We start from the raw sequence: 94,113 nt of genomic DNA, 5'->3' as shown, positions 1-94,113 counted from the left end.
CTGCAGTAAAAAATTGGGGGGAAGGCATGCGTTCCCCCCCAAGTTCCGTGCACCCGCCAAGGATACAACCGGAATTCCGTCCTCCAACACCCCATCCAGCCTCATCCCAAGCCAACATCGGCGTTTCCGGCTAAAATCAGTCATTACCCTCAATGGAATCGCCCATGAAAATCGCTTTCCTCGCCGATCCGCTGTCCGGCTTCAAGACGTACAAGGATTCGACCTTCGCCATGATGCGCGAGGCGGCCCGGCGCGGCCACGCGGTTTACGCCTTCGAGCAGCGCGACATGGCCCTGGAAGAGGGCGTGGTCAGCGCCGACATCGCCCAGATCACCCTGACCGGCGACGCCGGCGACTGGTACCGCGCCGCGCCCAAGGCGGCCATGCGCCTGTCCGAGTTCGACGCCGTCATCCAGCGCAAGGACCCGCCGTTCGACATGGAGTACGTGTACGGCACCTACCTGCTCGAACTGGCCGAACAACAGGGCGCGCGCATCTTCAACAAGCCGTCCGCGATCCGCGACCACAATGAAAAACTGGCCATCGCCCAGTTCACCGAATTCACCTCGCCCACCCTGGTCACGTCGGACGCGGCGCGCCTGCGCGCCTTCCACGCCAAGCACGGCGACGTGATCTTCAAACCGCTCGACGGCATGGGCGGGGCCGGCATCTTCCGCATCGGTGCCGACGGCATGAACCTGGGCTCGGTGATCGAAACGCTCACCTTCAATGGCGCCCAGACCATCATGGCGCAGCGCTACATCCCGGATATCGTCAAGGGCGACAAGCGCATCCTCGTCATCGATGGCAAGGCGGTGCCGTTCGCGCTGGCGCGCATCCCGCAGGGGACTGAAATTCGCGGCAACCTGGCCGCCGGCGGCATCGGCGTGGCCCAGCCCCTGACCGCGCACGATATCCACATCGCCGAATCGATCGGCCCCTTGCTGGCCGAGCGTGGCCTGTTACTGGTAGGATTGGACGTGATCGGCGACTTCCTCACCGAAGTCAACGTCACCAGCCCGACCTGCTTCCAGGAGATCAGCGACCAGGCAGGCTTCGACGTGGCGGCGATGTTCATCGATGCCGTCGAGCGGCGCAGCAAGGGAAAGTAAGGCAAACATATTATGGTAGGTATTCTGTTGATGACCCATGCACCGCTCGGGCAGGCCTTCGTGGCCGCGGTGGCGCACGTGTTCCGTGGCCCCACCGAGCGTTTCGAGGCGATCGACGTCACCGCCGACCAGGACCTGGCCGAGGTGCACGAGCTGGCGCGCGAAGCGATCTGCCGCCTCGACGACGGCGCCGGCGTGCTGGTGATCACCGACATCAAGGGCGGCACGCCGGCCAACTGCTGCAATTCGCTGGCCGATGCCGGACGCGTGGAAGTCATCGCCGGCATCAGCCTGCCGATGCTGCTGCGCGCGATCACCTACCGGCGCGACACGCTCGACGTGGTGGTGGAAATGGCGCTGGCCGGCGCGCAGAGCGGGGCGGTGCGGGTCGACAATCGTATCAGGGTAGGACCGGCGTAAAAAGCGATTGGGCGGTGGCTGCGGCCACCGGGTGTGCGAATGCAGGATCCGTGTGAAGAGACGACAAAAAAATGATTCAACAAGATCTGGAAATTATCAACAAGCTGGGTTTGCATGCGCGCGCCTCTGCCAAATTCACGCAGCTGGCCGCGAAATTTTCGAGCGATGTCTGGCTCACGCGTAACGCGCGCCGCATCAATGCCAAGTCGATCATGGGCGTGATGATGCTGGCGGCCGGGAAGGGCGCCAAGGTCACCCTGGAAGCCGATGGCGCCGATGAAAAGGAATGTGTCGAGGCGCTCACCGCGCTGATCAACGACAAATTCGGCGAAGGCGAGTAATGCCGGTCGGACGCACCTCCAGCAGCTTGTCCATGGCATCGTTCACGCTGCACGGCATTCCTGTGTCGCGCGGTATCTCGATCGGCCGCGCGCACCTGCTTACGCCCGCCGCGCTCGACGTCAAGCATTACCTGGTGGCCGAAGAACACCTGGAAGCGGAAGTGCGGCGCCTGCAGGATGCCCTGGCCGAAGTGCATCGCGGCCTGCAGGCGCTGTGGACCGACCTGCCCAAGGATGCGCCGACGGAGCTGGGCGCGTTCATCGACGTGCACGCGCTGATTTTGTCCGATCCGATGATTTCGGAAGCGCCGCTCGACATCATCCGCACGCGCCATTACAACGCCGAGTGGGCGCTGGTGACGCAGATCGATGAATTGTCGGCGCAGTTCGACGAGATCGAAGACCCGTACCTGCGCGAGCGCAAGGCCGACATCCAGCAGGTGGCCGAACGGGTGCTCAAGGTCTTGATGGGCACCGCCCAGCTGGCGCCGGCGCCGCTCACCGACGATCAATTCCAGCCGCAGATGATCGTCGTCGCGCACGACATCTCGCCGGCCGACATGCTGCAGTTCCGCGACCGCTCGTTCATCGGTTTCGTGACCGACGTGGGCGGGCAGAACTCGCACACGGCGATCGTGGCGCGCAGCCTCGATATCCCGGCGGCGGTGGGCATGTCGCAGGCCTCGCAGCTGATCGAGCAGGATGACTGGGTGATCATCGACGGCGATGCCGGGGTGGTGATCTGCAATCCGAGCACCCTGGTGCTGGAGCAATACCGGGCACGCCAGGCGGCCCAGCTCAAGGCACGCAAGAAGCTCTCGAAGTTGAAGAAAACCCCGGCGATCACGCGCGACGGCACCGTGATCACGCTGCTGGCCAACATCGAGCTGCCGGACGACTGCCCGCACGCGCTCGAATGCGGGGCCGAAGGCGTGGGCCTGTTCCGTTCCGAGTTCCTGTTCATGGGCCGCAGCGGGCAAGCGCACAAGATTCCGAGCGAGGACGAACAGTTCGAGCAGTACCGCAAGGCGGTGGTGGCGATGAAGGGGCGGCCGGTGACGATCCGCACGCTCGACATCGGCGCCGACAAGCCACTCGACCAGACCGAGCACACCGCGCTCAATCCGGCGCTGGGGCTGCGCGCGATCCGCTATTGCCTGGCCGAGCCGCAGCTGTTCCTGACGCAGTTGCGCGCGATCTTGCGCGCGTCCGCGTTCGGCAAGGTGCGCTTGCTGATCCCGATGCTGTCGCACGTGTTCGAGATCGACCAGTGCCTGGCGATGGTGGAACAGGCCAAGGCGCAACTGCGCGAGGCGGGGCAGAAGTACGATGTGGCGATCGACGTTGGCGCGATGATCGAGATTCCGGCGGCGGCGCTGGCGCTGCCGATGTTCGTCAAGCGCATGAACTTCCTGTCGATCGGCACCAACGACCTGATTCAGTACACCCTGGCGATCGACCGGGTCGATTACGAAGTGGCGCACTTGTACGATCCGCTGCACCCGGCGATCTTGCAGCTGATCGCGATGACCATCATGGCCGGCAAAAAAGCGGGAATCGACGTGGCGGTGTGCGGCGAGATGGCGGGCGATGTGAAGTTGACGCGCCTGTTGCTGGGCATGGGGCTGCGCGAGTTCTCGATGCATCCGGCGCAGCTGCTGTCGGTCAAGCAGGAGATCTTGAATTGCGACCTGACCACCATCACGCCGCACACGCGCAAGATTTTACGCACCACCGAGCCGCATGCGATTGTGGAGGCGGTGCAGCAGTTGCAGGTGATTTGATTTGCTGTGTTTAGCTTTTCCTCAGCGTAGCGGCGCAGCGCTTTGTCTACCTCTAACCTAATAGCCGTCATTCCCGCGCCAAGTACCGCCTTGGCGCGGGGACGACGGCGTTTCGGGCTTCGGCTTTAACAATTTTTTCGAATCTCATGTCATCCATTGGAATAGTCTCCCCGCAAGCGATGCGCTTTGCCGAACCGCTGCGGTTGCAGGGCGGTGGTGCGCTGGCCGAGTACACCCTGGTGTACGAAACCTACGGCACCCTCAACGCCGATAAATCTAACGCGGTGCTGGTCTGCCACGCCCTGAACGCCTCGCACCACGTGGCCGGCACCTACGAGGGCGACCCGAAAAACACCGGCTGGTGGAACAATATGGTCGGTCCGGGCAAACCGCTCGACACCGACCGCTTTTTCGTCATCGGCGTCAACAACCTCGGCTCCTGCTTCGGCTCCACCGGCCCGATGCACCTGAACCCGGCCACCGGCAAACCCTACGGCGCCTCCTTCCCGGTGGTGACGGTGGAAGACTGGGTCGCCGCGCAGGCGCGCCTGGCCGACGCCCTCGGCATCGCGCAGTTCGCCGCCGTGATGGGCGGCTCGCTGGGCGGCATGCAGGCGCTCGCGTGGAGCATCATGTTCCCCGACCGCCTGCGCCACTGCGTCGTCATCGCCTCCACCCCCAAGCTGTCGGCGCAAAACATCGCCTTCAACGACGTGGCGCGCCAGGCCATCCTGTCGGACCCGGATTACCACGGCGGCGACTTCTATGCGCACGGCGTGGTGCCCAAGAACGGCCTGCGCGTGGCGCGCATGGTCGGTCACATCACCTACCTGTCGAACGATGACATGGCCGAGAAATTCGGCCGTAAACTGCGTAACGCCGCCGAGAGCAACGACTACAAATTCGACTTCGGCATCGACTTCGAGATCGAGTCCTATCTGCGCTACCAGGGCGACAAATTCTCGGAATACTTCGACGCCAATACCTACCTCCTGATCACCAAGGCGCTCGACTACTTCGACCCGGCGCGCGAATTCGGCGGCTTGCTCAAGCGCGCGCTGGCCGGCACCAAGGCCGACTTCTTCGTCGCCTCGTTCACCACCGACTGGCGCTTTTCGCCCGAGCGCTCGCGCGAGATCGTCGAGGCGCTGGTGTGCAACCGGCGCCGCGTGACCTACGCCGAAATCGACGCCCCGCACGGCCACGATGCCTTCCTGCTGGAGGACGAGCGTTACATGAGCATGGTGCGCGCTTACTATCAGCGCATCTGGGAAGCCATGCCGGTGAAAGGGCAAGCATGAATTTTGAAGACCTCTCCAGCCTGCGTCCCGACCTGGCGTTCATCGCGCACTGGGTGCCGCAGCAGTCGCACGTGCTCGACGTGGGTTGCGGCGACGGCGCCATGCTGCGCTATCTCCAGAGCGGCAAGGGCTGCACCGGCTACGGCATCGAAATCGCCGACGGCTCGCTGCTGGCCAGCGCGCGGCGCGGCATCAACGTGATTCAGCAAGACATGGAAAAAGGCCTGGGCCTGTTCGGCGATAATTCCTTCGACACGGTGCTGTGCCTGTCGTCGCTGCAGATGATGCAGCACGTCGAGGCGCTGCTGCGCGATATCGTGCGGGTCGGCGCCGAGGCGATTGTCTCCTTCCCCAATTTCGCCTACTGGCCGCACCGCGTGGCGCTGCTCAAGGGCCGCATGCCGGTATCGAAGTCGCTGCCCTACCAGTGGTACGATACCCCCAATGTGCGCTGCGCCACGATTTACGATTTCGAGGAACTTGCGGAAGAATGCGGCCTCGAAGTACTGGAGCGGGTCGCGCTGGCCGACGGCAAGCCGGTTTCCTTCCTGCCCAACCTGCGCGGCAGCCTGGCCGTGTTCCGCCTGCGCAAAAAAAACCAAGCGGCGGCGTGAGCATGGCCGTCAGCCTTATCGTGTGCGACTTTCCGGGATTTCCTGCGATGATGATGTTATTAAATACACAGCAGGAATTGAAACATGCATAAGATTAAACCCCTTCTCCTTGCCCTGAGCTTGGGCGCCTGCACGCTCCTGGCCGGGGCCCAGCCCTTGCCGGCCCCGATCAAAGGCAAGGCGGCCGCGGTGCAGGATGGCATCCAGGTGCGGCCGATGCCGCGCTACCGCGTGCTGGCCTCGGCCGAGAGAATGGATCAGCAGGCGGCGCAGCAATATACGCAGCTGATGGGCCAGGCCCAGCAAAAGGGTGCGCTGGTGCCGGACGACCATCCGCAGGTGGTGCGCCTGCGCACCATCGCCAAACGCATCATTCCGTACGCCGCGCGCTGGAATCCGGAAGCCGCCAAATGGAAATGGCAGGTCAATCTGCTCTCGTCCAAGCAAATTAACGCCTTTTGCATGCCGGGTGGACGCATCGCGTTTTTCAGCGGCATCCTCACCACCCTGAACCTGAGCGACGATGAAGTGGCCGCCATCATGGGCCACGAAATTTCGCATGCCCTGCGCGAACACGGGCGCGAGCAGATGGTCAAGTCGACCGCGACCAACGTCGGCGCCCGGGTGGGCGGCGCGGTGCTCGCCGCGGTGCTCGGCATCGATCCCGGCATTACCGATACGGTGGCCCAGTATGGCGCGCAGTTCGCCTCGCTCAAATTCTCGCGCGACGATGAACGCGAAGCAGACCTGATCGGCCTGGACCTGGCCGCGCGCGCCGGTTACGACCCGCGCGCCGGCATCATCCTGTGGCAAAAAATGGCGGCGGCGGGCGGCGGGGCGCCGCCGGCGTGGCTCTCGACCCACCCGGGCGGCAAGGAACGCATCCGCCAGATGGAAGAGCACATGAACGTGCTGTTGCCGCTGTATGCGCGCAGCCAGAACACCGCGGTCGCGCAATTGCCGCCGTACCGTAGCAGCGCGTCCAGGTAAATGGGACGCCAGGCCGACGCCAATGCAGTTGTTCCGTTGCCGGTCCGCGATGGCGTCGCGCCCAGTTATTTATGGCTGGACGATAAGCCGCTTGACGGCGCGCTGGCATTTCTCACGAGCCATTTCGCCGACGTGGGCGAGGCTGTCTGGCGCGACCGCATGGCGCGCGGCGAGGTGGTCGACGGCAGCGGCGCGGTGCTCGGCCCCGACAGCGTGCTGCGGCGCGGCATGCGCATCTGGTATTACCGCGAGCTCGATGCCGAGACCCCGATTCCATTCGAGGAAGACATCCTGTTCCGCGACGACCATCTGCTGGTGGTCGACAAGCCGCATTTCTTGCCGATGACGCCGGGCGGGCGCTTCCTGCATGAAACTTTGCTGGTACGGCTGAAGAGCAAGACCGGCCTGGCCCAGCTGACCCCGATTCACCGGCTCGACCGCGAAACGGCCGGGGTGGTGATTTTTTCGCACCAGGAAGCGAGCCGTGGCGCCTACCAGTCGCTGTTCCAGAAACGCAGCGTGCACAAGGTGTACGAAGCGCTGGCCGCGCCCTTGCCCGAGCTCACCTTTCCGCTGGTGCACCGCAGCCGCATGGTCGAGGGAAACCCGTTTTTCCGTATGCAGGAAGTCGACGGCGAGCCGAATTCGGAAAGCGTGATCGATGTGATTGGCGCGCAGGGCGACGCCATGCTGTACCGCCTGCAACCGCATACGGGGCGCAAGCACCAGTTGCGGGTACACATGGCCGCGCTGGGCGCGCCGATCATCAACGACGCGTTTTATCCCGAGGCGCTGCCGTGCAAGGGCGACGATTTCGCCAACCCGCTCAAGCTGCTGGCGCGCAGCATCGGTTTCGACGACCCCTTGAGTGGCCAGGCGCGCCGTTTCGAGAGCCGGCGCACCCTGTAACTGTCGCGTTCGTAGCGCATTCGACGCCGGTTGTGGCGCGGCTTTATCGCGCCGGTTCTGCTTGCATGTAAATCCAGGCCGATGAACGCATCCCCGGCCATTCATGCGCAGGCTGTATGCGCGTCATTCTGGCTGGTGGCACACCGCTTCGATATTATTGCCTTCCGGGTCGATGATGAAGGCGCCATAGTAGTGAGCGTGATAATCCGGGCGCAGGCCTGGGGCACCATTGTCTTTTCCTCCGGCGCTGATTGCCGCGCGGTAAAAAGCATCCACTTGCGCGCGACTTTCGGCCCGCCACGCCAAGTGACAGCCGCTTGTCGCTGGCGGGCCCCCGTAGGGTGATGGGCCATCGATGAACCATACATCGGCCTTTTTGCCGTCGGGCTCAGAGGCGTCAGGGTAAGCAAACCCCACCATGTTCGCTCCGTAGTTGCCTTCAAAGCATACGCTGTAGCCCAGTGGTGCGAGAGCCGCGCTGTAAAACGCTTTAGCGCGGCCAATATCGTTCACGCGGAAAGTCATGTGATCAAGCATGGTGAGTCACTCCTGAGGTGGATTGATGGGGTTCGTCCTGCATACATCCACTGTATAGCTATACAGTGAATATTGCAAGAGACTTAAGCTTGTCCATTCCTCAAGTCCTGCGCTGCGCGTATGGCGAGCACGGGCAAGCCACGCTCCGCTTCCTGTGCAAGGTGATGGGCGTCAAGACCGATCCCGCATTTCCATTCCAGGGCAGGGCGTAGCGCGAGCGCGCCCCCTGCGCTCATGGGCGGTTGATTCGGGCCGAAAGCGGCGTCAGATGCAAGCGCCGCCAATCTGAAGCGCGGGCCGCCACAGCCAGCGCCGTTCTAGACGCGGTAATCGATGATCAGCGGTGCGTGATCCGAAAACCGCTCATCCTTGTAGATGGACACTTCCTTGGCCTGGGCGGCGATGCCGGGGGTTGCCACGTGATAATCGATGCGCCACCCGACGTTCTTGGCGTAGGCCTGGCCGCGGTTGCTCCACCAGGTGTATTGCTCCGGGCGCTTGTCGATGCCACGGTGCACGTCCACAAAGCCGACGTCATCGAACACGCGCGTCAGCCAGGCGCGCTCTTCCGGCAGGAATCCCGAATTCTTTTTGTTGCCCTTGAAGTTTTTCAGGTCGATTTCATTGTGCGCAATATTCCAGTCGCCGCAAATGACCACTTCGCGGCCTTCGGCGCGCAATTCGAGCAGGTGCGGCAGGAACAATTCCATGAAACGGAACTTGGCTTCCTGGCGTTCCGGCGACGAGGAACCGGACGGGCAGTAGACCGAAATGATGGTCAGGTTGCCGAAATCGCAGCGCACGTAGCGGCCTTCGGCATCGAATTCCGGGCTGCCGAAGCCGATGCGCACGGCGTCCGGCTTGGTGCGGCTGTAGATACCGGTGCCGGAGTAGCCTTTTTTCTCGGCGTAATGGAAATGGCCGTGATAGCCGCCCGGCGTCAGGAATTCCTCGGTCATGTCGGGCAACTGCGCCTTGAGCTCCTGGACGCAGACAAAATCGGCGGTCTGGGTGGCCATCCAGTTGAAAAAGCCCTTCTTGTAAGCGGAGCGGATCCCGTTCAGGTTCGCGGAAATAATTTTTGGCATGGTTCCAGGGGGTGTGGAGGGTGGCGTAAAATAGCGCCACTTTTCTATATGAACAAATGAGGTCGTCGTGAATAATTTGCGCCAACAGTTTATCGCGTTTTCGGTGTCGGCGGGCGTGTTGCGCTTCGGCGAGTTCAGCACCAAGGCTGGCCGCCTGTCGCCGTATTTCTTCAATGCCGGCCTGTTCCATGACGGCGCCACCCTGGCCCAGCTGGCGCAGTTTTACGCGCAGACCCTGATCGATTCGGGGATCGAGTTCGACATGCTGTTCGGGCCGGCATACAAGGGCATCACCCTGGCGTCCGCCACGGCGGTGGCGCTGGCGGGCAAGGGGCACAACACCTCGTTCGCCTACAACCGCAAGGAAGCCAAGGACCATGGCGAGGGCGGCACCATTGTCGGCGCCAAGCTGGCGGGCAAGGTCGTGATCATCGACGACGTGATTTCGGCGGGTACGTCGGTGCGCGAATCGGTCGAGATGATCCGCGCCGCTGGCGCCGAGCCGTGCGCCGTGCTGATCGCGCTCGACCGCATGGAGCGTTCGGGCAAGGATGGCGAGTTGTCGCCGAGTTCGGCGGTGCAGCAGGTCAGCCAGGAGTTCAATATTCCAGTGGTGTCGATCGGGAACCTGGAGGATTTGTTCACCTACCTGAACGCGGCCGGGGCCGATCCGGAGATGGCGCAGTTCAAGGATGCGGTGTCGGCGTACCGGACGCGCTACGGGGTGTAAAGCGTGCGGGCGGCCCGCAGCGCCCTGAGTGCCTTCGTCAGACGGGCTGGTCGGCAGCCCGCTCGCGCTCGGGCGGTGCCGCTTCCGCCGTGCGCCTCTTGCAGGTGAAAATATAGCCGCGCTCGAATTCCTTATCGAAATAGCGACTGTATTTCATTTTCACCATGCCGTGCTCGACGTCATAATCGTCCAGGATGTCATCGAGTTCGTCGTCGTCGGTGTCGATGATGCTGACGTGCGCAATCATCATCCGTTCGGAATTGCTGCACACGGCATAGTATTTATCGACGATATAGCCGATCGCCGCAGGTCCATGGTCACGATCGGCCCAGTGCGCGGAAACGGTAAGTTCCCATGCTGGCTCTCGCCCGCCCCAAGGCAAAAGCATGGCGAAAAAGGTCAGCTCTCCTTTTTCTTCGGAAATCTCGCGTTCAATTACCGCCAGTTTGTTCAATAAAACCTTCAATTCCTCTTTCATATATTCCTCACTAGAAACGATGCTGAGGCGAGCCTGGCACGGACTTCTTTAGGCACAGCCCCGGATGGCCGATACCTTTCTTCTGGTGACCATTTACTGACATTCGACCAGTGGGCGTTATATTTGGTTCGCACTTTTTCCTGGCAACCGGTCAGGTCGAGCAGTATTTCAAGATCGTGCGTGCGAAGTGATGTCAAGCCTTCGAACTCTTTGCGCGATTCGGGATACCCATTCCAACGCAAGTTGACGCAAATTCTTGCTTTCAGAATCAGTTCGACGGCATACCCGCTCAGGTAGGCTGCCCCGTCGAACTGTTGTGCGATCAGGAGAGCGGTGGCCTCGTGCAGACGCGTGCGAGAGAGCTTTTCGAGTTCAGCGATGGTGAGCATGATGGGTGGCCGGGAGGATAGGCTCCAACTAGTCTGACCGGGAAAAACGAACGCTTCCCTGCGCATTCTCAATCGCGCTCAGCTCTGCGGTAAATCCTGCTCAGTACCGGCCGAACCCGCCAGTGCCTGCTCGCGGCAAATCCGGTCGACCGTTTTCAGCAGCACCGGCATGCGGTGCGGCCCGTGCATGGCAGCGATGTGTTCCTTGGCCTCTGCCAGCTCAAGCCCGATGCAGGTGATAAACAGTGGCTTGATGCTGTCGCCGCGCAGCAGTTTGTAGTCGTCGCCGATGCCGGCATACGCCGTTTTCGCCACGCCGATGACCCTGGTCTTGCCGTCCAGCGCATCGTAAAGGTGCTTGCCCAAGCCCGCGTGTGAATGTCCGTCGAGGAACACGAAGCCGTCGATGACGATGAGCTCGGGAAGCTGGTCGAGTTCCCCCAGCAGGGCCAGGATGCACGGCAGCTCGCGCTTGTAGAATTCCCCCGGAACATACTCGCCGACGCCGGCCTGCTGTTTGCTGACCGTCGCCACTGGCGCCACGTCATCCCAGCGCGCGAACAGCAAGCCGGCGGCGTAGCCGCAATCGGCATCGTATTGCACGTCGACTGCTAATATCATCGGGCATTTCTCCTTGGGGAAAACCATGCCGGCCGTCAATATCGCTCAACCGGGGTCTGACCCCGGTTGAGTAACATTGACGGCCGGCATGGATGCGAGCGATGTCGCAGAGCCTGGGGCGGGTATCAGCCTGCCAGTTTCTTCTTGAGCAGTTCGGTCAGCTCGGCCGGGTTGGCCTTGCCTTTCGATGCCTTCATGGCCTGGCCGATCAGCGCGTTGATGGCCGCTTCCTTGCCGGCACGGTATTGCTCGACCGATTTGGCGTTGGCTGCCAGCACGTCGTCGACAATTTTTTCCAGTGCGCCGCTGTCGGAGATGGTCACCAGGTCTTTTTCCTTGATGACGACATCGGCGATGTTTTCATCGTTCGACCTGGCTTCCCACATGCCCGCAAACACTTCCTTGGCGCTCTTGTTGGAAATCGTGCCGTCGGCGATGCGCTTGATCATCACTGCCAGTTGCGACGCTTCCACCGGCGAATCGGCGATGTCGACGTTTTCGCGGTTCAGGGTCGAGGCCACGTCGCCCATCAGCCAGTTGGCCACGGTCTTGGCTTGCTCTTTGCCGGTATTGGCGACCACGGCCTCGAAGTACGCCGCCATCTCTTTCGACGAGGTCAGGAACAGGCTGTCGTACTCCGGCAAGCCGTAGTCACCCGCGAAGCGGGCGCGCATGGCGGCCGGCAGTTCCGGCATGTCGGCCTTGACGCGCGCGATCCACTCATCGGAAATGAGTAGCGGCGGCAAGTCCGGATCGGGGAAGTAGCGGTAATCCTGGGCGTCTTCCTTCAGGCGCATCACCGTGGTTTTCTTGGCTTCCGGATCCCACAGCACCGTCGCTTGCTGCACTTTGCCGCCATCTTCGATCAGCTCGATCTGGCGCCGTACTTCATACGCGATCGCTTCTTCCATGAAACGGAAGGAGTTCAGGTTCTTGATCTCGCAGCGCGTGCCCAGTTCGGTCGTGCCAACCGGACGCACCGAGACGTTGACGTCGCAGCGGAACGAGCCTTCCTGCATGTTGCCGTCGCACACACCCAGCCACACGACCAGGGTATGCAGCGCCTTGGCATACGCCACCGCTTCGGCCGCGCTGCGCATTTCCGGCTCGGAGACGATTTCCAGCAGCGGCGTGCCGGCGCGGTTCAGGTCGATGCCGGTCATGCCGGCGTAGTCTTCGTGCAGCGACTTGCCGGCGTCTTCTTCCAGGTGGGCGCGGGTCAGGTTGACGGTCTTGGTCTGGAACTGGCCATCTTTTTCAAAGCCGAAGGTGATCTTGCCGCCGATGACGACCGGATCGGCGAACTGGCTGATCTGGTAGCCCTTGGGCAAATCCGGGTAAAAGTAGTTCTTGCGCGCGAACACCGATTCCGCTGCCACCTTGGCGTCGACCGCCAGGCCGAAGCGGATCGCGCGTTCGACCGCGCCGCGGTTCATCACCGGCAGCACGCCCGGCAACGCCAGGTCGACCGGGCTGGCCTGGGTGTTCGGCTCGGCGCCGAACTGAATCGAACTGCCGCTGAAAATCTTGGAGTTGGTCGTGAGCTGCACGTGGTTCTCAAGACCGATGACGACTTCCCATTGCATAGTGTTCTCTTTTCTTGTCAGGTTGCCGGTGCGCACGCGGTGCGCACCCGGCGAAATCAGATGCCGGCCGGCGCGCGGGTGTGCCAGTCGGTGGCCAACTGGTACTGGTGGGCAATATTGAGCAGCTTGGCTTCGGCAAAGTAATTGCCGATGATTTGCAGGCCCACCGGGCGCTTGCTGTTTTTCTCGCCCTGGCCGAAGCCGCACGGCACCGACATGCCGGGCAAGCCGGCCAGGCTGGTCGACAGGGTAAAGATGTCGGCCAGGTAGTTGGCCACCGGGTCGTTGGTCTTGTCGCCCAGGTCCCAGGCGACGGTCGGCGCGACCGGGCCCATGATGACGTCGCAGGTCTTGCCCAGCGCGGCCTGGAAGTCGTCGGCGATCAGGCGCCGGATCTTCTGGGCTTGCAGGTAGTAGGCGTCATAGTAGCCGTGGCACAGCACATAGGTGCCGACCAGGATGCGGCGCTGCACTTCCGGGCCGAAGCCTTCGGCGCGCGACTTGCGGTACATCTCTTCCAGGTCCTTGTACTCGCTGGCGCGGTGGCCGTAGCGCACGCCATCGAAGCGCGACAGGTTGGACGAGGCTTCGGCCGGGGCGATGATGTAGTAAACCGGGATCGACAGTGCCGTCTTCGGCAGCGAAATGTCAACCAGGGTCGCGCCCAGTTTCACAAATTCGTCGAGCGCGGCGCGCACCGCCTGTTCGACGTCGGCCGCCAGGCCTTCGCCGAAGTATTCTTTTGGCAAACCGATGCGCAAGCCCTTGAGGGGCGCGTTCAGGTCGCGCGTGAAGTCTTCGCGCACATTGCCCTGTTCGGCGCTCAGGCTGGTCGAGTCGCGCGGGTCGAAGCCGACCATCTCGTTCAGTAACATGGCGCAGTCTTCGGCGCTCTGGGCGATCGGGCCGCCCTGGTCGAGCGAGGAGGCGAAGGCGATCATGCCGAAGCGCGATACGCGGCCATAGGTCGGCTTGATGCCGGTGACGCCGCAAAACGCGGCCGGCTGGCGGATCGAGCCGCCGGTATCGGTGGCGGTGGCGGCCGGCGCCAGGCGCGCCGCAATCGCCGCGGCCGAGCCGCCCGAGGAGCCGCCCGGCACGGCCAGGGTGTCCCACGGATTCTTGACGGCGCCGAAGGCCGAGTTTTCGTTCGACGAGCCCATCGCGAATTCGTCGCAATTGAGCTTGCCCAGGGTGACCATGCCGGCGTGCCTGAATTTGTCGACCACGGTGGCGTCGAAGGGACTGGTGTAGTTGCCCAGCATCTTGGAGCCGGCGGTCGAGCGCCAGCCCTTGGTGACGAAAATATCCTTGTGCGCGATCGGAATGCCGGCCAGCGGACCGGCATTGCCGGACGCCAGAAGCAGATCGGCAGCTTTGGCTTGTTCAAGCGACAAGGCTTCGTCGACGTGCAGGAAGGCGTTCAGGTCGCTTGCCTTGGCGCGTTGCAGGAAGTGGGTGGTCAGCTCGGTGGCTGAAACCTGTTTCGCGTGCAGGAGCGCGGACAGCTGTTGAAGGGTGTTTGTATGCATGGCGGGTGCTCGGCTGACGTAATTGCTCGGTTTGCTCGGTAAACGGTGGCGCGCACGGCGCCGCCCGGACGAAGAGGGGGGGCGACCGTTATTCGATCACTTGCGGCACCAGATACAGGCCGTCCTGGGTCTTCGGCGCCGGCGCCTGGTAGGCTTCACGGGCGTTTTCCTCGGTCACGACATCGTCGCGCAGGCGCAGCGGCAGCTTGCCCAGGATGGCGGCCAGCGGGTGCGACAGCGGCTCCACGCCGCGCGTGTCGACGTCCTTCATCTGCTCGGCCAGGGCGAAAATGCCGTTCAATTCCACCAGGGCGGTCGCGGCGTGTGCCTCGTCCATCTCGAGCTGGGCCAGTTTGGCGATACGTACAACTTCTGAAAGTGTCAGGGACATGGAATTTGCGCGGCGCGGGCCGCGTTCAAAATAGTGTGGACGAATAGTGAAGTTTCGATAACAGAGCGCTAAAGCCGATAAAAGCTTCCTAAAGGCCCTGATTTCACAGGGGGAATAGGCGCGCAAAACACCGGTTTTTCAGCATTTAACGCGCAAATTATAAGGTAGAATGGCGGGCTAATGCGTTGTCGGCGCCGAATAGGAGTGGCCGCAGCATGCAAACGGCCGTGCCGGTGCGGGAAGGTAGCGCGCGGCGGCTGTTTATTTCGTAGCGTTTTTCTACTCATTTTAATGCTTACGCGCAGCCCGTTGCGCATCAGGACACTCATGTTTGGTTTTTTACGCAGCTACTTTTCCAGCGATCTGGCCATTGACCTCGGTACGGCGAACACCTTGATTTATGTACGTGGCGAAGGCATCGTCCTGGACGAACCCTCCGTTGTTGCGATCCGCCAGGAAGGCGGCCCGAACGGCAAGAAAACGATCCAGGCGGTCGGCAAACAGGCAAAGCAAATGCTCGGCAAGGTTCCGGGCAATATCGAGGCGATCCGCCCGATGAAAGACGGCGTGATCGCCGACTTCACCGTCACCGAACAGATGCTCAAGCAGTTCATCCGCATGGTGCACAACACCAAGGTATTCCGTCCTTCCCCCCGTATCATCATTTGCGTTCCCTGCGGTTCCACCCAGGTCGAGCGGCGCGCGATCCGCGAATCGGCGCTCGGCGCCGGCGCCTCCCAAGTGTACCTGATCGAAGAACCGATGGCCGCGGCCATCGGCGCCGGCCTGCCGGTGTCGGAAGCGACCGGCTCGATGGTGGTCGACATCGGCGGCGGCACCACCGAAGTGGGCATCATTTCGCTGGGCGGCATGGTCTACAAGGGTTCGGTACGGGTGGGCGGCGACAAGTTCGACGAAGCCATCGTCAACTACATCCGCCGCAACTACGGCATGCTGATCGGCGAACAGACGGCCGAAGCCATCAAGAAGGCCATCGGTTCGGCCTTCCCCGGTTCGGAAGTGAAGGAAATGGAAGTCAAGGGCCGCAACCTGTCCGAAGGCATCCCGCGTTCGTTTACCATCTCGTCCAACGAGATCCTCGAAGCGCTGACCGACCCGCTCAACAACATCGTCTCGGCCGTCAAGAACGCGCTTGAGCAGACCCCGCCGGAACTGGGCGCCGACATTGCCGAAAAAGGCATGATGCTCACCGGCGGCGGCGCCCTGCTGCGCGATCTCGACCGCCTGCTGATGGAAGAAACCGGCCTGCCGGTGCTGGTGGCCGAAGACCCGCTGACCTGCGTGGTGCGCGGCTCCGGCATGGCGCTCGAGCGGATGGACAAACTCGGCTCGATCTTCTCGTACGAGTAAGCCCGGGCGCGCCGCTCAGGCGAGCCGCGTGTGCGCGCTTGCACTGCCGGCGCGGCCGGCGTACCGTTCAGATCTGCGGCTTGCAATGCGTTGTACAACCAGGGACAGACCCGGTCGGACAATGCATGCAAGCCGCAGGTCTGACCCCCGTGCCGCAGCGGGACAGGCTCTTAGCACCGATTATTGGATTTCATGGAATACAGTCCTCCGCCACTCTTCAAGCAAGGCGCCCCTGCCCGGGTCAAGGTGACGGTGTTCGCGTTTATTTCGATCGTCCTGCTGATGGTCGATGCCCGCATCCATGCGCTGGCAACGGTGCGCCAGGTGGCCGGCACCATCCTCTATCCGCTGCAAATGGCGGCCCTGATGCCGCGCGACGCGCTGGCCGAGATGGGCAGCTATTTCTCTTCCATTTCCTCGCTCAAGCAGGAAGTGCGCGACCTCAAGATCGCCCAGGTCGCCGTCGCCGAAAAACTCCAGCAAGCCCAGCTCCAGAGCGCCGAAAACGCCCAGTTGCGCAAACTGATGGGCGCGCGCGAGCATGTGCCGGTCAAGACCATGCTCAGCGAGATCCTGTACGACGCGCGCAACAGTTCCACCCGCAAGATCGTGCTCGACCGCGGCACCCAGCAAGGCGTGGCGCTCGGCCAGCCGGTGATCGATAACGCCGGCGTGGTCGGCCAGGTCACGCGCGTATTCCCGTTCACCGCCGAAGTGACGCTGCTGACCGACCGCGAACAGGCCATTCCCGTGCAGGTGCTCAGAAATGGCTTGCGCAGCGTGGCCTACGGGCGCGGCCAGTCCGGCACGCTCGACCTGCGCTTCGTGGCGCCGAACGCCGACATCCAGGTCGGCGACGTGCTCATTACCTCGGGCATGGACGGGGTCTACCCGGCCGGCCTGGCCGTGGCCAAGGTCACCAAGGTCGAGAACAGCGCCGCCGGCGCCTTTGGCGGCGTGGTGTGCCAGCCGCTGGCCGGCATCGACCGCAACCGCCATGTGCTGATCCTGACCACGCTGCCGCAAGTACCGGCCCGCCCGCCTGAAGAGCCGCCGGTGCCGTCCAAGAAGCACCTTCCCAAGATGGCACCGATCAAAGAGGGGGCTGTCCCGATTGCCGCCGACGCGCCGAAAGTGCCGGCGCCGGTGGCGCCGGCCGCCAAGACCCCGGCCACGCCGGCCCGCGCGCCGGCACCGGCGCTTCCCGCGCCAGCCGGCGCGGCGCGCCCGGTGAGCGCCGCGGCCGTGCCGGCACCGGCCACACCCGCGCCCGCACCCGCACCCAAGGAAGACCGATGAACCGCCCGCACTACATCCTGCTGCCCGTCAGTCCGCTGTTCATTACCTTCAGCCTGACCTGCGCCTTCATGCTCAATCTGCTGCCCTGGGGGCACTGGATCGGCGCGCCCGACTTCGTGGCGCTGGTCCTGGTCTTCTGGGGCATCCACCAGCCGCGCAAGGTCGGCATCGGCGTCGCCTTTTTCATGGGCCTGCTGATGGACGTGCACGACGCGACCCTGCTCGGCGAGAACGCGCTGGCCTATACGCTGCTATCCTACCTGGCCATCATGATTCACCGGCGCGTGCTGTGGTTTCCGGTGCTGACCCAGGCGCTGCACGTGTTTCCGCTGCTGCTCGCCACCCAGGCCATCCAGGTCATCGTGCGCGTGGTCGTCTCGGGCAAATTCCCCGGCTGGATGTACTTCATCGAGAGCGTGGTGGGCATCGCACTGTGGCCCGTGATTACCTGGATGCTGCTCGCGCCGCAGCGGCGCGCCGTCGACCGCGACCATACGCGCCCGATCTGATGGTGCGGCTGCGTCATGACTGAAATAACCAATAACGACCGCGAAATCCATCTGTTTCGCCTGCGCGTGGCGGCGCTGATCGCGCTCGTCTTGGTCTGCTTCGGCGCGCTGGCGGCGCGTCTGGTGTACCTGCAGGTGGTCAAGCACGACGATTTTGCGGCGCTGGCCGAAGACAACCGCATCGCCATCGTGCCGATCGTGCCCAACCGCGGCCTGATCGTCGACCGCAAGGGCGTGGTCCTGGCGCGCAACTACTCTGCCTACACGCTCGAAATCACCCAATCCAAGCTGCGCGCAACGCTCGATTCGGTGATCGACGAATTGTCGACGCTGATCGAGATCGAGCCCAAGGACCGCAAGCGCTTCAAGACCCTGCTGGCCGAATCGAAAAATTTCGAGAGCGTGCCGCTGCGCACCCGCCTGACCGACGACGAAGTGGCGCGCTTCGCCGCCCAGCGCTTCCGTTTTCCCGGGGTCGAGGTGCAGGCGCGCCTGTTCCGCCAGTACCCGCTGGGTGAAACCGCCTCGCACGTGATCGGCTATATCGGCCGCATCAACCAGAAGGAAGCCAAGGAACTCGAAGAGCGGCCCGACAAGGCGAACTACAACGGCACCGACCATATCGGCAAGGAAGGGCTGGAAAAGAGCTACGAAGCGCAGCTGCACGGGCGCACCGGCTACCAGAAGATCATCCGCACCGCCAGCGGGCGCGCGGTCAGCATCCTGTCGCGCACGGAAGCGACCGCCGGCAGCAACCTGATTCTGTCGATCGACATCGAACTGCAAAAGATCATCGAGGAAGCCTTCGGCGAGTACCGCGGCGCGCTGGTCGCCATCGAACCGGAGACGGGCGACATCCTGGCCTACGTGTCGCGTCCCGGGTTCGATCCGAACCTGTTCGTCGACGGCATCGACACCCAGAGCTGGAACGAACTCAATACCTCGCTCGACCGCCCGCTGATGAACCGCCCGCTGCAGGGCACCTATCCGCCCGGATCGACCTTCAAGCCGTTCATGGCGCTGGCCGCGCTGGAACTGGGCAAGCGCACCCAGAACCACACGATTTCCGACGCCGGCTATTTCACCCTGGGCGGCCACACCTGGAAGGATGACAAGGTGGGCGGGCACGGCATGGTCAGCCTGACCGATTCGATCATCGTCTCGTGCAATACCTACTATTACCAGCTCGGCAACGATCTCGGCATCGATGCGATCCACGACTTCATGAAACCGTTCGGTTTCGGCCAGAAGACCGGGATCGACCTGGAGAACGAAAAAATTGGCGTGCTGCCGTCGAAAGACTGGAAGCGGGCGCGCTTCGCCAAAAACAAATTGATGCAGACCTGGGTCGGCGGCGACACCGTCAATATCGCCATCGGGCAGGGCTTCAACAGCTTCACCATCCTGCAGCTGTCGCACGCAGTGGCCAACCTGGCCAACAACGGCGTGGTCATGAAGCCGCACCTGGTCAAGATTGTCGAAGACAGCAGCACGCGCGCGCGCGCCCTGACGGTGCCGAAGGAAAGCGCGCGCATCCGGCTAAGCCAGGGCAACATCGATTTCATCAAGCGCGCCATGGTCGGGGTGTCCGAGCGCGGCACCGGCAAGACCGCGTTTGCCAACGCCGGCTACATCGCCGCCGGCAAGACCGGCACCTCGCAAGCGGTCGGCCTGCGCCGCGGCGAAAAATACAACGCCAAGAACGTCAACGAGCGCCTGCGCGACAATTCGCTGTACATCACTTTCGCGCCGGCCGACAAGCCGCGCATCGCAGTGGCGCTGATCGTCGAAAACGCCGGTTTCGGCGGGGCGGTGGCGGCGCCGATCGCGCGCAAGGCGCTCGACTACTACCTGCTGGGCAAGCGCCCGGCGGGCAAGGATGGCACCAAGGTGCCCAAGGAAGACGTGGAACTGCTGCCGCTGGAAGAACTGAAGACCGATTCGGCCACCGAAATGCCATACAAGCCGGGCGCCGAAACGCCGGCACCGAAGGAGTGACGGCCATGCGCATCAACGAACGGCGCTCGCTGTGGCGGCGCGTCAAGCCTTACCTGCTGGTGTTCGACGCGCCGCTGGCCATGGTCATCTTCCTGCTGCTCGGTACCAGCCTGGTGACGATGTACTCGGCCGGCGCCGACTTCCCCGGCCGCGTCGAAGGCCAGCTGCGCAACATGATGATCGCCTTCCTGGTCATGTGGCTGGCGGCCCAGGTGCCGCCGCAAACGCTGATGCGGCTCGCCGTGCCGATCTACACGGTCGGCGTGACCTTGCTGGTGGCGGTGTTCATGTTTGGCGTGATCAAGAAAGGCGCGCGCCGCTGGCTGCACATCGGCTTCGACATCCAGCCGTCCGAGATCATGAAAATCGCCATGCCGCTGATGCTGGCCTGGTACTTCCACCAGAAGGCCGGCTTGGTGCGCTGGCACTCCTTCCTCATCGCCACCGTGCTGCTGGCGGTGCCGGTGGGCCTGATCCAGCTGCAGCCCGACCTGGGCACCTCGCTGCTGGTGCTCGCATCCGGCTTTTATGTGATCTTCCTGGCCGGGCTGTCGTGGAAGGCGCTGCTTGGCCTGTTCGTGGCCGGTGCCGGCAGCCTGCCGGTGGCCTGGTCGCTGATGCACGACTACCAGCGCGAACGGGTGCTCACCCTGATCGATCCGAATGCCGACCCGCTGGGCAAGGGCTTCCACATCATCCAGTCGACCATCGCGATCGGCTCGGGCGGGATCAGCGGCAAGGGCTGGATGAAGGGCACCCAGGCCCACCTCGAATTCATCCCCGAGCGCACCACCGACTTCATTTTCTCGGTCTTTTCGGAGGAATTCGGGCTGATGGGCTTTCTCGGCTTGCTGCTCCTGTACCTGCTGCTGATCGGGCGCGGCCTGATGATCGCCGCCAATGCGCCGACCCTGTTCACGCGCCTGCTGGCCGGCGCGATCACGATGATCTTCTTTACCTACGCCTTTGTGAACATGAGCATGGTCAGCGGCATCCTGCCGGTGGTGGGCGTGCCGCTGCCGTTCATGAGCTATGGCGGGACCGCTTTTGTGACCCTCGGACTCGGTGCAGGTATACTCATGAGTATCCAGCGGCACCGCAAGCTGGTGCAAACCTGATCCCGGAGACACGATGGCGGTAACACGAACGCTTCCACCTTCCATTGCGCTGTGCGCACTGGCCTTATTACTGACTGCCTGCGGTACCGATTCGGAAGGCCACCGGCGCATGCTGCCGATGCCGGCCCCGGGTACGCCGGCGGCCAAGCATGGCGACATCGGCCACGACTTGCCGCGCATGCCGCGCGCCGGTTCCGGGCGCGGCGGCTACTACCAGGACGATGGCCCGGGCGACAATCCGCCGCCCAACCTGCGCGACGTGCCGGACGCCGTGGTCAAGGACGAACCGTATGCGCGCTACGCCAACCGGCCCTACGTGGTGTTCGGCAAGACCTACACGCCGATGCTCAACGAGCAGGCCTTCAAGCAGCGCGGGGTGGGCAGCTGGTACGGCAAGAAATTCCATGGCCAGCGCACCTCGTCGGGGGAACTGTACGACATGTACAAGATGACGGCCGCCCATCCGACCCTGCCGATTCCCTCGTACGCGCGCATCACCAGCCTCGATAACGGCAAGCAGGTGGTGGTGCGGATCAACGACCGCGGGCCGTTCCATTCGAGCCGCGTGGTCGACGTGTCGTACACGGCCGCGCTCAAACTCGGCCTGCTCGGCAAGGGCAGCCACATGGTGGAGGTGGAACGGCTGCTGCCCAACGCGCAGGAGCGCATCGCCACCATCCGGCGCATGACGCCCGAGCCGGAAGGGGAAGTGAGCACGATGGCGGTGGACATGCCGCCGCCGGGCGAAAGCAGCGCAATCACGGTGACGGCCACCGCCTTGGCGCCGGCACCCGCGCCGGCGGCGGGCGCAGCGCCAGCTGCGGCACCGGGGTTTTATCTGCAGCTCGGTGCTTTTGCCCGCGCCGACAAGGCGGCCGACGTGCGCGCGCAGATCGCGGCCACGGGCGGGGCGCTGTCCGCCGTCGAAGTGGTGCAGGGCGGTGCGCTGCACCGCCTGTTCAGCGGCCCGTTCCCGAGCCGGGCCGACGCCATGCAGGCGCTGCGCGATTTGCCCTCGACCCTGCGCCTCAAACCCATCGTCGTGCAGCGCTGATCCGGCCCGGGGCCGCCAGCCTTATTTGCAGCTGCGCGTTTCCTGGCCCGGAAAGCGCGCCACGATCGCATCGACCTTGGCCTTGGCGGCCGGTTCCAGCGCGCGGAAGCGGTAAGCCATCTTGGTCGCCTGGCTGGTGCGTCCGCTCACCTTGGCGCCGACCACGCCCTGCTTGGTCAGCGTCGCCAGCAGGGTCTGGGCCGACGTCTCCGACTTGAACACGCCCAGCGAAATCGCATGCTTCATCGGGCTGTTGTCATTCATGATAAAGAAGCTGGTGATGCCGAGTTCCTTCAGTTCGGCGGCCTTGCGGTCGGCCGCTTCCTTGCTGCCGGCCGAAGGAATGAACACGATATGGCTGGTCACCTCGGGCACGGCGACGTTTTCGCGCGTCTGGCGCTGGCCCAGGGCCAGCGGCGCGAGCATGGCCTCGAAGCGGCGCGCATCGGCCTGCGCAAAATTGCCAACCGATGTGCAGGCAACCAGGTCCGGCTTCGGCTCCGGCTTGGGTTCCGGTTTGGGTTCCGGCTTCGGCTCGGCGGGCGCCGGCGCAGCCGGTTTGGCCATCACCAGCACCGGTGTCGGCGGCGCGACCACCGGCTCCGGGTCCGCGCCCGCTTCCGCGTCGGGCGCCGGCGGGCGGACGGCGACCAGCTTGATGTTCTCGGTGCCGAGCTGGTTGCGCATGCGGCCCGGCTCGCGCTCGTTTTCCCTGAAGTTGCCGAGCATGCCCTGGCCGAACGCGAACAGCACGGCATTGATGGCAAGGAGGGTCCAAAATATGAATTTCAACACGGGCTATCCTGGAGTGGCGAAGACGTGACGGTGGAATGAAGGCCGATCAGGACGATATTATCGACGATCCGGTGTTCGATCGGGAGCCTGAGCACGGGAGCAATGTACTGGGCCGCGCCGCCCGAGACGATGCAGGCGCTGGCGCCATGCAGCGCGCAGGCGCGTTCGATCGCGCCGGCCTGCGCCGCCAGGCAGCCGGACAGGATGGCGTCAGCGGTATTGTCGGCAAAGCCGGCCGGCAGGGTGGCGCCGGGCGCGACCTGGGGCAGCTGCGCCGTATTGCGCGCCAGCGAAGTGGCCATCAGGCCCAGGCCGGGCAGGATCATCCCGCCCAGGAACACGCCGTCGGCGCTGACCGCGTCGATGGTGGTGGCGGTGCCGCAGGTGGCGACGATGAGCGCCTGGCCGGGCGCCAGCGCGCGCGCGCCGAGCGCCGCGGCGAAACGGTCGCATCCGAGCTGGGACGGATTGCGGTAGGCGTTGCGCATGCCGGCCAGCTGCGCCGTCGATGCGAACCAGCTGATCGCGGTGGTCGGAATCATCAGTTGCAGCTGGTCGTGCAGCTTGCTGCCGGCGACGTTCGACACCAGCGCGCGCGTGACGCCGTGCCGGGCCCAGCTGGCCGGCAGGTGATTCAGGTCGGCGTGGGCCACGGCGCCGCTGGCGACCCAGGTGCCGGGCGCGGCGCCGTCCTCGGCCAGCGCCCATTTGATGCGCGTATTGCCGGCGTCGATCAGCAGCAGCATCTCAGTGCTCCCGCACGCGCAGCGACACGTCGCCGGCGACGATGGCGATGCGTCCGCCGGCCGTGTCGAGCAGCAGGCGCGCGCCATCGTCGACGCCGGCGGCCACGCCTTCATGCAGGGTGACGTCGCGATCGATGATGACGACCGGCAGGCCCTGGTAAGCATGCAGGCGGTTCCAGCGCGCGCAGAAAGGCGCAAAGCCGCCTTGCGCGAACTGGCCGAGGTTCGCGGCCAGCACGCCGAGCAGCTGCGCCATGAGCGCATTGCGCTCCATCTGCGCCAGCCACGGGGCCCCCGCCACGCTGCGCCCGATGCGCTGTTCCATGTCATCGGGCATGAGCAGATTGAGGCCGACCCCGATCACCGCCCACACGCCGCCGCTTGGCGCGGCCTGGGTTTCGATCAGCACGCCGGCCAGCTTGGCGCCGTCGCGCAGCACATCGTTGGGCCACTTGAGCTGGACCGGCACGCCGAGCGCGCCGAGGGCGTCGGCCAGCGCCACGCCGACCGCCAGCGGCAAGCCGGCCAGCTCGCGCAGCGGTCCGCCAAAATGCCAGGCCAGCGAAAACGTCAGCGCCGCACCGGGCGCCGACAGCCAGCTGCGTCCGGCGCGCCCGCGTCCGGCCGTCTGGTGCACGGCCACGCGCAGCACGGGGCGTTGCAGACCGGCGGCACGTGCCAGCAGGTCGGCATTGGTCGATCCGGTTTCGGCCACGACTTCGATATCGATGCCGGCCAGCTCCGGCGCACTGGCGTGGCGTGCGATCGCGGCGGCATCCATGCCCAGGCTGGCCGGGGCGGCGAGGGTATCGTTCATGGCGTTTCCTTGCGGGCCTTGCGGGCCTTATGGGGCGCGTTGACGAAGGCCAGGTCGTACAGGGAGTTCGGCAAAAGCCGCAGCAGCTTGGCCACCACCCCCATCTGCCACGGGATCACGCGGTAGCTGGTGCCGGCGGCGATGGCGCGCGCGGCCCTGGCGGCAAAGCGCGCCGGCGACATCAGGAAGGGCATCGGATAGGCGTTATGTCTGGTCATGGGGGTATCGATGTAGCCGGGCGCGATGGTCACCACCTTGACGCCGTGCGGCTTGAGTTCGAGCCGCAGCGATTCGCAATACACGCGCAGCGCCGCCTTGGAGGCGCTGTAGGCGCCGGCGCCGGGCAGGCCGCGCACACCGGCCACGCTGCCGATGCCGACCAGGCGGCACGGCGTGGACTGCGCTTTCATGGTGGCGATGAAGGGCGCGAAGGTGGCCACGGTGGCGCTGACGTTGGTGGCGAGGATGGCGTCGAACACCGGCAGGTCTTCGGCAAATTCGGTCAGGGTGCCGACCGAAATGCCGGCGCAGGCGATGACGATATCGGCGCCGCCCTGGCGTTCGATGAAATCGACGGCGGCCGCCGTCAGCGCGGCGCGGTCGGTGACGTCGAGCGCATATACCAGATGGCGTTCGGGGTGCGGCAATTGCGCGCGCAGGGCGTCGAGCGCGTCGCGGCGGCGCGCCACCAGGCCCACGCTCGCGCCGCGCGCGGCGTACTCGCGCGCCAGCGCCGCACCGAGTCCGCTCGACGCGCCGGTGATGAACACGCGGTTCATTGGGCGCGCGCCGGCATGCTTATTTCTTTTCCGCTGCCGCTTTGGCGACCAGGTGATCCATCACTTGCAGCGCCATTTGCTGTTGCTGCGCTTCGGTCGCGGCGGTCGCGCTGGCGCCGGCCAGGTTGGGCGAGGTCATGTACTTGCCGCCGATGGCCACCTGCGGCCACTCTTTGATCTGGTACGACGCCACCATGCCGTTGGCGCGCGAGAGCTTGGCCTGGACCCCGAACGAGCGGTAGGCGTCGGTGAATTTGGCGCGCTCGATGCCGGCGCTGGCGGCCCAGTCGAACACCTGTTCGTCGTTGCCGAAGCGCTTGCCCTGTTCGTGCATGGCGCTGAATACCTTGGCGTGGTACTGCGGCGCCAGGCCCATCGATTCGAGCGTGTAGTACAGGCGCTGCTGCGGCACCACGGCCGGGGTGTGGCCGAGGTGGACGCGCTTGAACACGATCTTGTTGCCCTGCTTCCTGACCCACTCGGCCAGCGCCGGCTCGAAGCTGGCGCAGTGAGGGCAGTAGTAGGCGAAAAATTCGGTGACTTCGACTTTCTGGCCGGCGTCGGTGTTCTGCGCCTCGGGCAGGGTCGTGTAGTCGGTGCCGCTGACGGGCGCCTCGGGGGACGCCGTTGCGTGGGCGCCGGCGCTGCACAGGGCCAGCGCGAGCATGATCTTGAAGAGAGTAGGCATGCGGGTTTTCCGTGGTGTCGTGGGTTATTTCTGGTTGCGCACGATGGCGACGTCGATGCCGGCGTCGACCAGTTTGGCGCGCGCCTTGTTCATCGCTTCGACCTGGCCGTAGGGGCCGATGCGGACCCGGTGCAGCACGCCGCTGTCGTTGGCGCGTTCGCTGATGACGGCCTCGAAGCCGAGCAGGGCGAGCTTGGCGCGCGTGTTTTCGGCGTCGGCCACTTCGCGGAAGGCGCCGGCCTGCAGGTAATAGGTGATCTTTTCCTCGGCCGCTTCGGCAGGCGCGGACGGGACCACGTTCTGGGCTGGCGCGTGGGGGGCGGCGGCCACCTGGGTTGGCGCCGGTGCCGGTGCGGGGGCCGGCTTCTCCGGTTTTTCCTTCATGTTGGCGATGGCCGCGCCCAGCGGATCGGCTTCGGCCGGGGTGGCGGCCTTGGGCTTGTCGGTGATCTGCTTGTTGGCGGCGCGCGCCGCTTCCTTGTTCCCGTACAGCGGCTTGTTCGGATCGGCCGCCTGGCCGGCGGTCGGCTCGCCCATCTTGCCGGCCTTGCCGGTTTTATCGGTGAACGGCGTGGCGCCCTTGGTGATCGCCAGCGCGACCGCGACAGCGATCACCAGGCCCACGATCAGGCCGATGACGATGCCGGTGAGGGTATTGCCTTGCTGGTGCTTGAGCGGTAGTTTGAGCCGTGGGCGGGAATCGCGTGTCATTGGAGCTTTCAATCGAAGTAGCGGTTACATTTTTTCCGGCGCCGACACGCCGATCATGGCCAGGCCGTTGCGCAGTACCTGGCGCGTGGCGACCATCAGCGCCAGGCGCGCCAGTTTGAGCGCTTGGTCGTCGACCAGCACGCGCTCGGCGAAGTAGAAGCTGTGCAGGTTGGCGGCCAGGTCGCGCAGGTAGAACGCCACCTGGTGCGGACCGAGCTCGGTCTGGGCGCGCGCCAGCGTTTCCGGGTAGGCGGCCAGGGTCGCCAGCAGGGTCATCTCGGTCGGCGCGGTGAGCGGCGCCAGGTCGGCCGATGCCAGCGACGACAGCTCGCCCGTGAACTGTTCGAGCATGCGGCAGATGCGGGCGTGCGCGTACTGCACGTAATACACCGGGTTCTCGTCCGACGTTTTCAGGGCGACGTCGACATCGAATACGAATTCGGTATCGGCCTTGCGCGAGATCAGGAAGAAGCGCACCGCATCGCGGCCCCTGGCGATGTCGCCGTCGCCCGACCATTCGATCAGGTCGCGCACCGTCACGTAGGAACCGGCGCGCTTGGAGATCTTGACCTCGGCGCCGTCTTTCATGACGGTGACCATCTTGTGCAGCACGTAGTCCGGGTAGCCCTGCGGGATCTCCAGGCCGACCGCCTGCAGGCCGGCGCGCACGCGCGCGATGGTGCCGTGGTGGTCGCTGCCCTGGATGTTGATGGCCTGGGTGAAGCCGCGCTGCCATTTGACGACGTGGTACGCCACGTCCGGCACGAAATAGGTGAAGCCGCCTTCGGACTTGCGCATCACGCGGTCCTTGTCGTCGCCGTAGTCGGTGGTGCGCAGCCACAGCGCGCCATCCTGTTCGTAGGTCTTGCCGGCCTTGATCAGGGCCTCGACGGTTTTTTCCACCTTGCCGTCGGCGTACAGCGACGATTCGAGGTAATAGTTATCGAACTTGACGCCGAAGGCTTGCAGGTCGATATCCTGCTCGTTGCGCAGGTAGGTGACGGCGAACGGGCGGATCGAGTCGATGTCCTCGACCTTGCCGCTGGCGGTGGCGGGCAGGCCGTCGCTGGCCGAGACGGTTTTGCCGGCCAGGTAATCGGTGGCGATATCGGCGATGTAGTCACCGTTGTAGGCCGACTCCGGCCATTCGGCGTCGCCCGGCTTGAAGCCGCGCGCGCGCGCCTGGACCGAATTGGCCAGGGTGGCGATCTGCACGCCGGCATCGTTGTAATAGAACTCGCGGGTGACCGCGAAGCCTTGCGAATCGAACAGCGCGGCGAGGGCGTCGCCCAGCGCGGCTTGGCGGCCATGGCCCACGTGCAGCGGGCCGGTCGGATTGGCCGACACGAATTCGAGGATCACTTTCTTGCCGGCGCCGGCATCGCTGCGGCCGTAGGCCTGGCCTTCGGCGAGGATGGTCTTGACCACCGACTGCTTGGCGGCGGCTGCCACGCGCAGGTTGATGAAACCGGGGCCGGCGATGTCGGCGCTATCGATGAGGGCCTTGCCGGCCGGGTTGTCGAGCAGCGCGGCGACGATTTTCTGGGCCAGCTCGCGCGGATTCATCTTGAGCTGCTTGGCCAGCTGCATGGCGATATTGCAGGCGATGTCGCCGTGCGAGGGATCGCGCGGGCGCTCCAGGACCACGGACGGCGTGATGCCGGTACCGTCGAGGACAGGGACGAGGGCGGCCTGGAACAGGGCGGCGATTTCTTGTTTTTGCGAGGCGAGCATGAGCGGTGATCTGTAGAGTAGTCGAGCGGTGGCGGTGCCACGGGCAATAGTAGCTCAATTATACTGGTTTGCCGCCCCTCTGAGTCCGCCCGCGCAAGCCATCGATAGCGCCCCCACACTCCCAAAAAATCCCCGAACCGGGGTCTGACCTCTGATTAGCAATGAAAACGTTGTCTGTTACATCCTTGGCAGCAATAAGCCGACTTGGCCGCAGCGCACGAGGCGGACACGCCCGAGAGGTCTTTTTTTACATGCAAAAGTGTTGATTCACGGAAAAATATTTCGAATCAGAGGTCAGACCCCGGTTGTGGTGGGAAATCGTTGGACGTTGGAAGAATGTGTTGTCATAAAGGATCGTTTAAGCCTGTGCGGGGGCTAACCCGGTACAATTGCACCTTTATAAAGTAGCGCAAAGCAGACCCGACCATGACCAACAAGCGCCCGACGCTCTCCATCAAACCCGCCGCGCCCAAGGCGGATAAAGCGGCGGCGCCGCGCATGCGCTCCAGTTTCGAGGTCAAGCCCGTGCTGCAGCCCGGCTATCGCCCCGATCTGAAGCCCGATTCGCTCGCGCTGTGCCTGCTCGGGGCGGCGAATGCCGTGGCCCAGGTGCGCGGCGGCGCCGCCTTGCCGCAGGCGCTGCTGACCGCGTTCGGCGTGACCGCCGCCGCGCCCCAGGCGCGCGGGGCGATCCAGGATATCGCTTACCGCACCATGCGCCAGCTCGGCCGCAGCGAAACCCTGCTCGGCCTGATGACGTCGAAGGCGCCGGAGCCGCCGATGCTGGCCAGCCTGCTGTGCTGCGCCCTGACCCTGATCGATACCCCGGACGGCGCCGAGCCGCCGTATGAAGTATTTACCGTCGTCGACCAGGCCGTCACCGTGGCCAGTTCGCACCCGGACATGGCGCACGCCAAGGGCATGGTCAACGCCGTGCTGCGCCGCTTCCTGCGCGAGCGCGAGGAGTTGCTCGAGGCGGCGCTGAGGCAGCCGGTGGCGCAATGGAATTATCCGCAGTGGTGGATCGATGCCGCCAAGGCTGCCTATCCGGGCAACTGGCAAGCCATCCTCGCGGCCGGCAACGCCCAGCCGCCATTGACCTTGCGCGTGAACGTGCGCAAGACCACGGTCGCGGCATACATACAATTGCTGGCCGACGCAGGCATGGCCGCCGCGCAAATCGGGCCGTCCGCCGTGCGCCTCGACAAGGCGCTGGGCGTGGCCCTGATCCCCGGTTTCGACCAGGGCCTGGCGTCGGTGCAGGACGCCGGCGCGCAGCTGGCCGCGCCGCTGCTCGATGTGCAGGACGGCATGCGCGTGCTGGACGCCTGCGCCGCGCCCGGCGGCAAGACCTGCCACCTGCTGGAACTGGCGCAGCTGGACCTGACCGCGCTCGATTCGGACCCCAAACGCCTTGAGCGCGTGGGCGAAAATCTGGAACGCCTCGGCTTGAGCGCGACGCTGAAAGCGTTCGAGGCGCAGACCAGCGTGTGGTGGGACGGCCAGCAGTACGACCGCATCCTGGCCGACGTGCCGTGCACGGCGTCGGGCATCGTGCGGCGCCACCCGGACATCCGCTGGCTGCGGCGCAAGGGCGATGCACTCCAACTTGCAACACTTTCGGCCAAAATTCTCGACAACCTTTGGCAGATGCTGCGCCCGAATGGTAAATTGCTGTTCGTGACATGTTCGCTCTGGCCCCAGGAATCGGAGGCGCAGGCCGCCGCATTCGCGGTGCGCCACAATGCGACCCGCCTCGCCGCGCCGGGACAGTTGCTTCCGACCGGTACCGCCGTGCAGGATCATGACGGCTTGTTCTACGCCCTGTTTCAAAAAAACGCGACGTAAGGGGTCCTTCGACTATGCGAACCTTTAAGATTCTGGCCCCCCTGTGACACAACGATTTTTCCGCCTTCTTGCCTGCCAGCTGCTGCTGATGTTCGCGTCCGCGTGCGCGTGCGTGCCGGCGTGGGCGGCGGACGTGGTCGACATCACGCATGCGCATATCGAGGCAAGCGACGAGGGCTACCGCCTGGCGGCCAGCTATGCCTTCGAGTTGAACGAGGGGCTGGAAGACGCCATCAAGCATGGCGTGCAACTGTACTTCACCACCGAAATCGAACTGACCCGCCCGCGCTGGTACTGGTATGACGACAAGGCGGTGTCGGCGCGCCAGACCATCCGCATCTGGTACAACGTGCTCACGCGCCAGTACCATGTGTCGGCCCTGGGCAGCATGGCGCAGAGTTTTCTCACCCTGGAAGACGCGATGGTGCTGATCCGCCGCCCCAGCCGCTGGGTGATCGCGCCCAAGGGGGCGCTCAAGCGCGGCGAGACCTACAACGCCACCGTGCGCATGTTCATGGACCGCGAACTGCTGGCCAAGCCGATGCAGGTCAATGCGCTGAATAATTCCGACTGGCGCCTGGCTTCCAAAAACAAAACCTTCCCCTACACGGCGGAATAAGCGGTGAATCAAGCCTTGCGCTATGCAGTGATGGTCGGCGCCGCCGTCGTCAGCATCCTGCTGTTCCTGCTCGCCTCGGCGTCCGACAATTCCGGCTTCTTCGACCGTTACTATACCTGGCTGCTCGGCCTGAACGCGGCGGTGGCCGGGGCGCTGCTGATATTCGTGGTGGTGGCGCTGGCGCGCCTGTATTCGCGCTACAAGAGCGGCAAGTTCGGCTCGCGCCTGATGGCGCGCCTGGTGATCCTGTTCGCCGGCATCGGCATCCTGCCCGGCCTGGTCATCTTCCTGGTGTCGGTGCAGTTCGTGTCCAATTCGATCGAGTCCTGGTTCAACGTGAAGATCGAGGCGGCGCTGGAGTCGGGCGTGAGCCTGGGCGTGGCCGCGCTCGACCAGGCGCGCAGCGAACTGGGGGCGGTCGGCGAGATCAGCGCGGCCACCATCGCCGGCCAGGATGTGGTGGCCTCGCACGATATCCTCACGCGCCTGGTGCAGGAGCAGGAGGGCATGCTCAGCGCCGTCATCGTGGGCCAGGATGGCCGCATGGTCACCAGCGCGGCCGAAGGGCGGCGCGACCTGAAAGCCGACTTGCCGACGCCGGCCATGCTGCTGCAGGCGGTGATGCCGGGCGGGTATTCGGTGGCCGAGGGCGGGGTGGAGCGCGATTTCAAGGATGTCAACGGCATCCACGGCGGCAGCGCCAATGCGCTCGATGGCGCCACCAGCCTGCGCCTGCGCGTGGTGCTGGCCATTCCCGAGCCGCCCGGCGCGGCGCCGCGCTTTTTGCAGCTGGTGCAGGCGGTGCCGGTCAAGCTGGCGCTCAACGCCGAGGTGCTGCGCAACGCCTACAGCGAGTACCAGGAGCGCTTCGTGGCGCGCACCGGCTTGCGCAAGATGTATATCGAGACACTGACATTGACGCTGCTGCTGGCGATCTTCGGGGCGATCGCCAGCGCGTTTGTGATCGCCGGCAAACTGGCGCAGCCGCTGCTGGTGCTGGCCGAGGGCACGCGCGCGGTGGCCGAGGGCGACCTGTCGCCGCGCCCGATCGTGGCCACTTCCGACGAACTGGGCACGCTGACGCAATCGTTCAACACCATGACCGGCCAGCTGTTCGAGGCGCGCAGCGCGGTCGAGCGCAACCGCGCCGCCCTGCAAAGCGCCAAGGCGCACCTGGAGTCGGTGCTGGACAATATGTCGGCCGGGGTGATCGTGCTCGACGCCGACTCGCACCTGGTCAGTTCCAACGAGGCGGTCGAGCGCATCCTGCAGCACGACGTGGCCGGCCACATGGGCATGGCGCTGGCCGCGATCGATGGGCTCGATGCGTTCGGGGCCGCCATCGCCAAGGCGTTTTCGACCCAGAGCGCACAGAGCGCGGCCGGCTCGCCGCGAAAGCAGACCCACTGGCAGCAGCAGATCGAAATCCCGCGCCGGCTCGGCACCAGCGATGACCATGACATCACCCTGCTGGCGCGCGGCTCGCGCCTGCCGGTGGGCGCCGGCAGCGGCTACATCGTGGTGTTCGACGATATTTCGGATGTGATTTCGGCGCAGCGCTCGATGGCCTGGGGCGAGGTGGCGCGGCGCCTGGCGCACGAGATCAAAAACCCGCTCACGCCGATCCAGCTGTCGGCCGAGCGCATGCAGATGAAGCTCGAATCGCGCCTGCAAGGTGTTGACCGCGACCTGCTCAACAAGGGCACGGCGACCATCGTCAACCAGGTCGATGCCATGAAGCGCATGGTCGATGACTTCCGCGACTATGCCAAGGCGCCGCCGGCGGTGCTCGACAAGCTCGACCTGAATGCCCTGGTCGGCGAAATCCTGCATATGTACCTATCCGGCGACGAAAGCGATATTATTCATGCTGAGCTTGCCGCCGGCTTGCCATCGGTGATGGGCGATGCGACCCAATTGCGCCAGGTGATCCACAATCTGCTGCAAAATGCCCAGGATGCGATGAGCGAGCGCGGTCCCGACGCGGCGCCGGCGCGCATCGATATCACGACCGAGGCGATTCATTACCAGGGCGCGAACGGGGCCGGCACCGCGGTGCGGCTGTCGATTGTCGATAACGGACCGGGATTCGCTCCTAAAATCCTGTCGCGCGCGTTCGAGCCGTATGTCACGTCGAAGGTGCGCGGGACCGGGCTGGGACTGCCGATGGTGAAGAAAATCGTCGATGAACACGGCGGCAAGATCGAGATACAGAACCGCAGTGACGGAACTGGCGCGTCGGTGTTGATTTTACTGTTAAAGTTAGCACCGGCCAGCGTTGTGGCGTAAGCGTTGAATCAAGAATAAAATCGCGGCTGTGAGCGGTATGCGCTGCATGCCATTGGAGCGGGCAAAAAGAGGAAGGCAAACACATGGCAAACATTCTCGTAGTTGATGATGAAATGGGCATCCGCGAGTTACTCTCGGAAATCTTGGGCGACGAAGGCCATGCAATCACGCTCGCTGAAAACGCGCAGCAGGCCCGTGACGCGCGCGCGGCGGGGGCTCCGGACCTGGTACTCCTGGATATCTGGATGCCCGATACCGATGGCGTCACCCTGCTCAAGGAGTGGCAGCGCGACGGCTTGCTGACCATGCCGGTCATCATGATGTCGGGGCACGCGACCATCGATACGGCGGTCGAGGCGACCCGGATCGGGGCGCTCAACTTCCTCGAAAAGCCGATTGCGCTGCAAAAGCTGCTCAAGGCGGTGCAGCAGGGCCTCACGCGGGCCCAGGAAGTGGTGCGCGCGCCGGTGATCGCGCCGCGCCCGATGCTCGCGCCCCAGCCCGAGGAAAGCCCGATGACGGCCTCGGCCATGTTTTCGGCGCAAACCCCGCAATCGGCCATCGCGCCGCGCATGGGCGGCATGCCGAACGGGGAAGGGCATGGCTTCAACCTGAGTTTCGACTTGCCGCTGCGCGAGGCGCGCGATGCCTTCGAACGCATGTATTTCGAGCATCATCTGGGGCGCGAGGGCGGCAGCATGACCCGCGTGGCTGAAAAAACCGGTCTCGAACGCACCCACCTGTACCGCAAGCTCAAGCAACTCGGCGTCGAGCCGGGCAAACTGGCTAAAAAGAACGGATGACCGCAGCGCCTGCGCGCAGGGCTGCCCTGACCCTGGTCACGGGCGGCTCGGCGCCGCAGCGCGAGGCCGCCATCGCGGCGCGCCTGGCGTCATCGCCGGCTGCCGGCCTGTGCGCCGTGCTGCTCGAAGGGTTGCCGTCCGGCCAGACCCTGCTATCCCCCTCCCACGCGCTGCAAGTGCAGCGGATCGCGCCCGGCTGCCTGTGCTGCACCGGTAATCTCGTTTTGCGTGTAACATTAAATCGGATCCTGCGTCTGCGCCCCGAGCGACTGTTCATCGGGCTGGCCGCCACGGACCACCTTGATCAGTTGCGATCGTGGCTGCAAGACCCGCCATACGATCAGCTGTTGGAACTGACAGCGGACCAGCACACTTGAAATCGGTCCGCATAGCCCCACCTGCCCTGATGAGCACAGTGGAACGTCTGATCGAGTGAAGGAGCAAACATGAACATGATCTACAACAGTGAACAGTACAGCGTGGTCGAGTTCGGCGTCGATCACAATCTCGAAGCCTTGCGCTTCGGCGGATATGAAATCGTCGACAAATCCGGTCGCCGTGAAGCATTTATCGGCGGCAAACTTGCGCAATCATTCAGGCGCGACGTCAACAACCTGATCGCCAGCGAACCCACCATGGAAGAAATCGATGATTTCCTCGGTTCGTATGACTCGCTGATGAGCCAACCGGTGTTGTTGCACTAATATTCGGCTGGTGCTGGGACAGTCGCTGGCGGTCTCGCTAGCGCGGCGCTGTTACCGGCAAAAGCCCGTTCCCGCGCGGGGCAGGCTGTCTGGCGCGGGAATGTCAGGACGAGGCCATGCGATGGCGTAGCGCCTCGTTCCGACTCCTTCGCGCCACGTCGATGCGCACCCATCCCGCCACCGGCCGAGCCAAAGGGTTCAGTCAGGCGTGCCTCCCGCTACCGCCCGAGCCAAAGGCGTTTCAGCCAGGCGTGCCTCCCGCTACCGCCCGAGCCAAAGGCGTTTCAGCCAGGCGTGCTTCCTGCTACCGCCCGAGCCAAAGGGGTTCTGTCAGGCATCCCTTCCTCCACCGGCCAAGCCAAAGGCTTGAGCCAGGCGTGAGCCAGGCGCCCGCAAAAAAAGCGCCGTGTAAAACGCATCCCGCTCCGGACCGGCGCGCACGCCGGATTGCCGCTTGCCGCGCTGCCGCCGCAGGCGCTTGCCAAGCCTCAGGCTTGCACCCGAACATGGTATTCTGGCGTGATGTGCCAACTCCTCGGAATGAACTGCAATGTCCCTACCGACATTGTTTTTAGCTTTACCGGCTTCGCCATGCGCGGCGGCCGCACCGATACCCACCACGATGGCTGGGGCATCGCCTTTTTCGAGGGCGCCGGCGTGCGCCATTTCGTCGATCACCAGGCTGCCGTCGAGTCGCCTGTCGCCGAACTGATCAAGCGCTATCCCATCAAGTCGAAAAACGTCATTGCCCATATCCGCAAGGCAACCCAAGGCCATGTTGCGCTGGAAAACTGCCATCCCTTCGTGCGCGAGCTGTGGGGCCGCTACTGGGTGTTTGCCCACAACGGCGACCTCAAGGAGTTTGCGCCGACCCTGGACGGGCCGTATCGCCCGGTCGGCAGCACCGACAGCGAAAAAGCCTTCTGTTTCCTGCTGCAGGAATTGCGCAAGCGCTTCGGCGACACGCCGCCGGCCTTGTCCTTGCTGCGCGCGGCGCTCAAGGAACTGGTGGCCGCCGTTGCCGTGCATGGGACCTTTAATCTGATGTTGTCGGACGGCTCGGCCCTGTTCGTGCATTGCTCGACCAAGCTGCATTATGTGGTGCGCCAGCATCCCTTTGTCACGGCCAGCCTGTCCGACGAAGATGTCAGTGTTGATTTTTCTCAAGTCACCACACCGCAAGACCGGGTAGCCATTATCGTCACCGAACCGTTGACGACCAACGAACAGTGGACCGCCTTCGCGCCCGGCGAATTCAAAGTGTTTGTGGACGGGATGTCAATACAAGAGCGCTAAGTATTTCCTCCACGCACTGGTATTAATTAGGTTACATTACCGGCTGTTATTATCCATATTTACAGGACAGATGAGCCACGACTCCGACCTAATGGCGCAGCAGATGCCAGTGCGGGATTTCTATCTGGGGCGCCAGCCTATCCTCGACCGTCAGCAAGGGCTGTACGGTTACGAAATGCTTTTTCGCAACGCTCCGGGTGACGTGGCGGAGATCGACAGCGATGTCGCCGCCACCGCCACGGTGATTGCCCACACCGCCCAGCTGGGGCTGGAAAAAGTCATCGGTGATGCGCTCGGCTTCCTGAATGTGGACGCCGAAGTGCTGATGAGCGACATTTTCGTGTTCCTGCCGCGCGAACGGGTGGTGCTGGAACTCGTCGACAGCATGGTGGTCACCAAATCCGTGCTCGACCGCATTGCCGACCTGAGCGCACATGGCTTCCACTTTGCGCTCGACGACGTACGCGTCGACGCCCCCGATGTCCAACTGCTGTTGCCGATGGTCGAATACGTCAAGCTCGACGTGCGCGCCATGCCGCTCGCCTCGCTGACGCAGCTTGCGCCACGCTTCAAGCGCCAGCACAAGAAACTGATCGCGGAAAAGGTCGAAACCCGCGAGGAATTCGATGCCTGCCTCGGGCTGGGCTTCGACTATTTCCAGGGCTACTATTTCGCCCGGCCGGCGGTGATCAGCGGGCGCAAGCTGTCGCCGTCGCAGCTGACGGTGCTCGAACTGATGAGTCTGGTAACCTCGGATGCCGACAATATCGAGATCGAACGTGCCGTCAAGCGCGATGTGACCCTGGCGTTCAACCTGCTGAGGCTGGTCAACACGCCGGCGATCGGCATGCGCCACCGCATCGATTCGATCAGCCAGGCGGTCACCATTCTCGGCCGCCGCCAGTTGCAGCGCTGGCTGCAAATCATGCTGTACGCCGAACCCACGCGCCGGGGCAGCAGCATGTCGCCGCTGCTGCTGCTGGCCACCACGCGCGGCCGCCTGCTCGAACTGCTGGCGCAGCGCTTGCGCCCGGGGCAGCGCAACGTGGCCGAAATCGCCTTCACGGTCGGCATCATGTCGCTGATGGATGCCCTGTTCGGGATGTCGATGACGGTCATCGTCGAGCAGATTCCCGTCATCGACGAGGTGGCGCACGCGCTGCTGCAGCGCACCGGCTTCTTCGGCGACTTGCTGCACCTTGCCGAGTGCATCGAGCGCATGGAAGAATGCGACGACCAGGTGCTGCCCGCATTGCGCGAACTGGCTATTTCCAGCGAAGAACTGATCGAGCTGGAAGTAGCCGCCTTCGAGTGGAGCGACAAGGTGGTGCGTTTCGCCATTTGAGTGCGGGCGGGGCCGCCGGCTTGCCGCTGGCCCCGTCCGTGGCACCGGCTATGCGCCGCCCGCCCATTGCTTGTGCAGGTCCGGATCGCTGCGCAACTCCCACAAGGCCAGGACGATGACGGCGATGCCCACGATGAGGCTATTGTTCATCATGGGGCCGCGGTCGGCCACGGCCGGAATCCACGGCGAGACGGCCACCCACACACCCGCCAGCAGGTTGACGACGACGGCCCAGACGTAGGTTTTGACCAGGTCGAACGCGGCGAGCACGGCGATGACTGCGCCCGCGATCCAGGCATTCATGGCCTGCGGAGTGTTGGCTGGGTAGGCCAGCACCCAGGGTGAGATGAACAGCCAGAGTCCGAGCAGCAGGATCGCCTGATCCTGCCACCGCCTGGCGGGGCGTTGGGTTTCCATATTACCTCCTGAACGCGATGTCCGGCGCGGAAAAGCATGACCAGGGAGATGCGCCGATACTCCCTGGCGTACAGGGAGTTAGGCAGGAAAAGCGGGGGAAAGTTCAAACCGGACGTCGTTCCTGCCATTGGCAGAAAGCCGTTTCTGCCAATGGCAGGAACGACAGTGGAAGCGCCGCGTCCTACGACAGATTCGGCGCCAGCCAGCGTTCCAGGTCTTCTTTCGGCACACCACGGCGCGCCGTCATGTCGTTCAACTGGTCTTCGCCGATCTTTCCGACCACGAAATACTTCGCTTCCGGATGGGCGAAATAGAATCCCGACACCGCCGCGCCCGGGAACATGGCGAACGACTCGGTCAGTTCCATGCCGATTTCCTGCGCCTGCAATACCTTGAACATATCGGCTTTCACCGTATGCTCCGGACAGGCCGGATAACCCGGCGCCGGACGAATACCCGCGTAACGCTCGCCGATCATGTCTTCATTCGACAGATTCTCGCCCGCCGCATACCCCCACAAATCGGTGCGCACGCGCTCGTGCATATATTCGGCGAACGCTTCGGCCAGGCGGTCGGCCAGCGACTTGAGCATGATCGACGAATAATCGTCGTGCGCATCTTCAAAGCGCTTCTCGTATTTTTCAATTCCCAGCCCGCTGGTCACCGCGAACATGCCGATATAATCCTTGATGCCCGATGCTTTCGGCGCGATAAAATCGGCCAGGCACTGGTTCGGCCGCTGCACGCCATCGACCAGCGGCTTGACGCCCTGCTGGCGCAAGCCGTAATACGTGAATGCCACGGTGGCGCGCGTCTCGTCGGTATAGACCTCGATATCGTCGTCGTTGACGCTATTGGCCGGCAGCAGGGAAATGACGCCATTGGCGGTCAGCCAGCGCCCTTCGATGATTTTCTTGAGCAGCGCCTGGCCTTCCTCGAACACCTTCGACGCCGCTTCGCCGACCACCTCGTCGGTCAGGATCGCGGGGAAGGGGCCGGCCAGGTCCCAGGTCTGGAAGAACGGACCCCAGTCGATATACCTGGCCAGCGTGCCCAGGTCGACGTTCTTGAATTCGCGCCGGCCGATGAATTTCGGCCGCACCGGCTCGAACGCCAGCGCCATCTTGTTGGCGCGCGCAGCGGCCAGCGACAAGATCGGCAGCGCCTTCTTGTTGGCGTGCTGCTCGCGGATGCGCACATAATCCTGGGCGATGTCGTCGATGTACTGGTCGCGGCTTTCCGGCGTGAGCAGCGACTGCGCCACCGATACCGAACGCGATGCGTCCGGCACGTACACCACCGGGCCATCGTAGTTGTGGGCGATCTTCACCGCCGTGTGGGCGCGGCTGGTGGTGGCGCCGCCGATCAGCAGCGGGATCTTGAGCATGCGGAAGTGCGGGTCGCGCTGCATTTCCTTGGCCACGTGCGCCATCTCTTCCAACGAGGGCGTGATCAGGCCCGACAGGCCGATGATGTCGGCGTTTTCGACCTTGGCGCGCGCCAGGATTTCGGAGCAGGGCACCATCACGCCCATGTTCACGACCTCGAAGTTATTACACTGCAGGACCACCGAGACGATGTTCTTGCCGATGTCGTGGACGTCGCCCTTGACGGTGGCGATGACGATCTTGCCCTTCGGTTTGGCGACGATGCCAGTGCGTTTTTCTTCCAGCAGTTTTTCTTCTTCGATGAAGGGAATCAGGTGGGCCACGGCCTGCTTCATCACGCGCGCCGATTTGACCACCTGCGGCAAGAACATTTTCCCTTGTCCGAACAGGTCGCCGACCACGTTCATGCCATCCATCAGCGGACCTTCGATCACGTGGATCGGGCGCCCGCCGTTGTGCAGCAGTTCCTGGCGCGCTTCCTCGGTGTCTTCCACGATCCACTGGGTGATGCCGTGCACCAGCGCGTGCGAGAGACGCTGCTGCACCGTGCCTTCGCGCCAGGCCAGCGTCTGCACATCCTGCTTGTCGCCGGCTTTCAGGGTGCCGGCGATCTCGATCATGCGTTCGGTGGCGTCGTCGCGGCGGTTCAGGACCACGTCTTCGACGCGCTCGCGCAATTCGGGCGCGATGTCGTCGTACACGCCCATCATGCCGGCGTTGACGATCCCCATGGTCATGCCGGCCTTGATGGCGTGGTACAGGAACACGGTGTGGATCGCTTCGCGCGCCGGGTCGTTGCCGCGGAAGCTGAACGACACGTTCGAGACGCCGCCCGAGATGCTCGCGTGCGGCAGGTTGTCCTTGATCCAGCGCGTGGCGTTGATGAAGTCGACCGCGTAGTTATTGTGTTCCTCGATGCCGGTGGCAATCGCGAAGATGTTCGGGTCGAAGATGATGTCTTCCGGCGGAAAGCCCACCTGCTCGGTCAGCACCTTGTAGGCGCGCGCGCAGATTTCCGTCTTGCGCGCGAAGGTGTCGGCCTGGCCCTGTTCGTCGAAGGCCATCACGATCACGGCGGCGCCGTAGCGGCGGCACAGGCGCGCCTGGCGGATGAATTCTTCCTCGCCTTCCTTCATCGAGATGGAATTGACGATGGCCTTGCCCTGCACGCATTTGAGGCCCGCTTCAATCACCGACCACTTGGACGAGTCGATCATGATCGGCACGCGCGAAATGTCCGGCTCGGAGGCGATCAGGTTCAGGAAGCGTTCCATCGCCGCCTTGGAGTCGAGCATCGCCTCGTCCATGTTGATGTCGATGACCTGGGCGCCGTTTTCCACCTGCTGGCGCGCCACCGACAGCGCTTCGTCGTACTGCTCATTGAGAATCATGCGCGCAAACGCCTTGGAACCGGTCACGTTGGTGCGCTCGCCGACGTTCACAAAAAGAGAGTCGCCGTCGATGGTGAAGGGTTCGAGGCCCGACAGGCGCTGCGCCACCGGGATCTGCGGGATCGCGCGCGGCTTGGTGGTGGCCAGCATGTCGGCAATCGCCTTGATGTGGTCGGGCGTGGTGCCGCAGCAGCCGCCGGCGATGTTGATAAAGCCGCTGTCGGCAAATTCGCGCAGCAGCGAGGAGGTGTCGGCCGGCAGTTCGTCGAAGCCCGTGTCGCTCATCGGGTTGGGCAGGCCGGCGTTCGGGTAGATGCAGACAAAGGTGTCGGCGATTTGCGACAGTTCCTCGGCGTAGGGGCGCATCAGGGCCGCGCCCAGCGCGCAGTTCAGGCCAATCGTCAGCGGTTTGGCGTGGCGCACCGAGTTCCAGAAGGCGGGCACGGTCTGGCCCGACAAGATGCGGCCCGAGGCGTCGGTGACGGTCCCGGAAATCATGATCGGCAAGCGTTCCATGGCCGGGTGTTCGGTGAAATACAGGTCGATCGCGAACAGCGCCGCCTTGCAGTTCAAGGTATCGAAGATGGTTTCGACCAGCAGCACGTCGGAGCCGCCTTCGACCAGGCCGCCCACCTGCTGGTGGTAGGCCGCGACCAGCTGGTCGAAGGTCACGTTGCGCGCGGCCGGGTCGTTCACGTCGGGCGAGATCGAGGCCGTTTTCGGGGTCGGTCCGAGCGCGCCGGCCACGAAACGCGGCTTGTCCGGGGTGCTGTACTTGTCGCAGGCGGCGCGCGCCAGCCTGGCGGCGGCCACGTTCATCTCGTAGGCCAGGTGGCCCATGTGATAGTCGTCCTGGGCGATGGTGGTGGCGCCGAAGGTGTTCGTTTCGATCAGGTCGGCGCCGGCGGCCAGGTAGCGTTCGTGGATTTCCTGGATGATGTGCGGCTGGGTCAGGGTCAGCAACTCGTTGTTGCCCTTGACGAACAGTTCGCGCGCGCCGCTGCCGGCCGGGGCGGCGAAGCTGGCGAAGCGCCCATCGGGGCCGCCGCGGTAGGCCGTTTCATCGAGCTTGTACTGCTGGATGATGGTGCCCATCGCGCCATCGAGGATCATGATCCGGCGCGACAGGATGTCGCGCAGCCGGGTTTCAGTCTTGGACATGGCGGAATGGGCGGTAGTCATGGTTGTGCTTTCGTTGGGCGGGTCAGGAGCCGGCCGGGACCGGGTCTAAAATTATACGTCATCGTGCCCTTTTGGTTTTCCGGAGGCTTAATGGTCAGTTTGCTTTGTATCGTTTTGTATTTAAACAGGTGCCTGAAACAAGTTGATACAAAATGTAGCGTCTCTGCAATCTTTACGTTACATGGGCAAACGACAATCGCTCCGATGACGCCGCAGTGCGTCTTTACGGGGAATACAAAAATGAACGATGATTTTCAAACAACCAGCTGGTCCGAGCCAGTATCCACGCAGCAGGGTGACACCAGCACCGTGCAGCGCCCGCCAGTTGCCGCACCGCTCAAGCAGATCGTCACGATCCGCCTCGACGTCGACATGCTGAAATGGTTCAAGGCTGCGGGTCCGGGCTACCAGACCCGCATCAACCAGATCCTGCGTGAACATATGGAAGCGCAGCAGGCCGAGCGCGACGCGGCTCAGTAAGCTGGCGGCAGGGCTCAGTCGAGGCTGAGCCCTTCCAGAGGGAAGCCCTTGAGAAACTCGGCCGCAGGCAGACGCTTGCCGCCGGGTTTTTGCAGTTCCGTCAGGCGCAGGGTGCCTTGTTTGCAGGCGATGACGATACCGTGCTGGGCATCGGCGGCCAGCACCTGGCCGGGGGCGGCGTCGCTGCCGGCTTGCAGCGCCTCGGCGCCCCAGATCTTGATGACCACGCCGTTGACCTCGGCGTGGGCGCCGGGGAAGGGGTTGAAGGCGCGGATCTTGCGGCCCAGTTCGGCCGAGGAGAGGGAAAAGTCGAGCGCCGCTTCTTCCTTGCTGATCTTGGCCGCGTAGGTCACGCCCGCCTCGGGCTGGGGCACCGGGTGCAGGGTCCCGGCCGCGCGCGCGCGCAGGGCGTCGACGATCATGCGCGCGCCCAGGGCGGCCAGGGTGTCGTGCAGGGTTCCGGTGGTGTCGGTGGGGGCGATCGGCACCCGTTCCATCATCAGCATGGGGCCGGTGTCGAGGCCTTCTTCCATTTCCATGATGGTCACGCCGGTCTCCAGGTCGCCCGTTTCGATGGCGCGGTGGATCGGCGCGGCGCCGCGCCAGCGTGGCAGCAGGGAGCCGTGGATGTTGATGCAGGGCTTGATGTCGAGGGTGCTGCGCGGCAGGATCAGGCCGTAGGCGGCGACCACCATCACGTCGTAGTCGGTGGCCAGCAGGCGCGCGTGGGCGGCGGCGGCCTGGGCGGCGCGTTCGGGGTCCTTGCTGTCGAGGCGCAGGGAGAGCGGCTGCAGGACTTCGATGTCGTGGGCCAGGGCGAATTGCTTGACGGCGGAGGCGTGCAGCTGCATGCCGCGGCCGGCGGGACGGTCGGGCTGGGTCAGGACGAGTGGAATCTCGAAGCCGGCAGCATGGAGGGCCTGGAGGGCGACGGCGGCAAACTCCGGTGTGCCGGCAAAGATGATTTTCATGGGATTCCTGGGTTAAAACAGTTCAAAGTACAGGTGGACTGTATGTCGAGAGCAACACTAAAAATTGGCGGCGACGTTAAAACCGGCAGCAACGTTAAAACCGGCAGCAACGCTAAAATCGACAGCGACGTTAAAACCGGCAGCAACGCTAAAATCGACAGCGACGTTAAAACCCGGCAGCAACGCTAAAAACCGTCGTTCCCGCCTTCACGGGAACGACGGCTCTACGGCTCTACGGTTCTACGGTTCTACGGTCGTATGGTTCTACGGTTCCAACGGGCACGGGCGACGGCGGATGACTAACGGTCTGTCACCTGCGTACAAACCTACCTGCCGGCAGCCTGCGATCAGTGGCGGCGACCCGATGCCCGCAGCGCCGCTTCGCGTTCCATTCCGCGCTCTTCCTTGAGCATCTTCGCCTTGATCCGGTTGCGCTTGAGCGGCGACAGGTATTCCACGAACACCTTGCCCATCAAATGGTCCATTTCATGCTGGATGCACACGGCCATCAAGCCATCCGCGCTCAGCTCGAACGGCTTGCCCTCGGCATCGAGCGCGCTCACCTTGATCTGCGCAGGGCGCTCCACACCGTCGTAAATGCCCGGTACCGACAGGCAGCCTTCATCGTAGACTTGCTTCTCAGCACTTGCCCAAAAGATTTTCGGGTTGATGAACACGCGCAGATCGTCCTTGGTCTCGGACGTGTCGACGATGATCAGTTGTTCATGCACATCAACCTGGCTCGCAGCCAGGCCCACGCCGGGCGCGTCGTACATGGTCTCGGCCATGTCGGCCACCAGCCTGGTAAGGCGCTCGCCGAATTCGGTGACCGGCTTGGCCACCTTGTGAAGACGTGCGTCCGGGTAGCGGAGAATATTCAGTATTGCCATAGGTCTAGTAATTTCGATAACAATTCGGTGATAATTTCAAGTCCTCATACGCATAAGATTCTAAAACACAACAAAAACACAACAGACCCGCAACCGGGTTGAGTATGGTTTTTCTTGCTAGTTCAAGGATTTATGTGCAGAATTTGATCCAGTTCGGCAAGCCTTATCATCGATATCGTCGATAGGGTAGCGTTAAATCGCGCTGTCTCTTGCGCTGTGGCTGGCAAGGTGACGTGTCCAGCTAGCAATTCCGTGTTAATGCCGCACTTTACGGACATCTCAATGAAAAATTTTAGCACAGTCGGCGTCCGCGTAGCGGTTGTGGCGCTTTTTGCGGGACTGCTCGCAGCCCCGACCCAAGCGGCCACCTGCGAATTCCGGCCCAATGCCCCTGACCAGCATCTGGTGGTCAAGGGTGATACCTTGTGGGATATTTCCGGCAAGTTTCTGCAGCACCCATGGTGCTGGCCCCAGGTATGGGGACTGAACAAGGAAGAGATCCGCAATCCGCACTGGATTTATCCGGGGCAGGTGATCTACTTCGACCGCAAGAACAACCGCTTGTCGCTGACCCGTCCGGGTAGCGGCGATGGCTCCGGCAGCGCCAATGGCGTGCTGCGCCTGTCGCCGCAGGTGCGTACCGAAGGCTTGGGCAAGGATGCGATCCAGGCCATTCCGTCGGGCGTGATCGAACCGTTCCTGTCGCAGCCGCTGATCGTCGACGCCGACGAGCTGAAAGGCTCGCCGCGCATCGCGGCCGCCCAGGAAGGCCACGTTTATCTCGGCAAGGACGACAAGATCTACGTCCGCGGCAACCTCAAGGGTGGCAGCTCGTTCCAGGTGTTCCGTCCGGGCACCCCGCTCAAGGATCCGGAAACCGGCAAGCTGGTCGCCTATGAAGCGGTGTACCTGGGCACGGCCAAGCTGTTTGCCGAAGCCAAGCCGGGCGTCGACGCGCACACCTTCGTGGTGGCCACGTCCAAGCAGGAAATCGGCGTGGGCGACCTGCTGATTCCGGCGCCGCCTACCGTCATGCGCAACTACATGCCGCATCCGCCCGATCAAAAGGTCGACGCGCGCATCATGGGCGTGTATTCGGGCGTGACCCATGCCGGCCAGAACCAGGTGGTCAGCATTAACCGCGGTACGCTTGACGGGGTCGATGTCGGCACCGTGCTCCAACTGTACAATATCGGCAAAGTGGTGGCCGATCCGGGTGCGCCGAAACGCGGCATCCTGGGCACCAAGAAAACGATGATCAAGCTGCCGGACGAACAATCGGGCACGCTGTTCATTTTCCGCACGTTCAAGCGCGTGTCGTACGGCTTGATCATGCAGGTAACCGAGCCGGTTGAAATCGGCGACGTGGCCAGATCACCGGAGTAAAACCGCCGTGCAAGACACGGACCCCGCCAACCCCGCCAGCCAGGCCGCACGCCTGGCTGCCTGGGTACGCCTGGAGCAAACCCCGGGCGTGGGGTCCGCGACGGCGCACCACCTGCTGTCCCGCTTCGGCACCCCGCAGTCCATCTTTTCCGCTTCCCACCTTGCCTTGCGCGAGTTCGTCTCCGACAGCGTTGCGCGCGCCCTGTGCGGGTCCATGCCGGACGCCTGCGCCGCCTACCTCGATAGCGTGCACGACTGGCTGGCCCAGCCTGGTCACACTCTTCTCACTCCCGACCACGCCGCTTTTCCGCCGCTGCTGCGCCAACTGGCCATGCCGCCCCTGCTGCTGTATGCCGCCGGCAGGATTGCGCTGCTGTCGGCCCCGGCCGTGGCCGTGGTCGGCAGCCGCAATGCGACCGGGCAGGGCGTGGCCAATGCGCGCGCTTTCGCCGCTGCGCTCAGCGCCGCCGGCCTGACCGTCGTCTCCGGGCTGGCGCTGGGCATCGATGCCGCCGCGCACGACGGCGGCTTGCGCGGCCGCGGCTCGACCGTGGCCGTGACCGGCACCGGCGCCGACCGCATCTATCCGCGCCGCAACGAAGCCCTGGCCAGACGGATCGCCGAAGAGGGTTGCATGGTCAGTGAGTACCCACTCGGCACCGGCCCTTCGCCCGGCAACTTCCCGCGCCGCAACCGCCTGATCAGCGGCCTGTGCTGCGCCGTGCTGGTGGTCGAGGCAGCCGCTGGCTCGGGTTCGCTGATCACCGCCAAGCTTGCCGCCGATCAGGGGCGCGATGTGTTTGCCATTCCCGGATCGATCCATGCGCCGCTGTCCAAGGGCTGCCATAGCCTGATCCGCGACGGCGCCACCCTGGTCGATTGCGTCGACGACATCCTGATTCCCCTGCAGGTGGCGCCCCTGGCCAGCGTGGCCATGGCGGTGCCCGAATGCGGCGGCTGCGACGCCGGCCAGCTGGCGCTGCTCGACGCGCTGGCGTACGAACCGGTCGGCGCCGATGCGCTGGCCGTGCTGGCCGGAAGCGAGCCGGGTGTGCTGGCTGGCCAGCTGCTGGCGCTGGAACTTGCCGGCCATGTCGAACGATTGCCGGGGGGATTGTTCCAGCGTGTAAAGCGGTAAGAAAGCGCGCAAGAGGCGCGTGGGCGGGGCTTGTATGTTAGCGAACTTAACTGATAGAGTAGAGCCATGTTCGATATCCTGGTCTACCTTTACGAGACGTACTACCGCCCCGATGCCTGCCCCGAGCCGGCTGCGTTGGCGCGTAAACTATCCGCTGTCGGTTTCGACGATGTCGAAATTTCGGAAGCGCTCGTGTGGCTGACCGACCTGACTGAAATGGCGGGCGACGAAACCAATCTGTCGTTCACTTCCAGCGGTACCCGTTTTTACGTGCAGCAAGAATACGATGCCCTCGGCAGCGCCGCGGTCGGCTTCATCCAGTTCCTCGAAAGCGCGAGCGTGCTCAGCCCTGTGCAGCGCGAAATCGTGATCGAGCGCGCGCTGGCGCTGGAAGAGTCGCCGGTGGGCCTGGGCAAGCTGAAGATCATCGTGCTGATGCTGCTGTGGAGCCAGGGCAAGGAACCGGACGCGCTGATGTTCGACGACCTGTTCGGCTCCGACGACGAGCAAGCTCCCCGCCTGCTGCATTGAGCCAGGCCCGCGCCGCCCGCGTGAGCCCGGCGGCGTCCCCGTTTTCCCTTCCACGCAACGGTTTTGCCCCACTCGCGCCACGATTGTGGCCTTTGGCATGCAGTGGCTACTTGCGGATTTCCCGACAACCCGCTTATCATTGGCCGCTCTATCGGCTTGTTACAATTTCGATATCGGGTTGGCAAAACGCCGCCTGCTGCGGCCAAGCATGTATGATGCGCGAGCCCAACCACTTAATATAGTACGACGAGAAAACCTATGACCAAAACCCTCATCATCGCCGAGAAGCCCTCCGTCGCGAACGATATCGCCAAGACGCTGGGCGGCTTCACCAAGCACGATGAGTACTTCGAATCGGACGAATACGTCCTGTCGTCGGCCGTCGGCCACCTGCTGGAAATCGCGGTGCCGGAAGAGCACGACGTCAAGCGCGGCAAGTGGAGCTTTGCCCACCTGCCCATGATTCCCCCGTATTTCGCGCTCAACCCGATCGCCAAGACCGAGGCCCGCCTCAAGGTCTTGAACAAGCTGATCAAGCGCAAGGATGTCACCCAGCTCATCAACGCATGCGATGCCGGGCGCGAAGGCGAGCTGATTTTCCGCCTGATCGCGCAAAACGCCAAGGCCAAGCAGCCGATCAAGCGCCTGTGGCTGCAATCGATGACGCCGGGCGCGATCCGCGACGGCTTCACGCAACTGCGCAGCGACGAAGAAATGCTGCCGCTGGCCGACGCCGCGCGCTGCCGTTCGGAAGCGGACTGGCTGATCGGCATCAACGGCACCCGCGCCATGACTGCCTTCAATTCCAAGGAAGGCGGCTTCTACCTGACCACCGTGGGCCGCGTGCAAACGCCGACCCTGTCGATCGTGGTCGAGCGCGAAGACAAGATCAAGAAATTCGTTTCGCGCGATTACTGGGAAGTGCGCGCCGAGTTCGTGTGCGCCGCCGGCGTGTACGAAGGGCGCTGGCTCGACCAGGCCTTCAAGAAGGACGAGAACGACCCTGAGAAGCGTGCCGAGCGCCTGTGGAGCAAGGCGGCGGCCGACAGCATCGCCATGGCCTGCAAGGGCCGCCAGGGCAATGTGACGGAAGAGTCGAAGCCGACCACCTCGATGGCGCCGGCCCTGTTCGACCTGACCAGCCTGCAGCGCGAAGCCAACGGCCGTTTCGGCTTTTCGGCCAAGAACACGCTCGGCCTGGCCCAGGCGCTGTATGAAAAGCACAAGGTATTGACCTATCCGCGTACCGATTCGCGCCATCTGCCGGAAGACTACGTGAACACCGTCAAGGACACCATGGTGAGCCTGGCGGAAAACAATAACTACCACCAGTTCGCCAAGCAGATCACCGACAAGGGCTGGGTCAAGCCGAACAAGCGCATTTTCGATAACACCAAGATCTCGGATCACTTCGCGATCATCCCGACCACCCTGGCGCCGAAGAATCTGTCGGAGCCGGAACAGAAGCTGTACGACCTGGTGACGCGCCGCTTCATGGCCGTGTTCTTCCCGCCTGCGGAATTCCAGGTCACCACCCGCTTTACCGAAGTGTCCGGCCATCAGTTCAAGACTGAAGGCAAGGTCATGACCAATCCGGGCTGGCTGGCGATCTACGGCAAGGAAGCGTCGACCGACAGCGACAAGGATGACAACACCGGCGGCAACCTGGTGCCTGTGGCCAAGGGCGAAAAAGTGCAGACCGAAAAAGTCAGCCCGAACGCCCTGGTCACCAAGCCGCCCGCGCGCTATTCGGAAGCGACCTTGCTGTCGGCCATGGAAGGCGCCGGCAAGCTGATCGACGACGATGAATTGCGCGACGCCATGGCCGGCAAGGGCCTGGGCACGCCAGCGACGCGCGCGGCCATCATCGAAGGCTTGCTGGGCGAGCGCTACCTGCTGCGCGAAGGACGCGAGCTGATTCCGACCGCCAAGGCATCGCAACTGATGACTTTGCTGCGCGGCCTCGGCGTGAACGAACTGACCGCGCCGGAACTGACGGGCGAATGGGAATACAAGCTGTCGCAAATGGAAAAGGGCAAGATTTCGCGCGAAGAGTTCATGCGTGAAATTGCCCAGATGACGCAAATCATCGTCAAGCGCGCCAAGGAATACAACAACGACACGATTCCGGGCGATTACGCGACCTTGCACACGCCGTGTCCGAACTGCGGCGGCGTGGTCAAGGAAAACTACCGTCGTTTCGCCTGCACCAAATGCGAATTCAACATGAGCAAGACGCCTGGCAGCCGCCAGTTCGAGATTGCCGAAGTTGAAGAGTTGCTGGAAAAACGCACGATTGGTCCGATGCAGGGATTCCGCTCGAAGATGGGGCGTCCGTTTGCCGCGATTCTGCGCATCGTGCGCGATGAAGAGATCAAGAATTGCAAGCTGGAGTTCGATTTCGGCCAGAACGATGAAGGCGGCGAAGATGGCGAAGGCGTCGACTTCACCGGCCAGAGCGCGCTCGGACCGTGCCCGAAATGCGCCGCCGGCGTGTTCGAAATGGGCCTGGCGTATGTGTGCGAGCACAGCGTGGCCAAACCGAAAACCTGCGACTTCCGCAGCGGACGCATCATCTTGCAGCAGGAAATTTTGCCTGAGCAAATGGTCAAGCTGCTCAACGACGGCAAGACCGACCTGATGCCGGGCTTTGTGTCGCAGCGTACGCGTCGTCCGTTCAAGGCTTTCCTGGTCAAGGGCAAGGATGGCAAGATCAGCTTCGAGTTCGAGGAGCGCAAGGCCAAGGCGCCGGCCAAGGGCAAGGTTGCGGCGGTAGCCGATCCCGAGGGCGACGAGGCGGCACCGGCCACGGCGAAGAAAGCCGCACCGGCCAAAAAAGCGGCGGCCAAGAAGGCGCCTGCCAAGAAGGCTGCTGCCAAGAAACCGGCAGCGAAGAAAGCCGCTGTCAAGAAAGCTGTCGCGGAAGAATAATCCTCCGCACTGCTTGGTGCCAGGTCTGGCATCCAGGTACGGGCCCGTCTGTAGAAACCGCATTGCGGCTTTTATGGCCGGGCCCGTGTTCGTTTGTTAGGGCTTGCATTCATCACCGTGTTGGAGACGCAATTCATGAACGTTGATTTGAACCTTCTTGAACGCTGGCTGACTGGCTGGAGCCTGGCCCGCAGAGTGCCGCTTCCCAGACACCACGGGGGAGGATTGGCAGTGGACGTCGGTTGGCCCGAGCAGTGGCGCCGTCACGTCTTTGTGGACGCAGGTGAAGCGCTTCAAGAATGTGCATCCCGCATTCACGAGCCCTTCGTCTATCTGAAGGCACCGGTCGACCCCGATCATATGCGCCGCGCGCTTCCCGCCCGCTGGACGATCGAAACTCCCCACTATCTCATGTACCGGTCCACGCCGATATCCGCATCGGCCGCACCGCCAGCAGGCTACACGGCCAACATGGAAGAGGAAAATGGGGCATCCCTGATCCGCCTGCTTGACGCGGCAGGGCAGACGGCGGCAATCGGGCGCGTGGTGCTGAACAAAGGAACTGCCGTATTCGACCGCATCGAAACCGTCGAGTCCCATCGCAGAAAGGGCCTTGCCCGCGCACTGATGATCGCGCTCGACGCCCTGGCCGAACAAGCCGGAACCACAGAGCGCCTGCTGGTCGCGACCGAGGCCGGACGCGCGCTGTATCTCTCCCTGGGCTGGCGCGTGCTGGCGCCGTATTCCACGGCCGTGCTTGCGGCGCCATAGCTGTAGCAGCTGGCGTTTCAGATCGACCGTGCTCGCATTCGACGCCGATGTCGGTTCGAATTTACTGCAAACGAAGGCAGGTCCGTGCTCACCCAATCTACAAATGAGCTTGCAATCGACCGCGCCGACTCGCATTCCATGGCCGCCGGCCACGCTAACTGCAAATGACGGCCGGTATCGGTATCCCCCTTTTCGCCTGCGCGAGGGGGCTGCTGCCCCAAAGCGGACGCCGAAGGAGATTTGCAATCGCAGGGCGCGTGGCGTGGTCGACATTGTGTGGGATGACGGTGGAGCGCAGCCGATACCGCATGCAGCGTTGAGGGCTGCATGCAAAAAATGCCGTCAATGCCAGACCGCGCGTCTGCTTGACCCGGTCCGTCGAAAATTGGGCGATTGCGCAGAGTAAATTCAATCGACGCCGACTCCTGCGGTGGATGAGCGTAATATGGCTTACGCAAGCACTTGTTGAACAGAGGTCGTGCAGGGTCAAACTATTCATTCACTATCTGTCCGAACCGACCAATTTCCCGGCAACCAAAAGGATGATGAAATGTTGATTAATCAACTTGTATACATAAGTCAGGCAGTACGTAAGATGTCTCCGGAAGATCTTGCCGCGATCCAAGAAACGGCAAAGAAAAACAACGGACCACTCGACGTCACCGGCAGTTTGTTTTACAACGGCGGTTGGTTCTTGCAAGTATTGGAAGGTCCGGCATCGACGCTCGATAAGCTCTATAAAAAAATCGAACTTGATCCCCGGCACAAGAATTCCCGGATACTTTACAACGAGCCAGCAAACTTCCGTACGTTTCCGCGCTGGAGCATGAATATGACCAACTTGAACGACAGGCAAGCTGACAAATACGATGAACTTGTTGAAGTCCTCGAAGCGGCTCAAACAAACCGCAGGATCGGATCGACATCCCCGGCAGTGGCGTTACTGAAAATTTTCAAAGATTAAACGACGCGGGCCTGGTTGAGGATGTGGAACGACCGCTCGTGGCCGGCCGGACGTTCCGTGGAGACGATTGTAGCGTACAGGTGTACCTATGCGAGGCGTTGCCATTGAGGCGATTTTTGCGTATCACAAGGGTTGGTTCTGCATATTTGAGACATTATCACTGACAGATCTGGATCAAAACGGGGCAAATTCACTGCCCTTTGCTGTTTGTATTTAGTGCGAGCACACATCATGGAATGCGGGCCAGTGCTGTCGATTGCAAGCTCATTTGCAGATAGCTTGAGCACGTGCGTTGTGTCATTTGCGGCTGATGTGAGCCGGAAACGGCGCGGAGTGCGAGCACGCCCATTTTCAAACGGGTGCTGTCACACATAGCGTTCCATCATGGGCACTCGCCCGAGAACGACTGGCGCTCGCGCAGCGTTTCCAGTTCGCGTGCCAGGTTCTCGCGCGCGCGCTCGTTGTACAGGTCCGCGAAATACCCATTCGGATACAGCGTGCCCGCTCTTGCCTGCGCATGAAAATGCGCCAGGATGCGTTCGCGCCCGGCCAGGTAGTCGGTTTCCTCGACATGCTGGTACTCGGCCCGCACCGAGCGCGCGTAGCCGTCGTAGACATCCGCAGCCTGGCCCAGGATCGCCAGGTCCACGCCCTGCATCACATCCTGCAGCGCATGCCGCGCCGTCACCGGCGCCAGATGTTCGGTAGCGCGAATCAGGCTGGCCACCTCAATCGCCACCGCGCCGCTGTCGAGGCTTGAGGCAAGCCACAGCTGCGCGCTCTGTTCTTCGTTCGATCCCGTCCCCATGCCGCCGCCATACACCGCGTCGTGGAACCAGAAGGCTTTTTTGAGCGTCGCCATCTGCGCCGCGCTGGCGCCGGCATTGGCCGCCCACACGGTGATTTCGGTCAGCCCGTGCACCAGATGATCGAGGTTGTGATACGGGCGCGCGCCGGAGCCGTAGGCGCTCTCGCTGGTGAGCCGCGCGAACCAGGCCGCCGCGTTGGCGTCGTCGGCCTGCCACAGGCTGTCCCAGTCCTTGCGCAGCCAGTCCAGGATCCACGCGGCGTAGGCCGGCGCTGGCATGAACTGGCGCGTGGTCCAGTGCCAGCCGACCGGTCCCTGCAAGCCGCGCACGAAACTCGAACTGACCGAGCCCAGATCGCGCGGCGGCATCACGAACAGCGTTTTCGCACCGTGCAGCACGTCGACATTGGCTTGCTGGATCAGGTTCTCGTAATCGAAGTCGGAGGTGTTGCGGATGCCGCGGATCAGGAAGTCGATGCCCAGCCGCTTGGCCGCGCGCGCCGTGTAGTCTCCCCGTACGAGCACCACGCTGACATTGGTCCAGCCTTGCGCGGCCACGCTGCGTTCGACGATGTCCTTGCGCGAGGCGGCATGGAATTGCGGCTTCTTGAACGGGTTTTCTGAAATCAGCACAACGACTTCGTCGGCCAGTTCGCGCGCTTCGCCGATTACCCACAAATGGCCGTTGGTGATCGGGTCGAGCGTGCCGGAGAATGCGATTTTTTTCAAGGTTCAGCTCCACAAGTCGGTGTATCGATGATGCAGTTGCAAGGCCAGTGCACGCACCTCGTCGAGCGTGCCGTCGTTCTGCACCACGTCGTCGGCACGTGCCAGGTAATCGGCACGGGGCAGCTGCATGGCGATGATGCTGGCCACCTGCCCGCGCGTCCAGTCGGGATTGCGCAGGGCGATGCGCGCCGCCCGGTTGCGGTCGGACGTATCGACCACCAGCACCCGCGTCGCGGGTAGCGCCTGGTCCATCGCCAGCGCCGATTCCCACACCACGTAAGGCGACTGCTGCCTGCGCGTCCAGTCGTCGGCCAGCGCCAGCACGGCCGGGCGCAGGATGCGCTTCAATTCCTCGTTGGCGGCCGGGTTGAGCGCGAACACGCTGCGCAGGGTGCCGCGCGCCAGGCTGCCATCGGGCGCCATCGCTTGCGGAAAGGCGCGGCCGATTTGCACGGTGGCCGGATGCGCCGGATCCTGGTGCACGGTGCGCGCCAGCGCATCGGCGTCGAGGCAGGGCACGCCGAGCGCTTCAAAGGCCCGCGCGAAGGTCGACTTGCCGCTGCCGATCCCGCCGGTCAGCACCAATACCTTGGGAGGAGTGAAGCTCATCGTGTGGTCCGTTCAATTGTTTGGTTGAGCATCCAATATTGTCAGGTTAGCGAAAGACGCAAGGGAAAACAAGTATAATTTGGTCATTCAACCAATTTAAGTGATGCACGCATGTCGAGGAAGCCCAATTCGGAACAGCGCCGCGCGCAGATCGTGCAAGCCTTGCTGGACACGATGGCCGAGCATGGCTACGACAAGGCCACCATTGTGCTGATCGCCCGCCGCGCGGGACTGACTCCGGGCCTGCTGCACTACCATTTTCACAGCAAAGCCGATATCTTGCTGGCGCTGGTGAAGGCGCTCGCCGCAGCGGCGCAGCAGCGCTACCTTGCGTTCGCGCAGAACGCGGTCGATGCCGACCAGCGTTTGAATGCCTACATCGATGCGCGTCTTGGTTTGGGGGAGGGCGCCGATCCGGGCGCGGTCGCGGCCTGGGTGGTGATCGGTGCCGAAGCCGTGCGCCAGCCCGAGGTACGTGCAGCCTACCAGCACGCGATCGATACCGAGCTGGCGCTGCTGCGCGAACTGCTTGCGGCCAGCCTGGCCGCGCAGGGGAGAAGCACGGCCAACGTGCACGCGCTGGCCGCCGCCTTGCTGGCCATGATGGAGGGGACCTTCCAGCTGGCCAGCGCGGCCCAGGCCAGCATGCCGATCGGGTACGCGGCGCCGATGGCTGCGCAACTGGTGCGCCGCTTTATCGACGCCGAGCCGCCGGCCTAGCCGTCGGTGGCGCTCACGTGCCAGCCGCTTCCGGCCTCCGGCGGCAGCGCCGCCGTCTCGTCCCGGGCGATGCTGAACTGCGCCATGGCGCCGGGATGGCCGTGCGCCCACGCCATCCACTCGGCGCCGGTGATCAGCCAGGCCAGCGCGCCACCGTCGCGCTGGAGCCGCTGCGCGCGCACCGGGCCGGCGTCGATGCGCACCCACAGTTCGCGGTAGCTGCCGTCGATGCCGGTTTCTTCGACCTTGTCGGCGCCGTCAAAGCGCATCGTTCCCGCATCGATACCGGGGCCGAGCGCGGGGAAGGCAATCTCGGGATGCCATTCGCAGCGTGCACCTTCCACCACGGTGCTGCCGGCAAAGCCGCGCGAGTCGATGTGCCAGCGCGCCGACTGGAACCACAGCACCTGCGTCGTGGTGTCGCTGCTGCCGTCGCTGCGCCAGATGCCGTCGCGCCGCCACAGGCCGTGGTATTCGGGCGGTATGGTCATGCCAGGTCGGCCTTGTCGAAATAGATGGTGCCGAGGATGCGGGCGCCGCGCAACTGGCGCGCCAAGGCGGCGGCCGGTGTCTCTTCAAGCGCCTTTTTCGGTACCTCGACCGGCTCGTGGGGGGCATCTAGGCGCGTGCGGAACGCGACAATATGGTCGAAGTCCGGGCGGCTGTCGATCTGCTTGACCAGGAAGCGCGTGGCGCCGCCGCCCACTTGCAGGTAGCGCGCCGTGGTGCTGACCGCGAAGCGGGGCAGAAGGGGCCGGAACAGCAGCACCTTCTCGACCAGTATCGACGTCCCTTTGTGCTGGGTAGCGCCGCCACGCTCGAAGTGGCCTTGTACCAGGTCGGCCTTGAAGGCGCGCAGCGGGTCATCGCTGTCTGGCGCCAGCCGGTCCAGTTCAAAATTTTCCGGCGCAATGGTCCAAAGCGCCGTCTTGCCATCGAGGCGCCGCCGCAGCGCAGCATCAAGCGCCTTGTCGGCCAGCCGGATTTGCAAGATTACCTGGCGGTCGTGCGGCGCATGCAGCATCGGCAAATGCGAGGCATACAGGCCATCGGCGCCGCCAAACAAGACCATGCCGTGCTGGCCGTAGCTCGGTTCGAGGCGGGACGCACCGGCGCGGCCTAAGCAGGCCAGCAGCCCCACGGCGCCAGCGCCGCGCAGTAAAAGGCGGCGAGCGTTCATGCGTGCGATCCGCAGAGCGGCAGGGTAAGGCGGAAGGCCGCACCCTGGTTCGGCGCGCTGTCGACATCGAGCGTGCCGTCGTGCGACTCGGCCAGCTGGCGCGCGATGTACAGGCCCAGGCCGAGGCCTTCGCGCACGTCCTTGGTGCCGGCCCGCTCGAATGGGGCGAAGATGCGCAGCTGGTCTTCCGGGGCGATGCCCACGCCCTGGTCGCGCACCACGATGATGGCGTAGCCGTCGCGCGCGTCCAGGCTGATTTTCACAGGTTTGCTGCCGCCGTAGCGCAGCGCGTTGGTAAGCAGGTTGATGATGATCTGCTCGACCCGGAACTCGTCCCACACGCCCGCCACCGGCTCCGGCGCATGCAGCTCGACGGTGCATCCAGCCGCCTCGGTGCGCTGCGCCAGGTCGCTGACGATGCGCGCCAGCAGCGCCGACAGCTCGGTTTCGGCCGGGCGGATCGACAGCTTGCCGCTGCGGATGCGCGACACGTCGACCATGTCGTTAATCAGGCGGATCATGCTCTGGATCTGGCGCCCGTCGCGCGCCACCATCTTGCGCATGTTCTCTTCGTTGAAGACGGCCATGTTGCCCTTGTCGAGCTGCATGCCGCGCAGCTGGGTTTCCAGGAACAGGGTGTTGAGCGGCGTGCGCAGTTCGTGCGCCACCATCGACATGAAGTCGTCGCGCATCTTCACCGAGCGTTCCAGTTCGACCTGGGTGGCGCGCAGCTCGCGCCGGCTCTCTTCCAGTTCTGCCACCTGGCGCTTGACCTCATTGCGCTGCTGGCACAGGGCCACGAACACATTCACCTTGCTTTTCACGGCCGCGATGTCGAGCGGCTTGTAGAGGAAGTCGACGGCGCCCGTCTCGTAGCCCTTGAAGGCGTAATTGAGTTCGCGCCCGGCCGCGCTGACGAACACGATCGGCACGTTGCGCGTGCGCTCGGTGCCGCGCATCAGTTCCGCCAGTTCGATGCCGTCCATCCCGGGCATCATGACGTCCAGGATGGCCAGTGCGAAGTCGTGTTCGAGCAGCAGCGACAGCGCCGCCTCGCCCGAACTGGCCTGGTAGACGATGCGGTCATCCTGTTCGATGATCTTGCTCAGCGCGAGCAGGTTCTCGGGCAGGTCGTCGACGATCAGGAGCTTGATTTTTTGTTGGTCGCTCTTCATTGGATTTCCTTCATCGCGGCCATCAGCGCGCCGATGGCGGGCACGGACAGCACGGCGTCTGGTGCGCGCAGCCGGATCGCGGCCAGGGGCATGGTCGCAATCTCGGCGTCGAGCGGGTCCTGCACCACGGTCAGGCCGCCGCAGGCGGCGATGCGCGCCATGCCGGCGGCGCCATCGGCGCTGGCGCCGGTGAGCAGGATGCCGGCCAGGCGCTCACCGTAGGCGTCGGCGGCGGACTCCATCAACACATCGATGGCGGGGCGCGAAAAATGCACCGGGTCTTCCTGGCTCAGCGAAAAACTGAAGTCGCGTTCGATCGACAGGTGGTAGCCGGGCGGGGCGAAATAGACGCTGCCCGCCTCCAGCGGCATCTTGTCGTCGGCCTGGCGCACCGGCATCGCCAGGCGCTGCTGGAAGACTTCGGCCAGGCGGCTGTCGCGGTCGTCCGGCAGGTGCAGCACCACCGTCACCGAAAAGCCGAAGTGCCGTGGCAGCGCCGGCAAAAGGCGCAGCAGGGCGTCGATGCCGCCGGCCGAGGCGCCGATCACCACGGCGTCGATCCTGCGCCCGGCCAGCAGTGCGTCATGGACGGCGCTCATGGCGCCACCTTGCGAAACACGCGCTCGGCCTTGACCAGCGGTTCAAAGGCGTCGGCATGCGCCGAGAAATCGAGGCTTTCCTTGCTGCCCAGGCCCAGAAAGCCGCGGTAGCACAGGGATTCGTGGAACAGGCCAAGCGCGCGGTCCTGCAGCTTGCGGTTAAAGTAGATCATCACGTTGCGGCAGCTGATTAGATGGGTTTCGGAGAACACGCTATCGGTCGCCAGGCTATGGTCGGCGAAGATGACATTGTCCACCAGACTGCGGTCGAACAGGGCGCCGTCGTAGGCGGCCGTGTAGTAGTCGGAAAAGGCGGCGCGGCCGCCCGCCATCTGGTAGCTGGCGGTGTAGGCGCGCATGCGATCGAGCGCGAACACGCCCTTGCGCGCGCGGTCGAGCGAATGCGGGTTGATGTCGGTGGCGTAGATGATCGAGCGTTCCAGCAGCCCTTCTTCCTTGAGCAATATCGCCATCGAGTAGATTTCCTCGCCGGTGCTGCAGCCGGCGATCCAGATCTTCAGCGACGGGTAGGTGGAGAGGTGCGGCATCACGTGCTCGCGCAGCGCCTGGAAGTACGAGGGATCGCGGAACATCTCGCTGGTCGGAATCGTCAGGTACTGCAGCAGCTGCATGAAGGCGTCCGGGTCGTGCAGCACGCGCGATTGCAGTTCGGAGATGCTGGCGCAATCCATCTGGTGCAGCGCATGCAGTACGCGGCGCTTTTGCGAGGCTCCCGAGTAGTCGCGGAAGTCGTAGCTGTATTTCAGGTAGATCGCCTCCATCAGCAGGCGCAGCTCGATGCTGATGCTGTCCGGTGCATTCATCAGAGCCGCTCCATGCTCGGCAGCCAGACGCGCAGCAGGGAGTACAGGCGGTCAAGGTCGATCGGCTTGGCCAGGTAGTCCGAGGCGCCGGCTTTCATGCACTGTTCCTGGTCGTCCTTCATGGCCTTGGCCGTGATGGCGATCACCGGCAGCTTGGCGAAGCGCGGGTCGGCGCGCAGGCGGCGCGTCGCTTCCAGGCCATCCATCCCGGGCATCATCACGTCCATCAGCACCAGGTCCATGTCGGGGATCTGGTCGAGCCGTTCGAGCGCCTCGAAGCCGTTGCGGCCCACTTCGACCGTGATGCCTTTCTGTTCCAGCGCGCTGGTGAGCGAGAAGATGTTGCGCACGTCGTCGTCCACCAGCAGGATGCGGCGTCCGTCGAACACGCGGTCGCGGCTGCGCACGGTCTTGAGCATGCTCTGGCGCTCGGCCGACATCTGCGACTCGACCTTGTGCAAGAACAGGGTCACTTCGTCGAGCAGGCGCTCGGGCGAGCGCGCGCCCTTGATGATGATCGAGCGCGAATATTTCAGCAGCTCGGCTTCCTCGGTACGGGTCAGGTTGCGCCCGGTGTAGACGATCACCGGCGGGAACGAGACGATTTCCTCGGCCGCCATCTTGCGCAGCAGTTCGTGGCCCTGCATGTCGGGCAGTTTCAGGTCGATGATCATGCAATCGTAGACGCTGGCCTGCAGCAGCGCAAAGGCTTCGCCGCCGCTGGCCACCGCAGTGATCTCGACGTCGGCGTCGTCGATCAGCTGGACCACGCTCTGGCGCTGGCGCTCGTCGTCTTCGACCAGCAGCACGCGTTTGAGCTTCTGGGTGAATTTGCCTTCGAGCGTGCGGAATACCTGCTTGAGGCGGTCGCGCGTGGCCGGCTTGATCACGTAGCCGATCGCGCCCAGTTGCAGCGCGGCCTCGGCGCGGTCGTTGGCCGAGACGATGTGCACCGGGATGTGGCGCGCGCGCGGATTGTCCTTGAGCTTTTGCAGCACGTCCAGGCCCGAGCCGTCGGGCAGGCCAAGGTCGAGCAGGATGGCGTCGGGCAGGAAGTCGTTGGCGGCCTGCAGGCCGTCGGCGGCGCTGTGCGCGACCAGGCAGCGGTAGTGCATTTCGTGCGCCAGGTCGAACAGGATGCGCGCGAACGCGGCGTCATCTTCGATCACCAGCACGCTGCGGCCGGTCACCACGTCGTGGCCGCGGTCGTCGGCAAACACCGGCGCGCGCAGGACGGATGCTGGCGCCGGCGCTGGCGCCAGGGTGGCGCGCGGGGCTTCCGGTGCGGCGGCGACGGGCAGGCCCGGGGTGCCGCCCGGCAGCATGGCCGGCATCAGCAGGGTAAAGGTGCTGCCCTTGCCGGGCGCGCTGGCAATCGCGATCGAGCCGCCCAGCAGGGCCGCCAGGTCGCGCGAGATCGACAGGCCCAGGCCCGTGCCGCCGTAGCGCCGGCTGGTGGTGCCATCGGCCTGGCGGAACGCCTCGAAGATGATCGCGTGCTGGTCGGGCGCGATGCCGATGCCCGAGTCGCGCACGACGAAGGCCAGCATGCCGTCCGGGCCCGCTTCGATGGTCAGCGAGACCTGGCCGGCATCGGTGAACTTGATCGCGTTCGACAGCAGGTTCCTGAGAATCTGCTGCAGGCGCTGGCCGTCGCTATGCAGCGTGAGCGGAGCGCCCGCTTCCACGGCGCAGGTGAAGGTGAGCTGCTTCTGGCCGGCCAGCGGCCCGAAGGTGTGGCGCATGGTGTCGGCCAGTTCGGACAGGGCGATGTCTTCGGGCGACAGTTCGAGCTTGCCCGCTTCGACCTTGGAGATGTCGAGGATATCGTTGATCAGGTTGAGCAGGTCGTTGCCGGCCGCGTAGATGGTGTTGGCGAACTGGATCTGCTCCGGTTCGAGGTTGCCCCTGGCGTTCTCGGACAGCAGCTTGGACAGGATCAGGGAGCTGTTCAGGGGCGTGCGCAGTTCGTGCGACATATTGGCCAGGAACTCGGACTTGTATTTGCTGGCGCGCTGCAGGTCGAGCGCGCGCTCTTCCAGCTCGTGCTGGATCACGCCCAGGGCGCTGTTTTTTTCATCGAGCGCATTGGCCTGTTCGGCCAGGCGTTCGTTGGTCTGCTCCAGTTCCGCCTTCTGGTTTTCCAGGATGGTCTGCGATTCTTCCAGCACGCGCGATTGTTCTTCGAGTTCCTCGTTGGCGGTGCGCAGCTCTTCCTGCTGCACCTGGAGTTCTTCGTTGAGCTGCTGGGTCTCGGCCAGCGCATCGTGCAGGCGGCGGCGCGCCAGGGCCGCTTCGATGGCGCGGCCGATGTTCGGCGCGACCAGTTCCAGGAATTCCAGGTCGCGCTTGCGCGGCTCGTTCAGGAAGCCCAATTCGATCACGCCGTTGGCCACGCCGTCATTGTCGACCGGGATCAGGACCAGGTGGCGCGGGCTGCCGCTGCCGATGCCGGAGCTGACCTTCAGATAGTGGTCGGGCAGGTTGCCCAGCACGATCGGGCGTTTGGACAGCAGCGCCTGGCCGACCAGGGTGTCGGCGCCGTTGAAGCGCACTTCGCGCTCGGCTTCTTCGCGGCTCATGCCGTAGCCGGCGATGCGGCGCAGGCTGCCGTCTTCGTCGCGCGCGTACAGGGCGGCGACAGCCGCGCCGGTGTATTCGGCCATGAAGTCGAGCGCGGCGCGGCCGAGGCTGGAAAGACTGTTGTGGCCGATGCTGCGTTCGGCCAGCTGGGTCTGGCCGCTGCGCTGCCAGGCCTGGCGTTCCAGCGCTTCGCCGTGGGTGCGGTGCTGGTCGATGGCGTCGCCGAATATCCCCGACAGGTGCATCAGTTCGCGGCGGCCGAAATAGGCCAGCAGGCCCGACAGCAGCAGGCTGACCAGCAGGTACAGGCCGACGCCCCAGCGCGTGACGCTTTGGGCCGACTCGTTACGCTGTTGCAGCAGGCGCTGTTCGACCGCGAGAAACTCGTTGAAGGTGGTGCGGATTTCGTCGAAGGCGACCCTGCCGCGCCCGCTGCGTACCAGCGTGATGACATCATTATTGGCGCGCCGCAGCGCGATGGCGTTGTTGGCGTAAATGTTCCACTGCTCCTGCATCGCCATGATCTGGCGCAGGCGCTCGACCTGGGGTGGGTTGTCCGACACCAGCTTGGTCAGCGCTTCCATGGTCGCGGAGGTTTTGCCTTTCGAGAGCGTATAGGGGGCGAGAAAAGCCTCATCATTGCTCAGAAGATAGCCGCGCAGGCCGGATTCCTGGTCGACCGACAGCTTGGCCGCTTCGTTGGCATGGCCGATCACCTTTTCGCTGTGTTCCACCATGCTCAGCACCGACAGCAGGTAAGTGATGACGGCCACGAAAATGAGCGCACTGCCCACGCCGATTGCCAGCGGCAACGCGACGTTGCGGGCGAGGATGCGGCGAAAGCCGGTCTGGTCCATCGTTTTGGCGCTGGGCATGCTATCTTCCACGTAAAAGGTGGGAGTTTATACGAAAAGAAATATTTGACGCGCCAGATTCGGGGCGAACCTTGTACAAGTGTTAGGGGCCGCTGGTGGAAGAAGGAGATCAGCGCGGCTAAGGTATTTTGCCGAGGCAAACGCAATCTGACGCCGTCTCTTCCCACATGTCCTTTAGGTAATATCGGCCCTCCGAGCGAAATTACCTTTCGTATGCAGAAGAGGTTGCAAGAACACTGGGCTTGGCGGATATTGTGATCATGGCTTGATAATTTCGCGCGACGAGAGGGTGAGATGATTAAATCAATCTTGGTAGCATGCCTATTCGGCGTGTCTAGCCTGACTCAAGCCCAGCAAAACGGGAAGTTCATCGGAGAGGTTGTTGCAAAGTGGTCGGCGGATGGACGGACGATGACGCTTGCGGAAGATTTTGCGTATTTGGATGCCGATAATCTCCAGTGGTATGCCCCAAAGGGCTCGGTTGTCGACGGTGCTTCCATTCCGCAGGTGGCGTGGTCGGTCATCGGAGGGCCCTTTGAAGGACGATACAGGTATGCGTCCGTCATTCACGATGTTGCATGTGAACAGAGGACCAGAGAGGCGCAAGCCGTCCACCGGGCGTTTTACGGCGCGATGTTAGCAGCGGGCGTCAGTGAAACGACTGCGAAAGTGATGTACGGCGCTGTCTATCATTTCGGACCGCACTGGAATGTCAAGGAAGAACGATATAAGCGAGCGCGGGCCAGTCTTCCGGTGCTTGAAGCGGAGCTTCAGAGAGAGGCAGTTCGCGTATTGCACTTACAGCGCGATGGCGCGGATACTGGCGTACCCGGCGATGATTTGAAAGGCTACACCTTGGAAGAGGCGATTAAATCAGAAAATACGCTTAAAGATGCGTTACGGATTACCAGAGCGACGATCAAAGAATTTCAGGAAGAAGTGGCGCGCGAACAGAATCCCAACATACCCAGGCGAGCCAGAGTGGTGCGACCTCCGCCTGTGTTTGCCCGCCTTAAAGATAAAATCGAGAAGGCAGCCGCAGATGGGCGGCCGCTGACTCTTCACCAAATAGAGAGCATCCAAGGCGAAAGCAGGAGCGACCCTTTTAATGTGTTCAAGTTGAAATAGAGAAATCGTTGGGCCAGCATCGCCGCCCATGCCGACGAGGTCTCGGGTCCTTGTTAGTGACAGGGGAACAAAGCTTTCGGGCGCTAAAAGCGACGACGGCCCGAAAGTCCCTTATTGCTCCACCTCGATCATATTATCCCCCGGCTTGCGGTCGATCAGCTTGTTGTCCGGATCGATCCCGGCCTTGTATGGTCGCGCGCTCACCACCATCGTCACGCTCATGGTATTGCTGTCGACAACGCGCCGTTCGCGCAGCAGCGGCTTGCCATCCTTGTCGTCGACGCCAAACTCGATCAGGTCTTTCAAGGGCACTTCCGTCTCGTCGCCCAATTTGCCCGCGCGCATTTTGACGGCGCTGGCGCGCAGCGTCACCTCATATTTGCCATCCGCGCGCCTGGTTGCCATGGCCGACGTGGCCCGGTTCTCGTACAGGACGATGTGCTCGAACAGGTCGTCGATCAGGTAGGCAAGTTCGGGCGGCGTGGCGAGGCGCAAGGCATCGGTCAGCGCCAGCACGCTCGGATACGGCGCGCCGTGGAAGGCATGGCGCGTCAGCAGCTCGTGCAGCACGGCGTTGATCTTCTCTTCGCCCAGCACGTCCTGCAGCCAGTACATGGCCAGCGCACCTTTGCGATAGTGGATGTAGCTCTGGTTTTCGTTCAGCGCCAGCGGCAGCTCGTACTTGGTTTCCAGCGCCCGTCCCATCAGATACTTGTCCAGGTTGTAGCGCAGGAAGCGGCGCATGCGTTCCGGGCCGACCTGCTGCTTCATCACCATCAGGGCCGCATATTCGGACAGGGTTTCGCTCAGCACCGTGCTGCCGCGCGTGTTCGACCCTACCAGCTGGTGGCCCCACCACTGGTGCGCCACTTCATGGGCCGCCACGTAGAAGGGGTAATCGATATCCTTGGGATTGTTGTCGTCGACCCGCGCGATGAAGCCGATGCTTTCCGAAAATGGCACCGTGCCGGGAAACGATTGCGCGTACGCGTCGTAGCGCGGAAACTCGACCACGCGCAGCACCTTGTGCTGGTACGGGCTGAAATGCTTCGAGTTGTATTCCAGGGCGGCCTTGACTCCGCGGATCATGCGCTCGACGTTGAAGTCGTGGCCCGGATGGTAATACACGTCGATCATCACATCCTGCCAGCGGTCGTGCCGCACTTCGTAGCGGGCCGACTGGAAGGCGTAGAAATTCAGGATCGGCTTGTCCATGCGGTAATGGAAGTAGCGCCGTCCGGCCGACATCCATTCCTTTTCCAGGGTGCCGGGGGCAATCGCCAGCTGGTCCGGACTGGTGCTGATGACGGCATTGAAGCTGATCCAGTCGGCGTCCGCGCTGAGCGCATTATTCGCCTGTCCGGCCGGATCATTGGGCGAGCGCAGCGGCGCATGCGGCGCCAGGCCGTGGCGCTTGCGGTCGCGGTCGTTTTCCAGTTCAAGCGCCGGCTGGTAGCCGATGCGCGGCAACTGGCCATTGTTGAAGAAGCTGCCGTTGCTCAGCACCGGGGTGTCCGATTCCAGTCCGAGCACGCCGCGCGCCTCGAATTCCACGTCGAATTCGAGCGGCATGCTTTGTCCCGGCGCCAACGGTGCGCTCAGCTGGTAGCCATAGAAGCCGTGTTCGCGGTCGCTGACCAGGGGCGTGATCTTCTGGCCGAAGCGCACCTTGAGGCTGGCCAGCCGGTCCTGGCTGATGAATACCTGGGTGATCGGGGCCGTACCCTTGTTGTCGAGCTGGTAAACACCGGTGACGGTCAGGCGGCGCTGTTCGGGCACGATCGCCACTTTCAGGTCGACGCCGCTCACGCGCGGCTGCGCCAGCGCCGCGTATTTCTTGTAGCGCAGCTCGTACCCGGCGCGCGTGCGGTCTTTCTGCCACGCGGTCTGGTAGTCACCTTCGATGTGCAGGTTGTAATAGAGCAGGGCGCCGCTGCCGGCGAAGATCGCCAGCCCGGCCGCGAAGGTGGCCATGACCGGCAGGCTCAGGTTGCGGCGCGCCAGCTGGATGCGGCTGCCCAGTTCGGCGTTGCAGCCGCGTGGCCAGAACACCAGCGACGCGACCATCAGCATCAGCGCCGCGCCGCCCCAGTACAGCTCGAACCAGCGTTCGCGCACCAGGAAGTGGCCATAGCCGTTCATGTCGGAATACATGAAGGAGGGCGAGGTGCCGTACAGCAGCATCGGATGGTCGAGGCCGAGCGAACTGAAGGTGAGCGTGGCGAAGTAATACACGATCATCGCGAAGTAGGCCAGGTACTTGTGGTTGATCAGCACTTGCAGCGCGATTGCCAGCACCGCCACCAGCGCGTACTGGGGCAGGTGGATCAGGAACAGGGTTTGCAGGTACAGGCCGACATCGATGGCGAAGTAGCCGCGGAACAGCTGGATCAGCATGCCGGCGATCATCACCAGCACCAGCATCAGCACTTGCAGGCCGATCAGGGCGAACAGCTTGGCCAGCATCGGCAGCCAGCTCGGCAGCGGCAAGGCGTCGAGCATCTGGCCCACGCGCGCCTCGCGCTCGCGCCAGACCAGTTCGCCCGCGTAAAAGGTGGTCACGACCAGCATGAACAGCGCGAAGGCCTCGCTGATCAGTTCAAGCACCTGGTAGGTGACGGGATAGGTATTGGTGCCGTACATGGAACCGAGGTTGAGCGAGGCGCCGAACACGGCCAGTACGCCGGCCAGGGCGATCACGGCGAAGTAGACATCCTTGACCGATTCGCGCCAGTTGAGCCAGGTCGACCTGAGCAGCAGCAGGGCCAGGCTACGGCGCAGGAAGTCCGGCGTTTCCTGGGAAGCGATGGCGCTGTGCGACAGTTGTTGCGGGACGTCGCCCTCGGCGCGCCCGGCCGGGCGGCTGGCGGCGCTGGCGCTGAACTGGAAGCGCCAGTAACCGAGCATCAGCACCACCAGCGCGAAGCCGCACCACAGGACGCGGTTGTACAGGACCACGCCGTCGAAGGGAATGGCGCGGCCGTTGCGCTCGGCAATGGTCCAGTATTCGGTGATGCGGATCAGGGCGGTGGTGCCGAAGGGATCGATCAGCGCGGCCAGGGTCTTGTAGTCGAGGTCGCGCGCGAGCGAGGGCGCCACGATGTAGCCGATCATCATCACCACGCTGGCCACGTACACCGGCAGCATGCGCCGCGTCAGGGCCGCCAGCACGAAGAAAATCGCGCCGAAGATGACAATGTTGGGCAGGGTCAGGAGCAGGTAGGGCCACAGGTACATCCAGGCCCCGGACGGGCCCAGGCGGTCGGCTTCGATGCCGGGGATGTAGGTGCCCAGCCAGGCGCCCAGCACGATGCTGGAAAACACCACCGCCAGGGTCAGCGCGGCGCCGAGAAAGCGCCCGAACACATAGTCGTGCTTGGCGATCGGCGCGCTGAAGAAGAAATGGTGCATATCGTATTCAAAATCCTGCTGCACCGAGCGCCCCATCATGGCGGCCATCACCACCACGCCCAGGCAGCCGAGGAAGGCCACCGTCAGCGCAATCGAGCGCGGGGAGTTGATGAACAGGCGCCCGCCGAAGGTGACGTAGGCATCCTTGAACACGCCGCCGGCGGCCGCCATCCACAGCATGGCCAGCGCGAAGAACATGCCGAAGTAGACCCAGGTCGATAGCAGCTTGAGCCGCTGGCGCGCTTCAAACAGGGCGATTGCCAACATGGAGGCCACCTTCAGCAGTTGCTGGCCGCGACGTGGCGTCCGGCGATGGTGGCGAAGTAGACATCTTCGAGGTCGCCGGCGGCCGGCTCGAAGCCATCGCCAGGATCTTGTTCGGAGTACACGTGGATCAGGGTGCGGCCGGTCAGCAGACGGGTCGAGATCACCGCGTGCTCTTTCTGGAAATGGGCCAGCTCGTGCTTGGCGACGAAACGCGCCCAGATGTGGCCGTCGATATCGTCGATCAGCTTTTGCGGCTCGCCGCACAGCAGCACGTGGCCCTTGTTGATGATGGCCATGTTGGCGCACAGATCGGACACGTCCGACACGATGTGGGTCGACAGCACAACCGTCTTGTCGTCGCCGATGTCGGACAGCAGGTTGTGGAAGCGCACCCGTTCCTGCGGGTCGAGGCCGGCGGTCGGTTCATCGACGATGATCAGCTGCGGGTCGCCCAGCAGGGCCTGGGCGATGCCGAAGCGCTGGCGCATGCCGCCCGAAAACGTGCCGAGGCGCTGGTTGCGTACTTCAAACAGATTGGTTTGCTGGAGCAGGCCGTCGACCACTTCGCGGCGCCGGCTGCGGTGCGACAAGCCCTTGAGCACGGCAAAATGGTCGAGCAGTTCGTAGGCTGTGACCTTGGGGTACAGGCCGAAGTCCTGGGGCAGGTAGCCGAGCAGGCGGCGGATATCGTCCTTGTCGTCGAGCACGTCGAGGTCGCCGAAGAAGACCGACCCGGCGTCGCACTCCTGCAAGGTGGCGAGGGTGCGCATCAGGGTCGACTTGCCCGCCCCGTTCGGGCCGAGCAGGCCGAACATCCCACTGGGGATGGTGAGGGTAACTTTATCCAAGGCAACTACGCCATTGGCATAGGTCTTGGATAAATTCCTGATGCGTAATTCCATGCCTGACTCCTGATACGGTCGCAGTACGTACGTTTGGCGGGTAGCCGGGCGCACTTCTAGAGTTGCATTGTATAAAATTTGACCGCGCCACGGCCGCCTGTTGCGACGTACCGCAATTTGACGTGCTCAGATTGCACAAATGGGGGAGTGGATGAGTGGCCTCGCATGCGTTCCCCCCAAGTTCGCTCCGCAGCCGACGACTGAGCTGACAACTTGGGCCCCCCGCCTGCGCGGGGGCGACGGTGGTGAGGCCTGCGACGTTGGTGAGACTGATAGCGGTTCAACGGCGGCTGCGACGATGTCGAGGTGAGCAGTCAACCTTAACTCCGAAACAACACATCCTCCCGATTGAACCACCACCTGCACCACGCCAGCAGCGCCCCGGCGATCAGGGTGGTGGACAGCAAAATGGCCGAAAACATGCGGTAATCCATGGTCCCCTTCACCAGTTCCTTCATCGCCAGCGAGACATTGGTCAGCGGCACCATCGACCAGAACCAGTTCAGCTCCACCCCGGGCAGCATGGCCACGACAATCGGCACGATCAGTAGCATCATCAGCGGCGAAATCATGCCCGACGCTTCCTTGTAGCTCTTGGCGTAAATCGAAATCGACAGCAGGATCGAGGCGAAGATGGCGGCCGTCGGCACCAGCATCAGCGCCACCATGGCCAGGTCGCGGGCGCCGATTGCGCGCACCATCTGGGCCAGGCCGCCTTCGAACGAGCTGCCGAACAAGGCCAGCAGCAAACCCATGCTGGCCACCATCAGCAGCGCCGAGGTCAGGCCCACGGTAAACAGCACCAGGAACTTGGCCAGCACCAGCGCGGTGCGCGCAATTGGCGCCAGCAGCAAGGTTTCGAGCGTGCCGCGCTCCTTCTCGCCGGCGCCCAGGTCAATCGCCGGGTACATGGCCGCCATCAGGCATACCATCAGCAAGATATAGGGCAAAAAGCCCCCCACCAGCGCCCCCATGCGCTCGCGCGTGCCGGCGGTCGACAATTCTTCCAGCTCGATCGGATTGAGGGCAAAGCGCAGCTCGGCGCGGCTCATGTTCATGGCCGACAAGGCTTGCTCGCGCAGCGCGCCGTTATGCGCGTCGATCACGGCCGCCACCCGCTTGTGGGTCATGTCCAGCGCCACCGCATTGTTGTAGTGCAGCGTGACGCGGGTCTGGCGGTGCGCCGCCATCGCTTGTTCGAATCCGGGCGGAATGACGATGGCAAAATGGATGCGGTCGGCGTCGATGGCGGCCTTGATCGCGCCTTCATCGGCCAGCGGCACTTCGCGCAAGCCTTTCTCGCGCGCGAAGCGCTCGCTCAGCCCGGGCGCATTGTCCTTGCCGAACAGGGCGTAGGTCAGTTCCTTGTGCTGGGCTTTCTTGAAAATGGTCGAGGACAGGTAGCCCAGGCCGCCGAAGATCATCGGCATGGCGATGATCGGCAGCAGCAGGGTAAAGATGAAGGTCTTGCGGTCGCGCAGCAGTTCCAGCAATTCCTTGAGATACACAATCCACATGGCTCAGCCTTCCTGATTGATGACGTGCACGAAGGCGTCGTACAGGTCGTGGCTGCCGCCCAGCTCGCGCAGCTCGGCGACGCTGCCGTTGAAGGCGCTGCGGCCGCGGTTGATGATGCACACCCGGTCGCACAGCTTGTCGACCTCGTGCAGGTGGTGGGTCGAAAAAATCAGCGGAATGCGCAGGGCCTTGTAGCTGGCGATGAATTCGAGCAGCACGCGCGCCGACATCACATCGAGCCCGGTGGTCGGTTCGTCCAGGATCACCACCTGCGGCTCGTGCACGACGGTGCGGGCGATGGCGCACTTCTGCTTCATGCCGCTCGACAGGTCGTCGGCGCGCTTGTGGGCGTAGGCGTGCATGTCGAGCTGCTCGAACAGGTCGTCGCAGCGCTGCTTGAGGCGGGCCGGGGCCATGCCGTGCAGGCGCCCGAAATACTCGACGTTCTCGCGCGCGCTCAGGCGCCCGTACAGGCCGGTCGAGCCGGACAGGAAGCCGACCCGCTGGCGCGCCCGGATCGGGTCGGCCACGATATCGATATCGTCGATGAAGGCGCTGCCGGCGTCCGGACGCAGCGCGGTCGAGAGGATGCGCAGGGTGGTGGTCTTGCCGGCGCCGTTCGGGCCCAAGAGGCCCAGCACTTCGCCGGGCGCGCAGGAAAAACTGACATCGCGCACCGCGTGGAACCAGCCATCGCTCTCGCGCACGTCGCGCTGGCGGGCGCGCCGCTCCTTGTGCACCGTCGCGGCGAAGCGCTTGGCCAGGTGTTTCACCTCGATCATCGGGTTCCTTCTCTCAAAGCGTGAGGGTAGCACGCACAAATTCACGGCCGCAAGCACGGCAGGCCGCCACAGCGGGCCGGAAATGTGGATAATGGGTCCATGGACAGTGCCATCAAAGAAAAAGTAATCGCCGTCGCCGGCAGCGGGCGCAATGCGGCCGAATGGACCGCGTACTTCCGCGTCACCCTCGGCCTGTACTACCTGGCCGGGCTGATGACGTCCGACACCATCGATTTCAAGAAGGTCGACCGCGCCTTCAACCAGTTCATCTACCATACCATCGGCAAGGGGCACACGATCACCAGCGTGCTGCAGTTCATGAGCGGGGCGAAAGTGGTGCCGGTGGTGTCCGCGCCGCGCTTCATCGCCGCGTTCACCGAACATTGTCCGGATGTGCCGCCCGACACCATTCCATTTTTGCTGCAGCTGAACCTGGGCGTGGCGAAAAACATTTCCGGCATCGATGTCGCCGGTCCGCTGCTCGACTGGATCGAACGCCAGACGGCCTTGGCCACGGCCGGGGGCACGGACGACGGCGCGCCGGCCATGCGGGCAGCGGGCGACCCGCCCGGGCCGGACGTCCTATAATGGCGTTTTATCGCTACCGGGACAGCGCGTATGCCAGCACAACGATCCATCAATCCACTCGACCAGCTGATCGTCAGCATGGACAAGGCCCTGCGCGTGATCGCGGGCGTGGCATCGGCATCGCGGCCGACCCCGGCGGCGCATGCCGATGACGGCCAGCTCGACGAAGCCGAACAGCGCCACAGCGCCGGCCTGATGCGGGTCAACCACGTGGGCGAAGTGTGCGCGCAGGCGCTGTACAACTCGCAATCGCGCTTTGCCCGGACCGAGGAAATGCGGCAGCAGTTCGCCGAGGCGGGGCGCGAGGAAGAGGATCACCTGGCGTGGACGGCCCAGCGGCTGGCCGAGCTGGGTTCGCGGCCGAGTTTGCTTAATCCCTTGTGGTATGCGGGGGCGTACGCGCTGGGCACGGTGGCGGCGCAGCTGGGCGATGCGCGCAGCCTGGGGTTTGTGGTCGAGACCGAGCGCCAGGTGGAGGCGCATCTGAACAGCCATCTCGATTTGCTGCCGGTGCAGGATAGCAAATCGCGCGCGATCGTGGACCAGATGCGGCTCGACGAGATCGCGCACGGGGCGGCGGCGCAGGCGCTGGGCGCGGTGGACGTGCCGCTGCCGGTGCGCGGCGTGATGAGTGCGATGGCCAAGGTGATGACGACGACGGCGTATTACGTTTGATGCTGCGTAAGCGCTGCCGCTGACACTCGTCGTTTACCACTACCCGTCGTTTCTGGCAGTGGCAGGAACGACGGCAGGGCGCTATCGGCTTACCCTTCAATAATCTCAAACGAATGCGTGATCTCGGCCATCTTGGCCAGCATGATCGACGCTGAGCAGTATTTGTCGTGCGACAGGCTCACCGCGCGCTCCACCGCGCCCGGCTTCAGGTTCTTCCCCGTCACCGTGAAGTGAAAATGGATCTTGGTAAACACCTTGGGATCGGTTTCCGCGCGCTCGGCCTTCAGGCTCACGTCGCAGCCGCGCACATCCTCGCGGCCGCGCTTGAGAATGAGCACCACGTCATAGGCCGTGCATCCGCCGGTACCGAGCAACACCATTTCCATCGGCCGCGGCGCCAGGTTGTGGCCGCCGCCTTCGGGCGCGCCATCCATGCTGACCATGTGGCCCGACCCTGTCTGCGCCCGAAAACTCATGCCCGAGGGACCGTTCCAGCTGACTGTGACTTCCATTGCATTCTCCGATGATTGTGTCGGCCTATTGTAATGGAGCCCGCGCGCCCGCGCTGGCGGCAGCTACACCGACAGCACGTAGCGCTCGCTCTTCATGCGCCAGCTGGCGAACGCCACCGCCGCCAGGGCCGGCAGCATCGAACTGAGAAAGGTCAGCACGAACGGCAGCGCGCCCAGGTCCTGGCCCTTGGCCAGTTCGCGCAAGAGGGTCTGGTTCGACAGCATCGGCACCACATACATCCAGGTCGCCGTTTTCAGGTCCAGCACCGACACCGCCACCCCCGGCAGCATCGGCACCAGGATCACCATGCTGAGCACGCTCTGGGCTTCCTTGAACGATTTGGCATTCATCGCCAGCGCGATGTGCAGGCCGGCCGCGAACAGCGACAGCGGAATGGTCGCCACGCACACCAGGGCCAGCTGGGCCGAGGTAAGGCGCCAGCTCATGCCGATTTCTTCCAGCGGCAGCCAGGACAGCACGGCATGGGCCAGCGCCAGTTCCAGCGTGATGCCGATCACGGCCAGCGAGCCGGCCGCCAGCCACTTGCCGGTGATCAGCGACCACGGACTGGCCGGCTGGGCCATCAGCACTTCGAGCGAGCGCCGCTCGCGTTCGCCGGCGGTGCTGTCGACCGCCGCCGACAAGCCGCAAATAAACGCGGGGAAAAACAGGAAGCCGAGAATGGCGCCGATCAGGCCGGCCGAGCGCGCCGCCGTGCTGCCGGTATCGAAACGCTGCAGGCGCACCGGCGCCATGGTGGCCGGCGAGACCCCGTGCGCCAGCAGGCGCGCGCTGCTGATGTTCGAACTGTAGCTATGCAGGACCTCTTCGACGTCGCGCTGGCGCTGGCTGTTGTCGCTGGCCGAGTCGTACCACAGCTCGATGCCGGCCGGCCGCATGGCCTGGTAGTGTTCGCCAAACTTGGGATCGAGGCGCAGCAGGGCCACCACCTTGCGCCCGCGCAGCAGCTCGGCGATGGCGTCTTCCTTCATCTCGTCCATCGGCACGATGGTGATGTTCTTTTGCTTGAGCTGGGCCATCAGGTTGGGCGCCTGGGCGGCATTGACCACGGCCAGTTCCATGCCTTCGCGCTCGGAGCGGGTGGCGCGGCCGATCTGCTGGTTGAGCATGTAGCCGAGCATGAGCGGGTACATCAAGGTGAACAGGGCCAGCAGCACCAGGGCGCGCCGGTCGCGCAGCGTTTCCTTGAATTCCTTGAGAAAAACGACCAGGAAGGCCGGCTTCATGCTGCGATTCCTTCTTCGCCGACCAGGCTGACGAAGGCGTCTTCGAGATTGGCGATGCCGGTGCGGCGGCACAGTTCCTGGGGCGAGCCCTGGGCCACGGTATGGCCCTTGGCGATGACGATCACGTCGTCGCACAAGTGCGTCACTTCCTGCATCACGTGGGTGGCCATGATCACGCAGCAGCCGTCGCGCCGCAGGGCGGTGAGGGCGGTGCGAAGGGCGCGCGTGCTCATCACGTCCAGCCCGCGGCTCGGTTCGTCGAGCAGCAGGTGGCGCGGCTTGTGCAGCAGGGTGCGCGCCAGCGCGACCTTGATGCGCTGGCCTTGTGAAAAACCCTTGGCGCGCCGCTCCAGGATGTCTTGCATGGCCAGCAGGTCGGCCACTTCATCGATGCGGCGCTGCACCGTGGCCATGCTCATGCCGTTCAGTTCGCCGAAATAGGCCAGGTATTCGCGCGTGCTGAGGCGCTCGTACAGGCCGAACTGGTCGGTCAGGAAGCCGATATCCTTGCGCACCGCCATCGGATCGATGGCCGGGTCGATGCCGCCGATGCTGATGCTGCCCTGGTCGCGCTTGAGCAAGCCGACCAGCAGCCGCAGCAGGGTGGTCTTGCCGGCCCCGTTCGGACCGAGCAGGGCCGTGATCTGGCCGTCGGCGGCCGTGAAGCTGACGCCGCCCAGCGCTTGCAAGGTGCCGAACTGTTTGCGTACATCGTTTACTACAATCATCGTGGCCTCGGGCTATTCAGGGATGCGGACCGGCGCTGCCGATCTGGAAGTTGGCGGCCGGAATGTCATTCAGGCAATGAGCGATCACTGGTTTCTGCGGCGCGTCGAGAAATTCGCGCAGCAGGCGCGGCGCGCAGCCGAGCGCGGAAATGCCGTGGCCGGCGTTGGCCACCACCAGGTGCTGGGCCTTGGGAATGTGGCGCGCGGCGGCCTCGGCGCGGCGCGGGGGCGTCACCGGATCGAGCGCACCCGACAGCAGCAGGGCCGGCGCCAGGATCGGGCTGGGCGCGCGCCAGACGACCGCCGGGACCTTGATCGACTTGCACAGCGCGATCAATTGCCCCACGCGGCTACCGCCGAGGAAGGAATTGCGGGCATCCTCGGCCAGTAATTGCGGTGTCATGCGCGGATAATCCTCGGCGCAGATCACGGCCATGTGCAGCACCAGCGCGGTACCGCCTTCGCCCGCCAGGTCGGTGGCGACATTGCGGCGCGCCACAAACGGCGCCCAGCGACCCAGATGGGCGCTGTGGATCAGGAACGGCAGGCGGCGTGCGTCCAGCGCCGAATACAGCACATTGTGCACGGTGCTCAGGAAGCGCTCTTTGGTCAGGTTCATCTGCAAGGGCTCGGCGGTGCGCGGATTGGACAGGGTCAGCGGCACCGGAGCGGCGCTGACCTTGGCCAGCAAGCCGTCGAACTCGGCGCGCAGCGCGGGGTAAGCCTTGTTGCAGTCGGCGTCGGCCGTGCACTGGCGGAACAGGGCCTCGAGCGCCGCCTGGCCGTCGCGCCCGCCGGCCGGGATGACCTGGTCGGGCGCGGCCACGCCATCGAGCACCAGGCTGCGCACCGCGTGCGGAAAGGCGCGCGCGTACGCCTGGCCGAGGCGGGTGCCGTACGAGGCTCCCCACACGTTAATCGTCTGGTAGCCGAGCGCCAGGCGTACCTGTTCGATATCGCGCGCGGCGTGTTCGGTGGTGTAGGCCGATAGCGGCTGGCTGACGCCGGCCAGGCAGGCGTGCACGGCGGCCATCTGCTCGTCGTCGTTGAGGTTGTCGGGCAAGGTGGTGTCATCACAGTCGAGCTTGCCAGAGAGGCCGGTGCCGCGCTGGTCGATGAACACGATGTCGCGCGTGGCGCGGGTGCGCCGGAACATGGCGTTCAGCACCGGCAGCACGTCGCTGCCGGCCTGGCCGGGGCCGCCCGCCAGCACGAACAGGGGATCGGGGCGTGCCGATTCGCGGAAGGCCGGCGCCACGGTGATGTGCAGCGCCAGGGTGGGGCCGGTCGGCTGGCGGTAATCGAGGGGCACGGCCAGTGTGCTGCAGCGCAAGCCTTCTTCGGAACCGGGCAGGTGGCAGGTGCGGCTGGCCGGGGCCGCGCCGGCCAGGCAGGGCGCGGCCAGCGCCGCCAGCAAGGAGAGCAGTGAAGCGGCAAGGCGATAGGTCAATGTCACGAGGTCTCCCGACGATAAGTGCTCAGGCATAGTAGATTGACACTGTTTCCGGGGTCAAGAAAGTTTTTTTCGGTTAATGAAACAGGCACTGTGGTGCAGTCTAGGATGGGGCATGGCGCCGCCGTTTGCGATTTCTCTAGAGAATGTGCCGATGTCATTTCGCTACCGCCGCAACAGGCGCTGAAGGGCTTGACTCGGTCATGGCGAGTACGCTATAGTAGCCGGCTTTCCGTTTGCTCAGGAAAAGACAATAAGGCAGAGTCCGCGGGCAGTCCAAGCGGAACCACCATTTGAGCGATTTAATAAGTTTTATATTTAGGAAGTCAACATGAAAACTTTTTCCGCTAAGGGACATGAAGTCCAGCGCGATTGGTTCGTGGTTGACGCGACGGATCTGATCCTCGGACGTGTTGCCAGCGAAGTGGCACTCCGGTTGCGCGGCAAACACAAACCCGAATTCACTCCGCACGTCGACACGGGCGATTTCATCGTCGTGATCAACGCAGGTAAACTGCGCGTGACCGGTACCAAGGCAACCGAGAAGACGTACTACCGTCACTCGGGCTACCCAGGTGGTATCTACGAAACCAACTTCAAGAAAATGCAAGAGCGTTTTCCTGGTCGCGCGCTTGAAAAAGCGGTCAAGGGCATGCTGCCTAAAGGCCCGCTTGGCTACGCCATGATCAAGAAGCTCAAAGTGTACGCGGAAGGTTCCCACCCGCACGCTGCCCAGCAACCTACAGCACTCGTGCTGTTCAAGTAAGGAGCTGACATGATCGGTAACTACAATTACGGCACCGGCCGTCGCAAGAGTGCAGTCGCTCGCGTCTTCATCAAAGTTGGCACTGGCCAGATCATCGTTAACGGCAAACCAGCCGCTGACTACTTCTCGCGCGAAACGGGCCTGATGGTCATCCGTCAACCGCTGGAACTGACCGGCAATGTCGAGCGTTTCGACATCAAGGTCAACGTTCACGGTGGTGGCGAGTCCGGCCAGGCTGGCGCGGTTCGTCACGGCATCACCCGTGCACTGATCGACTACGACGCATCGTTGAAGGGCGACCTGGCACGTGCCGGTTTCGTTACCCGCGATGCACGTGAAGTCGAGCGTAAAAAAGTTGGTCTGCGCAAAGCACGTCGCGCAAAGCAATTCTCGAAGCGTTAATTCGCCTCCAGCGCGCACTTCGGTGCGCCGCTCTCAAAAAAGCCGCCGACTGCGAAGTCAGGCGGCTTTTTTGTTTTTGTTTCCCAACCGCTGACAACCGGGGTCTGACCTCTGACTTGCAATTAATTGCCGACTCGGCCAACCGGGGTCTGACCTCTGATTCGCAATTAATTGCCGACTCGCACTGAATCAGTGAGCGACCTTGCTGCTGACGGCCGAAAATCGCGCATGTCCGGACAAACGTGCCTAACTTCGCCGTGGTGAGGCAGCATTCGCCGATGTGCGAGCCCGGATTTCCCCAAATGTTGCTAGTCAGAGCTCTGACCCCGGTTGTGCAACAAATTGCAATCGTCAAAGATGTTGCTAATCAGAGGTCAGACCCCGGTGTGGCGGTTTAGACCCCGGTGTGGCGGTTTTTGGGGTTCGGTAGCGCTGCGCAGCGTTTTGCTTGCGCTGTTAGAATCACCATCTTTCGGGCCAGGCCCCACCATTTACTCTCAAGGAATAGATATGATCAAAGTTGGCATCGTCGGCGGTACGGGTTACACGGGCGTGGAATTGCTGCGACTGCTGTCGGTCCACCCTGATGTGGAGCTGACCGCGATTACCTCGCGTAAGGAAGATGGCTTGCCTGTCGCGGATATGTTTCCTTCGCTGCGCGGCAAGGTCAACCTGGCGTTTTCGGCGCCCGACAAGGTCGACCTGAGCAAGTGCGATGTGGTCTTCTTCGCCACCCCGCACGGCGTGGCCATGGCACAGGCGCCCGCGCTGCTGGCCGCCGGCGTCAAGGTCATCGACCTGGCCGCCGATTTCCGCCTGAAAGACCAGGCCACCTTCGAGCAGTGGTACAAGATTCCGCACATTTGCCCGGACCTGCTGGAAGAGGCCGTCTACGGCTTGCCTGAGCTGAACCGCGAAGCCGTCAAGAATGCGCGCCTGATCGCTAACCCGGGTTGCTATCCGACCACGATGCAACTGGGTTTCGTGCCGCTGCTCAAGGCGAACCTGATCGATGCCAGCGCCCTGATCGCGGACGCCAAGTCGGGCGTGTCGGGCGCCGGCCGCAAGGCGGAAATCGGGACCCTGTTCTCCGAGTCGAGCGACAATTTCAAGGCTTACGGCGTGTCCGGCCACCGCCACACCCCGGAAACCGTGGCTCAGCTGCAGCGTTTCACCGGCTTGCCGGTACACCTGATCTTCACGCCGCACCTGGTGCCGATGATCCGCGGCATGCATTCGACCCTGTACGCGCGCCTGACCACCGAGATCAGCAACGAGGCGTTGCAGGAATTGTTCGAGAGCACCTACAAGGACGCGGCTTTCGTCGATGTGATGCCGTTCGGCTCGCATCCGGAAACCCGTTCGACGCGCGGCTCGAACATGTTGCGCCTGGCGCTGCATCGTCCGGACAACGGCAATACCCTGGTCATCCTGGTGGTCCAGGATAATCTGGTCAAGGGCGCTTCCGGCCAGGCGATCCAGTGCATGAACCTGATGTTCGGCCTGGACGAAACGCTGGGCTTGCAGCAGGTCGCGCTGCTGCCGTAAGGCATTGCAATAGCGGGAAGTGCAGCCGCTTCCCGCTACCCGCAATAGTGAATTTTAATTAAAATTTCAATTTCGCCAAGTAGTCTTTATGATGGGTCGTGTTTACTCACCATCGAAAGACGCTCATGCGATTCGTCCGCTCCCTGTTGTCCGCCCTCGTGCTCGGCATCTTCGCCGCGCCCGCGCTTGCCGCCCCCTCCTACACAGTCACGACGCTCAATACCGGCCAGTACGATCAATGGCGCCTGATCGACAACGCCGGCACCCTGTACGGTTCTTCAAACTGGCGTACGGCATTTCATGCCGGCGGCAGCACCACGGTGGTGCATGTCAGCACGAGTCCGTTTCCCACCGGTGAAATCACGGCCATCAGCAATGCCGGCCATATGGCCAGCTACGAATACTGGACCACCATTGGCGACGTCGTCACAGCCAGTGGCTACCTGACGGTCAACGGCGTTACCACGGACCTCGGTGGGTTCAGCCATCATAGCGGCCCCGCGGACACGTTCTCCCATGGGGTCAACAATGCCGGCACGGTGGTGGGCAGTTCAAGCACCAATCTGCGCCTGCCGGGAGGCGATCCGCATTATCCGCGCTTCGCCAGCCATGCTTATGTGTACAGCGACAATAAAATGAAGGACCTGGGCACGCTGGGAGGCACCCACAGCAGCGCCTTGGGCATCAATGCCGCCGGGACCATCGTGGGCAGCGCTGAAAACGCCAACCGCCAGGATCGCGCCTTTATTTATCAGAACGGCCGCATGAGCGACCTGGGCGGATTCAGTGGCGGCAGCAGTCTGGCAAGCGGCATCAATGATGCCGGCACGATCATTGGCCAGTCCGCACGCGACAGCAGCGGCTATGTGAAGTCGGCCTTTGTGTACGCAAATGGCGCGATGACCGATCTGGGCTGGGGGGCGCAACGCAGTTCGACAGCCGTCGATATCAACGAGCTGGGCCAGATCATCGGTTACGGCGCCGACGCGAGCGGCCAGCAACGGGGCTTCATTTATCAACATGGCCAGTTGCTGCAGCTCGACACGGCCCTCGATCCTCTGGACAACTGGATCGTCAAGACCACCTACAGCATCAACGACAATGGCCTGATCCTGGCCGATGCCTGCAAGCTGGGCGTGTGCGGCACGGTTCTGCTGAGCCCGGTTCCAGAGCCGGAAACCTACGCAATGATGCTGGCCGGCTTGGGTTTGCTCGGGTTTTGCGCACGCCGCCGCGCACGCGCCGCCTAAGCATGCCCAGCATGCCGCAGGTCGCCCGGCTGGCGTAAAGCGCTACGCCATGGCAGGGATGGGTCTCACTGGCCGCATTGTCCCTGCCCGTGCCAGCCGCGCCATTGGAAAAGTGAATTTTAATTAATATTAACTTTTAGTTATTTTTTCATCTATGATGGTGGTATTCATCCATCACAGAAAGCCGTTCATGAAATTTGGCCGCTCCCTGCTGTCCGCCCTGTTGTTGGGCATGTTCGCCGCACCCGTGTTCGCCGCCGCCCCTTCCTATTCGGTCACGATGCTCGACACAGGCGCGTACGAAAACTGGCGCCTGATCGACAATGCCGGTACGCTGTATGGCCAGGCCAGGGGCTTTTCCGCCTATCATTCCGGCGGCGCGACCCATGTGATGCATGTCAGTTCGAGCCAGAACCCCGAGGGCAGCGTCACCGCCATCAGCAACGCCGGCCATATCGCCAGTTCCGAATACTGGACGCTTGGGACGGAAATCCCCTCCGTCGACGGCTATCTGACCGTGAACGGCCAAACCACGCATCTTCGCGCGCTGGGCAGTTATTACACGCGCCTGGATACCTGGGCAAACGGCGTCAACAACGATGGCACCGTGGTGGGCAGCTCGCGCACCGATATCAGGCTACCGGGCGGCGACCCGTATTACCCGCGCTTTGCCGTGCATGCCTATGCGTACAGTAACGGTGCCATGAGCGATCTCGGTACCCTCGGCGGCACGCACAGCAGTGCTGCGGCCATCAATGCCGGCGCCACCATCGTGGGCAATGCCGACGACAAGAACGGGCGCAAGCGTGCCTTCATTTATGAAAACGGCCGCATGGCCGATCTCGGCGCGTTTGAAGGCGGCATCAGCCGGGCCCAGGATATCAACGACGCTGGCCTCATCATTGGACAGTCCACGCACACCCGCGACCAGGGCCTGCTGTCAGCCTTTTTGTATTCCAACGGCGTCATGAACGACCTGGGCTGGTCGCCGCGCTACACGTCCAGCGCCGTCGATATCAACAATCTGGGCCAGGTGATCGGTTACGGGGCCGATGCCGACGGCCAGCAACATGGCTTCATTTACCAGAATGGCCAGTTGGTGCAGCTCGACACGGTGGTCGATCCGAGCGCCAACTGGGTCATCAGGAACACCTACAGCATCAATGATCATGGCCTGATCCTGGCCAACGCGTGCAAGCTCGGCGTCTGCGGCACAGTCTTGTTGAGCCCGGTTCCGGAACCGGAAACCTACGCGCTGATGCTGGCCGGCCTGGGTTTGCTCGGTGTTTGCGCGCGCCGCCGTACCCGCGCCAGAGCGAGCGCAAAGCAATAGCTTGAATTCCAGCCGGATGGCCGCATTCTAGGTACAGTGGCACACCACCGCCCCGGCCTGCGCCGGGTGTTGCATTTGACGGTCGCCGGCAGTGGTCTGTGAGCGTGACTTGTCCCAACAGTCTATAATGACTCATATCCGTTCCCAGTAGGAGTTCCAAATGAATGCAGTTGCTGAAATGCCAGAAGTGATGCCGGCACCGATCGTGTTTACCGATAGCGCCGCGCAAAAGGTTGCACAGCTGATCGAGGAAGAGGGCAATCCCGACCTCAAATTGCGCGTGTTCGTGCAGGGCGGCGGCTGCTCCGGTTTCCAGTACGGCTTCACCTTCGATGAAATCGTCAACGAAGATGACACCACCATGGTCAAGAACGGCGTGCAACTGCTGATCGATTCGATGAGCTACCAGTATCTGGTCGGCGCCGAAATCGATTACAAGGATGACCTCGAAGGCGCCCAGTTCGTGATCAAGAATCCAACCGCCACCTCGACCTGCGGTTGCGGTTCGTCGTTCTCGGTCTAAGTCAGTCCAGCCCAGGCCGCTCCAAGGCGGCCTGCAAGCTTACGCAGGATAGAGGGCGCCCAGGATCCTGGGTCCCTTCGCCCCCGTCACAAGGGGCAGATTGCCCGCTTCGCGCCTTGTGAAGCGGTAGCCCAGCCACGCGAACGCCAGTGCTTCGACGTGATTCGGGGCCACGCCCAGGGCGTCGGTTGTTTCCACCCTTGTCTTGCCACCCAGTGCTTGCGCCAGTGCGCGCAGCAGCGCGCCGTTGTACGCCCCGCCGCCGCACACATACACCGCCTCGACCTCGCTGGCTTGCTGGTGGATGGCGCGCGCGATGCTCACGGCGGTCAGCGCGGTGAGGGTGGCCTGCACGTCCTCCGCCGGCATGGCGCCCGCCTGCGCCAGCCGCTGGTCCAGCCAGTCGGCGTGGAACAGGTCGCGTCCCGTGCTTTTCGGTGCGGCCAGGCGGAAATAGGGTTCGTCGAGCAAGATGCCGAGCAGGGCCGGGTCGCTGCGGCCGCTGGCCGCCCAGGCGCCGTCGGCGTCATAGGCCTTGCCCTGATGCAGGCCGATCCAGTGATCCATCAGTACATTGCCGGGACCGGTATCGAAGCCGCTCACGCTGCCGTCGGCGTGCAGCACGCTGATGTTGGCGATGCCGCCGATATTGATCACCACGCGCGTCTGGCCGGCCTGGCCGAAGCAAGCCTGGTGAAAGGCTGGCACCAGCGGCGCGCCCTGGCCGCCGGCGGCCACGTCGCGCGCGCGGAAGTCGGCGATGACGTCGATGCCGGTCAGCTCCGCCAGCAGGGCGGGGTGGTTGAGCTGGCGCGTGTAGCCCAGCTCGGGCCGGTGGCGTACCGTTTGCCCATGCGCGGCCAGCGCTTGCACGGGGCCGGGCGCGGCCGGCAGCAGGGCCGCCACGCACTCGGCGTAGCAGCCGGTCAACTGGGCGGCGGCCAGCGCTTCGCGGGCGATTTCATTGTCGCCGCTGCTTTGCAGGGCCATCAGGTCGGCCCGCAGCGTGGCGGGGAAGGGCACGAAGGCCGCTTGCAGGGTGCGGATGGCGCCGCCAGCAAAGTCGGCCAGCACGCCGTCGACCCCATCCATGCTGGTGCCGGACATCATGCCGATATATAGCGTCGAGGGTGTGCTCATGTCTGCTCCAATCCTGATAACAGGGCGAAAAAAAAGGCAGGAGCCGGAGTCAATGATCCGGTTCCTGCCCCTGTTGGTGCGCGCTGAACCTTAGCGCGCCATGTTCGAGCCGCTGGTCGGACGCAGCAGGGCGAAGCGGTGCGACATGTCGGCCGCGGCGATCTGGAAGCGGGCCCGCTCGGCCTGCGTCATCGGGGCCTGTGCCAGCACCTTGATCGACATCGGATCGACGGCGTCGTTGTTGACGCGGAACTCGTAGTGCAAGTGAGCGCCGGTCGACCAGCCGGTCGAGCCGACATAACCGATCACATCGCCCTGGCTGACCTTGCTGCCCTTGCGGATGCCTGGCGCGAAACGGCTCATGTGCGCATACGCGGTGGTGTAGTTGGCCCAGTGCTTGATGGTGACGAAGTTGCCGTAGCCGCCTTGCACGCCGGCGAAGTCGATCACGCCATCGCCCGAGGCGCGGATCGGGGTGCCGTTGGCGGCCGCGAAGTCGACGCCCTTGTGCGCTTTCCAGGAGCCCGAAATCGGATGCGAGCGCATCGAGAAGCCGGACGAAATACGCGAGAATTCCAGCGGCGACTTGAGGAAGGCTTTTTTCAGCGCCTTGCCGTCGAAGGTGTAGTAGCCGCCCTGCTTGCTGACCGGATCTTCGTACCAGACGGACTGGTAAGTCACGCCGCGGTTGACGAATTCGCCGGCCAGGATGCGGCCGGCGCGCACCATTTCGCCGTCTTGCCAAAACGTTTCGTAGACCACGTTGAAGCGGTCGCCGCGTTTCAGGTCGGAACGGAAGTCGATACTGGTGGAGAACATTTCGATGATCTGGGCGACGATGGCGTCGGGCAGCTTGCCGCCGTCGGTGGTGGCGTCGGTCGCCGAGTAGAGCGAGTTGGTGATGTCGCGGGCGCGCATTTCGATGCGCCGTTCGAGCAAGGCGGGCAGTTCCTCGGCGGTGAACTTGTCACCGTCGCGGGTGATCGAAATCCGTTTCACCGGGTTGTCGCGGCCGTCGACGACGGTGGCGTGCAGCCATTGCAGTTCGCCATTTTCGTCCGTCTGCGCCTGGACCCGCTTGCCGGTCTTGAGCTGCATGACGCCTTTGGCGATCTTGTCGGACTTGATGAAGTTGACGGCAGCGGCATCTTCCACACCCAGACGGGTGAGCAGGGCGGCCAGCGTATCGCCCGGACGCACCTTCTCTTCGTGGATGAATTGCTGGTCGTCCTTTTGCAGCGCGGTGATCTGATCGGCCAGATTCGGCAGTTCGAGATTTTCCGCGATCGATTTGACTGGCAGGTCGGACGCATCGGGGGCCAGGGGCGCTACGCCCGCGGCACCAAATGCGCACACTGTCAGGAAGATCGCACCGGCGCTGATGATGCGCGCTTTTCGCGTTGTTCCTAGCAGGCCGGTCAAGCGTTTGCCTGTGAATTTATTTGTAGGGTCCATGCAATCAGTTAAAATTTGCCGCTTGAACATTCGCGTTGAGCACTTAACTATTTCTTGTTATTGTTTTGATTAGTTTTCAGTAGGCAAGATTAATCGGATCGAGCAGTATATCAAACTTTTGAATCCGCCCAACAATTTCGACACTTTGCTACAGATTTATTACAGAACCCTATGACGACTCCTGCCACCTCCAAGCCTGCTGCGCCTGCGCAAGGTACTCCTCCATTGCCGCTGACGGACAGCGTGCGGGAAGCGCTGGCCATCACCAAGCGCGGCGTCGACGAGCTGCTGATCGAGAGCGAGTTCGCGCAAAAGCTGGCCCGTTCCGAACAAAGCGGCACGCCGCTGCGCATCAAGCTTGGCCTCGATCCGACCGCGCCCGACCTGCACCTGGGCCACACCGTGGTGCTGAACAAGATGCGCCAGCTGCAAGACCTGGGGCACCAGGTGATTTTCCTGATCGGCGACTTCACCTCCATGATCGGCGATCCGTCGGGCCGCAACGTCACGCGTCCGCCGCTGACCAAGGAGCAGATCGAGGCCAACGCGATGACTTACTTCAAGCAAGCCTCGCTGGTGCTGGACCCGTCGCGCACGGAAATCCGCTACAACTCCGAGTGGTGCGACCCGCTCGGCGCGCGCGGCATGATCCAGTTGTCCTCGCGCTACACCGTGGCGCGCATGATGGAACGCGACGACTTCACCAAGCGCTTCAAGAGTGGGACACCAATATCGATCCATGAGTTCCTTTATCCTTTGATGCAGGGCTACGATTCGGTCGCCTTGAAGGCCGATCTTGAGCTGGGCGGCACCGACCAGAAGTTCAACCTGCTGGTCGGACGCGAGCTGCAGAAGGATTACGGCCAGGAACAGCAGTGCATCCTGACCATGCCGCTGCTCGAAGGGCTCGATGGCGTGGACAAGATGTCCAAGTCGAAGAACAATTATATTGGCATCACCGAACCGGCCAACACGATGTTCGCCAAGCTGATGAGCAATTCCGACGTGATGATGTGGCGTTATTTCGAGCTGCTGTCGTTCCGCTCGATCGCCGATATCGCCGCGCTCAAGGCTGAAATCGATGGCGGACGCAATCCGCGCGATGCTAAAGTGGCTCTTGGGAAAGAAATCGTGGCGCGTTTCCACTCGGCCCAGGCGGCGGACGATGCGCTGGCCGACTTCGTCAACCGCTCCGCTGGCGGCATTCCCGACGACGCGCCCGAAATGACGGTCGATGGCGCGCCGATGGGCATCGCCCACCTGCTCAAGAAAACCGGGCTGTGCGCATCGACCGGCGAAGCGATGCGCATGGTTGACCAGGGCGGGGTGCGCATCGATGGCAATGTCGTGAGCGACAAGGCGCTCAAGATCGAGGCCGGCAACTTTGTGTTGCAAGTTGGCAAGCGCAAGTTTGTCCGCGTGACCTTCACGGCATGATTGCGCTGTTGCAGCGGGTCAGCCACGCCAGCGTGGTCGTGGACGGTGCCACCATCGGCGCCATCGACGCCGGCTTGCTGGTATTGTTGTGCGCCGAAAAGGGCGACAGCGAGAAGGAAGCCGACGCCCTCCTGACCAAATTGCTGGGCTACCGGGTGTTCGGCGACGAGGCCGGCAAGATGAACCGCAGCCTGGTGGACGTCAACGGCGGCCTGTTGCTGGTGCCCCAGTTTACCCTGGCGGCCGACACCAACTCGGGCACGCGGCCATCGTTTACGCCCGCCGCCAGCCCGCAGGATGGCTTGCGCCTGTTCGACCATGTGGTGCGCCAGGCGCGCGCGCGCCACGCCACGGTCGAGACCGGGCAGTTCGGCGCCGACATGAAAGTGTCGCTGACCAACGACGGTCCGGTCACTTTCTGGCTGCAAGTGCCCCCAAAATGAAACCAAGCGGGCCGTTTGTGGTCAATATCATGAGTGCAGGAGGTTGCGATGAGACTCTGGAGTGATTCCTTTACCGATGGTGGCCTGATTCCCGCCCGGTGCGCTTTTGCCATGATCGACCCGGACCAGCATGCGCGCCTGTCGGCCAACCGCAATCCGCACTTCGCCTGGGATGACGTGCCGTCCGGCACGCAGTCGCTGATCCTGTTTTGCTACGATATCGACGCGCCCACCGTCGCCACCATTGTCAACAAGGAAGGCCTGTTCGTGCCCGAAGCGCTGGCGCGGGCCGACTTCTATCACTGGACCCTGGTCGATATTCCCGTGGCCATGCGCTCGATTGGCGAAGGCAAGTTCTCGGAACTGGTCACGCCGCACGGCAAACCGGGACCGCTGCTGCCGTTTTCCATCAAAAACGGCACCGAACATCAATTGCGCCAGGGTGTAAACGATTACACGAGCTGGTTTGCGAGCGATCCGGACATGGCCGGCGAGTATTTCGGCTACGATGGCCCTTGCCCGCCCTGGAACGACCTGCGCGTGCACACCTATTTATTCTGTGTCTATGCGCTCGACGTGCCGCGCCTGGCGCTCGAAGGCCGCTTTACCGGGCCGGAGGCGCGTCTGGCCATTCGCGGGCATATCCTCGACGAGGCGCAGATGTACGGCGTGTATTCGCTCAATCCCGACCTCGCGGCCACCCTGGTTCCTTAAAGAACGCACTTATTTAGTCCGGGCCCGGCGTGCCCGGCTTTCCCATGTCCCCGACCAATATCATTCTTATCCGCCATGGCGAAACCGCCTGGAACGCCGAACGCCGCCTCCAGGGCCATATCGACATTGCCCTCAATGACGAAGGCCTGCGCCAGGCCGCCGCACTGGCGGATGCGCTTAACGTCGAGCAGCTCGACCTGGTCGTTTCCAGCGACTTGCAGCGCGCCGCCCAGACCGCCGACGCCGTGGCCCGCTTGCGTGCCATGCCGGTCCAGCGCGACCCCTTGCTGCGCGAACGCTGCTTCGGCGGCTTCGAGGGCTTGCTGTACGCCGAGATCGAACAGCGCTTCCCGGTCGAGTTCGCCGCCTGGCAGGCGCGCCAGATCGATGCGCCGATGCCGTCCGGCGCCCGGGTGGCCGAAACGTTCCGCCAGTTTTACCAGCGCGCCGTCGCCGCCATCATCGAGTGGGGCCGGGCGCACCCCGGCCAGACCCTGGCCCTGGTGGCCCACGGCGGCGTGCTTGAATGCGCCTACCGCGCCGCGCTCGGCCTGTCGCTCGAAACGCCGCGCGACTTTCCGGTGCTCAACGCCAGCATCAACCGCTTCCGCGTGCTTGACGGCAAGCTGAGCCTGGTCAGCTGGGGCGAGGTGGGGCACCTGCAACCGCGCGTTCTCGACGAGCTTAGTTGAGGCTTGTCAAGCGTGCACGATCCCGGTTTTGTGGCCGTGCGGTGCTGTCAAATGAAAAATAGTGCTTATTAATTGAGCAGCACTTCGGGTAAAATAGAGGGTTCCCGCAAACTCCGAGCGTCCCGCCTGTGCAAATTGGTCCTTACTTGCTACGCAATAATGTTTTCGTTGCTCCCATGGCGGGCGTGACGGATCGTCCTTTCCGACAACTGTGCAAACAGCTGGGCGCCGGCTACGCCGTCTCCGAAATGGCTGCCTCGAACCCGCGGCTGTGGGCCACCGAAAAAAGTTCGCGCCGCACCGACCACGCAGGTGAAATGGAGCCGAAAGCGGTCCAGATCGCCGGTGCCGACCCGCAAGACCTGGCCGATTGCGCCAAGTTCAACGTCGACCGTGGCGCCCAGATCATTGATATCAATATGGGGTGTCCGGTCAAGAAGGTGTGCAACAGCTGGTGCGGTTCGGCCTTGCTGCAGCACGAAGACCTGGTCGAACAGATCCTGTACGCCGTGGTGCGTGCGGTGGATGTGCCGGTGACGCTGAAATTTCGCACCGGCTGGAACCGCGAAAACAAGAATGCCCTGCGCATCGCCCGCATCGCCGAACAGGCCGGCATCCAGATGCTGACCCTGCACGGGCGCACCCGGGCCGACGGCTACAGCGGCGACGCCGAGTACGAGACCATTGCCGCCGTCAAGGCGCAGGTGGCCATCCCTGTGGTGGCCAACGGCGACATCACCACCCCCGAAAAGGCCAAACACGTGCTGGCCGTGACCGGGGCCGATGCGGTGATGATCGGGCGCGCGGCGCAGGGCCGGCCGTGGATTTGCCGCGAAGTCGACCATTACCTGCGCACCGGCCTGCATCTGCCGGCGCCGGCGGTGGAGGAAGTACGCGCGCTGATGAACGAACATTTGCAGGCCCACTACGCGTTTTACGGCGAATTTTTGGGCGTGCGCACGGCGCGCAAGCACATCGGCTGGTATGTGCGCGACCTGATCGGCGGCGAAGAATTCCGCCAGCAAATGAACCTGCTGGAATCGACCGATGCACAGTTGCGCGCGGTCGATGCCTTTTTTGAAACGCAACATGTTCATGGGGAACGGTTACAATACCGGCCCGCAGGCCTTGCTCAAGTGGCATTGGCAGCCTGATACGGCACAGCTAGCAAGACCAGATACTGGAACGACCGCTGCCTGCAGAGCCGCGGTAAAACATTTAATCCGCAGAAAAGCACCAACATAATATGAGCAAAGAAAGTATCCAGGAAGTTGTCCAGAAGAGTCTTGAAGAGTATTTCAACGACCTGGGCGAGCAGCAGGCATCGAACATCTACGACATGGTGGTCCTGACCGTCGAAAAGCCGATCCTCGAAGTCGTCATGACGCGAGCGGAAGGCAACCAGTCGCACGCGGCCCAGATGCTGGGCATCAACCGCAATACCTTGCGGAAGAAATTGCAGGAACACGGACTGCTGTAATTAGTCTCATTAGCACACACTGAGTGGCCGTGCTATCGAGCGCGAGCCCATCGCGCCCGAGGGGTGCGCCAGTGCAAACACCGAATACTCCACAACCAGGCCACTCACCATGATCAAACAAGCCCTCATTTCCGTTTCCGACAAGACCGGCGTGCTCGATTTTGCACGCGCGTTGTCCGCGCTCGGCGTCGGCATCCTGTCCACTGGCGGCACCGCCAAGCTGCTGGCCGACAACGGCGTGGCCGTCACCGAAGTGGCGGATTACACGGGCTTTCCGGAAATGCTCGATGGCCGGGTCAAGACCTTGCACCCGAAAGTGCATGGCGGCATCCTGGCGCGCCGCGATTTTCCCGAGCACGTCGCCAAGCTGAGCGAGCACGACATTCCAACCATCGACATGGTGGTGGTGAACCTGTATCCGTTCCAGGCGACCGTGGCCAAGAACGATTGCTCGCTGGAAGACGCGATCGAGAACATCGATATCGGCGGCCCGACCATGCTGCGCTCGGCTGCCAAGAACCACAAGGACGTGATCGTCATTTGCGATCCGACCGACTACGCGCAAGTGCTGGCGGAAGTGACCGCCGGTGAAGTGCCTTACGACACCAAGTTCCGCCTGGCGAAAAAAGTGTTCGCTCACACCGCGCAATACGACGGCGCCATCACCAATTACCTGACCAGCCTGGGCGAAGACAAGCTGCACGCCACGCGCGCGGCTTATCCGCAAACGCTGAACATGACGTTTGAAAAAGTGCAGGACATGCGCTACGGCGAAAACCCGCACCAGTCGGCCGCGTTTTACCGCGACCTGGCGCCGGCTGCCGGTTCGCTGTCCGCCTACAAGCAATTGCAGGGCAAGGAACTGTCGTACAACAATATCGCCGATGCCGATGCGGCGTGGGAATGCGTCAAGTCGCTGGGCGGCCTGGGCCAGCCGGCCGGCTGCGTGATCGTCAAGCACGCCAATCCGTGCGGCGTGGCGATCGGCACCGATGCGCTCGACGCCTACAGCCGCGCGCTGCAGACCGATCCGACGTCGGCCTTCGGCGGCATCATCGCCCTGAACGTTGAGCTGGACGGCAAGACTGCCGAAGCGATTGCCAAGCTGTTCGTGGAAGTGCTGATCGCGCCATCGTTCTCCGCTGAAGCGCGCGCCATCATGGCGGCCAAGCAGAACGTACGCCTGCTGGAAATTCCGCTGGGCGCGGCCAACAATCCGTTCGACGTCAAGCGCGTCGGCGGCGGCTTGCTGGTGCAATCGCCCGATGCCAAGAATGTCGGCCTGGAAGAACTGCGCGTAGTCACGAAGAAGCAGCCGACCCAGCAGCAGTTGCAGGACATGATGTTCGCCTGGCGCGTGGCCAAGTTCGTCAAGTCCAACGCTATCGTGTTCTGCGCCAACGGCATGACCCTGGGCGTGGGCGCTGGCCAGATGAGCCGCATCGATTCGGCCCGCATCGCCTCGATCAAGGCCCAGAACGCCGGTTTGACTTTGGCCGGTTCGGCCGTGGCGTCGGATGCCTTCTTCCCATTCCGCGACGGCCTCGACGTGGTGGTCGATGCCGGCGCGACCTGCGTGATCCACCCGGGCGGTTCGATGCGCGACCAGGAAGTGATCGACGCCGCCGACGAGCGTGGCGTGGTGATGCTGTACACCGGCGCGCGCCATTTCCGTCATTAATGTCATTGCGGGCGCAAATTAGGCTCTCCTAATTTTGCGTGCCGATATGAGCGTTCGCTAATTAGGTATACCTAAGTTTCTCCGGCGGTATACCATTCGCTCATGATTATTCTTGGCATTGACCCAGGCCTGCGCACCACAGGCTTCGGGCTTATCGAAAAGCAGGGCAACAAGCTGCGCTACATCGCTTCCGGCACCATCAAGACGGTGTCGGAAGGCGAGCTTCCCGGCCGCCTCAAGGTGATCCTGCACGGGATCGCCGAGATCGTCCGCACCTACCAGCCCGATTGCGCGGCGGTGGAAAAAGTCTTCGTCAACGTCAATCCCCAATCGACCTTGCTGCTCGGGCAAGCGCGCGGCGCCGCCATCACGGCGCTGGTCGGCGCCGACCTGTCGGTGGCCGAGTACACGGCGCTGCAAGTCAAGCAAGCCGTCACCGGACACGGCAAGGCGGCCAAGGAACAGGTGCAGGAAATGGTGGCGCGCCTCCTGGTGCTGCCCGGCCTGCCCGGCAGCGATGCCGCCGACGCGCTCGGCGTGGCCATCTGCCATGCCAACAGTGTCGACGCGCTGGCGCTGATCGGCGCGCTGGCGCCTTCGCTTTCCGGCCTGCGCATGAAGCGCGGCCGTCTCGTTTAACCTTGTTTTAAGGTCTACCCCATGATCGGACGTATTTCCGGAATTTTGCTCGAAAAAAATCCGCCGCAGTTGCTTATCGATTGCAATGGCGTCGGGTATGAAGTCGATGTGCCGATGAGTACCTATTACGACTTGCCCGCGCTCGGCGCGCAGGTTACGTTGTTTACCCATCAGGCGATCCGCGAAGATGCGCATTTGCTGTTTGGCTTCGGCAACGCGGCCGAGCGCGCCGTGTTTCGCCAGTTGATCAAGATCACTGGCGTGGGGGCGCGCACGGCGCTGTCGATCCTGTCGGGCATGACGGTGAACGACCTGGCCCAGGCCGTGACCTTGCAGGAAGCCGGGAGGCTGATGAAGGTGCCCGGCATCGGCAAGAAGACGGCCGAGCGCTTGCTGCTGGAACTCAAAGGCAAGCTCGGCGCCGACCTTGGCTCGGTGGGCGGCGTGGTACAGCATGATGCGAAATCTGACATCCTGAACGCGCTGATGGCGTTGGGGTATTCTGACAAGGAAGCCACGGCCGCGCTGAAGAATATGCCGGCCGGAAGCACTGTGTCGGACGGCATCAAGTTCGCGCTCAAGGCGCTGTCCAAAGGCTGAGCGTCTTTGCGCTAACATTTACACGAAGGTTCATTCATGAGTATCCAGACCGACGATTTCAGCGAGCAGCGCATCATCGCGCCCACGCCCGCATCGCCCAACGAAGAGGCGATCGAGCGCGCGCTACGGCCCAAGCAGCTCGACGAATATGTCGGCCAGGAGAAGATCCGCGGCCAGCTCGAAATTTTCATTTCGGCAGCGCGCAAGCGGCGCGAAGCGCTCGATCACACCTTGCTGTTCGGGCCTCCGGGGCTGGGCAAGACGACGCTGGCGCACATCATCGCGCGCGAGATGGGTGTGAATTTGCGCCAGACGTCCGGGCCGGTGCTGGAGCGGCCGGGCGACCTGGCCGCGATTCTCACCAATCTCGAAGCGAACGATGTGCTGTTCATCGACGAGATTCACCGCCTGTCGCCGGTGGTGGAAGAGATTCTGTATCCGGCGCTGGAAGACTACCAGATCGATATCATGATTGGCGAAGGGCCGGCGGCGCGTTCGGTCAAGCTGGACCTGCAACCGTTCACGCTGGTGGGCGCGACCACGCGCGCCGGCATGCTGACCAACCCGCTGCGCGACCGCTTCGGCATCGTGGCGCGGCTGGAGTTCTATAACACGTCGGAACTGACCCGGATCGTGACGCGCAGCGCGTCCTTGTTGAACGCGCCGATTGTCGAAGAAGGTGCGCGCGAGATTGCGCTGCGCGCGCGCGGCACCCCGCGTATCGCCAACCGCCTGCTGCGGCGTGTGCGCGATTACGCGGAGGTCAAGGGAACCGGTGAAATCACCAAGCCCATGGCCGATGCGGCGCTGGTGATGCTCGACGTCGACTCGGTCGGTTTCGATGTCATGGACCGCAAGCTGCTCGAAGCGGTGCTGTTCAAGTTCGGCGGGGGGCCGGTTGGCATTGGTAATCTGGCGGCCGCCATCGGCGAGGAAAGCGATACGATTGAAGATGTGCTGGAACCGTATCTGATCCAGCAGGGCTATTTGCAGCGCACGCCGCGCGGACGCATCGCCACGCCGCTGGCGTACCAGCACTTCGGCCTGGCCGCGCCGCGCACCAGCCCGACGGGCGACTTGTGGGATAACCTGGGGGTCTGAGCCAGGCGGGTTAGGTGCGTCGGCGGCCGTCTCTTCTGGGCGGGATATGCGTGGCCTCTTCGCGCTTGCGCTCGCGTCGCTTGTTCCACCAGTCGCAGCAGTGGGCGCCGTCGCCGCAGCCGGAGAAGCAGTCGCATGCCCGGCTGGTCGTCGGCGTCGGCAGATCGCATGGGCATTCGCCCGGGACGTCGCAGGGAACGTCGCAAAATCCTGCCTGGTGGTTGGCGGAGAGCAGACGTGGCGGGGCCGGTTGTGCTGCCGTGGGCGGCTCCACCATGGGCCTGTAGCGGCGATAGGCAATGCCGCACTTGCGCAGGCGCCCATTAAGGATCGCCAGGCCATCCCACAGCCCGAAGCGGCGAATGGCGCGTGCGCCGAGATGCGAGCAGCTGGCATTGGCGGTGTAGGCGCAGTAGGCACAGCGAAAACCCTTGTAGGGCGACAGATGGCGCTGGTAGAACCCGATGGCCGATAGGGCGAGTGTTTTCATCATGGTGCGGTATCACCGTCTCTTGCAACGGCGCCTGTTTGATTTTCAAGGAGTACAGCGCACTCCGCGTCGGGGCCTCGCCTGGCAGTTGGCGTTCTAGCCCGCCGCGCGGTATGTGGGATAATCTGGCGCCTGATTCAGGTGCCCACGTTGCGCCGTTCTGACGGCGGCGGAATGTGGATGCGTTCTTCCTCCTCCTGGCGTTGGCTGCTTTTTTTCCACGAATCCCAGCAGTCTTTCGCGTCCAGGCAGTCTGATGCGGACTCGCAGGTATCGCTGGAAGGGGCCGGGACGTCGAACGAACAGTCGCATGGCACATCGCAAAAGCCTCCCTGATTCTTCCTGGTCAGCAGACGTGGCGGGGCGGGTGGCACAGGTGGCGCGTAGCGGCGGTACGCGATACCGCATTTTTGCAGTCGCCCCTGTAGAACACCGAGGCCATCCCATACACCGTAACGGCGGATAGCCCGTGCCCCGAGCACCGAACAGCTGGCGTTGCCGGTGTAGGCGCAGTAGGCGCAGCAAAAACCCTTGTAGGGCGACAGATGGCGCTGGTAGAAACCGATGGCCGATAGCGCGAGTGTTTTCATCATGGTGCGGTATCACCGTCTCTTGCAACGGCGCCTGTTTGATTGCCAAGAAGAACATTTCGCACGAAGTATGGTCGCCTGATCCTTCCAGAACAAGCAGGTATTTACGAGGGTTTTCTACCGTAAACTAGGAGAGACATCAGTATGCAGGAAGTTCCACAGAGCGCGTCAGCCATTCCGCTGCGCCAGATCCGCGCCGTGTTTGACGACGCCACCATCCGTGTCTACCAGGCGTATTCCAACGTGATCGCCGATGCCGCGTTGGCAGCGGGCACCTTCGTTTCGCCCCCGTTCAAGATGGAGCGCATGACCTGGATTAAGCCGTCGTTTCTATGGATGATGTACCGCGCGGGATGGGGCTTCAAGGATGAAGGCCAGCAGCGCATCCTGGCGATCGATATCAGCCGCGAAGGTTTTGAGTGGGCGCTGGCGAACGGCTGCCTGACTCATGCGGAAGGGGAGGGTGGAGCCGCGCCGCCCAAGGATCGGTTCCCAGTGCGCATTCAGTGGGACCCCGAACGTGATCTGCATCTGGACAAGCTGCCGTACAGGTCGATCCAGATTGGCTTGGGGAAGGAAGCGGTGAACCTGTACGTGACGCAATGGATTCGCGGCATTACGGACGTGACGCCGTTGGCCCACGAAATTCATGCGCTGGTGGAAGCGGGGAAGCTGGACGAGGCGAGCGTGCGGCTGCCGGTAGAGCGTGTGTATTGACATATAACGAAA

90 protein-coding genes and 4 pseudogenes are annotated in these 94,113 nt (G+C 63.4%); 55 read left to right on the top strand and 39 right to left on the bottom strand.

All coding sequences use genetic code 11. From position 1 onward, the window contains the following. The first annotated feature begins 164 nt into the window (after window positions 1–164). From gshB to PO883_RS17855, 8 genes are all read left to right on the top strand, one after another. Window positions 165–1,112 (top strand): glutathione synthase, encoded by a 948-nt coding sequence (gene gshB, locus PO883_RS17890; protein WP_289310969.1) that lies wholly within the window; start codon window positions 165–167, stop codon window positions 1,110–1,112. 12 nt (window positions 1,113–1,124) lie between these two features. Then, window positions 1,125–1,532 (top strand): PTS sugar transporter subunit IIA, encoded by a 408-nt coding sequence (locus tag PO883_RS17885; protein WP_289310968.1) that lies wholly within the window; start codon window positions 1,125–1,127, stop codon window positions 1,530–1,532. A gap of 71 nt (window positions 1,533–1,603) precedes the next feature. Beyond that, the gene (locus PO883_RS17880) at window positions 1,604–1,873 is read left to right on the top strand and encodes an HPr family phosphocarrier protein (RefSeq protein ID WP_166882345.1); all 270 of its coding nucleotides are present in this window, start codon (window positions 1,604–1,606) and stop codon (window positions 1,871–1,873) included. A 32-nt stretch (window positions 1,874–1,905) separates the two neighbouring features. Further along, window positions 1,906–3,657: a phosphoenolpyruvate--protein phosphotransferase gene (ptsP, locus tag PO883_RS17875; RefSeq protein WP_289310971.1), complete on the top strand. Its 1,752-nt coding sequence runs from the start codon at window positions 1,906–1,908 to the stop codon at window positions 3,655–3,657. A gap of 146 nt (window positions 3,658–3,803) precedes the next feature. Beyond that, window positions 3,804–4,958 (top strand): homoserine O-acetyltransferase, encoded by a 1,155-nt coding sequence (locus tag PO883_RS17870; RefSeq protein ID WP_289310967.1) that lies wholly within the window; start codon window positions 3,804–3,806, stop codon window positions 4,956–4,958. Beyond that, complete coding sequence (gene metW, locus PO883_RS17865) at window positions 4,955–5,572, top strand: methionine biosynthesis protein MetW (RefSeq protein ID WP_289310966.1); 618 nt, start codon at window positions 4,955–4,957, stop codon at window positions 5,570–5,572. Before PO883_RS17870 ends, metW begins: the two co-directional genes overlap by 4 nt. Window positions 5,573–5,656: 84 nt before the next feature. Continuing rightward, the gene (locus PO883_RS17860; protein ID WP_289310965.1) at window positions 5,657–6,562 is read left to right on the top strand and encodes a M48 family metallopeptidase; all 906 of its coding nucleotides are present in this window, start codon (window positions 5,657–5,659) and stop codon (window positions 6,560–6,562) included. Further along, window positions 6,563–7,471: an RluA family pseudouridine synthase gene (locus tag PO883_RS17855; RefSeq protein ID WP_289310964.1), complete on the top strand. Its 909-nt coding sequence runs from the start codon at window positions 6,563–6,565 to the stop codon at window positions 7,469–7,471. It abuts the gene before it with no gap. A 123-nt stretch (window positions 7,472–7,594) separates the two neighbouring features. Here the strand turns inward: PO883_RS17855 and PO883_RS17850 are convergent, their stop codons facing one another. Continuing rightward, the gene (locus tag PO883_RS17850) at window positions 7,595–8,008 is read right to left on the bottom strand and encodes a VOC family protein (RefSeq protein ID WP_289310963.1); all 414 of its coding nucleotides are present in this window, start codon (window positions 8,006–8,008) and stop codon (window positions 7,595–7,597) included. An 89-nt stretch (window positions 8,009–8,097) separates the two neighbouring features. Between PO883_RS17850 and PO883_RS17845 the strand changes: the two genes are divergently transcribed. Further along, entirely contained in the window at window positions 8,098–8,220 is a 123-nt protein-coding gene (locus PO883_RS17845; protein ID WP_289310962.1) for a hypothetical protein, read from the top strand. A 105-nt stretch (window positions 8,221–8,325) separates the two neighbouring features. Here the strand turns inward: PO883_RS17845 and PO883_RS17840 are convergent, their stop codons facing one another. Then, a complete protein-coding gene (locus tag PO883_RS17840) occupies window positions 8,326–9,096 on the bottom strand; it encodes an exodeoxyribonuclease III (RefSeq protein WP_289310961.1) in 771 nt (256 codons plus the stop codon). A gap of 67 nt (window positions 9,097–9,163) precedes the next feature. On the opposite strand from PO883_RS17840, the gene pyrE reads away from it, so the two are divergent. Continuing rightward, entirely contained in the window at window positions 9,164–9,826 is a 663-nt protein-coding gene (pyrE, locus tag PO883_RS17835) for an orotate phosphoribosyltransferase (protein ID WP_289310960.1), read from the top strand. 37 nt (window positions 9,827–9,863) lie between these two features. Here pyrE and PO883_RS17830 read toward each other — a convergent pair whose 3' ends face one another. The 6 genes from PO883_RS17830 to gatC all read right to left on the bottom strand — a co-directional run bounded on the left by PO883_RS17830 (window position 9,864) and on the right by gatC (window position 14,823). Continuing rightward, window positions 9,864–10,304 (bottom strand): hypothetical protein, encoded by a 441-nt coding sequence (locus tag PO883_RS17830; protein WP_289310959.1) that lies wholly within the window; start codon window positions 10,302–10,304, stop codon window positions 9,864–9,866. After that, complete coding sequence (locus PO883_RS17825) at window positions 10,301–10,693, bottom strand: hypothetical protein (protein WP_289310958.1); 393 nt, start codon at window positions 10,691–10,693, stop codon at window positions 10,301–10,303. Before PO883_RS17825 ends, PO883_RS17830 begins: the two co-directional genes overlap by 4 nt. A 78-nt stretch (window positions 10,694–10,771) precedes the next feature. Continuing rightward, entirely contained in the window at window positions 10,772–11,314 is a 543-nt protein-coding gene (locus PO883_RS17820; protein WP_289310957.1) for an endonuclease V, read from the bottom strand. Between the two features lie 125 nt (window positions 11,315–11,439). Further along, entirely contained in the window at window positions 11,440–12,900 is a 1,461-nt protein-coding gene (gene gatB / locus PO883_RS17815; protein WP_289310956.1) for an Asp-tRNA(Asn)/Glu-tRNA(Gln) amidotransferase subunit GatB, read from the bottom strand. A gap of 56 nt (window positions 12,901–12,956) precedes the next feature. After that, on the bottom strand, window positions 12,957–14,432 hold the full coding sequence (gatA, locus tag PO883_RS17810) for an Asp-tRNA(Asn)/Glu-tRNA(Gln) amidotransferase subunit GatA (protein WP_289310955.1): 1,476 nt from the start codon (window positions 14,430–14,432) through the stop codon (window positions 12,957–12,959). Window positions 14,433–14,520: 88 nt separating this feature from the next. Then, a complete protein-coding gene (gene gatC, locus PO883_RS17805; protein WP_167089594.1) occupies window positions 14,521–14,823 on the bottom strand; it encodes an Asp-tRNA(Asn)/Glu-tRNA(Gln) amidotransferase subunit GatC in 303 nt (100 codons plus the stop codon). A 327-nt stretch (window positions 14,824–15,150) separates the two neighbouring features. On the opposite strand from gatC, the gene PO883_RS17800 reads away from it, so the two are divergent. The 6 genes from PO883_RS17800 (at window position 15,151) to PO883_RS17775 (ending at window position 22,172) form a co-directional block, all read left to right on the top strand. Continuing rightward, a complete protein-coding gene (locus tag PO883_RS17800; protein WP_099874231.1) occupies window positions 15,151–16,194 on the top strand; it encodes a rod shape-determining protein in 1,044 nt (347 codons plus the stop codon). A gap of 192 nt (window positions 16,195–16,386) precedes the next feature. Then, window positions 16,387–17,493 carry a rod shape-determining protein MreC gene (mreC, locus tag PO883_RS17795; protein WP_289310954.1) on the top strand — a complete coding sequence of 369 codons (1,107 nt, stop codon included), beginning with the start codon at window positions 16,387–16,389 and terminating at the stop codon, window positions 17,491–17,493. Then, window positions 17,490–18,002, top strand: coding sequence for a rod shape-determining protein MreD (gene mreD / locus PO883_RS17790; RefSeq protein WP_289310953.1), 513 nt, complete (start codon window positions 17,490–17,492; stop codon window positions 18,000–18,002). Before mreC ends, mreD begins: the two co-directional genes overlap by 4 nt. Window positions 18,003–18,017: 15 nt before the next feature. Further along, on the top strand, window positions 18,018–20,000 hold the full coding sequence (gene mrdA / locus PO883_RS17785) for a penicillin-binding protein 2 (protein WP_289310952.1): 1,983 nt from the start codon (window positions 18,018–18,020) through the stop codon (window positions 19,998–20,000). Between the two features lie 5 nt (window positions 20,001–20,005). Continuing rightward, entirely contained in the window at window positions 20,006–21,118 is a 1,113-nt protein-coding gene (rodA, locus tag PO883_RS17780) for a rod shape-determining protein RodA (protein ID WP_167089602.1), read from the top strand. A 13-nt stretch (window positions 21,119–21,131) separates the two neighbouring features. After that, complete coding sequence (locus tag PO883_RS17775; protein WP_289310951.1) at window positions 21,132–22,172, top strand: septal ring lytic transglycosylase RlpA family protein; 1,041 nt, start codon at window positions 21,132–21,134, stop codon at window positions 22,170–22,172. Window positions 22,173–22,193: 21 nt separating this feature from the next. Here the strand turns inward: PO883_RS17775 and PO883_RS17770 are convergent, their stop codons facing one another. From PO883_RS17770 to argS, 7 genes are read right to left on the bottom strand one after another with little or no spacing between them, the layout of a single operon-like run. Continuing rightward, on the bottom strand, window positions 22,194–22,967 hold the full coding sequence (locus PO883_RS17770) for an SPOR domain-containing protein (RefSeq protein WP_289310950.1): 774 nt from the start codon (window positions 22,965–22,967) through the stop codon (window positions 22,194–22,196). Then, window positions 22,961–23,713 carry a type III pantothenate kinase gene (locus tag PO883_RS17765; RefSeq protein WP_289310949.1) on the bottom strand — a complete coding sequence of 251 codons (753 nt, stop codon included), beginning with the start codon at window positions 23,711–23,713 and terminating at the stop codon, window positions 22,961–22,963. The genes PO883_RS17770 and PO883_RS17765 overlap by 7 nt, the downstream gene beginning before the upstream one ends. A 1-nt stretch (window position 23,714) precedes the next feature. Further along, the gene (locus tag PO883_RS17760) at window positions 23,715–24,530 is read right to left on the bottom strand and encodes a biotin--[acetyl-CoA-carboxylase] ligase (RefSeq protein WP_289310948.1); all 816 of its coding nucleotides are present in this window, start codon (window positions 24,528–24,530) and stop codon (window positions 23,715–23,717) included. Then, window positions 24,527–25,309, bottom strand: a complete 783-nt coding sequence (locus PO883_RS17755) for an SDR family oxidoreductase (RefSeq protein ID WP_289310947.1) — start codon at window positions 25,307–25,309, stop codon at window positions 24,527–24,529. The genes PO883_RS17760 and PO883_RS17755 overlap by 4 nt, the downstream gene beginning before the upstream one ends. Before the next feature lie 19 nt (window positions 25,310–25,328). Continuing rightward, window positions 25,329–25,997, bottom strand: coding sequence for a thiol:disulfide interchange protein DsbA/DsbL (locus PO883_RS17750; protein ID WP_289310946.1), 669 nt, complete (start codon window positions 25,995–25,997; stop codon window positions 25,329–25,331). Between the two features lie 24 nt (window positions 25,998–26,021). Then, the gene (locus tag PO883_RS17745; protein WP_167089613.1) at window positions 26,022–26,708 is read right to left on the bottom strand and encodes an SPOR domain-containing protein; all 687 of its coding nucleotides are present in this window, start codon (window positions 26,706–26,708) and stop codon (window positions 26,022–26,024) included. 24 nt (window positions 26,709–26,732) lie between these two features. Next, complete coding sequence (gene argS, locus PO883_RS17740) at window positions 26,733–28,442, bottom strand: arginine--tRNA ligase (protein ID WP_289310945.1); 1,710 nt, start codon at window positions 28,440–28,442, stop codon at window positions 26,733–26,735. 426 nt (window positions 28,443–28,868) lie between these two features. Here argS and rsmB point away from each other — a divergent pair, with 426 nt between their 5' ends. The 8 genes from rsmB to PO883_RS17700 all read left to right on the top strand — a co-directional run bounded on the left by rsmB (window position 28,869) and on the right by PO883_RS17700 (window position 37,346). Then, a complete protein-coding gene (gene rsmB / locus PO883_RS17735) occupies window positions 28,869–30,290 on the top strand; it encodes a 16S rRNA (cytosine(967)-C(5))-methyltransferase RsmB (RefSeq protein WP_289310944.1) in 1,422 nt (473 codons plus the stop codon). Between the two features lie 43 nt (window positions 30,291–30,333). Next, window positions 30,334–30,909: a DUF4390 domain-containing protein gene (locus tag PO883_RS17730; protein WP_289310943.1), complete on the top strand. Its 576-nt coding sequence runs from the start codon at window positions 30,334–30,336 to the stop codon at window positions 30,907–30,909. Window positions 30,910–30,912: 3 nt separating this feature from the next. Then, window positions 30,913–33,198 carry an ATP-binding protein gene (locus PO883_RS17725; protein ID WP_289310942.1) on the top strand — a complete coding sequence of 762 codons (2,286 nt, stop codon included), beginning with the start codon at window positions 30,913–30,915 and terminating at the stop codon, window positions 33,196–33,198. 83 nt (window positions 33,199–33,281) lie between these two features. Beyond that, window positions 33,282–34,001 (top strand): response regulator, encoded by a 720-nt coding sequence (locus PO883_RS17720; RefSeq protein WP_166870248.1) that lies wholly within the window; start codon window positions 33,282–33,284, stop codon window positions 33,999–34,001. Beyond that, a complete protein-coding gene (locus PO883_RS17715; RefSeq protein ID WP_289310941.1) occupies window positions 33,998–34,378 on the top strand; it encodes a GTPase in 381 nt (126 codons plus the stop codon). Before PO883_RS17720 ends, PO883_RS17715 begins: the two co-directional genes overlap by 4 nt. A gap of 69 nt (window positions 34,379–34,447) precedes the next feature. Continuing rightward, window positions 34,448–34,705, top strand: coding sequence for a DUF3567 domain-containing protein (locus PO883_RS17710; RefSeq protein ID WP_054266260.1), 258 nt, complete (start codon window positions 34,448–34,450; stop codon window positions 34,703–34,705). Window positions 34,706–35,227: 522 nt separating this feature from the next. Continuing rightward, window positions 35,228–36,001, top strand: a complete 774-nt coding sequence (locus PO883_RS17705) for a class II glutamine amidotransferase (protein WP_289310940.1) — start codon at window positions 35,228–35,230, stop codon at window positions 35,999–36,001. 70 nt (window positions 36,002–36,071) lie between these two features. After that, a complete protein-coding gene (locus tag PO883_RS17700) occupies window positions 36,072–37,346 on the top strand; it encodes an EAL and HDOD domain-containing protein (RefSeq protein WP_289310939.1) in 1,275 nt (424 codons plus the stop codon). Window positions 37,347–37,394: 48 nt separating this feature from the next. Here the strand turns inward: PO883_RS17700 and PO883_RS17695 are convergent, their stop codons facing one another. Next, complete coding sequence (locus PO883_RS17695) at window positions 37,395–37,763, bottom strand: SPW repeat protein (RefSeq protein ID WP_289310938.1); 369 nt, start codon at window positions 37,761–37,763, stop codon at window positions 37,395–37,397. A 181-nt stretch (window positions 37,764–37,944) separates the two neighbouring features. Continuing rightward, a complete protein-coding gene (gene metH / locus PO883_RS17690; RefSeq protein WP_289310970.1) occupies window positions 37,945–41,703 on the bottom strand; it encodes a methionine synthase in 3,759 nt (1,252 codons plus the stop codon). Window positions 41,704–41,709: 6 nt separating this feature from the next. Here metH and PO883_RS35145 point away from each other — a divergent pair, with 6 nt between their 5' ends. Then, window positions 41,710–42,204, top strand: coding sequence for a BrnA antitoxin family protein (locus PO883_RS35145; RefSeq protein ID WP_373890080.1), 495 nt, complete (start codon window positions 41,710–41,712; stop codon window positions 42,202–42,204). Window positions 42,205–42,218: 14 nt separating this feature from the next. Here the strand turns inward: PO883_RS35145 and fmt are convergent, their stop codons facing one another. Continuing rightward, window positions 42,219–43,175: a methionyl-tRNA formyltransferase gene (gene fmt, locus PO883_RS17680; RefSeq protein ID WP_289310936.1), complete on the bottom strand. Its 957-nt coding sequence runs from the start codon at window positions 43,173–43,175 to the stop codon at window positions 42,219–42,221. 42 nt (window positions 43,176–43,217) lie between these two features. Between fmt and PO883_RS17675 the strand changes: the two genes are divergently transcribed. After that, window positions 43,218–43,364, top strand: coding sequence for a hypothetical protein (locus PO883_RS17675; protein WP_289310935.1), 147 nt, complete (start codon window positions 43,218–43,220; stop codon window positions 43,362–43,364). A gap of 158 nt (window positions 43,365–43,522) precedes the next feature. Here PO883_RS17675 and def read toward each other — a convergent pair whose 3' ends face one another. Then, a complete protein-coding gene (gene def, locus PO883_RS17670; RefSeq protein ID WP_289310934.1) occupies window positions 43,523–44,065 on the bottom strand; it encodes a peptide deformylase in 543 nt (180 codons plus the stop codon). Between the two features lie 282 nt (window positions 44,066–44,347). On the opposite strand from def, the gene PO883_RS17665 reads away from it, so the two are divergent. The 6 genes from PO883_RS17665 to PO883_RS17640 all read left to right on the top strand — a co-directional run bounded on the left by PO883_RS17665 (window position 44,348) and on the right by PO883_RS17640 (window position 51,786). Then, complete coding sequence (locus PO883_RS17665) at window positions 44,348–45,451, top strand: LysM peptidoglycan-binding domain-containing protein (RefSeq protein ID WP_289310933.1); 1,104 nt, start codon at window positions 44,348–44,350, stop codon at window positions 45,449–45,451. 7 nt (window positions 45,452–45,458) lie between these two features. Next, window positions 45,459–46,589 carry a DNA-processing protein DprA gene (gene dprA / locus PO883_RS17660; protein WP_289310932.1) on the top strand — a complete coding sequence of 377 codons (1,131 nt, stop codon included), beginning with the start codon at window positions 45,459–45,461 and terminating at the stop codon, window positions 46,587–46,589. 66 nt (window positions 46,590–46,655) lie between these two features. Then, complete coding sequence (locus tag PO883_RS17655) at window positions 46,656–47,120, top strand: DUF494 family protein (protein ID WP_099874256.1); 465 nt, start codon at window positions 46,656–46,658, stop codon at window positions 47,118–47,120. A 258-nt stretch (window positions 47,121–47,378) separates the two neighbouring features. Then, on the top strand, window positions 47,379–50,051 hold the full coding sequence (locus tag PO883_RS17650; protein WP_289310931.1) for a DNA topoisomerase III: 2,673 nt from the start codon (window positions 47,379–47,381) through the stop codon (window positions 50,049–50,051). Window positions 50,052–50,186: 135 nt separating this feature from the next. Further along, window positions 50,187–50,822, top strand: a complete 636-nt coding sequence (locus PO883_RS17645; RefSeq protein WP_289310930.1) for a GNAT family N-acetyltransferase — start codon at window positions 50,187–50,189, stop codon at window positions 50,820–50,822. A gap of 550 nt (window positions 50,823–51,372) precedes the next feature. Next, window positions 51,373–51,786: a BLUF domain-containing protein gene (locus PO883_RS17640; RefSeq protein WP_289310929.1), complete on the top strand. Its 414-nt coding sequence runs from the start codon at window positions 51,373–51,375 to the stop codon at window positions 51,784–51,786. 382 nt (window positions 51,787–52,168) lie between these two features. Here the strand turns inward: PO883_RS17640 and coaD are convergent, their stop codons facing one another. Together coaD and coaE are read right to left on the bottom strand one after the other, a co-directional pair. Further along, window positions 52,169–53,323: a pantetheine-phosphate adenylyltransferase gene (gene coaD, locus PO883_RS17635; RefSeq protein ID WP_289310928.1), complete on the bottom strand. Its 1,155-nt coding sequence runs from the start codon at window positions 53,321–53,323 to the stop codon at window positions 52,169–52,171. A gap of 3 nt (window positions 53,324–53,326) precedes the next feature. Then, a complete protein-coding gene (gene coaE, locus PO883_RS17630) occupies window positions 53,327–53,932 on the bottom strand; it encodes a dephospho-CoA kinase (RefSeq protein ID WP_289310927.1) in 606 nt (201 codons plus the stop codon). 111 nt (window positions 53,933–54,043) lie between these two features. Between coaE and PO883_RS17625 the strand changes: the two genes are divergently transcribed. Further along, window positions 54,044–54,652 (top strand): TetR/AcrR family transcriptional regulator, encoded by a 609-nt coding sequence (locus tag PO883_RS17625; protein ID WP_289310926.1) that lies wholly within the window; start codon window positions 54,044–54,046, stop codon window positions 54,650–54,652. Here PO883_RS17625 and PO883_RS17620 read toward each other — a convergent pair. From PO883_RS17620 to PO883_RS17595, 6 genes are read right to left on the bottom strand one after another with little or no spacing between them, the layout of a single operon-like run. Next, window positions 54,649–55,143 (bottom strand): hypothetical protein, encoded by a 495-nt coding sequence (locus PO883_RS17620; RefSeq protein ID WP_289310925.1) that lies wholly within the window; start codon window positions 55,141–55,143, stop codon window positions 54,649–54,651. The genes PO883_RS17625 and PO883_RS17620 overlap by 4 nt on opposite strands. Beyond that, a complete protein-coding gene (locus PO883_RS17615; protein ID WP_289310924.1) occupies window positions 55,140–55,832 on the bottom strand; it encodes a hypothetical protein in 693 nt (230 codons plus the stop codon). Before PO883_RS17615 ends, PO883_RS17620 begins: the two co-directional genes overlap by 4 nt. Then, window positions 55,829–57,007: a hybrid sensor histidine kinase/response regulator gene (locus tag PO883_RS17610; protein WP_289310923.1), complete on the bottom strand. Its 1,179-nt coding sequence runs from the start codon at window positions 57,005–57,007 to the stop codon at window positions 55,829–55,831. Before PO883_RS17610 ends, PO883_RS17615 begins: the two co-directional genes overlap by 4 nt. After that, on the bottom strand, window positions 57,004–57,606 hold the full coding sequence (locus PO883_RS17605) for a chemotaxis protein CheB (RefSeq protein ID WP_289310922.1): 603 nt from the start codon (window positions 57,604–57,606) through the stop codon (window positions 57,004–57,006). The genes PO883_RS17610 and PO883_RS17605 overlap by 4 nt, the downstream gene beginning before the upstream one ends. After that, a complete protein-coding gene (locus PO883_RS17600; protein ID WP_289310921.1) occupies window positions 57,603–58,430 on the bottom strand; it encodes a protein-glutamate O-methyltransferase CheR in 828 nt (275 codons plus the stop codon). Before PO883_RS17600 ends, PO883_RS17605 begins: the two co-directional genes overlap by 4 nt. Beyond that, a complete protein-coding gene (locus PO883_RS17595) occupies window positions 58,430–61,888 on the bottom strand; it encodes a response regulator (RefSeq protein ID WP_289310920.1) in 3,459 nt (1,152 codons plus the stop codon). Before PO883_RS17595 ends, PO883_RS17600 begins: the two co-directional genes overlap by 1 nt. Window positions 61,889–62,182: 294 nt before the next feature. On the opposite strand from PO883_RS17595, the gene PO883_RS17590 reads away from it, so the two are divergent. Next, window positions 62,183–63,016, top strand: coding sequence for a DUF1353 domain-containing protein (locus PO883_RS17590; protein WP_289310919.1), 834 nt, complete (start codon window positions 62,183–62,185; stop codon window positions 63,014–63,016). Between the two features lie 111 nt (window positions 63,017–63,127). Here the strand turns inward: PO883_RS17590 and PO883_RS17585 are convergent, their stop codons facing one another. From PO883_RS17585 to PO883_RS17570, 4 genes are all read right to left on the bottom strand, one after another. Then, a complete protein-coding gene (locus tag PO883_RS17585) occupies window positions 63,128–66,694 on the bottom strand; it encodes a M1 family aminopeptidase (RefSeq protein ID WP_289310918.1) in 3,567 nt (1,188 codons plus the stop codon). An 11-nt stretch (window positions 66,695–66,705) separates the two neighbouring features. Then, complete coding sequence (locus PO883_RS17580; protein ID WP_289310917.1) at window positions 66,706–67,596, bottom strand: ABC transporter ATP-binding protein; 891 nt, start codon at window positions 67,594–67,596, stop codon at window positions 66,706–66,708. Window positions 67,597–67,916: 320 nt separating this feature from the next. Further along, entirely contained in the window at window positions 67,917–69,113 is a 1,197-nt protein-coding gene (locus tag PO883_RS17575; protein WP_289310916.1) for an ABC transporter permease, read from the bottom strand. Window positions 69,114–69,116: 3 nt separating this feature from the next. After that, complete coding sequence (locus PO883_RS17570; RefSeq protein WP_289310915.1) at window positions 69,117–69,896, bottom strand: ATP-binding cassette domain-containing protein; 780 nt, start codon at window positions 69,894–69,896, stop codon at window positions 69,117–69,119. Between the two features lie 99 nt (window positions 69,897–69,995). Between PO883_RS17570 and PO883_RS17565 the strand changes: the two genes are divergently transcribed. Further along, on the top strand, window positions 69,996–70,484 hold the full coding sequence (locus tag PO883_RS17565; RefSeq protein ID WP_289310914.1) for a hypothetical protein: 489 nt from the start codon (window positions 69,996–69,998) through the stop codon (window positions 70,482–70,484). 30 nt (window positions 70,485–70,514) lie between these two features. Next, window positions 70,515–71,159, top strand: coding sequence for a 2-polyprenyl-3-methyl-6-methoxy-1,4-benzoquinone monooxygenase (coq7, locus tag PO883_RS17560; protein ID WP_289310913.1), 645 nt, complete (start codon window positions 70,515–70,517; stop codon window positions 71,157–71,159). 89 nt (window positions 71,160–71,248) lie between these two features. Here the strand turns inward: coq7 and PO883_RS17555 are convergent, their stop codons facing one another. The 4 genes from PO883_RS17555 to PO883_RS17540 all read right to left on the bottom strand — a co-directional run bounded on the left by PO883_RS17555 (window position 71,249) and on the right by PO883_RS17540 (window position 75,103). Then, window positions 71,249–71,671 carry an OsmC family protein gene (locus PO883_RS17555; protein ID WP_099874279.1) on the bottom strand — a complete coding sequence of 141 codons (423 nt, stop codon included), beginning with the start codon at window positions 71,669–71,671 and terminating at the stop codon, window positions 71,249–71,251. Between the two features lie 63 nt (window positions 71,672–71,734). Continuing rightward, window positions 71,735–72,919 (bottom strand): ABC transporter permease, encoded by a 1,185-nt coding sequence (locus tag PO883_RS17550; protein ID WP_289310912.1) that lies wholly within the window; start codon window positions 72,917–72,919, stop codon window positions 71,735–71,737. Next, window positions 72,916–73,647 carry an ATP-binding cassette domain-containing protein gene (locus PO883_RS17545; RefSeq protein WP_167089673.1) on the bottom strand — a complete coding sequence of 244 codons (732 nt, stop codon included), beginning with the start codon at window positions 73,645–73,647 and terminating at the stop codon, window positions 72,916–72,918. The genes PO883_RS17550 and PO883_RS17545 overlap by 4 nt, the downstream gene beginning before the upstream one ends. Window positions 73,648–73,663: 16 nt before the next feature. Then, entirely contained in the window at window positions 73,664–75,103 is a 1,440-nt protein-coding gene (locus tag PO883_RS17540) for an alpha/beta hydrolase (RefSeq protein ID WP_289310911.1), read from the bottom strand. Between the two features lie 328 nt (window positions 75,104–75,431). Between PO883_RS17540 and rplM the strand changes: the two genes are divergently transcribed. The 8 genes and pseudogenes from rplM (at window position 75,432) to erpA (ending at window position 80,922) form a co-directional block, all read left to right on the top strand. Continuing rightward, the gene (gene rplM / locus PO883_RS17535; protein WP_054266289.1) at window positions 75,432–75,866 is read left to right on the top strand and encodes a 50S ribosomal protein L13; all 435 of its coding nucleotides are present in this window, start codon (window positions 75,432–75,434) and stop codon (window positions 75,864–75,866) included. A 9-nt stretch (window positions 75,867–75,875) separates the two neighbouring features. Next, complete coding sequence (rpsI, locus tag PO883_RS17530) at window positions 75,876–76,268, top strand: 30S ribosomal protein S9 (protein WP_054266290.1); 393 nt, start codon at window positions 75,876–75,878, stop codon at window positions 76,266–76,268. Between the two features lie 510 nt (window positions 76,269–76,778). Next, window positions 76,779–77,816, top strand: coding sequence for an N-acetyl-gamma-glutamyl-phosphate reductase (gene argC / locus PO883_RS17525; protein WP_289310910.1), 1,038 nt, complete (start codon window positions 76,779–76,781; stop codon window positions 77,814–77,816). 125 nt (window positions 77,817–77,941) lie between these two features. Next, a pseudogene (locus PO883_RS17520) lies at window positions 77,942–78,889 on the top strand (DUF3466 family protein); the annotation flags it as partial. Between the two features lie 78 nt (window positions 78,890–78,967). Further along, window positions 78,968–79,066, top strand: a pseudogene (locus tag PO883_RS35140) (FxDxF family PEP-CTERM protein); the annotation flags it as partial. Between the two features lie 154 nt (window positions 79,067–79,220). Continuing rightward, window positions 79,221–80,168: pseudogene (locus PO883_RS17515) on the top strand (hypothetical protein); the annotation flags it as partial. A gap of 126 nt (window positions 80,169–80,294) precedes the next feature. Continuing rightward, a pseudogene (locus PO883_RS35135) lies at window positions 80,295–80,399 on the top strand (PEP-CTERM sorting domain-containing protein); the annotation flags it as partial. Window positions 80,400–80,559: 160 nt separating this feature from the next. After that, window positions 80,560–80,922: an iron-sulfur cluster insertion protein ErpA gene (gene erpA, locus PO883_RS17510; protein ID WP_054266294.1), complete on the top strand. Its 363-nt coding sequence runs from the start codon at window positions 80,560–80,562 to the stop codon at window positions 80,920–80,922. A 39-nt stretch (window positions 80,923–80,961) separates the two neighbouring features. Here the strand turns inward: erpA and PO883_RS17505 are convergent, their stop codons facing one another. Together PO883_RS17505 and PO883_RS17500 are read right to left on the bottom strand one after the other, a co-directional pair. Then, window positions 80,962–82,062 (bottom strand): anhydro-N-acetylmuramic acid kinase, encoded by a 1,101-nt coding sequence (locus PO883_RS17505; RefSeq protein ID WP_289310907.1) that lies wholly within the window; start codon window positions 82,060–82,062, stop codon window positions 80,962–80,964. Window positions 82,063–82,152: 90 nt separating this feature from the next. Then, on the bottom strand, window positions 82,153–83,517 hold the full coding sequence (locus PO883_RS17500) for a peptidoglycan DD-metalloendopeptidase family protein (protein ID WP_289310906.1): 1,365 nt from the start codon (window positions 83,515–83,517) through the stop codon (window positions 82,153–82,155). Window positions 83,518–83,688: 171 nt separating this feature from the next. Here PO883_RS17500 and tyrS point away from each other — a divergent pair, with 171 nt between their 5' ends. The 10 genes from tyrS (at window position 83,689) to ruvB (ending at window position 92,304) form a co-directional block, all read left to right on the top strand. Then, the gene (tyrS, locus tag PO883_RS17495) at window positions 83,689–84,954 is read left to right on the top strand and encodes a tyrosine--tRNA ligase (protein WP_289310905.1); all 1,266 of its coding nucleotides are present in this window, start codon (window positions 83,689–83,691) and stop codon (window positions 84,952–84,954) included. Beyond that, on the top strand, window positions 84,951–85,397 hold the full coding sequence (dtd, locus tag PO883_RS17490; RefSeq protein WP_289310904.1) for a D-aminoacyl-tRNA deacylase: 447 nt from the start codon (window positions 84,951–84,953) through the stop codon (window positions 85,395–85,397). The genes tyrS and dtd overlap by 4 nt, the downstream gene beginning before the upstream one ends. A gap of 48 nt (window positions 85,398–85,445) precedes the next feature. Then, entirely contained in the window at window positions 85,446–86,111 is a 666-nt protein-coding gene (locus PO883_RS17485) for a YbhB/YbcL family Raf kinase inhibitor-like protein (RefSeq protein WP_289310903.1), read from the top strand. A 44-nt stretch (window positions 86,112–86,155) separates the two neighbouring features. Continuing rightward, window positions 86,156–86,803: a histidine phosphatase family protein gene (locus PO883_RS17480; RefSeq protein WP_167089695.1), complete on the top strand. Its 648-nt coding sequence runs from the start codon at window positions 86,156–86,158 to the stop codon at window positions 86,801–86,803. Between the two features lie 128 nt (window positions 86,804–86,931). After that, a complete protein-coding gene (gene dusB, locus PO883_RS17475) occupies window positions 86,932–87,957 on the top strand; it encodes a tRNA dihydrouridine synthase DusB (protein WP_289310902.1) in 1,026 nt (341 codons plus the stop codon). A 92-nt stretch (window positions 87,958–88,049) separates the two neighbouring features. Then, window positions 88,050–88,283, top strand: a complete 234-nt coding sequence (locus PO883_RS17470) for a helix-turn-helix domain-containing protein (protein ID WP_054266301.1) — start codon at window positions 88,050–88,052, stop codon at window positions 88,281–88,283. A 109-nt stretch (window positions 88,284–88,392) separates the two neighbouring features. Then, a complete protein-coding gene (gene purH / locus PO883_RS17465; protein ID WP_289310901.1) occupies window positions 88,393–89,964 on the top strand; it encodes a bifunctional phosphoribosylaminoimidazolecarboxamide formyltransferase/IMP cyclohydrolase in 1,572 nt (523 codons plus the stop codon). Between the two features lie 102 nt (window positions 89,965–90,066). Beyond that, window positions 90,067–90,603 carry a crossover junction endodeoxyribonuclease RuvC gene (gene ruvC, locus PO883_RS17460; protein ID WP_289310900.1) on the top strand — a complete coding sequence of 179 codons (537 nt, stop codon included), beginning with the start codon at window positions 90,067–90,069 and terminating at the stop codon, window positions 90,601–90,603. A 21-nt stretch (window positions 90,604–90,624) separates the two neighbouring features. Further along, window positions 90,625–91,203, top strand: a complete 579-nt coding sequence (gene ruvA, locus PO883_RS17455) for a Holliday junction branch migration protein RuvA (protein ID WP_289310899.1) — start codon at window positions 90,625–90,627, stop codon at window positions 91,201–91,203. 36 nt (window positions 91,204–91,239) lie between these two features. Beyond that, window positions 91,240–92,304 (top strand): Holliday junction branch migration DNA helicase RuvB, encoded by a 1,065-nt coding sequence (gene ruvB, locus PO883_RS17450; protein ID WP_289310898.1) that lies wholly within the window; start codon window positions 91,240–91,242, stop codon window positions 92,302–92,304. 10 nt (window positions 92,305–92,314) lie between these two features. Here the strand turns inward: ruvB and yidD (PO883_RS17445) are convergent, their stop codons facing one another. Together yidD (PO883_RS17445) and yidD (PO883_RS17440) are read right to left on the bottom strand one after the other, a co-directional pair. Continuing rightward, window positions 92,315–92,797: a membrane protein insertion efficiency factor YidD gene (yidD, locus tag PO883_RS17445; protein WP_289310897.1), complete on the bottom strand. Its 483-nt coding sequence runs from the start codon at window positions 92,795–92,797 to the stop codon at window positions 92,315–92,317. 134 nt (window positions 92,798–92,931) lie between these two features. After that, on the bottom strand, window positions 92,932–93,387 hold the full coding sequence (gene yidD, locus PO883_RS17440) for a membrane protein insertion efficiency factor YidD (RefSeq protein WP_289310896.1): 456 nt from the start codon (window positions 93,385–93,387) through the stop codon (window positions 92,932–92,934). Between the two features lie 141 nt (window positions 93,388–93,528). Between yidD (PO883_RS17440) and PO883_RS17435 the strand changes: the two genes are divergently transcribed. Continuing rightward, window positions 93,529–94,101 carry a DUF4291 domain-containing protein gene (locus PO883_RS17435; protein WP_289310895.1) on the top strand — a complete coding sequence of 191 codons (573 nt, stop codon included), beginning with the start codon at window positions 93,529–93,531 and terminating at the stop codon, window positions 94,099–94,101. Window positions 94,102–94,113 lie beyond the last annotated feature (12 nt).

Source organism: Massilia sp. DJPM01, assembly GCF_030348125.1.
Taxonomy (GTDB): domain Bacteria; phylum Pseudomonadota; class Gammaproteobacteria; order Burkholderiales; family Burkholderiaceae_D; genus Telluria_A; species Telluria_A frigida.
The sequence above is the reverse complement of the archived record's forward strand: the minus strand, read 5'-3'. Positions and strand labels throughout refer to the sequence as shown.

What these genes read in the sequence shown, in the direction of transcription:
- gshB (WP_289310969.1), top strand. Translation starts at nt 165, where the DNA reads ATGAAAATCGCTTTCCTCGCCGATCCGCTGTCCGGCTTCAAGACGTAC.
- PO883_RS17885 (WP_289310968.1), top strand. Translation starts at nt 1,125, where the DNA reads ATGGTAGGTATTCTGTTGATGACCCATGCACCGCTCGGGCAGGCCTTC.
- PO883_RS17880 (WP_166882345.1), top strand. Translation starts at nt 1,604, where the DNA reads ATGATTCAACAAGATCTGGAAATTATCAACAAGCTGGGTTTGCATGCG.
- ptsP (WP_289310971.1), top strand. Translation starts at nt 1,906, where the DNA reads ATGGCATCGTTCACGCTGCACGGCATTCCTGTGTCGCGCGGTATCTCG.
- PO883_RS17870 (WP_289310967.1), top strand. Translation starts at nt 3,804, where the DNA reads ATGTCATCCATTGGAATAGTCTCCCCGCAAGCGATGCGCTTTGCCGAA.
- metW (WP_289310966.1), top strand. Translation starts at nt 4,955, where the DNA reads ATGAATTTTGAAGACCTCTCCAGCCTGCGTCCCGACCTGGCGTTCATC.
- PO883_RS17860 (WP_289310965.1), top strand. Translation starts at nt 5,657, where the DNA reads ATGCATAAGATTAAACCCCTTCTCCTTGCCCTGAGCTTGGGCGCCTGC.
- PO883_RS17855 (WP_289310964.1), top strand. Translation starts at nt 6,563, where the DNA reads ATGGGACGCCAGGCCGACGCCAATGCAGTTGTTCCGTTGCCGGTCCGC.
- PO883_RS17850 (WP_289310963.1), bottom strand. Translation starts at nt 8,008, where the DNA reads ATGCTTGATCACATGACTTTCCGCGTGAACGATATTGGCCGCGCTAAA.
- PO883_RS17840 (WP_289310961.1), bottom strand. Translation starts at nt 9,096, where the DNA reads ATGCCAAAAATTATTTCCGCGAACCTGAACGGGATCCGCTCCGCTTAC.
- PO883_RS17830 (WP_289310959.1), bottom strand. Translation starts at nt 10,304, where the DNA reads ATGAAAGAGGAATTGAAGGTTTTATTGAACAAACTGGCGGTAATTGAA.
- PO883_RS17825 (WP_289310958.1), bottom strand. Translation starts at nt 10,693, where the DNA reads ATGCTCACCATCGCTGAACTCGAAAAGCTCTCTCGCACGCGTCTGCAC.
- PO883_RS17820 (WP_289310957.1), bottom strand. Translation starts at nt 11,314, where the DNA reads ATGATATTAGCAGTCGACGTGCAATACGATGCCGATTGCGGCTACGCC.
- gatB (WP_289310956.1), bottom strand. Translation starts at nt 12,900, where the DNA reads ATGCAATGGGAAGTCGTCATCGGTCTTGAGAACCACGTGCAGCTCACG.
- gatA (WP_289310955.1), bottom strand. Translation starts at nt 14,432, where the DNA reads ATGCATACAAACACCCTTCAACAGCTGTCCGCGCTCCTGCACGCGAAA.
- gatC (WP_167089594.1), bottom strand. Translation starts at nt 14,823, where the DNA reads ATGTCCCTGACACTTTCAGAAGTTGTACGTATCGCCAAACTGGCCCAG.
- PO883_RS17800 (WP_099874231.1), top strand. Translation starts at nt 15,151, where the DNA reads ATGTTTGGTTTTTTACGCAGCTACTTTTCCAGCGATCTGGCCATTGAC.
- mreC (WP_289310954.1), top strand. Translation starts at nt 16,387, where the DNA reads ATGGAATACAGTCCTCCGCCACTCTTCAAGCAAGGCGCCCCTGCCCGG.
- mreD (WP_289310953.1), top strand. Translation starts at nt 17,490, where the DNA reads ATGAACCGCCCGCACTACATCCTGCTGCCCGTCAGTCCGCTGTTCATT.
- mrdA (WP_289310952.1), top strand. Translation starts at nt 18,018, where the DNA reads ATGACTGAAATAACCAATAACGACCGCGAAATCCATCTGTTTCGCCTG.
- rodA (WP_167089602.1), top strand. Translation starts at nt 20,006, where the DNA reads ATGCGCATCAACGAACGGCGCTCGCTGTGGCGGCGCGTCAAGCCTTAC.
- PO883_RS17775 (WP_289310951.1), top strand. Translation starts at nt 21,132, where the DNA reads ATGGCGGTAACACGAACGCTTCCACCTTCCATTGCGCTGTGCGCACTG.
- PO883_RS17765 (WP_289310949.1), bottom strand. Translation starts at nt 23,713, where the DNA reads ATGCTGCTGCTGATCGACGCCGGCAATACGCGCATCAAATGGGCGCTG.
- PO883_RS17760 (WP_289310948.1), bottom strand. Translation starts at nt 24,530, where the DNA reads ATGAACGATACCCTCGCCGCCCCGGCCAGCCTGGGCATGGATGCCGCC.
- PO883_RS17755 (WP_289310947.1), bottom strand. Translation starts at nt 25,309, where the DNA reads ATGAACCGCGTGTTCATCACCGGCGCGTCGAGCGGACTCGGTGCGGCG.
- PO883_RS17750 (WP_289310946.1), bottom strand. Translation starts at nt 25,997, where the DNA reads ATGCCTACTCTCTTCAAGATCATGCTCGCGCTGGCCCTGTGCAGCGCC.
- PO883_RS17745 (WP_167089613.1), bottom strand. Translation starts at nt 26,708, where the DNA reads ATGACACGCGATTCCCGCCCACGGCTCAAACTACCGCTCAAGCACCAG.
- argS (WP_289310945.1), bottom strand. Translation starts at nt 28,442, where the DNA reads ATGCTCGCCTCGCAAAAACAAGAAATCGCCGCCCTGTTCCAGGCCGCC.
- rsmB (WP_289310944.1), top strand. Translation starts at nt 28,869, where the DNA reads ATGACCAACAAGCGCCCGACGCTCTCCATCAAACCCGCCGCGCCCAAG.
- PO883_RS17720 (WP_166870248.1), top strand. Translation starts at nt 33,282, where the DNA reads ATGGCAAACATTCTCGTAGTTGATGATGAAATGGGCATCCGCGAGTTA.
- PO883_RS17715 (WP_289310941.1), top strand. Translation starts at nt 33,998, where the DNA reads ATGACCGCAGCGCCTGCGCGCAGGGCTGCCCTGACCCTGGTCACGGGC.
- PO883_RS17710 (WP_054266260.1), top strand. Translation starts at nt 34,448, where the DNA reads ATGAACATGATCTACAACAGTGAACAGTACAGCGTGGTCGAGTTCGGC.
- PO883_RS17705 (WP_289310940.1), top strand. Translation starts at nt 35,228, where the DNA reads ATGTGCCAACTCCTCGGAATGAACTGCAATGTCCCTACCGACATTGTT.
- PO883_RS17700 (WP_289310939.1), top strand. Translation starts at nt 36,072, where the DNA reads ATGAGCCACGACTCCGACCTAATGGCGCAGCAGATGCCAGTGCGGGAT.
- PO883_RS17695 (WP_289310938.1), bottom strand. Translation starts at nt 37,763, where the DNA reads ATGGAAACCCAACGCCCCGCCAGGCGGTGGCAGGATCAGGCGATCCTG.
- metH (WP_289310970.1), bottom strand. Translation starts at nt 41,703, where the DNA reads ATGTCCAAGACTGAAACCCGGCTGCGCGACATCCTGTCGCGCCGGATC.
- PO883_RS35145 (WP_373890080.1), top strand. Translation starts at nt 41,710, where the DNA reads ATGGGCGGTAGTCATGGTTGTGCTTTCGTTGGGCGGGTCAGGAGCCGG.
- fmt (WP_289310936.1), bottom strand. Translation starts at nt 43,175, where the DNA reads ATGAAAATCATCTTTGCCGGCACACCGGAGTTTGCCGCCGTCGCCCTC.
- PO883_RS17675 (WP_289310935.1), top strand. Translation starts at nt 43,218, where the DNA reads ATGTCGAGAGCAACACTAAAAATTGGCGGCGACGTTAAAACCGGCAGC.
- def (WP_289310934.1), bottom strand. Translation starts at nt 44,065, where the DNA reads ATGGCAATACTGAATATTCTCCGCTACCCGGACGCACGTCTTCACAAG.
- PO883_RS17665 (WP_289310933.1), top strand. Translation starts at nt 44,348, where the DNA reads ATGAAAAATTTTAGCACAGTCGGCGTCCGCGTAGCGGTTGTGGCGCTT.
- PO883_RS17655 (WP_099874256.1), top strand. Translation starts at nt 46,656, where the DNA reads ATGTTCGATATCCTGGTCTACCTTTACGAGACGTACTACCGCCCCGAT.
- PO883_RS17650 (WP_289310931.1), top strand. Translation starts at nt 47,379, where the DNA reads ATGACCAAAACCCTCATCATCGCCGAGAAGCCCTCCGTCGCGAACGAT.
- PO883_RS17645 (WP_289310930.1), top strand. Translation starts at nt 50,187, where the DNA reads ATGAACGTTGATTTGAACCTTCTTGAACGCTGGCTGACTGGCTGGAGC.
- PO883_RS17640 (WP_289310929.1), top strand. Translation starts at nt 51,373, where the DNA reads ATGTTGATTAATCAACTTGTATACATAAGTCAGGCAGTACGTAAGATG.
- coaE (WP_289310927.1), bottom strand. Translation starts at nt 53,932, where the DNA reads ATGAGCTTCACTCCTCCCAAGGTATTGGTGCTGACCGGCGGGATCGGC.
- PO883_RS17625 (WP_289310926.1), top strand. Translation starts at nt 54,044, where the DNA reads ATGTCGAGGAAGCCCAATTCGGAACAGCGCCGCGCGCAGATCGTGCAA.
- PO883_RS17620 (WP_289310925.1), bottom strand. Translation starts at nt 55,143, where the DNA reads ATGACCATACCGCCCGAATACCACGGCCTGTGGCGGCGCGACGGCATC.
- PO883_RS17615 (WP_289310924.1), bottom strand. Translation starts at nt 55,832, where the DNA reads ATGAACGCTCGCCGCCTTTTACTGCGCGGCGCTGGCGCCGTGGGGCTG.
- PO883_RS17610 (WP_289310923.1), bottom strand. Translation starts at nt 57,007, where the DNA reads ATGAAGAGCGACCAACAAAAAATCAAGCTCCTGATCGTCGACGACCTG.
- PO883_RS17605 (WP_289310922.1), bottom strand. Translation starts at nt 57,606, where the DNA reads ATGAGCGCCGTCCATGACGCACTGCTGGCCGGGCGCAGGATCGACGCC.
- PO883_RS17600 (WP_289310921.1), bottom strand. Translation starts at nt 58,430, where the DNA reads ATGAATGCACCGGACAGCATCAGCATCGAGCTGCGCCTGCTGATGGAG.
- PO883_RS17595 (WP_289310920.1), bottom strand. Translation starts at nt 61,888, where the DNA reads ATGCCCAGCGCCAAAACGATGGACCAGACCGGCTTTCGCCGCATCCTC.
- PO883_RS17590 (WP_289310919.1), top strand. Translation starts at nt 62,183, where the DNA reads ATGATTAAATCAATCTTGGTAGCATGCCTATTCGGCGTGTCTAGCCTG.
- PO883_RS17585 (WP_289310918.1), bottom strand. Translation starts at nt 66,694, where the DNA reads ATGTTGGCAATCGCCCTGTTTGAAGCGCGCCAGCGGCTCAAGCTGCTA.
- PO883_RS17580 (WP_289310917.1), bottom strand. Translation starts at nt 67,596, where the DNA reads ATGGAATTACGCATCAGGAATTTATCCAAGACCTATGCCAATGGCGTA.
- PO883_RS17575 (WP_289310916.1), bottom strand. Translation starts at nt 69,113, where the DNA reads ATGTGGATTGTGTATCTCAAGGAATTGCTGGAACTGCTGCGCGACCGC.
- PO883_RS17570 (WP_289310915.1), bottom strand. Translation starts at nt 69,896, where the DNA reads ATGATCGAGGTGAAACACCTGGCCAAGCGCTTCGCCGCGACGGTGCAC.
- PO883_RS17565 (WP_289310914.1), top strand. Translation starts at nt 69,996, where the DNA reads ATGGACAGTGCCATCAAAGAAAAAGTAATCGCCGTCGCCGGCAGCGGG.
- coq7 (WP_289310913.1), top strand. Translation starts at nt 70,515, where the DNA reads ATGCCAGCACAACGATCCATCAATCCACTCGACCAGCTGATCGTCAGC.
- PO883_RS17555 (WP_099874279.1), bottom strand. Translation starts at nt 71,671, where the DNA reads ATGGAAGTCACAGTCAGCTGGAACGGTCCCTCGGGCATGAGTTTTCGG.
- PO883_RS17550 (WP_289310912.1), bottom strand. Translation starts at nt 72,919, where the DNA reads ATGAAGCCGGCCTTCCTGGTCGTTTTTCTCAAGGAATTCAAGGAAACG.
- PO883_RS17545 (WP_167089673.1), bottom strand. Translation starts at nt 73,647, where the DNA reads ATGATTGTAGTAAACGATGTACGCAAACAGTTCGGCACCTTGCAAGCG.
- rplM (WP_054266289.1), top strand. Translation starts at nt 75,432, where the DNA reads ATGAAAACTTTTTCCGCTAAGGGACATGAAGTCCAGCGCGATTGGTTC.
- rpsI (WP_054266290.1), top strand. Translation starts at nt 75,876, where the DNA reads ATGATCGGTAACTACAATTACGGCACCGGCCGTCGCAAGAGTGCAGTC.
- argC (WP_289310910.1), top strand. Translation starts at nt 76,779, where the DNA reads ATGATCAAAGTTGGCATCGTCGGCGGTACGGGTTACACGGGCGTGGAA.
- erpA (WP_054266294.1), top strand. Translation starts at nt 80,560, where the DNA reads ATGAATGCAGTTGCTGAAATGCCAGAAGTGATGCCGGCACCGATCGTG.
- PO883_RS17505 (WP_289310907.1), bottom strand. Translation starts at nt 82,062, where the DNA reads ATGAGCACACCCTCGACGCTATATATCGGCATGATGTCCGGCACCAGC.
- PO883_RS17500 (WP_289310906.1), bottom strand. Translation starts at nt 83,517, where the DNA reads ATGGACCCTACAAATAAATTCACAGGCAAACGCTTGACCGGCCTGCTA.
- tyrS (WP_289310905.1), top strand. Translation starts at nt 83,689, where the DNA reads ATGACGACTCCTGCCACCTCCAAGCCTGCTGCGCCTGCGCAAGGTACT.
- dtd (WP_289310904.1), top strand. Translation starts at nt 84,951, where the DNA reads ATGATTGCGCTGTTGCAGCGGGTCAGCCACGCCAGCGTGGTCGTGGAC.
- PO883_RS17485 (WP_289310903.1), top strand. Translation starts at nt 85,446, where the DNA reads ATGAGACTCTGGAGTGATTCCTTTACCGATGGTGGCCTGATTCCCGCC.
- PO883_RS17480 (WP_167089695.1), top strand. Translation starts at nt 86,156, where the DNA reads ATGTCCCCGACCAATATCATTCTTATCCGCCATGGCGAAACCGCCTGG.
- PO883_RS17470 (WP_054266301.1), top strand. Translation starts at nt 88,050, where the DNA reads ATGAGCAAAGAAAGTATCCAGGAAGTTGTCCAGAAGAGTCTTGAAGAG.
- purH (WP_289310901.1), top strand. Translation starts at nt 88,393, where the DNA reads ATGATCAAACAAGCCCTCATTTCCGTTTCCGACAAGACCGGCGTGCTC.
- ruvC (WP_289310900.1), top strand. Translation starts at nt 90,067, where the DNA reads ATGATTATTCTTGGCATTGACCCAGGCCTGCGCACCACAGGCTTCGGG.
- ruvA (WP_289310899.1), top strand. Translation starts at nt 90,625, where the DNA reads ATGATCGGACGTATTTCCGGAATTTTGCTCGAAAAAAATCCGCCGCAG.
- ruvB (WP_289310898.1), top strand. Translation starts at nt 91,240, where the DNA reads ATGAGTATCCAGACCGACGATTTCAGCGAGCAGCGCATCATCGCGCCC.
- yidD (WP_289310897.1), bottom strand. Translation starts at nt 92,797, where the DNA reads ATGATGAAAACACTCGCCCTATCGGCCATCGGGTTCTACCAGCGCCAT.
- yidD (WP_289310896.1), bottom strand. Translation starts at nt 93,387, where the DNA reads ATGATGAAAACACTCGCGCTATCGGCCATCGGTTTCTACCAGCGCCAT.
- PO883_RS17435 (WP_289310895.1), top strand. Translation starts at nt 93,529, where the DNA reads ATGCAGGAAGTTCCACAGAGCGCGTCAGCCATTCCGCTGCGCCAGATC.